This window comes from Brevundimonas sp. (assembly GCF_036676055.1).
Lineage (GTDB): Bacteria > Pseudomonadota > Alphaproteobacteria > Caulobacterales > Caulobacteraceae > Brevundimonas.
This window is the reverse complement of sequence record NZ_JAKFDS010000029.1, coordinates 1-89,776: the sequence shown is the minus strand read 5'-3', so window position 1 is coordinate 89,776 and position 89,776 is coordinate 1. Positions and strand designations below refer to the sequence as shown.

Annotated in this window: 92 protein-coding genes, 2 tRNA genes and 1 rRNA gene; 49 read left to right on the top strand and 46 right to left on the bottom strand. The window is 69.8% G+C overall.

Going from position 1 to position 89,776, the window contains the following annotated elements:
• The 5 genes from rrf to V6M45_RS05505 form a co-directional block, all read left to right on the top strand.
• A 5S ribosomal RNA gene (gene rrf / locus V6M45_RS05525) occupies window positions 1-100 on the top strand; the annotation flags it as partial.
• 77 nt (window positions 101-177) lie between these two features.
• Window positions 178-254: transfer RNA gene (locus tag V6M45_RS05520), tRNA-Met, on the top strand.
• Window positions 255-396: 142 nt separating this feature from the next.
• Window positions 397-1,749: an MFS transporter gene (locus tag V6M45_RS05515; RefSeq protein ID WP_332654618.1), complete on the top strand. Its 1,353-nt coding sequence runs from the start codon at window positions 397-399 to the stop codon at window positions 1,747-1,749.
• Window positions 1,750-1,857: 108 nt separating this feature from the next.
• Complete coding sequence (locus V6M45_RS05510) at window positions 1,858-2,232, top strand: BlaI/MecI/CopY family transcriptional regulator (protein ID WP_332654616.1); 375 nt, start codon at window positions 1,858-1,860, stop codon at window positions 2,230-2,232.
• Window positions 2,229-3,899 (top strand): M56 family metallopeptidase, encoded by a 1,671-nt coding sequence (locus V6M45_RS05505; RefSeq protein ID WP_332654615.1) that lies wholly within the window; start codon window positions 2,229-2,231, stop codon window positions 3,897-3,899. The genes V6M45_RS05510 and V6M45_RS05505 overlap by 4 nt, the downstream gene beginning before the upstream one ends.
• 9 nt (window positions 3,900-3,908) lie before the next feature.
• On the opposite strand, the gene ileS is transcribed toward V6M45_RS05505, so the two are convergent.
• The 5 genes from ileS to V6M45_RS05480 form a co-directional block, all read right to left on the bottom strand.
• A complete protein-coding gene (gene ileS / locus V6M45_RS05500) occupies window positions 3,909-6,824 on the bottom strand; it encodes an isoleucine--tRNA ligase (RefSeq protein ID WP_332654614.1) in 2,916 nt (971 codons plus the stop codon).
• 140 nt (window positions 6,825-6,964) lie between these two features.
• Entirely contained in the window at window positions 6,965-7,912 is a 948-nt protein-coding gene (locus V6M45_RS05495; protein WP_332654613.1) for a bifunctional riboflavin kinase/FAD synthetase, read from the bottom strand.
• Between the two features lies 1 nt (window position 7,913).
• The gene (locus V6M45_RS05490) at window positions 7,914-8,375 is read right to left on the bottom strand and encodes a MaoC family dehydratase (RefSeq protein WP_442880543.1); all 462 of its coding nucleotides are present in this window, start codon (window positions 8,373-8,375) and stop codon (window positions 7,914-7,916) included.
• Between the two features lie 29 nt (window positions 8,376-8,404).
• Window positions 8,405-9,289, bottom strand: a complete 885-nt coding sequence (locus tag V6M45_RS05485) for a TIGR01459 family HAD-type hydrolase (RefSeq protein ID WP_332654612.1) — start codon at window positions 9,287-9,289, stop codon at window positions 8,405-8,407.
• Window positions 9,286-9,474, bottom strand: coding sequence for a hypothetical protein (locus V6M45_RS05480; protein WP_332654611.1), 189 nt, complete (start codon window positions 9,472-9,474; stop codon window positions 9,286-9,288). The genes V6M45_RS05485 and V6M45_RS05480 overlap by 4 nt, the downstream gene beginning before the upstream one ends.
• A gap of 837 nt (window positions 9,475-10,311) precedes the next feature.
• On the opposite strand from V6M45_RS05480, the gene V6M45_RS05475 reads away from it, so the two are divergent.
• Window positions 10,312-10,656 carry a glycine zipper 2TM domain-containing protein gene (locus tag V6M45_RS05475; RefSeq protein WP_332654610.1) on the top strand — a complete coding sequence of 115 codons (345 nt, stop codon included), beginning with the start codon at window positions 10,312-10,314 and terminating at the stop codon, window positions 10,654-10,656.
• Window positions 10,657-10,794: 138 nt separating this feature from the next.
• On the opposite strand, the gene tipF is transcribed toward V6M45_RS05475, so the two are convergent.
• A complete protein-coding gene (tipF, locus tag V6M45_RS05470; RefSeq protein WP_332654609.1) occupies window positions 10,795-12,063 on the bottom strand; it encodes a flagella assembly cyclic-di-GMP phosphodiesterase TipF in 1,269 nt (422 codons plus the stop codon).
• 108 nt (window positions 12,064-12,171) lie between these two features.
• Between tipF and V6M45_RS05465 the strand changes: the two genes are divergently transcribed.
• Window positions 12,172-12,942: an SDR family NAD(P)-dependent oxidoreductase gene (locus V6M45_RS05465; protein WP_332654608.1), complete on the top strand. Its 771-nt coding sequence runs from the start codon at window positions 12,172-12,174 to the stop codon at window positions 12,940-12,942.
• Window positions 12,917-13,864, top strand: a complete 948-nt coding sequence (locus tag V6M45_RS05460) for a lysophospholipid acyltransferase family protein (RefSeq protein WP_332654607.1) — start codon at window positions 12,917-12,919, stop codon at window positions 13,862-13,864. The genes V6M45_RS05465 and V6M45_RS05460 overlap by 26 nt, the downstream gene beginning before the upstream one ends.
• Here V6M45_RS05460 and V6M45_RS05455 read toward each other — a convergent pair.
• The 4 genes from V6M45_RS05455 to xseA all read right to left on the bottom strand — a co-directional run bounded on the left by V6M45_RS05455 (window position 13,861) and on the right by xseA (window position 17,183).
• Window positions 13,861-14,388, bottom strand: a complete 528-nt coding sequence (locus V6M45_RS05455) for a response regulator (RefSeq protein ID WP_332654606.1) — start codon at window positions 14,386-14,388, stop codon at window positions 13,861-13,863. The genes V6M45_RS05460 and V6M45_RS05455 overlap by 4 nt on opposite strands.
• Window positions 14,389-14,501: 113 nt before the next feature.
• Complete coding sequence (locus V6M45_RS05450; RefSeq protein WP_332654604.1) at window positions 14,502-15,332, bottom strand: M23 family metallopeptidase; 831 nt, start codon at window positions 15,330-15,332, stop codon at window positions 14,502-14,504.
• On the bottom strand, window positions 15,329-15,529 hold the full coding sequence (locus tag V6M45_RS05445; RefSeq protein WP_332654603.1) for a DUF2093 domain-containing protein: 201 nt from the start codon (window positions 15,527-15,529) through the stop codon (window positions 15,329-15,331). The genes V6M45_RS05450 and V6M45_RS05445 overlap by 4 nt, the downstream gene beginning before the upstream one ends.
• A 49-nt stretch (window positions 15,530-15,578) precedes the next feature.
• Complete coding sequence (xseA, locus tag V6M45_RS05440) at window positions 15,579-17,183, bottom strand: exodeoxyribonuclease VII large subunit (RefSeq protein ID WP_332654602.1); 1,605 nt, start codon at window positions 17,181-17,183, stop codon at window positions 15,579-15,581.
• A 153-nt stretch (window positions 17,184-17,336) separates the two neighbouring features.
• On the opposite strand from xseA, the gene V6M45_RS05435 reads away from it, so the two are divergent.
• The 4 genes from V6M45_RS05435 to V6M45_RS05420 all read left to right on the top strand — a co-directional run bounded on the left by V6M45_RS05435 (window position 17,337) and on the right by V6M45_RS05420 (window position 20,670).
• A complete protein-coding gene (locus V6M45_RS05435) occupies window positions 17,337-18,581 on the top strand; it encodes a glycosyltransferase (protein ID WP_332654601.1) in 1,245 nt (414 codons plus the stop codon).
• Between the two features lie 87 nt (window positions 18,582-18,668).
• A complete protein-coding gene (locus V6M45_RS05430; RefSeq protein ID WP_332654600.1) occupies window positions 18,669-19,454 on the top strand; it encodes a DUF3313 family protein in 786 nt (261 codons plus the stop codon).
• A 129-nt stretch (window positions 19,455-19,583) separates the two neighbouring features.
• A complete protein-coding gene (locus V6M45_RS05425; protein ID WP_332654599.1) occupies window positions 19,584-20,171 on the top strand; it encodes a hypothetical protein in 588 nt (195 codons plus the stop codon).
• 133 nt (window positions 20,172-20,304) lie between these two features.
• Window positions 20,305-20,670, top strand: coding sequence for a hypothetical protein (locus tag V6M45_RS05420; protein ID WP_332654598.1), 366 nt, complete (start codon window positions 20,305-20,307; stop codon window positions 20,668-20,670).
• A 6-nt stretch (window positions 20,671-20,676) separates the two neighbouring features.
• On the opposite strand, the gene V6M45_RS05415 is transcribed toward V6M45_RS05420, so the two are convergent.
• Entirely contained in the window at window positions 20,677-20,901 is a 225-nt protein-coding gene (locus tag V6M45_RS05415) for a hypothetical protein (RefSeq protein WP_332654597.1), read from the bottom strand.
• 151 nt (window positions 20,902-21,052) lie between these two features.
• On the opposite strand from V6M45_RS05415, the gene V6M45_RS05410 reads away from it, so the two are divergent.
• The 3 genes from V6M45_RS05410 (at window position 21,053) to V6M45_RS05400 (ending at window position 23,470) form a co-directional block, all read left to right on the top strand.
• Complete coding sequence (locus tag V6M45_RS05410) at window positions 21,053-21,211, top strand: hypothetical protein (RefSeq protein WP_332654596.1); 159 nt, start codon at window positions 21,053-21,055, stop codon at window positions 21,209-21,211.
• A 58-nt stretch (window positions 21,212-21,269) separates the two neighbouring features.
• Window positions 21,270-22,553 carry a phosphoribosylamine--glycine ligase gene (purD, locus tag V6M45_RS05405; RefSeq protein WP_332654595.1) on the top strand — a complete coding sequence of 428 codons (1,284 nt, stop codon included), beginning with the start codon at window positions 21,270-21,272 and terminating at the stop codon, window positions 22,551-22,553.
• A gap of 131 nt (window positions 22,554-22,684) precedes the next feature.
• Window positions 22,685-23,470, top strand: a complete 786-nt coding sequence (locus V6M45_RS05400) for an alpha/beta fold hydrolase (protein ID WP_332654594.1) — start codon at window positions 22,685-22,687, stop codon at window positions 23,468-23,470.
• A gap of 65 nt (window positions 23,471-23,535) precedes the next feature.
• Here V6M45_RS05400 and V6M45_RS05395 read toward each other — a convergent pair whose 3' ends face one another.
• Window positions 23,536-24,237 carry a murein L,D-transpeptidase catalytic domain-containing protein gene (locus V6M45_RS05395; protein ID WP_332654593.1) on the bottom strand — a complete coding sequence of 234 codons (702 nt, stop codon included), beginning with the start codon at window positions 24,235-24,237 and terminating at the stop codon, window positions 23,536-23,538.
• 131 nt (window positions 24,238-24,368) lie between these two features.
• Here V6M45_RS05395 and V6M45_RS05390 point away from each other — a divergent pair, with 131 nt between their 5' ends.
• Window positions 24,369-25,676 carry an amidohydrolase family protein gene (locus V6M45_RS05390; RefSeq protein WP_442880547.1) on the top strand — a complete coding sequence of 436 codons (1,308 nt, stop codon included), beginning with the start codon at window positions 24,369-24,371 and terminating at the stop codon, window positions 25,674-25,676.
• On the opposite strand, the gene lpxK is transcribed toward V6M45_RS05390, so the two are convergent.
• The 4 genes from lpxK to V6M45_RS05370 are packed head-to-tail and all read right to left on the bottom strand — an operon-like array spanning window position 25,661 to window position 30,495.
• Entirely contained in the window at window positions 25,661-26,677 is a 1,017-nt protein-coding gene (lpxK, locus tag V6M45_RS05385) for a tetraacyldisaccharide 4'-kinase (RefSeq protein ID WP_332654591.1), read from the bottom strand. The two genes, V6M45_RS05390 and lpxK, sit on opposite strands and share 16 nt — an antisense overlap.
• Window positions 26,674-27,969: a 3-deoxy-D-manno-octulosonic acid transferase gene (locus V6M45_RS05380; protein WP_332654590.1), complete on the bottom strand. Its 1,296-nt coding sequence runs from the start codon at window positions 27,967-27,969 to the stop codon at window positions 26,674-26,676. Before V6M45_RS05380 ends, lpxK begins: the two co-directional genes overlap by 4 nt.
• Window position 27,970: 1 nt before the next feature.
• Complete coding sequence (locus V6M45_RS05375) at window positions 27,971-28,657, bottom strand: lysophospholipid acyltransferase family protein (RefSeq protein ID WP_332654588.1); 687 nt, start codon at window positions 28,655-28,657, stop codon at window positions 27,971-27,973.
• A complete protein-coding gene (locus V6M45_RS05370; RefSeq protein WP_332654587.1) occupies window positions 28,654-30,495 on the bottom strand; it encodes an ABC transporter ATP-binding protein in 1,842 nt (613 codons plus the stop codon). The genes V6M45_RS05375 and V6M45_RS05370 overlap by 4 nt, the downstream gene beginning before the upstream one ends.
• Window positions 30,496-30,653: 158 nt before the next feature.
• Here V6M45_RS05370 and V6M45_RS05365 point away from each other — a divergent pair, with 158 nt between their 5' ends.
• On the top strand, window positions 30,654-31,319 hold the full coding sequence (locus V6M45_RS05365) for a fused DSP-PTPase phosphatase/NAD kinase-like protein (RefSeq protein WP_332654622.1): 666 nt from the start codon (window positions 30,654-30,656) through the stop codon (window positions 31,317-31,319).
• On the opposite strand, the gene V6M45_RS05360 is transcribed toward V6M45_RS05365, so the two are convergent.
• The 8 genes from V6M45_RS05360 to V6M45_RS05325 form a co-directional block, all read right to left on the bottom strand.
• The gene (locus V6M45_RS05360) at window positions 31,320-31,547 is read right to left on the bottom strand and encodes a hypothetical protein (protein WP_332654586.1); all 228 of its coding nucleotides are present in this window, start codon (window positions 31,545-31,547) and stop codon (window positions 31,320-31,322) included.
• Window positions 31,544-31,762, bottom strand: coding sequence for a hypothetical protein (locus V6M45_RS05355; RefSeq protein WP_332654585.1), 219 nt, complete (start codon window positions 31,760-31,762; stop codon window positions 31,544-31,546). Before V6M45_RS05355 ends, V6M45_RS05360 begins: the two co-directional genes overlap by 4 nt.
• 63 nt (window positions 31,763-31,825) lie before the next feature.
• The gene (locus V6M45_RS05350) at window positions 31,826-32,080 is read right to left on the bottom strand and encodes a DUF4170 domain-containing protein (protein WP_332654582.1); all 255 of its coding nucleotides are present in this window, start codon (window positions 32,078-32,080) and stop codon (window positions 31,826-31,828) included.
• A gap of 21 nt (window positions 32,081-32,101) precedes the next feature.
• The gene (locus V6M45_RS05345; RefSeq protein WP_332654581.1) at window positions 32,102-32,911 is read right to left on the bottom strand and encodes an inositol monophosphatase family protein; all 810 of its coding nucleotides are present in this window, start codon (window positions 32,909-32,911) and stop codon (window positions 32,102-32,104) included.
• The gene (locus tag V6M45_RS05340; protein ID WP_332654579.1) at window positions 32,908-34,263 is read right to left on the bottom strand and encodes a TldD/PmbA family protein; all 1,356 of its coding nucleotides are present in this window, start codon (window positions 34,261-34,263) and stop codon (window positions 32,908-32,910) included. The genes V6M45_RS05345 and V6M45_RS05340 overlap by 4 nt, the downstream gene beginning before the upstream one ends.
• 40 nt (window positions 34,264-34,303) lie before the next feature.
• Window positions 34,304-34,723, bottom strand: coding sequence for an MAPEG family protein (locus V6M45_RS05335; protein ID WP_332654578.1), 420 nt, complete (start codon window positions 34,721-34,723; stop codon window positions 34,304-34,306).
• A gap of 8 nt (window positions 34,724-34,731) precedes the next feature.
• On the bottom strand, window positions 34,732-36,564 hold the full coding sequence (locus V6M45_RS05330) for a M14 family metallopeptidase (protein WP_332654577.1): 1,833 nt from the start codon (window positions 36,562-36,564) through the stop codon (window positions 34,732-34,734).
• 128 nt (window positions 36,565-36,692) lie between these two features.
• On the bottom strand, window positions 36,693-37,172 hold the full coding sequence (locus V6M45_RS05325) for a DUF1579 domain-containing protein (RefSeq protein ID WP_332654575.1): 480 nt from the start codon (window positions 37,170-37,172) through the stop codon (window positions 36,693-36,695).
• Window positions 37,173-37,272: 100 nt separating this feature from the next.
• Here V6M45_RS05325 and V6M45_RS05320 point away from each other — a divergent pair, with 100 nt between their 5' ends.
• Window positions 37,273-38,244 carry a helix-turn-helix transcriptional regulator gene (locus V6M45_RS05320; protein ID WP_332654574.1) on the top strand — a complete coding sequence of 324 codons (972 nt, stop codon included), beginning with the start codon at window positions 37,273-37,275 and terminating at the stop codon, window positions 38,242-38,244.
• Between the two features lie 4 nt (window positions 38,245-38,248).
• On the opposite strand, the gene V6M45_RS05315 is transcribed toward V6M45_RS05320, so the two are convergent.
• The 4 genes from V6M45_RS05315 to V6M45_RS05300 form a co-directional block, all read right to left on the bottom strand.
• Complete coding sequence (locus V6M45_RS05315; RefSeq protein WP_332654572.1) at window positions 38,249-38,584, bottom strand: hypothetical protein; 336 nt, start codon at window positions 38,582-38,584, stop codon at window positions 38,249-38,251.
• Window positions 38,585-38,688: 104 nt separating this feature from the next.
• Window positions 38,689-40,227: a UbiD family decarboxylase gene (locus tag V6M45_RS05310; RefSeq protein ID WP_332654571.1), complete on the bottom strand. Its 1,539-nt coding sequence runs from the start codon at window positions 40,225-40,227 to the stop codon at window positions 38,689-38,691.
• An 82-nt stretch (window positions 40,228-40,309) separates the two neighbouring features.
• A complete protein-coding gene (locus tag V6M45_RS05305) occupies window positions 40,310-41,158 on the bottom strand; it encodes an aldo/keto reductase (protein WP_332654570.1) in 849 nt (282 codons plus the stop codon).
• A 25-nt stretch (window positions 41,159-41,183) separates the two neighbouring features.
• Window positions 41,184-42,062: an alpha/beta hydrolase family protein gene (locus V6M45_RS05300; RefSeq protein ID WP_332654569.1), complete on the bottom strand. Its 879-nt coding sequence runs from the start codon at window positions 42,060-42,062 to the stop codon at window positions 41,184-41,186.
• Window positions 42,063-42,185: 123 nt separating this feature from the next.
• Between V6M45_RS05300 and V6M45_RS05295 the strand changes: the two genes are divergently transcribed.
• The 8 genes from V6M45_RS05295 to V6M45_RS05260 all read left to right on the top strand — a co-directional run bounded on the left by V6M45_RS05295 (window position 42,186) and on the right by V6M45_RS05260 (window position 48,107).
• Entirely contained in the window at window positions 42,186-42,422 is a 237-nt protein-coding gene (locus V6M45_RS05295; protein ID WP_298745008.1) for a DUF3297 family protein, read from the top strand.
• A 99-nt stretch (window positions 42,423-42,521) separates the two neighbouring features.
• Window positions 42,522-43,946 (top strand): M20/M25/M40 family metallo-hydrolase, encoded by a 1,425-nt coding sequence (locus V6M45_RS05290; RefSeq protein WP_332654568.1) that lies wholly within the window; start codon window positions 42,522-42,524, stop codon window positions 43,944-43,946.
• Window positions 43,947-43,957: 11 nt separating this feature from the next.
• Window positions 43,958-44,042, top strand: a tRNA-Leu gene (locus V6M45_RS05285).
• Window positions 44,043-44,135: 93 nt separating this feature from the next.
• The gene (locus V6M45_RS05280) at window positions 44,136-44,606 is read left to right on the top strand and encodes a host attachment protein (protein WP_332654567.1); all 471 of its coding nucleotides are present in this window, start codon (window positions 44,136-44,138) and stop codon (window positions 44,604-44,606) included.
• Window positions 44,603-45,199: a hypothetical protein gene (locus tag V6M45_RS05275; protein ID WP_332654566.1), complete on the top strand. Its 597-nt coding sequence runs from the start codon at window positions 44,603-44,605 to the stop codon at window positions 45,197-45,199. The genes V6M45_RS05280 and V6M45_RS05275 overlap by 4 nt, the downstream gene beginning before the upstream one ends.
• A 110-nt stretch (window positions 45,200-45,309) precedes the next feature.
• Window positions 45,310-46,749: a pyruvate kinase gene (gene pyk, locus V6M45_RS05270; protein ID WP_332654565.1), complete on the top strand. Its 1,440-nt coding sequence runs from the start codon at window positions 45,310-45,312 to the stop codon at window positions 46,747-46,749.
• A 16-nt stretch (window positions 46,750-46,765) separates the two neighbouring features.
• Window positions 46,766-47,806: a DNA adenine methylase gene (locus tag V6M45_RS05265; RefSeq protein WP_332654564.1), complete on the top strand. Its 1,041-nt coding sequence runs from the start codon at window positions 46,766-46,768 to the stop codon at window positions 47,804-47,806.
• A 46-nt stretch (window positions 47,807-47,852) separates the two neighbouring features.
• Window positions 47,853-48,107, top strand: coding sequence for a hypothetical protein (locus tag V6M45_RS05260; protein WP_332654563.1), 255 nt, complete (start codon window positions 47,853-47,855; stop codon window positions 48,105-48,107).
• Here V6M45_RS05260 and V6M45_RS05255 read toward each other — a convergent pair.
• The 3 genes from V6M45_RS05255 to V6M45_RS05245 are packed head-to-tail and all read right to left on the bottom strand — an operon-like array spanning window position 48,104 to window position 50,015.
• Complete coding sequence (locus V6M45_RS05255; protein WP_442880546.1) at window positions 48,104-48,733, bottom strand: ribonuclease HII; 630 nt, start codon at window positions 48,731-48,733, stop codon at window positions 48,104-48,106. The two genes, V6M45_RS05260 and V6M45_RS05255, sit on opposite strands and share 4 nt — an antisense overlap.
• A 38-nt stretch (window positions 48,734-48,771) precedes the next feature.
• A complete protein-coding gene (locus tag V6M45_RS05250) occupies window positions 48,772-49,353 on the bottom strand; it encodes a DNA-3-methyladenine glycosylase I (protein WP_332654562.1) in 582 nt (193 codons plus the stop codon).
• Window positions 49,350-50,015, bottom strand: a complete 666-nt coding sequence (locus V6M45_RS05245) for a cyclase family protein (protein WP_332654561.1) — start codon at window positions 50,013-50,015, stop codon at window positions 49,350-49,352. The genes V6M45_RS05250 and V6M45_RS05245 overlap by 4 nt, the downstream gene beginning before the upstream one ends.
• An 88-nt stretch (window positions 50,016-50,103) precedes the next feature.
• Here V6M45_RS05245 and V6M45_RS05240 point away from each other — a divergent pair, with 88 nt between their 5' ends.
• Window positions 50,104-51,288, top strand: coding sequence for a patatin-like phospholipase family protein (locus tag V6M45_RS05240; RefSeq protein ID WP_332654560.1), 1,185 nt, complete (start codon window positions 50,104-50,106; stop codon window positions 51,286-51,288).
• A gap of 3 nt (window positions 51,289-51,291) precedes the next feature.
• On the opposite strand, the gene V6M45_RS05235 is transcribed toward V6M45_RS05240, so the two are convergent.
• Both V6M45_RS05235 and ygfZ read right to left on the bottom strand, forming a co-directional pair.
• Window positions 51,292-51,450 carry a hypothetical protein gene (locus tag V6M45_RS05235; RefSeq protein WP_332654559.1) on the bottom strand — a complete coding sequence of 53 codons (159 nt, stop codon included), beginning with the start codon at window positions 51,448-51,450 and terminating at the stop codon, window positions 51,292-51,294.
• Between the two features lie 73 nt (window positions 51,451-51,523).
• Window positions 51,524-52,312, bottom strand: a complete 789-nt coding sequence (gene ygfZ, locus V6M45_RS05230) for a CAF17-like 4Fe-4S cluster assembly/insertion protein YgfZ (protein WP_332654558.1) — start codon at window positions 52,310-52,312, stop codon at window positions 51,524-51,526.
• A gap of 84 nt (window positions 52,313-52,396) precedes the next feature.
• Between ygfZ and V6M45_RS05225 the strand changes: the two genes are divergently transcribed.
• Both V6M45_RS05225 and V6M45_RS05220 read left to right on the top strand, forming a co-directional pair.
• Window positions 52,397-53,350 carry a glycosyltransferase family 9 protein gene (locus V6M45_RS05225; RefSeq protein WP_332654557.1) on the top strand — a complete coding sequence of 318 codons (954 nt, stop codon included), beginning with the start codon at window positions 52,397-52,399 and terminating at the stop codon, window positions 53,348-53,350.
• A 9-nt stretch (window positions 53,351-53,359) separates the two neighbouring features.
• Complete coding sequence (locus V6M45_RS05220; RefSeq protein ID WP_332654556.1) at window positions 53,360-54,691, top strand: dihydroorotase; 1,332 nt, start codon at window positions 53,360-53,362, stop codon at window positions 54,689-54,691.
• Here the strand turns inward: V6M45_RS05220 and V6M45_RS05215 are convergent.
• From V6M45_RS05215 to erpA, 4 genes are all read right to left on the bottom strand, one after another.
• The gene (locus V6M45_RS05215; protein ID WP_332654555.1) at window positions 54,688-55,608 is read right to left on the bottom strand and encodes an alpha/beta hydrolase; all 921 of its coding nucleotides are present in this window, start codon (window positions 55,606-55,608) and stop codon (window positions 54,688-54,690) included. The two genes, V6M45_RS05220 and V6M45_RS05215, sit on opposite strands and share 4 nt — an antisense overlap.
• Window positions 55,609-55,630: 22 nt before the next feature.
• A complete protein-coding gene (locus tag V6M45_RS05210; RefSeq protein ID WP_332654554.1) occupies window positions 55,631-56,308 on the bottom strand; it encodes an SdpI family protein in 678 nt (225 codons plus the stop codon).
• Window positions 56,305-56,589, bottom strand: a complete 285-nt coding sequence (locus V6M45_RS05205) for a metalloregulator ArsR/SmtB family transcription factor (RefSeq protein ID WP_332654553.1) — start codon at window positions 56,587-56,589, stop codon at window positions 56,305-56,307. Before V6M45_RS05205 ends, V6M45_RS05210 begins: the two co-directional genes overlap by 4 nt.
• Before the next feature lie 503 nt (window positions 56,590-57,092).
• A complete protein-coding gene (gene erpA, locus V6M45_RS05200; RefSeq protein WP_332654552.1) occupies window positions 57,093-57,470 on the bottom strand; it encodes an iron-sulfur cluster insertion protein ErpA in 378 nt (125 codons plus the stop codon).
• 60 nt (window positions 57,471-57,530) lie between these two features.
• Between erpA and V6M45_RS05195 the strand changes: the two genes are divergently transcribed.
• From V6M45_RS05195 to lpxC, 13 genes are all read left to right on the top strand, one after another.
• Window positions 57,531-58,709 (top strand): deoxyguanosinetriphosphate triphosphohydrolase, encoded by a 1,179-nt coding sequence (locus tag V6M45_RS05195; protein WP_332654551.1) that lies wholly within the window; start codon window positions 57,531-57,533, stop codon window positions 58,707-58,709.
• An 83-nt stretch (window positions 58,710-58,792) separates the two neighbouring features.
• Window positions 58,793-59,545, top strand: a complete 753-nt coding sequence (locus V6M45_RS05190) for an SPOR domain-containing protein (RefSeq protein WP_332654550.1) — start codon at window positions 58,793-58,795, stop codon at window positions 59,543-59,545.
• A complete protein-coding gene (nagZ, locus tag V6M45_RS05185) occupies window positions 59,542-60,594 on the top strand; it encodes a beta-N-acetylhexosaminidase (protein WP_332654549.1) in 1,053 nt (350 codons plus the stop codon). The genes V6M45_RS05190 and nagZ overlap by 4 nt, the downstream gene beginning before the upstream one ends.
• Window positions 60,591-61,409, top strand: coding sequence for a segregation and condensation protein A (locus V6M45_RS05180; protein WP_332654548.1), 819 nt, complete (start codon window positions 60,591-60,593; stop codon window positions 61,407-61,409). The genes nagZ and V6M45_RS05180 overlap by 4 nt, the downstream gene beginning before the upstream one ends.
• Window positions 61,409-62,068 (top strand): SMC-Scp complex subunit ScpB, encoded by a 660-nt coding sequence (scpB, locus tag V6M45_RS05175; RefSeq protein ID WP_332654620.1) that lies wholly within the window; start codon window positions 61,409-61,411, stop codon window positions 62,066-62,068. Before V6M45_RS05180 ends, scpB begins: the two co-directional genes overlap by 1 nt.
• A gap of 47 nt (window positions 62,069-62,115) precedes the next feature.
• Window positions 62,116-63,561, top strand: coding sequence for a UDP-N-acetylmuramate--L-alanine ligase (murC, locus tag V6M45_RS05170; protein ID WP_332654547.1), 1,446 nt, complete (start codon window positions 62,116-62,118; stop codon window positions 63,559-63,561).
• Window positions 63,558-64,460, top strand: coding sequence for a UDP-N-acetylmuramate dehydrogenase (gene murB / locus V6M45_RS05165; RefSeq protein WP_332654546.1), 903 nt, complete (start codon window positions 63,558-63,560; stop codon window positions 64,458-64,460). The genes murC and murB overlap by 4 nt, the downstream gene beginning before the upstream one ends.
• Window positions 64,461-64,544: 84 nt before the next feature.
• The gene (locus tag V6M45_RS05160) at window positions 64,545-65,483 is read left to right on the top strand and encodes a D-alanine--D-alanine ligase (protein ID WP_332654545.1); all 939 of its coding nucleotides are present in this window, start codon (window positions 64,545-64,547) and stop codon (window positions 65,481-65,483) included.
• Window positions 65,471-66,370, top strand: coding sequence for a cell division protein FtsQ/DivIB (locus V6M45_RS05155; protein ID WP_332654544.1), 900 nt, complete (start codon window positions 65,471-65,473; stop codon window positions 66,368-66,370). The genes V6M45_RS05160 and V6M45_RS05155 overlap by 13 nt, the downstream gene beginning before the upstream one ends.
• The gene (gene ftsA / locus V6M45_RS05150) at window positions 66,367-67,704 is read left to right on the top strand and encodes a cell division protein FtsA (protein ID WP_442880544.1); all 1,338 of its coding nucleotides are present in this window, start codon (window positions 66,367-66,369) and stop codon (window positions 67,702-67,704) included. Before V6M45_RS05155 ends, ftsA begins: the two co-directional genes overlap by 4 nt.
• A gap of 218 nt (window positions 67,705-67,922) precedes the next feature.
• Window positions 67,923-71,258 (top strand): TonB-dependent receptor domain-containing protein, encoded by a 3,336-nt coding sequence (locus tag V6M45_RS05145; protein WP_332654542.1) that lies wholly within the window; start codon window positions 67,923-67,925, stop codon window positions 71,256-71,258.
• 242 nt (window positions 71,259-71,500) lie between these two features.
• Window positions 71,501-73,105: a cell division protein FtsZ gene (gene ftsZ / locus V6M45_RS05140; RefSeq protein ID WP_332654541.1), complete on the top strand. Its 1,605-nt coding sequence runs from the start codon at window positions 71,501-71,503 to the stop codon at window positions 73,103-73,105.
• A 243-nt stretch (window positions 73,106-73,348) separates the two neighbouring features.
• Entirely contained in the window at window positions 73,349-74,248 is a 900-nt protein-coding gene (lpxC, locus tag V6M45_RS05135; protein WP_332654540.1) for a UDP-3-O-acyl-N-acetylglucosamine deacetylase, read from the top strand.
• A gap of 12 nt (window positions 74,249-74,260) precedes the next feature.
• Here lpxC and pgeF read toward each other — a convergent pair whose 3' ends face one another.
• From pgeF to lgt, 3 genes are read right to left on the bottom strand one after another with little or no spacing between them, the layout of a single operon-like run.
• Window positions 74,261-75,031, bottom strand: a complete 771-nt coding sequence (pgeF, locus tag V6M45_RS05130; RefSeq protein WP_332654539.1) for a peptidoglycan editing factor PgeF — start codon at window positions 75,029-75,031, stop codon at window positions 74,261-74,263.
• A 5-nt stretch (window positions 75,032-75,036) separates the two neighbouring features.
• Complete coding sequence (locus tag V6M45_RS05125) at window positions 75,037-76,110, bottom strand: class I SAM-dependent methyltransferase (RefSeq protein WP_332654538.1); 1,074 nt, start codon at window positions 76,108-76,110, stop codon at window positions 75,037-75,039.
• Between the two features lies 1 nt (window position 76,111).
• Entirely contained in the window at window positions 76,112-76,996 is an 885-nt protein-coding gene (gene lgt, locus V6M45_RS05120; protein ID WP_332654537.1) for a prolipoprotein diacylglyceryl transferase, read from the bottom strand.
• A 178-nt stretch (window positions 76,997-77,174) separates the two neighbouring features.
• Between lgt and V6M45_RS05115 the strand changes: the two genes are divergently transcribed.
• From V6M45_RS05115 to V6M45_RS05105, 3 genes are all read left to right on the top strand, one after another.
• Entirely contained in the window at window positions 77,175-77,450 is a 276-nt protein-coding gene (locus tag V6M45_RS05115) for an accessory factor UbiK family protein (protein WP_332654536.1), read from the top strand.
• Window positions 77,451-77,514: 64 nt separating this feature from the next.
• Entirely contained in the window at window positions 77,515-78,018 is a 504-nt protein-coding gene (locus tag V6M45_RS05110) for a YbjN domain-containing protein (protein ID WP_332654535.1), read from the top strand.
• A gap of 5 nt (window positions 78,019-78,023) precedes the next feature.
• On the top strand, window positions 78,024-78,830 hold the full coding sequence (locus V6M45_RS05105; RefSeq protein ID WP_332654534.1) for a pyrroline-5-carboxylate reductase family protein: 807 nt from the start codon (window positions 78,024-78,026) through the stop codon (window positions 78,828-78,830).
• On the opposite strand, the gene V6M45_RS05100 is transcribed toward V6M45_RS05105, so the two are convergent.
• The 3 genes from V6M45_RS05100 to V6M45_RS05090 form a co-directional block, all read right to left on the bottom strand.
• Entirely contained in the window at window positions 78,820-79,314 is a 495-nt protein-coding gene (locus V6M45_RS05100) for a hypothetical protein (protein WP_332654533.1), read from the bottom strand. The genes V6M45_RS05105 and V6M45_RS05100 overlap by 11 nt on opposite strands.
• 82 nt (window positions 79,315-79,396) lie before the next feature.
• On the bottom strand, window positions 79,397-80,740 hold the full coding sequence (locus tag V6M45_RS05095) for an ATP-binding protein (RefSeq protein WP_332654532.1): 1,344 nt from the start codon (window positions 80,738-80,740) through the stop codon (window positions 79,397-79,399).
• Window positions 80,741-80,750: 10 nt separating this feature from the next.
• The gene (locus V6M45_RS05090) at window positions 80,751-81,482 is read right to left on the bottom strand and encodes a response regulator transcription factor (RefSeq protein ID WP_332654531.1); all 732 of its coding nucleotides are present in this window, start codon (window positions 81,480-81,482) and stop codon (window positions 80,751-80,753) included.
• A gap of 88 nt (window positions 81,483-81,570) precedes the next feature.
• Between V6M45_RS05090 and V6M45_RS05085 the strand changes: the two genes are divergently transcribed.
• Window positions 81,571-82,446: a branched-chain amino acid aminotransferase gene (locus tag V6M45_RS05085; protein ID WP_332654530.1), complete on the top strand. Its 876-nt coding sequence runs from the start codon at window positions 81,571-81,573 to the stop codon at window positions 82,444-82,446.
• Here the strand turns inward: V6M45_RS05085 and V6M45_RS05080 are convergent, their stop codons facing one another.
• Window positions 82,447-84,507 carry a TonB-dependent receptor gene (locus V6M45_RS05080; protein ID WP_332654529.1) on the bottom strand — a complete coding sequence of 687 codons (2,061 nt, stop codon included), beginning with the start codon at window positions 84,505-84,507 and terminating at the stop codon, window positions 82,447-82,449.
• 60 nt (window positions 84,508-84,567) lie between these two features.
• Window positions 84,568-85,467 carry a DUF4349 domain-containing protein gene (locus V6M45_RS05075; protein WP_332654528.1) on the bottom strand — a complete coding sequence of 300 codons (900 nt, stop codon included), beginning with the start codon at window positions 85,465-85,467 and terminating at the stop codon, window positions 84,568-84,570.
• Between the two features lie 162 nt (window positions 85,468-85,629).
• Here V6M45_RS05075 and V6M45_RS05070 point away from each other — a divergent pair, with 162 nt between their 5' ends.
• The 3 genes from V6M45_RS05070 to acs are packed head-to-tail and all read left to right on the top strand — an operon-like array spanning window position 85,630 to window position 89,557.
• Window positions 85,630-86,904 (top strand): NupC/NupG family nucleoside CNT transporter, encoded by a 1,275-nt coding sequence (locus tag V6M45_RS05070; RefSeq protein WP_332654527.1) that lies wholly within the window; start codon window positions 85,630-85,632, stop codon window positions 86,902-86,904.
• 27 nt (window positions 86,905-86,931) lie between these two features.
• Window positions 86,932-87,552: a glutathione S-transferase family protein gene (locus V6M45_RS05065; RefSeq protein WP_332654526.1), complete on the top strand. Its 621-nt coding sequence runs from the start codon at window positions 86,932-86,934 to the stop codon at window positions 87,550-87,552.
• Between the two features lie 55 nt (window positions 87,553-87,607).
• On the top strand, window positions 87,608-89,557 hold the full coding sequence (gene acs / locus V6M45_RS05060) for an acetate--CoA ligase (protein WP_332654525.1): 1,950 nt from the start codon (window positions 87,608-87,610) through the stop codon (window positions 89,555-89,557).
• Here acs and V6M45_RS05055 read toward each other — a convergent pair.
• Window positions 89,554-89,776 (bottom strand): aminotransferase class I/II-fold pyridoxal phosphate-dependent enzyme (locus V6M45_RS05055; RefSeq protein ID WP_332654524.1); only part of this gene is annotated, 223 nt, incomplete at its 5' end. The genes acs and V6M45_RS05055 overlap by 4 nt on opposite strands.

Below are 89,776 nucleotides of genomic sequence, written 5' to 3'. Positions count from 1 at the left end.
GGAGGTTCCCCACCCGATCCCATTCCGAACTCGGTCGTTAAGCCCTCCAGAGCCGATGGTACTTCGTCTTAAGGCGCGGGAGAGTAGGTCGCCGCCGGGTCTACCAGACGGATAGATGATTGTATTACGGGCTGTCGCCCGTCTCTCGAACCGCTCTTCCCTTACACTACCGTTTGCCGCGGGATGGAGCAGCCCGGTAGCTCGTCAGGCTCATAACCTGAAGGTCGCAGGTTCAAATCCTGCTCCCGCACCCAAGATCTCAAAGCCCCGCCTGGCTCCCGCCAGCGGGGCTTTTTGCTGTTCAGGCCATCGCCCGGCGTCGAAGCCAGCCGCCGCCTCTTGAGCCCATCCCCGGCCTGTTCCATGGATGCTCCGGCTCGACGAGGGGAGAACGGGATGAAGCACGAACAGACCGCGGACCTGCCGTATCTGCGCAAGGTGGTCGGGGCCTCAATGGCCGGCACGGTCGTCGAGTGGTACGAGTTCTTTCTCTACGGGACGGCCGCGACCCTGGTGTTCGGCCAGTTATTCTTCCCGGACACCGGGAACGAGCTCGATGGCATCATCGCCGCCTTCGCCACCTACGCCGTAGGCTTCATCGCCCGCCCGCTCGGCGGGATCGTCTTCGGCCATTTCGGCGACCGCATAGGGCGCAAGTCGCTGCTGCAGTTCAGTCTCTTGCTGATCGGCGCCTCGACCTTCCTGATGGGCTGTCTGCCCAGCTTCGGCTCGATCGGCTACTGGGCCCCGGCCCTGCTGGTGACCCTGCGCTTCATCCAGGGCTTCGCCCTCGGCGGAGAGTGGGGCGGGGCGGTGCTGCTGGTGACCGAACACAGTCCGAACCGCAGCCGCGGCTTCTGGGGCAGCTTTCCCCAGGCCGCCGTCCCGATCGGCAATCTGCTCGCGACCGTCGTGCTTCTGGCGCTGTCAGCGCTGCTGACGGATGAGGCCTTCCTCGCATGGGGCTGGCGGGTGGGTTTCTGGCTGTCCGTCGTGATCATCGCCATCGGCTACTACATCCGCACCCAGGTGACGGACTCGCCGATCTTCAAGGCTGCGCGTGAAGAGACGGAGAAACGGGCCGAGGCGGGCTACGGCCTGACCGAGGTGTTCCGCAGACATCCCCGCGGCGTCTTCACCGCCATGGCGCTCAGGTTCGGGGAGAACATCCTCTACTACATGGTCGTGACCTTCTCGATCACTTACCTGCACCATCGGGATGTCGACACCACGCGCATCCTGGCCCTGCTGTTCCTCGCCCACATCCTGCACGTGATCGTCATTCCGTTCGTCGGCGCCCTGGCTGACCGGATCGGGCGGCGGCCGGTCTATATCGCCGGAGCGGCCCTGAGCCTGATCTGGCCGTTCCTGGCCTTTCCAATGTTCGACACCGGCGAAACGGCGATGATCCTCGGGGCGATCATGCTGGGCCTGGCCGTCCATGGCCTGATGTATGCGGCCCAACCGGCCATCATGACCGAGATGTTCCCGACCCGGATGCGCTATTCGGGTGTTTCGCTCGGCTACCAGGTCACGGCCATCGTCGCGGGATCGTGGGCGCCGCTGATCGGGACGGCGCTTCTGCGCCAGACCGACTCCTGGACGCCCATCGCCTGGTACATCCTCGCCTCCGCCCTCGTCAGCCTGGTCGCTGCTCTATTCATGCGGGAGAGCAAGGGAGCGTCCCTCGCTGCGATCGACGCGGAGGATCTCCGTCGCCTTGAAGAGGCCGGGTCCGCGCGCAGCTGAGGCTGTCGCCCAAGCCCTTACCGCGAGTTCATCCGCGCGCCTCATTCCTGACTTTATCCGCTACAAGTGTGGCGCTACGAATGTAGCGTTGTCCTTGCCGGAGCCGTCATGATCGAATCCCTGCCGCGCCGCGAACGAGAGGTTTTCGAGACCCTGTGCCGCCTGCAGGCCGGCACGACCAGCGCCGTCCGCGCGGCGATGGGCGGTTCGCTGAGCGATTCCGCCGTCCGCACCCTGCTGGCCCGCCTCGAGACCAAGGGCTTGGTGGCCCGGGCGTCCGACCCCGACGGGGTGTTGTACCGGCCGTCGCCGCGACCGGAGGCGATCGCCGCCAGCGCGCTGCGGCGGACGGTCGACACCTTCTTCGCCGGCTCCGCCGCCAGCGCCGCGACGGCCCTGCTCGGCCTGACACAGAAGCTGAAGCCCGAGGAGTTGGAAGCGCTGGAGCGCGCCATCGACCAGGCGCGGGAGCGCGGCTCGTGAGCCCCGAACTGATCGCCGGACTGTTCTGCAAATCCGGCGTCATCGCTGGCGTAGGTTTGCTGTTGTCCTGTCTACCGGGGTTCCGCGCCGCGGCTGACCGGGTGGACGTACTGCGGGCCGCCGTCTGCGTTCTGCTGGCCCTGCCCCTGCTGGTCTTCTTCGCGCCCGATCTTCGACTCGAGCTGTTGCCGGCGGCGTTCGCCGAGCCAGCCGCCGCCTCGGCGCCCGTGTGGCAAGGGTCGGTGACGCCCGTGGAGGGGCTGTCCCTGTCCAGTTCGATCCGTCTGCCATCACCGGTGGAAGTCATGGCGGCGATCTGGCTCCTTGGCGCGATCGTGGTGCTTGGGCGCTTCGCACTCGGTGTGGCGGCCCTGTGGCGCTGGACCCGCACCGGCGCGCCCGTGACCGACCCGGCATGGACGACGCCGCTCGAACGCCTCGCGCCCCGCCGCCGCCCCCGCCTGATCTCCGCGAGCGCCGTCGAGGCGCCGCTCAGCTGGGGCCTGTCTCCCGGCGTGGTCCTGGTCGGCCGTACCTGCCTGTCGCACCCGGAGACCGCCGGCGCGGTTCTGGCGCATGAACTGGCGCATATCCGCCGGAGCGACTGGCTCTTCCTCGCCCTGTCCCGTCTCGCCCTGGCCCTGTTCTGGTTCAACCCGCTGGTGTGGCTGTTGCACGCCACCCTGGCGAGCCGGACCGAAGACGCCGCCGACGCGGCCGCGCTCGCCGTGGTCGACCGCCGGACCTATGCCCGCGCTCTCGTCGGCCTCGCCGCCGACTTCCGCCAGTCCTCCGCCATCGGCATGGCGGGGTCGGCCCAATCCCTGACCAGAAGGATCACCCGCATCATGAACGCCCGCCCCGCCTCCCGGCCCCGTCCCCTGACCATGGCGCTGGCCATCGGTGCGCTCGTCGCCGTTGCGACGCCGATCTCCGCTGTCGAGATCACCCAGCGCGCTCCCTTGCCGCCCGCCGCGCCCAGCGCCCCGCCACTGCCGCCCGTTCCGCCGGCTCCGCCCGCCGCGCTGGCGGTGCTCGCGCCCGCCAACCTCCCGCAACCGCCGGCTCCGCCCGCTCCTCCCGCTCCGCCGCGCCTCCAGGACGGATCGCGCATCACGATCACGGACGATGGGCGGACCCGGGTCTACCGTTCGGTCGAGGAAATGGATCCGGAGACCCGCCGCGCCTACGAACAGGCCCTCGAGGAGGCTGCCGCAGCCCGTGGTCAGGCGGCCGAGGCGAGGGAACAGGCGCGCGCCGCCCGCGCTGAAGGGGCTCGCGCTCGCGCCGAGGCTCGCGTCCACCACGCGGCCGCTCTGGAGAAGGCACGGGCCGCGACGACCGAGGCTCGGGCCGCAGCCGCCGAAGCTCGTGTCCAAGCCAGCGCTGCCCGGGAAGGAGCCCGTCACGCGATGGCCCGCGCCCGGGTCGAGATGCGCCAGGGTGCGGACGAGATGGATCGCGGCGCGGACGAGATGCGTGAAGAAGCCCGCCGCCTGCGCGATCCCGCCTATCGCGCCCGGCAGATCGAGCGGGCCCGCGAGCGCGGCGACCGGGTCCCGACCGATGCGGAATTGGCAGCGCTGGCTCCCCGGCTGGCGAGCCAGGCCGAGGAACTGAAGCAGCAGGCCGCCCGGCTGCGCGAAGAGGCTGAAGACCCGTCCTGAGCCGGTTCGTCAGACCCGGCGCGCGTCCCACCAGCGGACCGCGTCGGCGTCGCGGGCGCTGAGGTCGGGGTAGGCGGGGTCCGAGCCGACGTCCGGGACGCGCCGCCACGAGCGGGCGCATTTCGGATGGTCGGCGAGGCGGACCTCGACGATGACAGCGTCGCCGCCTGGCTTCAGCTCGGCGCCCGAGGTGCGGAACACCTCGGCGGCGTCGAGGCCGTCGAACGGCGCGAAGGCCTCGGCCGGACCGGTCACGACGGGCCAGGCGTCCAGCGCGCCGCCGATGATCTTGTCCCGGCGCGCGGCTTCCAGCGCCTCATTGACGATCTCGAGGACGGTCTGGACCCCGGCCCAGCGCTCGGCCTCGTCCCGGTTGCGCCAGTCGTCCGGCGTGTCCGGGATGACCCGGGCGCAGTTGGAGCCGGCGTCCGGGAAGCGGGTGGCCCAGGCCTCTTCCATGGTGAAGGGGGTCAGGGGTGCCAGCCAGGCGGTCAGTCGCATGAAGACCTCATGCATGACAGTGCGGGCCGCGCGGCGACGGATGGCGTCTGGGCGGTCGCAGTAGAGGCTGTCCTTGCGGATGTCGAAATAGAGGGCCGACAGGTCGTTGGAGCAGAACTCCAGCACCGGGCGGACGACGTCCTGGAAGCGGTAGTCGCGGTAGGCGGCGCGGACGTCGCCGTCGAGCTCCCACAAACGGTGCAGGATGAAGCGCTCCAGCGGCGGCATCTGGTCCAGCGGCAGGCGCTCGGCCTCGTCGAAATCGGCCAAGGCGCCGAGCAGGTAGCGGACGGTGTTGCGCAGTTTGCGATAGGCGTCGACCGTCGTCTGCAGGATCTGCTTCCCGATCCGCTGGTCCTCGGCGTAGTCGACCAGGGCCACCCACAGGCGCAGGATGTCGGCGCCGGACTCCTTGATGATGACGGCGGGGTCGGTGGTGTTGCCCTTCGACTTGGACATCTTCTCCCCATTCTCGTCCTGGGTGAAGCCGTGGGTCAGGACCGCCTCATAGGGGGCGCGGCCGCGGGTGCCGGCGCCTTCGAGAAGGTTGGACTGGAACCAGCCGCGGTGCTGGTCCGAGCCCTCGAGATAGAGGTCGGCCGGCCAGTGCGACGGGCGGTTCCCCCTGTAGCCGTGGGCCGGATCGCGGGCCTCGAGGGTGAAGGCGTGGGTGCAGCCGGAGTCGAACCAGACATCGAGGATGTCCTGGACCTTCTCGTAGCGCTGCGGATCGTGGGCCCCGAGGAAGTCGGCGTCGGGGCGGTCGAACCAAGCGTCGGCGCCGCCCTCGGCGACGGCGGCGAGGATGCGGGCGTCGACCTCGGGGTCGTGCAGCGGCTGGCCGGTTTCCTTGTCGACGAACATGGCGAGCGGCGTGCCCCAGGCGCGTTGGCGGCTGATCAGCCAGTCCGGGCGGCTCTCGACCATGGTGCGGATGCGGTTCTTGCCGGCCGCGGGATGGAAGGCGGTGGCGTCGATGGCGGCCAGCGCCCGTTCGCGCAGGGTCCCGTCGTCCTCCAGCGGGGCGTCCATGCGGATGAACCACTGCGGCGTGTTGCGGAAGATGACAGGGGCCTTGGAGCGCCAGCTGTGCGGATAGGAGTGCTCCATCCGGCCGCGGGCCAGCAGGTTGCCGGCCTCGATCAGCTTCTCCATCACCGCGCCGTTGGCGGGGCCGAATTTGCCGGTCTTCTTGCCCTCAGTCTCCAGCACCTTGAGGCCGGCGAAGAGAGGGACGTGGTCGTAGTAGGCGCCGTCGGGGTCGACGGTGTCGGGCACTTCGTGATGACCGTGGGCCCTCCACACCTCGAAGTCGTCGGCCCCGTGGCCGGGGGCGGTGTGGACGAAGCCGGTGCCTGCGTCGTCGGTCACGTGGTCGCCGGCCAGCAGGGGCACGGAGAAGCCGTAGCCTGACGAGAGCGCCGCCAACGGGTGGGCGCATTCGAGGCCCGAGGGGTTCAGGTCGTCAACGCGGGTCCAACTGGCGATCTTCGCGGCCTTGAAGACCTCTTCGGCCAGCTTGTCGGCGAGTATCAGCCGGTCGCCCGGTTTGGCCCAGGGCTCGAACTCCAGCCCCTCTTCCATGGCCGTGACCTCATAGAGGCCGTAGGCGATCTCGGGGCCGTAGCTGATGGCGCGGTTGGCCGGGATGGTCCAGGGCGTGGTGGTCCAGATCACGACCGACGGATTGGCGTGGCGGAAGGCCAGCAGGTCGTCCGGGTGGGCGTCGGTCGCGGCGACCACCGGGAATTTGACCCAGACCGTCGGGCTGACGTGGTCGTGGTATTCGATCTCGGCGTCGGCAAGGGCGGTGCGCTCGACCGGCGACCACATGACGGGCTTGGAGCCGCGGTAGAGCTGACCCGAGTTCTTGAACCGGTGGAACTCGGCGACGATGGCGGCCTCGGTCGAGAAGTCCATCGTGGCGTAGCGATTGTCCCAGTCGCCGAGGACGCCGAGGCGTTTGAACTGGTCGCGCTGCACGTCGATCCAGCCGGCGGCGTATTCGCGGCAGGCCTGGCGGAACTCGGCCTTGGAGACCTCGTCCTTGCGCTTGCCCTGGGCGCGGTAGCGTTCCTCGATCTTCCATTCGATCGGCAGGCCGTGGCAGTCCCAGCCGGGGACGTAATCGACGTCGTGGCCCAGCAGGAAGCGGCTGCGGACGACGAAATCCTTCAGCGTCTTGTTGAGGGCGTGGCCGATGTGGATGTCGCCGTTGGCGTAGGGCGGGCCGTCGTGAAGGACGTAGAGGGGCGCGCCTTCGGCCTGACGCTGCTTGCGCAGGGCGCTGTAGAGGTCGCCCCACTGTTCGAGGATGGCCGGCTCCTTCTGGGGCAGGCCGCCGCGCATGGGGAAGGGCGTCTCCGGGAGGAAGACGGTCTCGCGGTAATCGCGTCCGGAAGGCGTATCGCTGGCGTCAGCCATGAAGTCTGTCTCGTCGTGTTGATCGTTCGCGTGAGGGTCGAGAAGTCCCGGCGTGCGCGAGGCTGAAAAGCCCTGCGGCGCTACGCCGGGCGGCTAATCGAAATCGGGCGAAACACGCGGACGGTCATGGTGAAAGCGGTCTAGCAGGCGGTTCCGCCCGGCGCCAGCACGGCGCGAGCGGCCCGGGCGTCGGCGTCGATCTGGACCTTGAGGGCGTCGAGGCTGTCGAAATGCTCCTCGCCGCGCAGGTAGGCGACCAGCTCGGTCTCGAGGGTCTGGCCGTAGAGGTCGCCGTCGAAGTCGAACAGCCAGACCTCGAGCAGCGGCTCCTCAAGGGCCCACATCGGGCGGACGCCGAGGCTGGCGACGCCGTCGAAGGTCCGGCCGTCCGGCAGGCGGGCGCGGACGGCATAGATGCCGTAGGCGGGGCGCATGTAGTCGCCGAGGGCGATGTTGGCGGTGGGGACGCCGATGGTCCGGCCGCGCTTGTCGCCGTGCAGGACCTCGCCCTCGATGGCGAAGGGCCGGCCCAGGATGGCGGCGGCGCGGGCCATGTCGCCGGCCTTCAGGGCTTCGCGGACGGCTGAGGAGGACAGTTTCAGCCCGTGAGGATCATCGACGCGGGGGCAGACGGTGACGCCGAAGCCCAGGATCTCGCCGTGACGGCGCAGGCCCTCGGGCGAGCCGGTGCGGCCCTGGCCGTAGGTAAAGTCGAAGCCGACGGCGGCGTGGCGGACGCCCAGCCCCTCGCAGAGCACCTCCCGGGCGAATGCCTCGTCCGACATGCCGGCCATTTCGGCGTCGAAGGGCAGGAGGTAGAGGCGGTCCACGTCGAGCGGCTCAAGCGCCCGGGCCATCTGGCCGGGGGTCATCAGGCGGAAGGGGGCGGCGCCGGGCTGGAACCAGCGGCGGGGATGGGGGGAGAAGCTGACGATGGCGAGGGGCGCGCCCAGCGAACGGGCCGCCTCGCGGGCGCCGGCGATGACCGCCTGATGGCCGCGATGGACGCCGTCGAAGGCGCCGATGGCGACGGCGGCGCCCCGGAGCCGCTCCGGCAGGCCGCGCCAGTCGGTGACGATCTCGACCAAGTCAGTCTTTCGCGGGACGCCGGCGGCGGGGGACCCGGACCTTGGCGACGCCGTCCATGATCAGCTTGCCGTCCACGAAGCCCTCGCAGTTCAGCTCGACCCGGGCGCTTTCCTGATCGACGGCGACGACGCTGATGCGGACGAGGACGTCGTCGCCGATGCGCACCGGCAGGTGGAAGCCGAGGGTCTGGGACAGGTAGATGGCCCCGGCGCCCGGCAGGATGGTGCCGACCACGGCCGAGCCGAACGAGGCGGAGAGCAGGCCATGGGCGATGCGGCCGCGATAGGCGGTCTTGGCCGCGAAGGCCTCGTCGAGGTGGACCGGGTTGAAGTCGTCCGACGCCTCGGCGAACAGGCGGATCCGCTCCTCGGTGACGGGGATGACCTTTTCGGCCGTCATGCCGGGGTGGAGCTCCTCGAGGATGTAGCCGCCCGAGGGATGTGCCGTGACCAGTTCAACCATGGCGAGGCCTTAGCCTGATTTGCCGGGCGTCACCACGCCAGATCGAGCATCGCGTAGCGAGCCCAGGTGGTCTCGGCCTTCAACAGATCGGCGGCGCGGGCGGGGTCGAGGCGGCCGTCGGGGCCGCGGGCGGCGTCGCCGTGAATGCCCTGGGCGATGAACAGGCAGTCCAGCGCCTGACGGTTGGCGCCGAGCACGTCGGTGACGACGCCGTCGCCGATGCACAGCACGCGGGCGCGGTTCACCGGACGACCGAGCAGCCGCTCGCCCTCGTGGAGGGCCAGGTCGTAGATCGGCCCGTACGGCTTGCCGGCCATGGTGACCCGCCCGCCGAGGCTCTCGTAGAGGTCGGCGAGGGAGCCGCCGCAGTAGATCAGCCTGTCGCCGCGCTGAACCACGCGGTCCGGGTTGGCGCAGATCAGTTCGAGGTCGCGGGCGACGCCCCCGGCGAGGCGTTCGCGATAGTCCTCGGGCGTTTCGGTTTCGTCGTCGACGGGGCCGGTGACGGAGATGAAGGCGGCGTCGGCGGCGCCGTGGGCGCTCTCGAGGCCGAGGCCTTCATAGAGCGGCCAGTCGCGGTCCGGTCCGATCACCCAGGCCGGGCCGGGCGCGCGTTTCGCCAGTTCGGCGCGGGTGGCGTCGCCGGAGGTGACGAAGGCCTTCCAGCTGTCGCGCGGCACGCCAAGCCGGTCCAACTGGGCCACCACGTCGGAGGAGGGGCGCGGCGAGTTGGAGATCAGGACGACATGCTTGTCTCCATTGGGGCCGCCCTGCTGGTTGAACCGGGTCAGGGCGGCGCAGGCCTCGGGAAAGTTCTCGCGGCCGTTGTGGATCACGCCCCAGACGTCGCAGAGCAGGATGTCGTAGTCGGCGGCGATCTCGCCGAGGCCGTCGAGCGCGTGGGGGAGGGTCATTCGCGGCTGATAGCGGTTTCGGGGGAGGGGGTGAAGAGCACGGCGTCGGCGGGCCCGTCGGCGCGCCGTTGGATCGCCTCGAGGTGGAACAGGGGGCGCGACAGGATGAAATCCTCCCGGTCAGGACGATGTCCGCCACGGAACAGGCGCAGATAGAATTCCTCGCGATCGGACAGAGGCTGCAAGCGACCGGTCTCCAGCCCCTCGAGGCGGAGATGCTGGAGGGCGTGGATGAATTGACGGTCCGTTATTCGGGGGCGGCGGTCACGGGGCATGGGCGGGTTCTTGTTCGATGAGGAGAAGCGGGCAGGGGTCGTCGCCGCTTCGTCCGAAGCGGTTGGGAAGGGCGCGGGACAGCCGGGCCTCGCCCGGATGTTTGACTGTTTTACCGTTTCGACGAGACAGGCTGCCCCGCGTGGCCGTTATCCACTCGCCCCACCGGCTGGCGGCCATTCTCGGGCCTCACCGGCGTTCCGGGCCGCCCCTTGCGGAGGGACCGGAAGGTTGAACGTGCTGACAGTAGCGACAGTAGCGGTTCCACCCGAAGGCGCGCGGCGAGCAAGCGGAGGCCATCCATCGACCTCCGACGAGGACCCCCGAGGCTTTCCTCCGCCCGGGCTTCATCGCTCGACCACAGCCCGCCGTCATCGAGAACGTTGGATCCGACGCCCTCCCCACCGACGGGATGCCCCTATCCTAAACCCGCCCCGCCCTCAGGCGGGTTCAGGACGCTGTCCGGGAAACGTTTTGCAGGGAAAACAGCGGGTTGGCTTGTGAAAATATGATGGCTGCACATTAACTTGCAGCGCAGCAATTGGCTTTTCCTCCCCGTCGCGCAGCGATGGGGAGGGGGACCGCGAAGCGGTGGAGGGGCTGGCGCCGGCGTCCCGACCGTGCGGCGGATAGAGCCCCTCCGTCTACGACGCCGTTCCTCCACCCCGTTACCTTGCAACGGGGTGGCGACGGGAACGCCACCGTCTGGTCAGGTGTTCTCTCCGGAGCGGGGTTGAGGGAGAGACGCGATGCGACACCTGTTGACCATGACGGCGCTCGGGGCCTGCGGCCTTGTGATGGCCGGCTGCGCCACCACCGACAACTACGCCTCGGCCTGCGAGCGGGATTACGCCGAGAATCGCAACCGGGCCATGGCGGCCGGGTCCGTGCTGGGCGCGGCCATCGGGGCGGCGGTGGCCGGCAAGGAGGACCGCGAGGCCGGAGCGGCCATCGGCGCCGCGGCCGGCTATCTGATCGGCCGTGAACTGTCGGAAGAGGACGACCCCTGCGGCTACGGCTTCGGCGGCTACAATACCGACGGCCGCTATGGCCGCGAGCGGATCTACTGGCGCGACGGTTACCGGCCCTGGTGAGGGCACGCCCGGCTGTAACGCTCTTCCTCGGCAGTCAGAGAAGCGGGCCGTTCGAGCGGCAGTAGAGGATGAGCCTTCGCATGGCCTTGAGGTTGAATACGTTCGCCAAGGGCCGCAACGGGTCGAAAGCGGACCCGCCTAGCCGAACCGCCGCCGGTGGTCCGCGCTGCGCAGGGTCGAGCGGATGAAGTCGGCCGGGGGGTCGGTTTCGGCGAGGACGGCTTCCTTGATGGCGCGGGGCTCGCCGAACAGGTGGCCCTGGCCGACCGAGATGTCGAGCTCGAGGATGTCGACGATCTGGCGCTCGGTCTCGCATTTCTCGGCGATCAGCTCGATGCCGTAGCGGCGGGTGACGCCGGCGAAGTCGGCGGCGGAGATGTCGCGCAGGGCCGGCAGGGCCGAGGCGGAGTCCGTGTCGAGCAGGGTCTCGATCAGCAGGTCGGCGCTAACCTTCATGAACTTGACGTCGGACCTCTGAAGATCCGCGAAGTCGAGGTCGAGGGTCTGGACCTTGTCGATCGAGAAGCGGAAGCCGAGGTCGGCCAGCTTGGCCATGTTGCGGGCCTCGACCGCGCCGCGGGCGTCGAAGACGGCCTGACCGAGCTCGAAGATCAGGGCCTGGTTGAGGTCGCGGTTCTCGCTGAGGAAGTCGAGGAACTGGGGGAAGAAGGTTTCGTCGCCGAGCGAGGACAGGGCGACGTTGCAGAAGACGCCGACCTTGCGGTCCTGACGCGCGAGGCGGCGGACGATCTGGGCGCAGCGGAACAGCAGCAGGTTGTCGATGGCCGGGACCAGGCCCTCGCCCTCGGCGACCGAGAGGTATTCGGCCGGCATCATCACGCGGTCGTCGGCGGCGCGCAGGCGGGTGAAGCTCTCGTAGAAGATGGTGCGGCGCTGGGGCAGGGAGACGATCGGCTGCAGGTAGAGGTCGACGCGGTTCTCGGCGAGGGCCTCGTGGATGGTCTGCAGCAGGACGTTCGACTGTTCGCGGTGACGCGCCTCATAGGTGTTGGTGGGGGCCGGCTGGGAGATGCGCTGGTCGATCGACTCGCTCATCTGCTGGATCAGCGATTCCAGCATGCGGACCTCGCCCGACAGCTGTTCGGTCGAGGAGAGGGCGCCGCTCTCGATGGCCTGGGCCAGTTCGGTGAGCGCACCCTGGGTCGACTCCATGGCGTCGGCGAGCAGGCGGTGGGCGTCGCGGACCTGGTCGATCTCCTTCTTCAGCGTGGCGCGTTCGGCCTTGCCGGAGACATAGGTGTGGATCGCCGCCAGCAGGCCGAGGGCGGCGATGCCCGCTGCGGCGCCCGCGCCGGCGCCGAGGCCCGCGCGCCAGACGAAGGCGCCGACCGTCATGGCCAGGAACAGATAGCCGAAGAACAGGAAGCCCTGGGTCAGTGCGCGCATTGGAAACGGTTGTTCCGTGTTCCCGGATGGAATCGCCCGAGTATCGGGGTATCACGGCAGTTCGCCTAGGCTTCGTGCACGGATTCTCCCCACTCTTCGAGGTTAACGATGGAATTGTTCGATCTGACCGGCCAGGTCGCGGTCATCACCGGCTCTTCGCGGGGCATCGGCAAGGCCATCGCCGAACGGCTGGCGGAGCACGGGGCGAAGGTGGTGATCTCGTCGCGCAAGGCGGGACCCTGCGATGAGGTGGCCAGCGCCATCAATGCGAAGCAAGGCGAGGGCCGGGCCATCGCCGTGCCGGCCAACATCGCCTCGAAGGAGGATCTGCAGCGGCTGGTCGACGAGACCAATGCGGCCTTCGGCAAGATCGACATCCTCGTCTGCAACGCCGCGACCAATCCCTATGCGGGGCCGATGGCGGGGATTTCGGACGACCAGTTCGGCAAGATCCTTCAGAACAACGTGGTCTCGAACCACTGGCTGATCCAGATGGTCGCGCCGCAGATGCTGGAGCGGAAGGCGGGTTCGGTGATCATCGTCTCGTCGATCGGCGGGCTGAGGGGCAACGCCCTGATCGGGGCCTACAACATCTCCAAGGCGGCCGACATGCAGCTGGCGCGCAACCTGGCGGTGGAGTGGGGGCCGTCGAACGTGCGGGTCAACTGCATCGCGCCCGGGCTGGTGCAGACCGACTTCGCCAAATACCTGTGGGAGAACCCCGAACTGCTGAAACAGGTCACCGACCCCGCGCCGCTGAAGCGGATCGGCCAGCCGGACGAAATGGCCGGGGCGGCGGTCTATCTGGCCTCGAAGGCATCCAGCTACATGACCGGCCAGACGCTGGTGGTCGATGGCGGGATCACCATTGCCTGGTGACGGAGACCGGCGCGTGAGCCTGCGTCAGGACCTGGTCTGGCGGCTGCAGGCGGTCGGTTTTGCGGGCTTCATCGGCCTGATGCGGCTGCTGGGAGTCGAGCGGGCCTCGGCCCTGGGCGGCTGGCTGCTGAAGACCCTGGGGCCCCGGACGGGAACGCAGAAGACGGTGATGCGAAACCTGCGCATCGCCTTCCCGGACATGGGCGAGGCCGAGCGCGAGGCGTTGGCGCTGGCGCAGTGGGAGCAGACCGGGCGCGCCTTCGCGGAGACGGCGCTGATGGACCGGCTGGTGGCCGAGGACCGGGTCGAGGTGGTCGGGCGGGAACGGCTGGACGCCATCCGCGAGTCGGGGCGGCCGGTGGTCTTCGTCAGCGGGCATTTCGCCAATTTCGAGACCCTGGCGGCGACCATCGTGGGCGCGGGCGTGCCGTGCCAGATCACCTATCGCGCCGCCAACAACCCTTATGTCGACGCCCAGATCCGGGCGGCGCGGGCGCGCTATGGCGTGACCCTGTTCGCGCCGAAGGGCGGTGAGGGCGCGCGAGAACTGCTGGAGGGCATGGCCCGGGGCGAGTCCGTGGCCCTGATGAACGACCAGAAATTCTCGGAAGGGCCGGAGGCGATCTTCTTCGGCCAGCCGGTCAATGCAGCGCCGGGACCGAGCCGGCTGGCGCTGAGGTTCGGCACGGTGCTGCAGCCCCTGTCGGTGGTGCGGCTGCCGGGGGTGCGCTTCCGGCTGACGGTCCATGAGCCGATCGAACTGCAGGGGACCGGCGAACGCTCGGCCGACATCGCCCGCGGGGTGCAGGCGGTCACGAGCTTCATCGAGGATCGGGTGCGCGAAAACCCGGTCGACTGGTTCTGGGTGCACAAGCGCTGGCCGGACCGGGTCTATGCGGCGCTGAAGGGGAACGAGGCCTAGAGGGGCGCGGCGGTTGCCGGCCCGGTGGTCTCGCGCGCGGCGTCGGTGGCGCGGCGGAAGGGGCCGCGGAAGCCCGGCGCCGTGACCCGGCGGCGGTCCGGACCGAAATAGCCCTCGGTCTTGACGAAGGGGCGGGGCTTCCAGATCACCGACTGGATGCGATCGAGCACGGCCTTGGCGGTGATCGGCTTGGCGAGGAATTCGGTGACGCCGGCGTCGCGCGCCTCATAGACCCGCTGCTTGCCCGAATGGCCGGTCATCATGATGATCGGCAGATAGGGATTGGCGCTGTCGGGGCTGTTGCGGACCAGGCGGGTGAACTCGACGCCGTCCAGCGGGAACATGTTGTAGTCGACGATGGCCAGGTCGATAGCGTGCTCGCGCAGCACCTGCAGGGCCGCGCCGCCGTCGCCGGCCTCGAACACCTTGCGGATTCCGGCGGACTTCAGCACCGCCGAGGCGATGGTCCGCATGTGCGGATTGTCGTCGACGAGAAGCACCTGGATGGCGGCGAGGGAGGGCATTGGAGACGGTCAGTAAAGCGCGTTCGGCGCGTCTGGGCCGAATCCTAGGGACCGATGTCTTACCCGTCCATGACTGACCGGCGATCAGGTGAAACTTAACCGCTTACTCGCGTTCAGGTTCGCACCAGCAGCGACGGATCCATGTTGCGGTTGCGCCATTTCATGCGCCAGCACAGGTGCGGGCCGGTGGCGCGGCCTCTCATGCCGACGCGACCGACCGAATCACCACGCCTCACATCCTGTCCGGCGCGGACGTCGAGGCGTGACTGATGCAGATACGCGGTGATCAGTCCCTGGCCGTGGTCGATCAGGACCAGGCCGCCTTCGAAATGCAGGTCGGGCTCGGCGAGGACGACCCGCCCGGCGGCGGGGGCGCGGATCACCGTCCCCTGCGGCGCGGCGAGGTCGATGCCGTAGTGCGGCCGGGCCGGCGTGCCGTTCAGGACCCTCTGGGCGCCCCAGCGGCTGGTGACGCGGAAGCCGGCCAGCGGCCAGTCGAAGCCGTCCCGGAAATGGTCGGCGTCGAGGCGGCTGGCGAAACCCTCGGTCTTCAGCGCGCCCTCGCGGGCGATGCGCTCGAGCAGGGCCGGGTCGGTGGGCGTCACAGTGGCGGGCGGCAGGCCGTCGACGCGGGTGATGGCGAAGTCGCCCGGGGCGATGTCGAGGGTGCGCCGGGCCGAGCGGCCGTCGGCGCGGGCCTCGATCTGGAGGCTGGCAGGGGCGTCGCGGTCGAAGCCGACAATGAAGTCGCCGGTCGCCGAGGCGGCGGTCAGGGCCTCGCCGTCGACGAAGATCAGGGCCCGCGGCCAGGTCCGGCCGAGGGCGTGGCCGCCCTGGACGAAACGGCCGGTCAGGGGAAGGTCGTCGGCGGGGCGGGCCCGCGCCGCTCCGGTCGCCGCCAGGGCCGCGGCTCCGGCGAGGAGGGCGCGGCGGTCGGCGATCATCCGGCCGACGCCATTCGTTGCAGGGCCTCGCCGGGGCCGGCGTAGGCCTCCTGGCGTCCGACCGACCAGTAGCGGACGATCTCGAGCGGAATGGCGCGGCCGCTGACGGCGCAGGCGACGAAACGCCCGCCCTTCAGCACCGCGAACTCGCCGTCGGCGAAATGGAGGGTGGCGGGTTCCGCGGCGGGCTCGGTCATGGGCGAAGGCTAGCCCGGGGTCGGACCGGGCGCAAAGGTCTTTCGCCCGTCAGAACAGGTCGCCCTGGCCGGCCGGCGGCGCCTTGGGACGGGGCGCCGGGGGCTTCAGGCGGGCGGCGGGCGGGGCGCCGTCGCCGTCGACATGGGCCCCCCGCGCGCCGTCGGCGAAGACCAGGCGGACGGCCTGGCCCGGCTGGAGGGCGGCCGCCGAGGTGAGCCAGTTGCGGTCCGCGTCCTCGACCCGGGCGAATCCGGGCTTTGGCCGCCCGGGGTCCAGCGAGGCCAGCGCCCGGCCAAGGGCGGCGAGGCTGGCCCCGTCGCGTTGCAGCCGTCCGTCCAGGAGTGGCGACAGCCTTGAACCGACGGCGTCCAGCCGGGCGGCCCGCTGGTCGAGCCGGCGCCGCAGCGGCTCGGGGGACAGGCGCGAAGAGACCCGAAGCAGGGCGGTCTGGTGGGCGGCGAGATGTTTGTTGAGGGCCGGCAGCAGCCGGTCGCCGAAGGCGCCGAGGCGGTCGCGGCGACGTTCCAGCGCCCGGTCGAGAACCGCAGGGGACAGGCGGCCGGCGACGGTGATGAACTGGCGTTCGTGCACGGCGACATTGCGGTGCAGGGCCGAGCCGAGGCGGCTGCCGGCGTGATCGAGGCGCTGGCGCGGCAGGGCCAGCAGATCCTCGGGGCGAGAGGGCAGGCCGCGCTCAACGGCGCGCAGGCGGGTGCGGCGCTCCTCGATCAGCCGGCCGCCGGCGCGGACGAGGCGGCGGTCGAGGTCCAGCACGGCGGCGCGCAGGTCGGCCAGCACGGGGGTGGCGATCTCGGCGGCCCCGGTCGGGGTCGGGGCGCGACGGTCGGAGACGAAGTCGATCAGGGTGGTGTCGGTCTCATGCCCGACGGCCGAGATGATCGGGATGCGGGCGGCGGCGACGACGCGGGCCAGCCCCTCGTCATTGAAGCACCACAGGTCCTCGACTGAGCCGCCGCCGCGGGCGACGATCAGCAGGTCGGGGCGGGGCAGGGCGCCGCCGGGCGTCATGGCGTCGAAGCCGCGGATGGCGTTGGCGACCTGGCCGCAGGCGGCGTCGCCCTGGACCACGACCGGCCAGACGATGACGCGGCACGGCCAGCGCTCGGCGATGCGGTGCAGGATATCGCGGATCACCGCGCCGGTCGGGCTGGTGATGACGCCGATGACGGCGGGGAAGGTCGGGATCTGCTGTTTGCGGGCCGGGTCGAAAAGGCCCTCGCCCTGGAGTTTGACCTTGAGCCGCTCCAGCTGGGCCAACAAGGCGCCGGCGCCGGCGGCCTCCATGGTCTCGATGACGATCTGGTAGGAGGAGCGGGCCGGGTAGGAGGTGATCTTGCCGGTGACGATGACCTCGAGCCCGGTCTCGGGCTGGACGCCGAGGCCGCGGGCCTGACCCTTCCAGACCACGCCGTCGATGGCGGCCTTGTCGTCCTTGAGGGTCAGATAGATGTGACCCGAGGCGTGGCGGTTGACCTTGGAGATCTCGCCGCGCAGCCGGACATGGCCGAAGCGGTCCTCGAGCGTGCGCTTGAGGGCGAAAGACAGCTCGGAGACCGTCTGGGGCGGATTGTTGTCCCGCGCGGGCGGCGGCGCGTCGGCCGGCCCCTCGAAGACGTAGGAGTCGTCGCTCATCGGGGGAGACTAGCGGGGGCGGGGGGCGAACGGGAGGGGAAATCCCCGGTCCGGCCTGACAGGGATTTGGGTACGAAACAAATCCGTTCAAGAATTGCCGCGCGGCGATTTATGCGCAGTTTGTCGAGCCCTCTAATCTGGATGGAGGGTGCCATGCGTGTGCTGCTGTCGACCTTTGGATCGCGGGGGGACGTCGAGCCGGTGGCGGCTCTCGCCGCGGCGCTGCGGGATCTCGGCGTCGAGGCGGTGTTGTGCATCCCCCCGGACCCGGAACTGGCGGCGCTGGCGACCCGGGCGGGCGCCCGGCTGGCCCCGGCCTGCGCCCCTATCCGGCAATGGGTGGCCGACGCCCTGGCGAACCGCCCGCCGATGACCCTGCCCGAGCGTGCGGCCGGGGTGTTGACGGCCCAGTTCGAGGCGATCTCGGCGGCGGCCGAGGGCTGCGACGCAGTGCTGGCCACTGGACTGTTCCCCTCCACGGCCGCTGCGCGATGCGTCGCCGAGCAGCGGGGGCTTCCCTACCTCTACGGCGCCTACTGTCCCTACTTCCTGCCCTCGCATCACCACCGGCCTCCGCCCTATCCGGGCCATCCGGTCCCGCCGGAGGAGACAGACAACCGCCTGCTGTGGGACCGGGATGTGGCGACGATGAACGCGGTGTTCGGAGAGGCGATCAACGCGCTTCGCCGCTCCATCGGCCTGGCGCCCGCCGACAATGTCCGCGACCTCGTCTTCACCGACCGGCCGTTGCTGGCCGCGGATCCGACCCTGGCCCCGTGGGAGCCGACGGACCTGCGCGAGGTGGTGCAGACCGGAGCGTGGATCCTGCCGGACGACCGCCCGCTTGCGCCGGAGCTCGAGGCCTTTCTCGAGGCCGGGGAGCCGCCGGTCTATCTGGGCTTCGGCAGCATGCCCATGCCGGCCCTGAAGGACGCGGCGCGGGCGGCGATCGACGCCGTCCGGGCCCGGGGGCGACGCGTGCTCCTGTCCCACGGCTGGGCCGGGCTGGCGCTGGACGACGATCGGGAAGACGCCTTCGCCCTCGGCGAGGTCAACCAGCAGGCGCTGTTCAGTCGGGTCGCCGCGGTCGTGCATCATGGCGGCGCGGGCACGACGGCGGCGGCCGCCCGCGCCGGCGCGCCCCAGGTCGTGGTCCCCCAGATCGCGGATCAGCCCTACTGGGCCCGACGGGTCGCCGATATGGGCCTCGGCGCGGCGCATGAAGGCCCAACCCCGACCCTCGACTCCCTGTCTGTCGCGCTGGGGACCGCCCTCAGCCCGGAGGTGCGCGCCCGGGCCGCAGCGGTGGCGGGCCGGATCCGGTCGGACGGCGCGATCGTGGCGGCCAGGCAGGTGCTCGCCGCCCTCCGCCGGGAAGCGACTTCCGGACCGGGGTGAAGTCGGCGGGAGCCGCCGATCCGCCGGGAGACCCCGCCCGTATACGGCCTTCGTCGGCGTCCGCGCCGCAAGGTGAAGAACCCGCCGATGAACCGCTCGACCGTCCGCCGTCTCGCCCTGCTGTCAGCGGGGGCCGTTTCGCTGGCCGCCTGCCAGACCGCGCCGGCGCCGGACGCGGGCTTCCTGTCGAGCTACGACGGGCTGGAGACCAAGGCGGGGACGTTAAGGGTGTCGGTCCGGGACCGGCGGGACGAGGGGCTGGCGGCCGCGATCGAGCGCCTGTTCATCGAGCCCTCGCAACTGGCGCCCGGCGCGGCCGAGGGCGTCGCGCCGAACGATGTCGCCCTGGTTCTCGGCGAGGTGGACCGGCAGGTCTGTTACGAGCTCAGCGAGCGGTTCACGGTGCTGGAGGCTCCGGCGCCCGACGCCGCGGCTGTGCGGGTCGCGGTGACCCGGATATCGCCGACCGAGCCTGTCGGCTCGGGTCTCGCGGCCGTCGCCGGCGCCTTCATCCCGGGGCCGATCGGCATCCGACCGCCCGGGTCCACCGGCACGCTGGCCGTCGAGGCGGAACTGGTCGCGGTCGACGGCGCCCAGGCCGCCGCCCTGGCCTGGGCGCGGTCCGCCAATGTCGTGGGCACGGACAATCCGTCGCTGTCGCGGGTGGGAGATGCGCTGCAGTTCGCCGAGGTGTTCGGGGATCAGGTGGGCGACAGTTTCGCTCCGGCGGACCGGAAGGTCCGGCCCATCGCCGAGCCGGACCCCTGCGCCCGCTTCGGCCCGCGCGACCAGCCGGGCGGGTTCATTACCCGTCTGGTGACCGGCCTGTACGTGCCGGAAACCCAGGGCGTCCGGGCTCAGCCGGCGCGGTAGGCGCATCCGTGACTGGTGACGGCGTCGAATGCGCCGTCCGATTCCATCGATCCTTGGTCGCAAGCGTCGTGAGGCGTCGTGACCCCGGCTATTGGTGTCGGGTTGGAATTCTTGCCGGAAGGGCCTGTCATGAACCGCTTCACAATCCTTCCCTGTGCGATCGCCCTTGTCGTGGCGCTTCCGGGAGCGATCGCGCAGGCTCGCCCGCAGGTCGCCAGCCCGCCGGCCGCCGCGGCGCAGGTCCGGCCGACGCTGCCGACATCTATCACCGCCTATCTTGAGGGTGACTGGGCCGGGGCGGGCACGTTTGCACGCAGCGGCCTGCCCGTCGCCTCCACCTTCAGCTTCAGGACGACGCTGGATGGGGAGGCGATGAGGGTCGACCACGCCGAGGTCGCGCCGAACACCTTCGCCTACAGCGGCGTCATCTCGGTCGACAGCCGTTCCGGCGACGTCGTGCTGGTCATGGCCAGCAACAAGGGGGGCGGCGCGCGCGTGCTGCGAAGCAAGGGCTGGACTGGAGAGACTCTCGCGTTCGAGGCCGCGCCCGAGCTCCAGGCATGGTTCGCCCGCGAGCGCATCACGTTCGAGCGCCTTGGTCCCGACCGGTTTCGAGCCACCTATGAAATGAGCCGTGACGACGGTCTGACCTGGCGAACCGGGGATGTGCAGACATTCGAACGGGCCCCGGTTGCCAGCGGAGCCGGGCCGGCATAGCGCCCACCCGACCGGATGCCGGCCGCCGACGGATCATCGGTCGGCGCGGCAGGATGATGGCAGGCGCCTTTCGTCAGGCCCCGGGGCGGTCCGGCCTGTTATAGGACAGCGCTCTTCCGCCCGGACGCCGCCCATGCTGGACCCCGAAACGCGAACCTTGATCGAGACGGCCAAAGCGCGGCGGCAGATCGAGCTGTCGGCACGGTTCGTCGACGCCTCGCCCGCGCCGAGGCGGCCCGATCCCCGGGCCGAAGCAGTCCGGGCGCAGGTCTGGGGCGACCTGAAGGATCAGATCATCGCGGCGGTCAGGGACTACGAGGGCGACGGGCTGCGCGTTCTCAGGCAGATGAAGACCCGGCCCGAGATGATCCTGACCGGGCCCGTGGCGACGTGGCGGCGGTTTCTGGAGGAAAAGCGCGGCCTGGTCGGGGGCCCGGCGCTCGAGTTCCGGCATTATGTCCAGCCGTGGAGCCACGGCCTGCCCGGGTTTCCCGAATAGCGGCGGTCAATTCTCGATCGGAATGATGAAGACGCGGTCGTAGTTGAAGGGTCCGTCGTAGCGGGGCAGGGCGACGTAGTCGTCGCCCGCATGCTCCATCACCTCGCGGGCGAAGCGGTTGAAGTCGGCGCGGTTCGTCCGCCGCCGGGGCACGACGACAAAGCCTTCTTCGGATGTCTCCACCGCGTGGGACGGCCCCCCGTCCCTTAGCGACTGCAGAAACACGCCCATGGCACGCCTCCGTCGATCAGGGCTCGAAGACCGCAGTGATCCATAAACGGCGTGGATGCGCAACGGCGAAGGTCCGCCGCCGGGCGGTGCAGAGGTCACATCCGCGAGAGCGGAGCGGTGGAACTCCGGGCGGGAGCGGTGGTTTACGAGCATGGCCGCCGACCCTCGCGACACTGATCCCATCGACCAGGACCCCCGCGAGCACGGGCTGGAGCGTCGCAGCAGCGGCCCCGCCCTGAGCCCGTGGCTGATGATCGGCGCGATCGTCTTGCTGGCCGCAGCGGTCTATGTGGTTTCGGCGCTGCTCTGAAGCGGGATAACGGCGGCGCACGCTTGACCGGCTTCGCAGGTGCGGTCATTGCGCGGGGATGAACATCCTGCTGGTGGGATCGGGCGGACGCGAACACGCCCTGGCGTGGAAGATCGCCCAGTCGCCCCTCGTGCGGCGGCTGGTCATCGCGCCCGGCAACCCGGGCATGGACAAGCTGGGCGAGCGGGTCGCGCTGAAGGTCACCGACGCCGAGGGCCTCGCCGCCGTGGCCCGCGAGATGAAGGCCGATCTGGTGGTGGTGGGGCCGGAGACGGCGCTGGAGGCCGGACTGGCCGACCGGCTGGCCGCGGCCGGCATCCCGTGTTTCGGACCGACGAAGAAGGCGGCCCAGCTGGAGACGTCGAAGGCCTTCTCCAAGGCCTTCATGGAGCGGCACGAGATCCCGACCGCCGGTTACGGCGTCTATGAGCGGCTGCACGAGGCGCGGCAGGCGCTGTCGGTGTTCAAGCCGCCCTATGTGATCAAGGCCGACGGCCTGGCGGCGGGCAAGGGCGTGGCCATCTGCGCCAGCAAGCGCGAGGCCGAGGGCGAGATCGAGCGGATGCTGGGCGGCCGCTTCGGCACGGCCGGGGCGCGGGTGGTCATCGAGGAGTTCATGGACGGCGAGGAAGGCTCGCTGTTCGCCGTCTGCGACGGCCAGCGGGCGCTGCTGCTGGGCGGGGCCCAGGATCACAAGCGCGCCTATGACGGGGATCTGGGGCCGAACACCGGCGGCATGGGCAGCTACTCGCCGGCCCCGGTCTTCACCCAGGCGCTGGTCGAGGCCGCGGAGCGCGACATCGTCCAGCCGGTGATCGCCGGCATGGCGCGCGAGGGTATGCCCTATCGCGGCGTGCTGTACGCCGGGCTGATGGCCACCGAGGCCGGACCGAAGGTGGTCGAGTTCAACGCCCGCTTCGGCGATCCGGAGTGCCAGGTGCTGATGATGCGGCTGGACGGGGACATCGTGCCGCTGCTGCTGGCGTGCGCGCGCGGGGACCTGACGCGGGTCGCCCCGCCCGAGTTCCGGCCGGAGACGGTGATCTGCGTCGTGCTGGCCGCCAGCGGCTATCCCGACAGCCCGCTGGAGGGTTCGATCATCCGCGGGGCCGAGCAGGATTTCGGACCGCATGTGCAGGTGTTCCACGCCGGCACCCGGCGGCGGGACGACGGGCAGCTGGCCGCCGCCGGCGGGCGGGTGCTGAACGTCTGCGCCCGCGGCAGGGACATCGCCGAGGCGCGCCAGCGGGCCTATGCGGCGATCAGGAAGATCGACTGGCCGGGGGGATTCCACCGGACGGATATCGGCTGGCGGGCGCTGGAGCGCGGCGACGGGGCCTGATCGGTCGACCGGTGCCCGCCGGGATTGACACTCCCTGACCAAGCTGATGAGTTTGGGCCGTCTCAAACGTCCTCGCGCGGCGAGGACGATCCCTTTGGCTTCAGAGCCAGATTGAAAGGGAAATGTTTGAGATGAACCAGACAACTGAATGCGCCAGGGACGTCCTCGGCTTCGTGGTGCACGGAACGGGTTCCGAGCACGTGATGGTGCTGCACGACTGGAACGGCGATCATACGACCTACGACCCGGTCAGACCCTATCTCGACGGGATCACGTTCACCTATGTCTTCGTGGACCTCCGCGGGTATGGAGACTCCCGGGGCCTGACCGGCGACTACACCGCTCGTGAGGCCGCCGCGGATTGCCTCGTGGTGGCGGAGGCGCTGGGCTGGACCCGCTTCCATGTGGTCGGCCACTCGATGACGGGAATGGTGGCCCAGCGCCTCGCAGCGGACGCGGGAGATCGCATCAAGAGCGTGGTCGCCGTTTGTCCGATATCGGCCGCCGGGTCGCCGGCTCCGGCCGAGGCGCTGGCGTTTTTCGCGCTGACAACCGAGGACGACGACGCCTTCCGCCGGATGATCCGGTTTGTCAGCGGCGACCTGTCGGACCAGTGGGCTGAGGCGAAGCTGCGCCAATGCCGGCTGACGGTCGATCCTGCCTGCCGGGCGGGGTATCTGAGAATGTTGACGACGGCCTTTGTGGAGGATGTCCGGGGACTCGAAACGCCTTTCCTGGTGCTGATCGGAGAACGCGACCCGGGACTGGATGAGGCGGAGATGGAGAAAACCTTCCTCGCCTTGCACCCGAACGCCGAAGTTCAGGTCATTGCGGACTGCGGCCACTATCCGATGCAGGAACGTCCGCCCCTCTTCGCGACACTGGTCGAGCGCTATTTGCGCACTCACGCCGGGTGATCATGCGAGCCATCCGCGCTGACCGGTCGGCGCGGATGGCGGTCGCCCGGGAGAACCGTCCGGCCTCAGGCCCAGGCGAACAGCAGCCGCCCCTCGCCCATCCGCTCGCGCAGGGCGGGGAGGTCGTGGTGGGCGACGGAGAAACAGCCGTAGCTGCGGCCCAGCTTGCCCTCGCGGGCGAGGAAGGCCGGGTCGGCGTAGTCGGCGCCGTGGACGATGATGGCGCGCTCGCGGGCCATGTTGTTGGTGTACTCGAGCCCGTCCAGCAGGACGTTCGGGCCCTGCTGGGCGCCGTGGCTGGCCCCGGCGGTGGCGTAGGCCCCGACCGAGGACATGTAGCTGTCGGGGGTGTTCGAGAACTGCTGGGCGAAGCCGGTGTGCGACGGGTCGGAGCCCCGGCCGTGGCTGGTGCGCATCAGGGTGACGGCGCCGCCGTGCAGGTCGACCTCGTACAGCCGCTCATCGCCCGAGAATTTCTTGAAGTCGACCAGATACATCCGGTCGCGTTGGGTGATCCTGTCCTTGTGGATGTCCAGCGCCGCGAGGGCCCGGTCCATCAGATCCTTGCGCACCGATCCGCGTGGATCGAGGGGGCGGGTGGAGTTCAGCTGCGAGGTGATGAGCTCGGGCGGTCGCCCGGTCTGGATGGCCGGGACCGGCGGAACCTGGGCCTGTGCGGTGGTGATCACCGGCCGGGTCGCCGCGGTGGCGCAGCCCGACATCAGCGCCGCGCCGCCCAGAATGAAGCCTCGTCTCGCCAACTGCATGCGACGCCCCTCGCACGTTTGAGAAGTCACGGGTTGTTTCAAATCACGACGCCCGTAGCAACCTGTGCCTTGGCGCGGACGATAGCGGGTCTAAGGTGAAGGAGCCGTTTCGGGAGGGGTTCGTGAAGTCGATCACAAGATTGTTGGCCGCCGCCGCCGTTCTGCTGGCCACCGGCGCCGCAGCGCAAACGCCCGCCGCGGCTCCGGATTCCGGGCCCGGAGGAACCGTGTTCGTGCAGGTTGGGCGGCTTTTGGCCGATCCGGAAACCGGCGTTGTGCAGCGCAGTAAAACTCTCGTGATCCGGGGGAACCAGGTCGTCGAGGTGCGCGACGGCTTTGTCGGGGAAGGGGAGATCGTCGATCTGCGCGACTCCTTCGTCCTGCCCGGGCTGATCGACAGCCATGTGCATCTGACCAGCCAGCAGAACCCGAACGGGCGGCTGGAGGAGGTCACCCAGTCGAACGCCGAACAGGCCTTCGTCGGCGCCCGGTACGCCCGGCGCACCCTGATGGCGGGGTTCACGACCGTAGCCGACCTCGGCGGGACCAATGAGTCGGTGTTCGCCCTGAGGGACGCCATCCGGCGCGGCGACGTGCCGGGGCCGCGGGTCATCGCCGCCGGTTCGTCTGTGTCCATCCACGGCGGCCACGGCGACATCAACGGCTACCGCGAGGACGTCATGCACCTTCTGTCGTCGGAGAGCGTCTGCTCCGGGCCGGAGGACTGCATGCGGGCGGTGCGGACCCAGGTGCGGGCGGGCGCCGACATCATCAAGATCACCGCCACCGGCGGGGTGCTGTCGAACACGGCGGCGGGGCTGGGGCAGCAGTTCTCGGATGCCGAGCTGGCGGCCATCATCGACGCCGGCCACCGGATGGGGCGGCAGGTGACGGCGCATGCCCACGGCGTCGACGGGATCAACAGCTTCCTGCGCGCCGGCGGCGACTCGATCGAGCACGGGACCTATCTGGACGATGAGTCGATCCGGCTGTTCCGGCGCGAGGGGACGTATCTGGTCCCGACCCTGCTGGCCGGGGACTATGTCGCCCGCATCGCCTCGGGGGCCGACAACTTCTTTACCCCGGCCCAGACGGCCAAGGCGCTGGAGGCGGGGCCGAAGATGCTGGACATGGCGCGGCGGGCGCATGAGGGCGGGGTGAGGATCGCCTTCGGGACCGACAGCGGCGTCTCGGCCCACGGCGACAATGCCCAAGAGTTCGCCCTGCTGGTCCGGGCCGGGATGACGCCGCTGGAAGCCGTTCAGGCGGCCACCGTCGGCGCGGCGGCGCACCTGCGCATCGAGGGCGAGGCGGGGCGGATCGCGCCGGGCCTGCCGGCGGACCTGATCGCCGTGGCCGGCGACCCTCTGGCCGACGTCACTGAGCTGGAGCGAGTGCGGTTCGTGATGAAGGGCGGGGTGGTCTACCGGGCCGAGTGAACGGCGCCCAGCAACAGCGCCTGAAAGCCGCCTTCGTCGTCGAAGCTGGCTTTCACCGGCCATGAGACGACCCGGGCGCGCCATTCGGGCGACAGGCGGAACCAGTCCTTCTCGGTGGTGATCAGCCGGGCGTGGGCGCGGCCGGCGTGTTCGGCGAGGAAATTCAGGTCGGCGTCGCGGAAGGCGGCGTGGTCGGGGAAGGGGGCGAAGTCGACCAGTTCGGCGCCTGCTGCGTCGAGGGCGCGCTCGACCTTCCACGGCTTGGCGATGCCGGCGAAGCCGATCAGGGGCCCGGTCGGCGGCGGCGCGGCGGGCGCCAGACGGGCGACGAAGACCGGCAGGGAGCCGAAGGCCGCGACCAGTTCCGGATCGGCGTGGGGCGTGTCCGCGGGCAGCAGCACCACCACGGCGTCGGCGCGGGCGAGGCCAGCCCGCAGCGGCTCGCGCATCGGGCCGGACGGGAAGACGCCGCCGTCGCCGAAGGGCCATTCGCCGTCGCGGGTCTCGCCGTCGACGACGACGAGGCTGAGGGTCTTCTTCAGGGCCGGATTCTGGTGGGCGTCGTCCAGCACCACGGCGCGGGCGCCCGCCTCCGCCGCGGCGCGGGCCCCGGCGACGCGGTCGCGGGCGATCCAGGCGGGGCCGCCGAGGGCGAGCATCAGCGGCTCGTCGCCGACGTCGGCGGCGGTGTGGACGGCGGGATCGACCCGCACGGGGCCCTTCAGCCTGCCGCCGTAGCCGCGCGACAGGGCGTGGGCCTCGATCCCGGCTTCGTGCAGCAGGCGCAGGGCCTCGCGCGCCACCGGGGTCTTGCCCGAGCCGCCGACGGTGAGATTGCCGACCGAAATGACGGCGGCTCCCGGGTCGACCGGCTCGGCACGGGCGATGCGACGGGCGGTGGCGGCGGCCCAGACCCACGACAGGGGCTTGAGCAGCATGCGGGTCATCGGCGCATGGCGGCGCTCGCGGTCGTACCACCAGCGGGGGGTGTTGAGCTTCATGCGCGCCCCCGGACCGGCGGGGGCGGCAGCAGCGGGGTCAGGCTGTCCCACAGGCGGTCGAGCCCCGAGCCGGCCTCGGCGGCGGCGCGGCGGCCGCGGTCGCCCATGGCGCGGGCGGCCTTGTCGTCGGCCAGCAGGGGGGCGAGCACGGCGGGCAGATCCCACGGGGCCTCGACCACGGCCAGGCCGCCCGCGGCGACGAGGGCGTCGGCGACGGCGGCCCAATTGCTTATGTCCGGGCCGGTGACGGCGGGCTTGCCGAGACGGGCCGGCTCCAGCGGATTGTGGCCGCCCACCGCGGGCTTCTCGAGCGCGGCGGAGAAGCTGCCGCCCATGACCACGACATCGGCCAGACGCAGGAACAGGCCCATCTCTCCGAGGGTGTCGGCGACATAGAGGTCGGTGTCCCGGTCGGGCTCGCGGCCGTCGGAGCGCAGGGCGAAACGGTAGCCGTCGCGGGTCAGGGCGGCGGCGATGTCGCCGCGCCGTTCCGGGTGGCGGGGCACGAGGATCAGGCACAGGCGGTCGGCCAGCTTGTCGAGGGCGCGGACGAGGGCGATCTCCTCGCCGTCGTGGGTGCTGGCGGCGACGACCACGGGCCGGTCGCCGATGGCGGCGCTGAGGCGGGTAAAGGCGCCGGGATCATGCGGCGGGGCGGCCCCGGCCAGCTTCAGGTTCACATGGCCGTCAATGCGGGCCCCGAGGCTTTCCAGCCGTTGGGCGGAGGTCTCGTCCTGCGGCAGGACGCGGTCGAAGGCGGTCAGGATTTCGCGGGCGGCGCCCGGGAAGCGGCGCCAGCCGTCGACGGTCTTCTCTGTGATGCGGGCGCTGGCGAGGATCAGCTTCACCTCGCGACGGCGGGCCTCGAGGATCAGGTTCGGCCACAGTTCGCTTTCCACGAAGACGGCGGCGGCGGGACGCCAGTGGTCGAGGAAGGCGGCGACCGCGCCGGGCGTGTCGACGGGCGCGAACTGGTGCAGGACCCCGGGGGGCAGCCGTCGGGCCAGCAGGGTCGCCGAGGTCAGGGTGCCCGAGGTGACCAGCACCGCCAGGTCGGGCCGTTTCTCGCGCAGCCGCTCGACCACGGGCAGCAGGGACAGAGTCTCGCCGACGCTGACGCCGTGCAGCCAGACCAGGTCGCCGGCGGGCCGGGCGACCGAGGCGAGGCCGAGGCGTTCGTCGACCCGGGCGGGGTCTTCCTTGCCCTGTTTGGCGCGGGCGTCGAGCAGGCGCGGCGCCAGGGGCTCGATCAGGCGGGTCAGGAGCCGGTATGCGATCAGGGCGGGGCTCACGTCAGACGCGCTCCAGCCCGGTGATCCGGTCGGCCTCTGCCTCGACGTCGGTGCAGCGCGTCGTCCAGTCAGCGATGACGTCGGCGAGTTCCGCGCCTTCGGGATAGTCGGCGCGGTCCCAGACGATCGCGCCCCGGCCGAACGGCAGGGGGATCACGGCCTTGTCCCAGCTGTTCAGCCGGATGGCCGGGTTGCACGACAGGCCGATGAACAGCACCGGGGCCCTGGACAGCTTCGCCATCAGCGGCAGGCCCTCGGCCATGACGCGCACCGGGCCGCGGGGGCCGTCGGGGGTGATGGCGAGACCGCCGGCCTTGAGCTGGCGCAGACCGTCGCGCAGGGCCTGGGTCCCGCCCTTGGCGCGGTCCGCCTTGTCCTTGTTGGCCGAGGATCCCCGCACCGCCGGGATGCCGAGCCGGGCCACGGCGCGGGCCAGAAACTCGCCATCGGGGCTCAGAGAGATCAGGCCCTTGACCGGCTGGGCCCGGTCGAACGGCCAGCATGCGGGCCCGAGCGCGACGCGCGAATGCCAGAACACGCACAGGACGCCGCCGCCCTGAGTCCATACGGCCTCGGCGACCTCGCGGTTGCGATGCTCCCAGCGGATGGTCGCGTAACAGAGGCGCAGCCAGGCGGCCAGAATCCAGGCCATCACCGACTGAATCACGGGATTGCGGAGCGGCCTCATGTGACGGCGGCCACCGTCACGGGGTCGCCATCCAGCGACTGCTGCTTCGCCAGGCGGGCGTACAGGCCGCCCTTTCGGACCAGCTGGGCGTGCGTGCCGGTCTCGACGATCCGGCCGGCTTCGACGACATAGATTCGGTCGGCGTTGCGGACGGTCGACAGGCGGTGGGCGATCATCAGGGTCGCCCGGCCGTGCATCAGCCGCTCCAGGGCCGCCTGGACCAGGGCCTCGCTCTCGGTGTCGAGGGCAGAGGTGGCCTCGTCGAGCAGCAGGATGGGCGCGTCTTTCAGGAAGGCCCGGGCGATGGCGATGCGCTGGCGCTGGCCGCCAGACAGGCGCAGGCCCGCCTCGCCGGCGCGGGTCTGATAGCCCTCGGGCAGGCCGAGGATGAAGTCGTGGGCGGCGGCGTTGGCGGCGGCGGCCTCGATCTCGGCCTGCGAGGCGCCGGGGCGGCCGTAGGCGATGTTGGCAGCGAGGGTGTCGTCGAACAGGAAGGGCTCCTGCGTCACCAGGGCGATGCGCGAGCGCAGGTCGTGCAGCTTCAGTTCGCGGATGTCGCGGCCGTTGAGGGTCACGGCACCGGCGGTGACGTCGTAGAAGCGCGGCAGCAGGCTGAGGATGGTCGACTTGCCGCCGCCGGAGGGGCCGACGAGGGCGACGGTCTCGCCGGGGGCCACGGTCAGGGACACGTCGGACAGCGTCGGGGCTCCGCCGGTCGCGGCGGGCGCATAGGCGAAGCTGACGTGGTCCAGGGCGACCGCGACGGGACCGTGGGGCAGGGAGGCGGCGTCGGGCGCCTCGCGGATCTCGGGCTGGATGTCGAGGGCCCCGAACAGACGCCGGGCGGCGGTCAGGCCTTCGGCCATCACGGTCTGGAGGTTGGTCACCTGTCTCAGCGACTGGCCGGCGGCCATCAGCAGTCCGATGTAGGCGGCGAAGGCGCCGACGCTCATGGCTCCGTCGCGGGCGCGCCAGCCAGCGTAGGCCATGACGGCGGCGACGATGACCATGGCCACCAGATTGCTGAACGGCCCGGCGAAGGCGCGGGAGTCGGCGGACTTGATGACGTGCCGCTGGCGGCGGGCGACGACCTCGGCCACCCGATCCTGCTCGGCCGCCTCGCGGTTCTCGATCTTGATCAGGCGGACGCCGTCGAGATTCTCCATCAGGGCGGTGGAGAGGTTCGAGGTCTCGACCATGGCCCCGGTGGTGGCCTTGCGCATCCGCTTGCCGAAGCGGCGGATGACCCAGGCGATGACCGGGGCGCCGAGGAAGACGATGGCGGTCAGCCGCCAGTCGGTCCAGGCCATGTAGCCGAGCACGGCGACCAGGGTCAGGGCGTGCTGGGTGTAGTTGACCACCCCGTTGGTGAAGGCCTCACGGACCAGGTTGGCGTCGAACAGCACCGAGGAGACGAAGCCGCCGGAATGCTGGCTGCGCAGCCGGGCGAGGTCGGCGCGGATCATCGAGCCGAACAGCCTGACCTGGATGTCGCCGACGATTCCGTGGCCGAGCCGGTTGACCAGGGCGGCCTGACCGAGCGCCGCGACCGTCCAGATCAGGCCGGCCCCGACGATGATCAGCGGGATCCACAGCAGGGCCTGCCCGGGCGGCACGGTGAAAACGTTCCAGATAGTCACCGCCTCGCCGAGGAACAGGCCGTTGATGGCCGGCTCCAGCAGCTGCAGCACGGTGGCCGCCATGATCCCGACCACGGCGGCGCAGGCGATCGACAGGAACAGCGGCGTCCGGTGGTGGGAGAGGTAGTCGCGCCAGATGCGGGCCAGCAGCGGGCGAAGCGGCTCCTTCTCGTCGGCGGCGGGCGCGGGCGTCGTCATCGGTCCGAGGTCGGACGGCTGGGGGCGCAAGTCAAGCGGTGTCGACCTTGTCGCGGATGTCGTCTTTGTCGAGGCCGCCCATGTATTGAAAGTATCGCCCGGATTGTCTTGCTCCCGGAGCAGTGGCGTCGAACCCCGGCGGCGGCTATCTCCACCCCATGCCCCGCTACGACCTCTCAACCCGCGCCGGCCGTTTCAGGGCCCGCTGGGACTACGTCTGGAAGGACCACGCCTTTCTGAGGCGGTGGTTCATGAACGCCCATTGGCTGGGTCCCGATCTGGTGCGGACCAACCAGCCGTCGCCGCGGCAGCTGGCGTACTGGAAGGCGCAGGGCATCAAGACCGTCATCAATCTGCGCGGGGCGCGGGACGAGGCCTATTACGCGCTGGAAAGGGCGGCGTGCGAGCGGCTGGGGCTGACGCTGATCGATGCGCCGCTGGATTCGCGCGACCCGCCGCAGAAGGACCGCATCCACCGGGCCCGCGAACTGTTCCGGACCATCGAGTACCCGGTGCTTATCCACTGCAAGTCGGGGGCTGACCGGGCGGGGATGATGGCGGTGCTGTACCGGCATTTCCATCTCGGCGAGCCGATCTCCGAAGCGATCCGGCAGTTGGACAAGAAATACCTGCACCACCGCGAGGGGCTCACCGGGGTGCTGGACTATACGCTGGAGAAATACCTGAAGGAGGTCGAGCCGACCGGGGTCGCCTTCCTCGACTGGATCGACAGCGACGCCTACGACCCCAGGGCGATCCGGGCCGAGTTCAAGGCCCAGTGGTGGGGCACGCTGCTGACCGAGAAACTGCTGAAGCGAGAGTAGTCAGCCCCACGGACCGCGCGGCGTGGTTGGCGAAGGGGGCTGGTCGCCGCCTTGCTCCCCAGCCAGCTCCGCCTCGCGCCGGGCCTTCCGGTCGCCTTCCCAGCGCCGGAACCACTGCGTCCAGTTGCGCTCGCCGCGCCAGGCCATGAGCCAGAGGACGAGCGCCGTCAGCGTGAAGGCGAGGCTGGCGATCTCCTCGCCGCCGAGGGTGCGGCCGAACAGGGTCAAGGTCGGGGGTCCTGCGGAGGCGCCGGGGGCGCGTCCTCGTGGGTGAAGGTTGGCCGCGGCGTGGGGAATTCGCCGGGGGTGACGGGATCGTTCCAGGCGGTGTCGGTCTCGCGCGGTCCGGCGGACGGCTGATCGGGCTTCTTGCGCGTGGCCCAGACGACGATGCCGGCGCCGAGCACCAACAGGGCCAGGATGATCAGGGCGGGGGTCAGCATGGGTCTCTCCCGGTCAGCGTGACAGCACAGACTGAAAGCGCGTCACCGGGGGCCCCGTTCCCCTCAGTGCTCGTGCGCGTCTCCGCGCGGATCGATCATCCGGTGCGCATGCAGGATGAAGTAGCGCATGTGGGCGTTGTCGACCGTCGCCTGCGCCCGGGCCTTCCAGGCCTTGCGGGCCTCCTCGTAGTTGGGGAAGGCGCCGACGAACTCGACCTTCGACAGGTCGCGGAACACCGGCGCGTCGAGGTGGCGCAACTCTCCGCCGATGACGAGGTGGAGCAGTTGGGGGGCGTCTGTTTCGGCGGGCTTGGTCATCGGGCGTCCGGTCGGAGAGAACTAGCGGGGCGCGAGGGGAATAGGCGCTGTGCGCCGCACGATCAACGGGTGAAGCGCCGGGGCGCTGCACACCAGACTGCTCTGACGCGGATCGGCCTGGTTGAAGCGCCAGGCGCCGCCGTGGTGGTCGCTGACCCGGCCGCCCGCCTCCTCGACGATCAGGGCGCCGGCGCAGACGTCCCAATCCCATTTGGGCGTCAGGGCGATGGCGGCGTCAAACGCCCCGGCCGCGACCAGGGCCATGCGATAGGCGATGGCGTTGCGCTTTTCGTACCGCATGGCCGGCCAAGGCTCGGGCCAGTGCGGGCCCTCCATCAGTCGGGCGTCGGCCAGCACCGAGGCGTCGTCAAGATCGGCGGTGTCCGAGGCGCTGATCGGCCGTCCGTTCAGAAAGGCCCCGCCGCCGCGGATCGCGGTGAAGGTTTCACTGAGCGCCGGAGCATGAATGACGGCGGCGACGGGCTGGCCGTCCTCGACGATGGCGATGGGAATGCACCACCACGGCTTGCCCTTCATATAGGCGACCGTGCCGTCAATTGGATCGACCACGATAAGGCGTCGGCTGGACAGGCGGTCGGGGGTGTCGGCGGTCTCCTCGGACAGCCAGCCGTGATCGGGGCGGGCGCCGAGAAGCGCGTCGCGGAGCAGGCGGTCGACGGCCACATCGGCCGAGGTGACAGGCGAGCCGCCCGACTTGGACCAGATCTTCAGCCCGGCGTCGCGTTCTGCCAGCGCCAATTCGCCGGCGGCGAGGGCGGCGGCGCGGATCAGCTCGAGGTCGGCCCCAAGATCGTGGCTTGCCTCGCTCATTTGCCGGCGATGGCCACCGCGTCGAACATCAGCGACGGGCTGTTATTGGCGCCGCGGAACTCGAGGTCAGAACCGCGCTGCATGCGGGCGTAGAGATCGGTCAACTTGCCGGCCACGGTGACCTCGCTGACCGGGTAGGCGATGGCCCCGTTCTCGAACCAGAAGCCCGACACCCCGGCCGACCAGTCCCCGGTGTTGGCGTTCAGCGACGGGCCGAACATGGAGGTGACCAGCAGGCCGGTTCCGGCGTCTGCCATCAGGCCGTCGAGGTCGCGGTCGCCGGGCTCCAGATGCAGGCTGTGCGTGGATACGCCGGGCGGGCCGGCGAGGCCGCGCGAGGCGTGGCCTGTCGAGGCGAGGCCCAGCTGGGCAGCGGCGGCGCTGTTCAGCAGCCAGGTCGTCAGCACGCCGTCGTCAATGATTGATCGGCGCGTCACCGCCACGCCCTCGTCGTCGAACGGGGTCGAGCCCATGCCGCGCGGGCGGAAAGGGTCGTCGATCAGATTGACGCCCTTCGGCAGCACAGGCTGACCCAGACGGTCCTTGAGGAAAGAGGTGCCACGCGCGATCGACGGGCCGGAGATGGCCCCGATGAGGGGCGAGAGGATCTGCATCGCCAGCCGGTTCTCGAAGATCACCGGGGCGGTGGTCGAGGCGATCTTGCGCGGGCCGGTTCGGGCGACGGCGCGGCGTCCGGCCTCGGCGCCGATGCTGGCGGCCGAGGGCAGGTCGGACAGGTGGCGCGCAGCGCGGTTCTCGCCGCCGCGCTCCATGGCGCCGTCCTTTTCGGCGATGACGCCGACGCCGAGCGAGAAGGCCGAGCCATGATAGGCGCCGTCGAAGCCGTGGGAGGTGACCAGCCGCCAGCGGCTCGACGAGGCGCCGGCATGGCCGCCTTCGGAACGGACGACGCCGGGCACGGCCAGGGCGACGGCCTCCGCCTCGGCGGCGACGGCTTCCAGCTGGGCGGCGCTGCGTTCTGAGGGGTCGTACAGGTCGAGGTCGGCGAAGGGGCCGTGGGCGAGTCGGTCCTGCGGGGCGAGGCCGGCGTACGGGTCTTCGGGGGCCAGTTTCGCCATGGCCACGGCGCGCTCGACGAGGCGGGCGCGGGTGGCGTCGGACAGGTCGGAGGCCGAGACGGTGGCCTGACGCCGGCCGATGAAGACGCGCAGGCCGAGGTCGCGGCTCTCCTCGCGTTCGACGTCCTCCAGCGCGCCGTTGCGGACGCCGACGGAGAGGGCGGCGCGCTCGGCCGAGACGGCCTCGGCGGCGTCGGCGCCGGCTTTCAGCGCGGCGGCGACCAGTTCGGGCAGGATGTCGGGCGAGGCGGAGGACGGCAGGCTGTCGGACATGCCCCGATATGGCCGGGCGGCCCGGCGGGTGCAACCGCCGTCAGGAGAGCGCGGCGAAGATCAGCAGGCCGGCCGCCGCAAGGAAGGGAATATAGGTCAGCGCCATGCCGAGCATCCGCCCCAGGGCGGGCTGTTTCTGCTGCCCCATGCCCCAGGCGTGCAGCACACGACCGAGGAAGAAGACGCCGCCGACGGCGTGGATGATCGGGGCGGAATAGAAGACGGCCAGGACGGCGAGGGCGAGGAGGCCCAGCGGGACGTATTCGACGGCGTTGCCGAAGGCCCGGGTCGTGGCGAGGAGCTCGGCGTGACCGCCGTCGCCGAGGGAGACCTTGAGCCGCCGCCGCCCCGCGCTGATCCGCAGCGACAGGGCGAGGACCAGCAGCAGGGACAGGCCGATCCACAGGGCCGCCGCCCGGAAGGCCTCGGTATGGAAGGCCATGGCTTCGGCGATGGTCATGGCAGGCCTCAGTTCTCGCGCGCCACCGGATAGAGGCGATAGCGATCATCATAGAACGGGGTTCGTTCGTAGAACCACTGCAAACGCGCGTTCCCATCGGCGGCGAAGGCGGGCTCGGCGGCGAGCCTGGCCTCGAACTCGGCCTTCAACGCCGGGTCGGCGGCCAGCATGCGCTCGGCCAGGGGGGCGATGGCGTAGCCCTCAATGTATTCGACCCGGCTGAGCACCTCGGGGAACAGGCCCCAGGCGAAGAAGCTCTCGGACGACTGCGGCTCAAGCAGCAGGACGACGATGTCGCCGAGCGGCTGGTCGGTCGGGACGCGGACCGAGCCGGTCGGGAAGGTCCAGTCGCGCCGCTCCGGCGTGACGGACGTGACCGTGACGGGGACGTGGCCCTCGTTGGCGCGGGTCCCGAGTTTCGGATCGTCGAGTCGCAGCATGTCGACGGGGACGGTGCGCGGCGCGTCCAGCGTCTCCATGGCGACGCCGTGCAGGCGCAGCCGCTCGATGATGTCGGCCCGGTACGACGGCACCCAATAGGCCTCGGGGCGACGCAGGGTCAGGGTCGGGTGGGAGGAGTAGAAGGGCAGGCTCCACAACTCGGGGTCCGGCTCGCCCAGCCAGCGGATTTCCTGACGGCCCGAGGCGGGGCTGTCGTACATCTCGTAGCGGATGCCCTTGAAGGCGCGGGTCGTGGAGGGCTGTTCGTCCTGGACGAAATTGGCCGGAATCTCGGCTGGCCGCAGGGCGCTGTCGGCGGCGATGGCGGCGCGCAGGTCGCGTCCTTCGGCCGCCAGGGTGCGCAGGGCCTGTTCGAGGAAGATATAGGTGCCCAGCACGCGCTGCTCGTGCGGCTTGAGGCTATGGTTCTCGATCAGGATGGTCGGGACGTGGGCGGCCGAGCCCCAGCCGTTGGAGAAGCGTTCGCCGAGGCCGCCGTCGGACAGGCCGGCTTTGGGGTCGTCGCCCATGCCGAAGACCAGTTCGCCGGGGATGTGGCCCTGGGTCTCAAGCGCCGCGTTGACGGCCGGCTTGAAGGCCGCGTCGAGCCAGGCGGCGGTGGCCGGCGACCGCGAGTAGATGCCATTCTCGCCGTTATATCCGTAGGTTACATCATACTGATAATCCATGCCGTCGGTGACGTGGATGTCGACATAGAGGTCCGGCCGGTATTTGAGGATCAGGCCGCGCACGGCCCGCATCTCGGGCTGGTCCAGTTTCAGATAGTCGCGGTTGAGGTTCTGGTTGGTCGCCGTATTGCGCCAGCCCTGGATGCGGGGACCGCGCTGGTTGGGGCGGCTGTACGCGCCGGCGCGCTCGTGGCCGTCGACCGACAGGATCGGGATCAGGATCAGATTGACCCGGTCGAGCAGGTCGTCCTTGCCGTTGAAGGCGATGTCGCGCAGCAGCATCATGCCCGCGTCCTTGCCGTCGATCTCGCCGGGGTGGATGCCCGCCTGGGCCAGCAGCACGGGCTTGGCCGGGTCGAAGGCGGCGCCGTCCTTCGAGGCGATGACGGCGTAGATCGGGCGCCCCTCGGGCGAGACGCCGAACTGCTCGATGCGGATCAACTCCGATGCGGCGTCCAGCCGGTCGAACCAGGCGCGGGTGTCGGCGTAGGTCGGGCTGAAGTCATGCGCCGGATCCGCCTCGAAGGGCGTCACCCAGGGATCGGTGGCGTCGCGCAGCAGGGCGCGGCTGGCGCCGTTCCATTGCGGCGCGGGCGGCAGGAAGGCCTGGTCCCACGGGGCGGCGTTGGGGACGGACGGGGACGCGGACTGGGACATGACGGGACTCGACACAAGGGCCGCGACGGCGGCGAGGATCAGGGAGGCGCGCATGGCTCCTCTCTTCCGCCGTCCGTCCGCCGGGTGCAAGTCCGTAAGGTCAGCCCTGGCCATGCAGACGCGACCGGGCCGTGGAACCGGTCCGGTCCCCGGATGCAGGGCGTACTGGCGCAGCTCGACGATCACGCTTCGGCCCTCGTGAAATCCATCACCCAGTTGATCTCCCAGGTCGCCCCGTCGTCATAGGAGAAGGCCTGGGTCCAACGGGCGGTTGTGGGCGTGATGTCAGACCAAACGTAGCGGGCGATGATCGGCCGGCCTTCGTCCGTATCCGGCCCCTCCAGCACGCAGCCGCCCGCGTGGAACCGGCCGCGGACCGGCGGCTGGAGGACGCCGTTCGTGCTGTTGACCCAGCGGACGGTCCATTCCTGGGTCTCGATATCGAAGAGGCGAAAGGCAAGGCCGGTCCAGCCCCGCGCAGGACAGTCCACCTCCTCGACGTTGGCGAGCCCGCCGAGCCGGGGCTCGCAATACGAGGTCGAGGGGAAGCAGTCCCAGTCGTTCGCGCCCACGCCGCGCGCCTTGAGCCGGCGATGCTCGACGGTCCAGCGGCCGTGGATGAAGTCGAAGTCGTGGACGGACGGGGCGGCGGTGGGCGTCATGGCGGTTTCCTTCTCTTTTCAGGGCCGGCGGCCCGGGAGGAGAGGGATAGGACGGGTAACCTGACATCTCTTGTCAGGATTTATCGGCCAAGTTGGAAAAATGCGCGCCAGCCGACTGCTCTCGATCCTGCTCCTGCTCCAGACCCGGGGACGGATGACGGCCGAGGCCCTGGCGGCGGAGTTCGAGGTCTCGCTGCGCACCATCTATCGCGATATCGACGCGCTTAGCGCCGCGGGCGCCCCGGTCTACGCCGATCGCGGACGGTCGGGCGGCTACCAGTTGCTGGACGGCTATCGCACCCGGCTGACCGGCCTCACGGACGCGGAGGCCGAAACGCTTTTTCTGGGCGGCCTGTCGGGGCCGGCGGCGCAGATGGGCTTTTCGGGTGCAGTCACGACCATGCAGCTGAAGTTGCTGGCGGCCCTGCCGCCGGAGCGTCAGGCGGCGGCCGAGCGTCTGGCCGGGCGGTTTCATCTGGATCCCGTCGGCTGGTATCAGAGCGCCGAAGAGGCGGCGCGGCTACCGGCCATCGCCCAGGCGGTCTGGAACAGCCAGGGCGTCTCGGTTCGCTATGAGAGCTGGAAAGGCGAGGTGGAGCGCGAGCTTGAGCCCCTCGGCCTGATCCTGAAAGGCGGCCTCTGGTATCTGGCGGCGCGCCCTGCGGGCGAGCGTGGAGAGCCGCGCACCTATCGGGTTTCGAACATTCTCGATCTGAACGTGGGCGAGGCGAGGTTCGAACGGCCGGAAGGCTTCGATCTGGCGGGATGGTGGGCGGAGACGTCGCAGCGGTTCGAGGCGGATATCTTCACCGGCCAGGCCGTCCTGAAGCTGTCGAGGGAGGGCCTGCGGCGGCTCGCCCGGCTGGGGAGCGAACAAGCGCGTATCGCAGCGGAGGCGGATGCGTCCTCCGGCGACGGCTGGGTCGAGGTCGTCGTGCCGATCGAGTCGGTCGAGCACGCCGCGGTCGATTTCCTGCGACTTGGCGCGGAAGCGGAGATCGTCGCTCCGGCGCCGCTGCGCGCGGAGATGCGCCGCACGGCCGAACGGCTGGCGGCGCTCTATCCGGGTTGAAACCCTAGCGGTTCCGCTTGGCCTCGAGCCGGTCGATGGTGCGCTGGGCGTCGGCGCGACGACGGGTCAGGGTGTCGATCTGGGCCTGCTGGGCCTCGGTCAGACCGCCAGCGGCCTCGCCGGCCGCCTGGATTTCGGCGAGCTGAACGTCGATCTCGGAGACCAGATCCTCCGCTTCGTAGAGGCGGTTCTCCTCGCGCTCGCTGAGAGCCGGACGCGGGGGAGCGGCCCGGCGCGCAGATCCGCGGCCAGTCAGGACCTGAGCGTCGGCCATGACCGGAAGCGAGATGACCGGCATGGCCGTGGCCAGCGCGAGGGCGACAACAAGCGAGCGTTTCATGGAGCAACTCCGGGAAGGACTGCCCACATTGTGTATTACAGTTCCGTCATCTGAAAAGCCCTTTTCGGCCACATTCGGTGGCGGTCGCGTGATCGCCCCCCGGATCAGGCCGGAGACTTCCAGATCGGCGACCCGTCGCCCGGCAATCCGAGGCGCTCCCACATCTCCGACACCCGCTCCACGACCGTCTCGTCCATGCGGATTTCCTCGCCCCATTCGCGCTTCGTTTCGGGCGGCCATTTGTCGGTGGCGTCGAGGCCGATCTTGGAGCCCAGGCCGCTCTCGGGGCTGGCGAAGTCGAGGTAGTCGATCGGAGTGTTCTCGATCAGGGTGATGTCGCGCGCCGGGTCCATCTTGGTGGCGATGGCCCACATGACCTGTTTCCAGTCGCGGGCGTCGATGTCGTCGTCCACGACGATGACCCACTTGGTGTACATGAACTGTCGCAGATAGCTCCAGACACCCAGCATCACGCGTTTGGCGTGGCCGGGGTAGGCCTTCTTCATCGACACAACGGCGATGCGATAGGAACAGCCCTCGGGCGGCAGCCAGAAGTCGGTGATCTCGGGGAACTGCTGGCGCAGCAGGGGGATGAAGACCTCGTTCAGCGCCTCGCCCAGCACCGAGGGCTCGTCGGGCGGGCGACCGGTGAAGGTGGTCAGATAGATCGGGTCGCGGCGCATGGTGATCGCCGTCACCCGAAAGACCGGGAAGGTCTCGACCGAGTTGTAGTAGCCGGTGTGGTCGCCGTAGGGCCCCTCGGGGGCGTGCTCGTCGAAAAGGACATGACCTTCCAGCACGATTTCGGCGTTGGCGGGGACCATCAGCGGCACGGTCTTGCAGGGCACGAGCTCGGCCTTGGCTCCGCGCAACAGGCCGGCGAACTGGTATTCCGACAGGGTGTCCGGCACGGGCGTCACGGCGGCCAGAATGGTCCCGGGGTCGGCGCCGAGCACGACGGCGCAGGGCAGCGGGCCTTTCTTGCCCGCCTTTTTGTGCCGGGCGTAGTGCTGGGCTCCGCCGCGGTGGGCGAGCCAACGCATGATGGCCCTGTCCTTGCCCAGCACCTGCATGCGGTAGATGCCGAGGTTGAAGTCGTCCTCGCGGTCCTCTGACGGCCCCTTGGTGACGACGAGACCCCAGGTGATCAGCGGCGCCGGCTCGCCGGGCCAGCAGCCCTGGACCGGGAGCGAGGTCAGGTCGATCTGGTCGCCCTTGAGCACGACCTGCTGCACCGGGGCCGTCTTCACCACCTTCGGCCGCATCGACATGACGGTCTGCGCCAGCGGCAGCATATCCATGGCGTCCGACAGGCCGCGCGGCGGGGTCGGATTGCGCAGGAAGGCCAGCAGCTCGCCGACCTCGCGCAGCTCGGCGGCGGATGTGCGGGTCTTCTTCTCCATGGTCACGCCCATGGCGACGCGCTTCACCGTGCCGAACAGGTTGGCGAGGCAGGGGATGGGGCTGATCGAGCCGTCGGGCATGACCGGCTTTTCGAACAGCACCGCCGGGCCGCCGTTGCGCAGCAGCCGGGTCTGGATCTCGGTCATCTCCAGATGGGTGGAGACGGGTTCGGAGACGCGAACCAGTTCGCCCCCGGCCTCGAGCATGGCCATGAAGTCGCGCAGGGATTTGTAGGCCATCGATCGCTCCAGACGTCCTGCTGGATTAGGCGGACGAAGCGGCGCTGTCACCCGTTCGCGAGACGGTGCGGCGACGCGACGGTCACCATTCGCGGTCCCACTGGAAAGCCGGATCGATCCAGTCGCCGAGGCGGCCGTCGGAGCGGGCGAGGGCGTGGATGCGGTCCATCTCTTCGGCGGACAGGGCTAAGTCGAAGATGTCGAAATTCTCGGCGGCGCGGCTTTCCTTCGCCGTGCGGGGAATGGCGATCACATCCTGCTGGATCAGCCAGCGCAGGGTGACCTGGCCCGGCGTCTTGCCGTGGGCGCGGGCGATCTCGTTGAGCGTGGGGTCGTCGGCGATCTTGCCCTGGGCCAGCGGCGACCAGGCGGTGATCGACGAGCCGAGGTCCCGTGCGGTCTCCAGCAGGCGGGTGAGCTTCAGGTAGGGGTGGTACTCGACCTGGTTGGTGATCAGTTTCGCCTTCGACAGCGATTGCGCCTGCCGGAACTCGGCCGAGGGGAAGTTGGAGAGGCCGATGGCCCGGGTCAGGCCCTGATCCTGCGCCGCGTTGAGGGCGCCCAGCGTCTCTTCAAACGATGGGGTCGGCTTCGGCCAATGCAGCAGCAGCAGGTCGGGGGTGAAGCCGAGGCTGGCCGCGGATTCGGCCGCCTGTTTCAGCAGGGCGTCCCGGTGGAAATGGTCGACCCAGATCTTGGTGGTCAGCCACAGGTCGTCGCGCGCCACATGGCCGGCCTCGATGGCGTCGCGGATGCCGTCGCCGACGGCCGCCTCGTTGCGATAGATCCAGGCCGTGTCGATGTGGCGGTAGCCGATGCGCAGGGCCTCGGCGACCATGCGGCGGGCGTCTTCGGGCTCAAGCATCCAGGTGCCGAAGCCGAGCAGGGGAATGGCGTGGCCGTCGACGGTGATGGCTGGCTGATCGGTCATGGCGGGCTCCGGGCGGGGGAGCGGTTTAACTGGGGGGCGCGGCGGATGGTTCAACCAGCCAGTCGAACATCTCGTCCCACAAAGGCTCCATGCCCCGGCGGAAGGCGCCCTCATGGCCGATGCGGGGAACGCCATAGTCGGCCGGCGCGCGCACGACGACCTCGCGCGGCGCATTGGGATACACCTGCAGCAGGTCGTGCGATGTCCCGGGCGTCGCGATCGGGTCGTCGGTGAAGATCCACGAGCGGATCGGCGCCGTCACCGCCTCGAAATGATGGGGTCGGAGCCGGTCGTTCAGCTCGTCACGGAAATAGGCGGCCTTCAGACACCAGCGCCGCCAGGTCTCCCAGACACCGCGCGGCAGGTCGGTCCCGGCCCACAGGCCGCCGCCCTTGATGTAGCCGCGGCGCGCGAGGCTCCACGGGCCGTAGCCGAACCAGAAGAACAATTCGAACGGATTATAGGACCGGTGATGCCGGGCCCAGTAACCGCTGCCGACCGAGACGAACGCATGACGGTCGATGCGGTGCTGATTGGGCATGAAACCGAGGAAATGGCCGCCGACGCTGTGTCCGACATGGACGACCGGCACGTCCGGGGCCGCCGCGACCAGGGCGTCGAGCGCGGCGGGCATGTCGAGCCGGCCCCAGTCGGGATAGTCCATCCGCATCGCGGCGAGGTCGTCGGGCCGGGAGCCGGCGATGCCCCGGAAATCGTAGGTCAGCACGGCCGCGCCCTTGCCGGCCAGATGGCGGGCGAACCTCCCGTAGAACCCCTTCGGAAAGCCGGTTCCCGAGCTGACGAGCACGGCGACCGTCGGCGCTTTCGCTGACACCAGTTGCATCGACAGGGGATAGCCGTCGGCGGCGGTGACGGTGAGATCGTGGATGACTGGGTCGCTCATCGACAGGTCCGTAGTTATTCGCAACGAACCTAATTGATTGACGCGGCGTCAGGTCAAGCTCTCTTGGAGCCGCCGCCGTCCTCGGCTAAAGCCCGCCCCCTGTCCTTTGCCGAGCGCCTGACCATGACCGATCTTCCCGACCGCCTGTCCGTCGATCCCGACAGCCCGTTCCACGACGCCGACCTGCTGGCGCAGGGCGTGGGTGTCCGCTTCAAGGGCGAGGACAAGACCAATGTCGAGGAATACTGCGTCTCCGAGGGCTGGGTGCGTCTGGCCGTCGGCAACCGCGTCGACCGCCGCGGCAAGGCCCTGACGGTCAAGCTGCAGGGGCCGGTGGAGCCCTACATCAAGGGTGAATAGGCCTGTTTATGCGACGCCGGAGAAAACTCCGGGCCGCATCGCTTCTCCCTCCGGCGCGCGCGGTCTAGGTTCGGGCTCCTTCTGAGTCCCGGAGCCGCCATGTCCCTGTCCGCCCGTCTCCTCGCCGCCAGCGCCCTGGCCCTGACCCTCGCCGCCGGCCCCGTGCTGGCGCAGGACGCCCGCACCATCCGCGAGGCGGAGCAGCTGCGCGACCGGGCGCTGCAGGACAATGCGGCCTATGAGCTGGTCTCGGAGCTGACCACCCGGTTCGGCCCGCGGCTGGCGGGTTCGGACTCCGAACAGGCCTCGGCCCGCTGGGGCGCAGACCAGTTCCGCGCCATGGGCTTCGACAACGTCTCCATCGAGGAATTCCCGCTGGCCCTGTGGTCCCGGGGCGAGGCGCGGGTGGAGATCCTGTCGCCCTTCCCGCAGCCGCTGGAGGTGGTGGCGCTGGGCGGTTCCATCGCGACGCCGGCCGAGGGCATCGAGGGTGAAGCGGCCATCTTCGAGACCTATCAGCAACTGCTGGACCAGCCCGAGGGTTCGCTGACCGGCAAGATCGCCGTGGTGCTGCAGGACACGGTCCAGGCCCAGGACGGCCGCGGCTATGGCGCGACCTCGCCGGTGCGGGGCAATGGCCCGACCGAGGCGGCGAAGCGCGGCGCGATCGGCTATGTGCTGCGCTCGCTGGGCACCCACGACCACCGCTTCGCCCACACCGGCGCGACGCGGGTGGGCGAGGGGACGGTGCCGGCCTTCGCCATGAGCCCGCCGGACGCCGATCAGCTGCGTCGCATGATGCGCCTGACCGACCAGCCGGTGCGGATGCGCCTGTTCTCGACCGCCGGCTTCACCGCCGACAGCAAGAGCCAGAACGTCATTGGCGAGGTCCGCGGCTCGGGGGCGGGGGACGAGGTCATCGTCATCGGCGGCCATCTGGACAGCTGGGATCTCGGCACCGGGGCGATCGACGACGGCGCGGGGGTGGCGATCACCGCCGCCGCCCTGAAGCTGATCGAGGACATGCCGCGCAAGCCGCGGCGCACCATTCGCGTGGTCTGGTGGGGCTCGGAAGAGGTCAGCCAGCCGCCGCCCGCCCAGGGGCTGGCCGGCGCCCGGTTCTATGCCTCCAGCCGGGCCAGCGAGATGGCGAACCATGTGGCGATCAGCGAGAGCGACTTCGGAGCCGGGCCGATCTACAGCCTGACCCTGCCCGCCGGGGCGGCCGAGACCGACTTCCGCCGGGCAGCCCAGGCCGTGCTGACGCCGTTGGGCGTGCTGTTCGACGGCTCGGCCGCGACCGGCGGCGGCCCGGACACCGGCCCCACGGTGGCGGCGGGCGTGCCGGCCTTCCGGCTGAACCAGGATGGCACCGACTATTTCGACACCCACCACACCGCCGACGACGTGCTGGACCGAATCGATCCCGAGGCCATGGACCAGAACGTCGCCGCCTGGGCCGCCTTCCTGTGGCTGCTGGCCAACTCCGACGTGGACTTCCGCGCCTTAAGACCGGCGCAGTAGGGTCCACCGCCGCGAGCGTGGCGAAACTGGTAGACGCAAGGGACTTAAAATCCCTCGACTTCGGTCATGCGGGTTCGACCCCCGCCGCTCGCACCACGGCCGCTTGAGCCAGATCAAGAGCGGCCGGGCGGGGCGCGATAAGGTGGGAGGCCGAGGCGGTCCGCGCCGCCCGTTTCCACCGAGGTTGTCATGCCCAGAAAACACAGAGCCCTGTTCGTGCTGGCCGACGGGGGTCGCGCCCGGTTCGTCGAGCGCGATCCCGAGACCCGCGCCTTTCGCACGGTGCAGGAGATCGACGGCGCCGCGCCGCTGGCCGAACTGCGCGAGGAGCGGCGACACAATCCAGCGGTGCGTTCGGTTCAGTCGGCGACGGGCGCCAGCCACACCACCGGCGTCGAGGACCCCTATCGTCAGGCCAAGGCCGAGTTCGCCACCGGGGTGGCCGAGGCGGCCGTGCAGGCGCTCAGGAGCCGCGGCGATCACGCCCTGATCCTCGTCGCCCCCGCTCGAATTCTGGGGGTGCTGAAGGACGCCATCGGCTCCACGGCGCCGGTCGCTGATACGCTGGACCGGGATCTGACCAAGGCTCCCGACGTCGAGCTGGAGCGCTGGCTGGCGCCGCTGGAGCGCGCCCTGAACGCCGTGGTCCCGCGCGCTTGACCGCCCGCCTCGAGGCGCTGGCGCATGAGATCGTCCGTCTCCAGGGCGAGCTCGACCGGGAGATCGAAAAGCGCCGCACGACGCTGGGCTGGCGGCTGAAATCCGGGCTGGTGGAGTTCGAGGAGGGCCTGGTGGCCGAACACCGCCGGCTGCGCCGGGGAGTCGGGAGCTTCATCGGCCGATCCTCATTCGCCACGGTGGCGACTGCGCCGGTGATCTATTCCCTGATCATCCCCTTGGCGCTGATCGACGTCTGGGCCAGCCTGTATCAGGCGATCTGCTTCCGGGCGTATCGCATCACCCGCGTGCCAAGGTCCCGGTACGTCGTGCTGGATCGCGGACGTCTGGCCTATCTGAACGGGATCGAGGCCGTGAACTGCGTCTTCTGCGAGTACGCCAACGGCGTGGTCGCCTACGTTCGCGAGATCGCCAGCCGGACCGAGCAGTACTGGTGCCCCATCAAGCACGCGCTGCGGGTCAGCGACCCGCACGAGCGCTACGCCCGCTTCATCGAATACGGCGACGCCGAGGGGTATCGGGCGCGGCTGGAAGCGTTCCGCGAGGCCCTGCGCGAACCGGTTCCGAAGCCCTGAACTTCCGCCGCGCGGCGTAACTTCGTGTTTCGCGGGGCGGAGCGGCCTTACCCCTGCGGCGTTTCATTGGCACAAGGGGCGAACGCTCCCTCAAAGGCCACGGATATCGCATGAAAAGAGCCCGGCGCGCCCGCATCGTCGCGACCCTCGGACCTGCCAGCCGGGCGCCCGGCACGGTGAAGGCCCTGGCCCAGGCCGGGGTGGATGTCTTCCGCCTCAACTTCAGCCACGGCACGCACGAGGATCACGCGGCGGCCCTGAAGGCGGTGCGGGGGGCCGAGCTGGCGCTGAAGCGGCCGCTGGGCGTGCTGGCCGACCTGCAGGGGCCCAAGCTGCGGCTGGGCCGCTTCAGGGACGTCGAGATCGACGTCAAACCGGGCCACCGGATGCGCTTCGATCTGGATCCGACGCCGGGCGACGCGACGCGGGTGCAGATGCCGCATCCCGAGATTTTCCGGGCTCTACGCACGGGCATGTTGCTGCTGCTCGACGACGGCCGGGTGCGGTTGCGGGTCGGCGAGCGCACGGACGAATGGGCCGACGTGACGGTCGAGAGCGGCTCGAAACTGTCCGACCGCAAGGGCGTGGCCGTGCCCGAGGCTGTCGTGCCGGTCTCGGCCCTGACGCCCAAGGATCGCGAGGACCTCGCCTTCGCCCTGCGCATCGGCGTCGACTGGGTCGCGCTGAGCTTCGTTCAGAAGGCCGAGGACATGGCCGAGCTGAAGCAGATCGTGAAGGGACGCGCCGCCTGCCTCGCCAAGATCGAGAAACCCCAGGCCCTGAACGAGCTGGAGAGCATCCTCGACTACTGCGACGGCGTCATGGTCGCGCGTGGCGACCTCGGCGTTGAACTGGACCCGGAAGAGGTTCCGGTGGCGCAGAAACGGATCATCCGCGCGGCCCGCCAGCGTGGGGTGCCGGTGATCGTGGCGACCCAGATGCTGGAATCGATGACCTCGGCCCCCGCGCCGACGCGGGCCGAGGCTTCGGACGTGGCCAACGCCGTCTATGAGGGCGCCGACGCCCTGATGCTGTCGGCCGAAACGGCGTCGGGCGACTATCCTCTGGAATCGGTCGGCATCATGAACCGGATCATCGAGCGGGTTGAGCGCGACCCGATGTGGCCCAGCCTGATGGACGCCGAACACGCGGGCATGGACGAGCACGACGTCGACGCCCTGGTGGCGGCGGCGCGCAAGGCGGCCGAGGCCCAGTCGACCGCCTGTATCGTGGTCTTCACCACCTTGGGCGGGACGGCGCGGCGGATGTCGCGCGAGCGGCCGCTGCAGACGGTGCTGGCCCTGACCCCGAACCCCGACACGGCCCGGCGTCTGGCGCTGGTCTGGGGGCTGGAGCCGCGTCTCAGCCGCGAGCCCGCCTCGCTGGAGGAGGTCACCGACGACGCGGTCGCCAAGGCGGTCGAATACGGCCTCGCCGAGCCGGGCCAGCGCCTGCTGATCCTCGCCGGCACGCCCTTCGGCGCGCCGGGGGCTGCGAATCTGCTGAGACTGGCGCATGTTTCGATGAAGGGGCGCGGTCACAAGGGCTGACCCCGCAAGGGTCGGCATGATCAAATACATCGGGTCGAAGCGCGCGCTGCTGGCGGAGATCATCGCCGCCATCGCCGGCGTGCTGCCGGATGGCGGGACCGTCTGCGACCTGTTTTCGGGCTCCGCGCGGGTCGGCCATGCGCTGAAGAAGCAGGGCTTCCGGGTCTGGTCGAACGACCACAACGCCTACGCCCACGTGCTGGCCACGGCCTATGTGCAGGCCGATCGGGAGCGGTGGCTGGAGCGGGCGGAAGGCGTGCTGGCCGAACTGCGGACCGTGACGCCCGGGCCCGGCTGGTTCACGAAGACCTTCTGCGAGGACGCCCGCTATTTCACGCCCGAGAACGGCGCCCGGATCGACGCCATGCGCGACCGCATCGCGGCCATGGCGCTGGAGCCCGAGCTGGAGGCCATCGCCCTGGTCAGTTTGATGGAGGCGGCCGACCGGGTCGATTCCACCGCAGGCCTGCAGATGGCCTATATGAAGTCCTGGGCCAGCCGGGCGCTAAAGCCGCTGGAGCTGCGGATGCCCGACATCCTGCCGGGCGTGGCGGTCGGACAGTGCAAGGCGACCCGAGCCGACGCGGTCGAACTGGCGCCGTCGGTCGAGGCCGACCTCGTCTATCTGGACCCGCCCTACAACCAGCATTCCTACCTCGGCAACTACCACTGCTGGGAGAGCCTCGTGCTGTGGGACAAGCCGGAGACCTACGGGATCGCGAACAAGCGGATCGACGTCCGCACGCGCAAGAGCGCCTTCAACAGCCGCCCCGGCATCGCCCCGGCGCTGCAGGCGGTGATCGAGGGGCTGAAGGCGCCGAACCTGATCGTCTCCTTCAATGACGAGGGTTATCTGGGTCGGGACCAGCTGGTCGAAATGCTGTCGGGCCGGGGCGAGGTGCAGGTCATCGAGATCGCGCGCCCGCGCTACGTCGGGGCCCGCATCGGCATCCATAATCCCAAGGGCGACAAGGTCGGGACGGTGGGCCGGCTTAGGAACGTGGAATACCTGTTCGTGGTCAGCGACCGGCGTCTGAACCTCGCCGACGCGGCGTAATCGGGAACGGTCCGGAATCCGGGCCGTTGTGTGGGCCATGGAACAGATGACCCTCTCCCCTTCGCGGCGTCTGGAAGCAAGCCGGGCCTATGGCCGGTCGGTCGACGCCTTTGAAACCGTGGCCTGGCGCCCGCCGTCTCCCGTGCGCTTCGACAGTCGGGTGGCCAATGACGTGGCGCCTGAGGCCGACCGGGGCCTGTCGGACCTTACGGACGGCGTGCCGGCGTGGCTGACCATCACGCTCGGCGGCGTCGTCGCGGCTCTGATGGGCGCTATGCTCGGCGGCGCCCTGCACATCTAGACGTCTTCGAGCAGCGCCCGGATCGGAGCCCAGCCGCGGCGATGGGCCGGGCAGGGGCCCAGGGTCCTCAGGGCCTCCTGATGCACCGGGGCGTTGTAGCCCTTGTGGCCGGCAAAGCCGTAGCCGGGGTATTCGGCATCCAGTTCGACCATCAGCCGGTCCCGCGCCGTCTTGGCGAGGATCGAGGCCGCGGCGATCGACAACGACAGCCCGTCGCCGCCCACCACCGTCTGCACGTCGCACGGCAGTTTGAAGCGGTAGTTGCCGTCCACCAGCGCGGCGGCCGGCTGGACCGACATCGCCTCGATGGCGCGGCACATGGCCAGGCCGGTCGCGTGCAGGATGTTCAGTTCGGCGATCTCCTCGACCGAGGCGAAGCCGACGCCCCAGGCGACGGCGCGGGCCTTGATCTCGATCTCCACCGCTTCCCGCCGGGCGTGGGTCAGGGCCTTGGAGTCGTCGATGCCTTCCGGCAGGTCGTCGGGGTTCAGGATCACCGCTCCGGCCGAAACCGGGCCGGCCCACGGTCCGCGCCCCGCCTCGTCCACGCCGCAGACCAAGCCGCCGCACGACTGGATCAGCACCGTTTCGAGCGCCAGCGTCGGGAAGCCGCGCGCCGTTTTCACGGGCGCCTTCGCCTTGCCGGTGCTCTTCGAAGGGGTCTTCACCGGTCGCTCCTCGCACGAACCTCGCGGTGACGGAAGCACTCGACGCCGTGATCGTTGACCATGCCCACAGCCTGCATGAAGGCGTAGACAATCACCGGGCCGACGAAGTTGAAGCCCCGCTTCTTCAGGGCCTTCGACATGGCTTCGGATTCCGGCGTTGCCACGGGCCGCGCGTCGCTGTCGGGCCAGCGGTTCTGGATCGGCGCGCCGCCGACGAAGGACCACAGCCATTCGCTGAAGTCCTCACCCTGGTCCCGCATCTCCAGCCAGATCTTCGCCCCCTTGATTGCGCTGTTGATCTTGGCCCGCGAGCGAATGATGCGGGCGTCGCCGAGCAGCCGCTCGATGTCCGCGTCGCCGTAGCGGGCGACGATTTCCGGGTCGAAGCCGTCGAAGGCGTCGCGCATGCCCTCGCGCTTCCGCAGGATGGTGATCCACGCCAGACCGGCCTGGAAGCCATCCAGCACCAGCTTCTCCCACAGGGCGCGCGGGTCGTACTCGGGCACGCCCCACTCCTCGTCGTGATAGGCGACATAGAGTGGATCGGTCCCGCACCAGGCGCAGCGGTTGACGTTCACGCGACGATCTCTGCAAACGCTCGCACCGGAAAGGTTCCGAAGGCCTTCACCTTGGGCGGGGCGGCGGTGAAGCGGAAGCGGGCGTTCGGGAGCAGCTCCAGCCCTCTCATGTGTTCGCAGATCGGGATGCCGGCGCCGAGCAGCACGGTATGGACCGGTCGCGACCGTGTGCGGGTGTCGTCGATGTTGTGCGAGTCTATGCCGACCAGGGCGGCGCCCGCCTCGACGAGGAAGTCGGCGGCGGCTTCGGTCAGGAAGGGGTGATCTTCGAAATAGGCGTCGGTGCGCCAGTGGCGGGCCCAGCCGGTGTGGACCAGCACCGCCTTGCCGGTGAGGTCGAGGCCCTCGAAGCGGTCGGCGTCGATGGCCTGCGTATCCGGGGCGCGGACGACGATCCCGGGCAGGGCGGCTATGCGGTCGAGGGCGATGTCGCTGAGGTCCTCGCCGTCGGCGTAGCGGTGGAAGGGGCTGTCAAGATAGGTGCCGGTGTTGCCGACCATCTCGATCCGGCCGATCTGGAATTCGGTCCCCGGCTCGTAGTTGGCGCGCGACGCCTCGCGGCTGAGATGGTCGCAGATCAGTGGCGCCGGCAGGCCCTTGTAGGTGATCAGGCCATCCTCGATGGCGTGGCTGAGGTCGATGAGGCGGTGCGAGTCGGACATGGGGGAAGGGTAGCGCCTTGGCGGACGCCGTGAAGGCCGGTCGGGATCCGTGCTATCAGCGGCTCCTGTCTCGACCCGGATGCAACGCATGATCTCCAGACCCGCAGCGCTCGTCGCCATCCTGCTGGCGGGGCTGTGGCTGGCCGGCTGCGGAACCATCGATCGTCCGGAAGGTGGAGTCCTGCGCCTGGCCACGCAGACCTGGCGGCCGACCGAGGATCCGCGTATCCGGGCCGGCGACGTCGCCCGGGTCGAGGCCCTGGCTGAGGAAGTTGGCGACGGCCTTTGGACGGGGCATGAGGGGCGGACCATCCTCGCCCTGTCAGGCGGCGGCGCCAACGGCGCCTATGGCGCGGGCGTCCTTGTCGGCTGGACCGAGAGCGGGACCCGCCCCGAATTCAGCGTGGTCACGGGCGTCAGCACCGGCGCGCTGGCGGCGCCCTTCGCCTTCCTTGGTCCCGAGTGGGATGACGAACTGCGCGGCGCCTACGCCGAGGGCCGCACCGGAGGCCTGCTGGGCTGGCGCAGCTTCGCCGCCCTGGCCGCGCCCGGCCTGTTCGACTCCGGCGTGCTCAAGGACCTGGTCGAAGACTATGTCACCGAGGACCTGTTGCGGGCCATCGCCGCCGAGCACGACAAAGGGCGGCGGCTGCTGATCGTCACCACCAATCTGGACGCCCAGGAGACGGTCATCTGGGACATGGGCGTGCTGGCGAAGCAGGGCGGGGCTCAGGCGGTCATCCTGTTCCGCGAGGTGCTGTTGGCCTCGGCCAGCATTCCCGGGGTGTTTCCGCCGGTGATGATCCCGGGCATCGACGCGGCCGGCCAGTTGGTCGAGGAAATGCACGTCGACGGCGGGGTCAATACGCCTTTTCTCGGCATACCCGAGAGCCTGCTGACGGTGACGACCCCGACCCGGGCGCCGCCGGGCACCGGCCTGTACGTGCTGGTCAACGGTCAGATCGGGCGCACCGAGCGGATCACGCGCGGGACCCTGCCGGCCATTCTGGCCCGGTCCTACGACACCATGAGCAAGGCGAACCTGCGCACCAGCCTCGCGGTCAATCTCGCCTTCGCCGAGCGCAACGGCATCCGGATGTACGTCGCCGCCGTTCCGGACGATATCGAGGCCTCAAGCCTCGACTTCGATCCGGCGGCCATGGCCGGGCTGTTCGAGCGCGGACGGACGGCGGGCGCCGGGCGGCTGGCGTGGACGGAAATGAAGAGCCTGGCGCCACCGGCAAATGCGGGCGAGACGTCTCCAGGCGAGTGAGGCCTATCCCGCCAGAGGCGGCGGCGTGAGGCCGACTGCCCGGCTGTCGTAGGCCGCGGCGCGGGCGATCAGCCGTTCGCGGTCCGCGCCGTCCATCATCCATTCGGCGCGGCGACGGAAGGAGCGAGCGCGTTCGCGCAGGTGATCGATCTCGGCTGTCATGGGGCGTCCCTCCTCGGGACATAACAACAACGGGCGCCGAACACCGTTGTTCCTCCGAGGCCGCGGGGAGGCCCTACGCCGGCATCCAGCCGGGGCGGCGGACCGTCATGGGCCGCCCCTCCACCGTCAGCTCGCCGTCCAGCCGGTCCAGACGCAGCAGGGCCATGGCGGCCCCGTCGCGACCGCTGAGAAGCTCGCCGGCGCGCAGGTCGCCGCGCAGGACCTCGGCCCCGAAGGGAGGAGGCGGGCCGTCGAAGGCGAGCGGGAGCATGCGATTCTTGATGCTCCCACGGCGCTTCATGCGCGAAGTGGTCTCCTGGCCGACGAAACAGCCCTTTTGGAAGTCGATGCCGTTCAGCAGGTCGAAATTCGCCTCGATCGGATAGGTCTTGTCGGAGAGGGCGTCGGCCGTCGGATCGGGGACGCCCACCGCCAGACGGTGGGTCTGCCAGTCGGCTTCGGTGGCGGTCGCCGCGACCTCGCCGCCATAGCGCCGGCCGCCGAGGTCGGGCGTGCGCGGGTCGGCCGTGAAGCCCTGGGCCACCCCGGGCCATGAGGCGAAGACGGGGCGTTCATCCGTTTCGACCGTGACCTGGGCGCGCAGTTTGTACATCGACAGGCGCTGCAGCAGGGCGTCCCGGCGATCGGCGGCGACGTCCAGCAGGACGCCGTCGGCCTCGCCCCGCAGGAAGAGATCGAACAGCAGCCGGCCCGGCGGGGAGAGCAGGGCGCCGAAGCGGAGGCCGCCGTCGGCGAGGGTCTCGACGTCCTGGGTCAGCAGGTTGTGCAGGAAGGGCCGGGCGTCGGGGCCGGAGACCCGAAGCAGGGCGCGGCTGTCGAGGCGGGCGATGCGGGTGGTCATGGTGGTGTAGATAGGGCTGCGCGCGCCTGTGGACCACACCCGTTGAACGCTGATGCTGCGGGAGAATCCGTATACGGTCCAATCATGACGGCCCGTTTCCCCATCCTGTATATCGCCGAGGCCGACGCCCAGGCCGCGGTGCTGTCGTGCGGGGTGCTGGCGTATCTGGTCGAGGCCATGCCGCAGGCGCGGTTCACCGTCGTCGGATCTCCGGCCAGCGCGCCGCTGTTCGCCGACACGCCGCGCCTCGACAGGTTGATCGTGCTGGAGAAGGAGAGCCGGCTGGACTGGATCGGCCTGTGGAACCAGGTGCGGCCGACCAACTGGGGCCTGGTGGTCGACATGCGCGGCTCGGCGCTGTCCGGCAAGCTGAAGCGGCAGAAGCGGGCCGTTCGCGGCGAGCGCGAGGCCGGGGTCCACGCGGTCGAGCTGGCGGCGCGGGTGCTGCAGCTGGATGAAGTTCCGGCCCCGCGGCTGTTCGTCTCCGAGGCGACGCGGGCGTCTGTCGAGGCCCTGATCCCGCCCGGCGAGGGGCCCTTGCTGGCCATCGGGCCGGGGGCGGCCTGGATGGGACGCCGGTGGCCGGCCGAGCGCTTCGCCAAGGTCGCCTCGACCCTCGTCGGCGACGGCGGCCCGCTGGAGGGCGGCCGGGTGCTGGTGGTGGGTGCGGAGACCGACCGGGACGCGGCCCACACCATTCGTCTTGCCCTGCCGCGCCATCGCACCATTGAGCTGCAGGGGCGGCTGAGCCCCTTGCAGGCGATGGCGGCCGTCGGGCGCTGCGCCCTGTATCTGGGCGGGGACTCGCTCTGGACCGATCTGGCGGTAGCCTCGGGAACTCCGGTGGTGGCCGCCTACGGGCCGTCGGACGAGGTCGAGCGGGGGCCATGGGGCGGGATCGCCGTGCGCGGTCCGCGCTCTGTCGACGAGTACCGCAAGATCGACCCCCGGCTGGACCAAGCCATCGAGCACATGAACGACCTGCCGGCCGACCGGGTGCTGAAGGCGGCTCGCAAGGTGCTGGCCGAGCGGGTATAGGGCCGAGCCATGACCCAGACTTATGACCTGATCGTCCGCGGCGGCGAGGTGGCCAATCACGCCGGGCGCGGCATGGCGGATGTCGGCGTGATCGACGGCAAGATCGCCTTCATCGGCGACCTGTCGCAGGCCAGCGCGGGCGACACGGTGGATGCGGCGGGGCTGACGGTGCTGCCCGGCGTCATCGACACCCAGGTCCATTTCCGCGAGCCGGGGCTGGAGTGGAAGGAAGATCTGGAGACCGGCTCGCGCGCCGCCGCCCTGGGCGGGGTCACGGCGGTGTTCGAAATGCCGAACACCGAGCCCTCGACGACCGATCCGGAGGCCTTGGCCGACAAGCTGGCCCGGGCGCGGGACCGGATGTGGACCGACCACGCCTTCTACATGGGCGGGACGCACGAGAATGCGAAATATCTGGGCGAGCTGGAGCGGCTGCCCGGCTGCTGCGGGGTCAAGGTGTTCATGGGGGCGTCCACCGGGACCCTGCTGGTCGCCGACGACGACGGGGTGCGCGAGGTTCTGCGCCATGTGAAGCGGCGGGCGACCTTCCATTCGGAGGACGAGTACCGGCTGGTCGAGCGGCGGCCGCTGGCGCGGACGGGCGACTGGACCAGCCACCCCGAGGTGCGCGACCCCGAGAGCGCCATCATGTCCACCCGGCGGCTGGTGCGGCTGGCGAGGGAGACGGGGGCGCGCATCCATGTGCTGCACGTGACCACGGCCGAGGAGGTCGAGTTCCTGGCCCACCACAAGGATGTGGCGACGATGGAGCTGACGCCGCAGCACCTGACCCTGGACGGCGACGAGGCCTATGAGCGGCTGAAGGGTCTGGCGCAGATGAACCCGCCGATCCGCAACAATTACCACATCGCCGGCCTGTGGCGGGGGATCGAGCAGGGCGTGGCGGACGTGCTGGGCTCGGACCACGCGCCGCATACGCTGGAGGAGAAGGCCCGGCCCTATCCGGCCTCGCCCTCGGGCATGCCGGGGGTGCAGACCCTGGTGCCGGTGATGCTGACCCATGTGGCGAACGGGCGGCTGAGCCTCGACCGGTTCATCGACCTGACGAGCCATGGGGCCAACCGGGTGTTCGGCATCGCCGGCAAGGGGCGGATGGCCGAGGGCTATGACGCCGACCTGACGCTGGTCGACCTGAAGGAGAAGCGGGTCATCCGGCACGAGGACATGGCCACGCGGTCGGGCTGGACGCCGTTCGACGGCTTCGAGGCGACCGGCTGGCCGATGGCGACGATCGTCCGCGGCCGGGTGGTGATGCGCGACGGCGACCTGATCGGCAGCGCCCACGGGCGGCCGGTGCGGTTCCAGGAGACGCTGGCCTAGCGCGGCTGGAGGATGAAGCCGGCCACGTCCTCGACGACGCCGGGGGCCAGCGGCAGGTCGGGGTTGCGGTAGGTCGCCGCATTGGCGGCGCGGTCGGCGGGCGCGATCTTCAGCAGGTGGTTGACGCCGTCCCAGAGCCTCAGCGTGGCGTCGGGGCGGGCGGCGGCCAGGGCCTCGGCGTCGGCGACGCCGACCTGGATGTCGGTTGCGCCATGGCCGATCATGACGGGCCCCTCATAGGCCGCGACCATCGCCGCCGGATCGAGCGGCAGCCATGAGATCATGTAGGGCTGGACCGACGGGCGGAACAGCGCCGCCAGCTGCGGCGGGACCTCGGCCACCGGCCGGCCGGCCTCGAGCTCGGCGAGGATGGCCAGAGCCTGGCTGAGGAAGGGCTCGGGCGCGGTCGCCAGCTGTTCGCGCAGCACCGCGCCGATGGGGCGGCCGGCCCCGGACAGCAGCACCAGACCGCAGATCGCCGCGTCGTCGCCGGACGCGGCCGTGAGGGCCACCAGCGCGCCCTCGCTGTGCCCGATCAGCCAGGCGCACGGTTGCCCGGTCAGCCGGGCCGTCTCGGCGGCCCAGGCGCGGGCGTCGTCGGCGTAGTCGGTGAAGCGCAGGTCTTCCTCCCGTGCTCCGGCGGCGGCGCTTTCGCCCACGCCGCGCTTGTCGGTGCGGACGGTGGCGACGCCGTGGGCGGCGAGACCCTCGGCGAGCAGGCGGTAGCTGGAGGCCGAGACGCCGAGGGGGCTGTTGCCGTCCCGGTCGGTGGGGCCGGAGCCGGCGATGATCAGGGCGGCGGCCCGGGTTTCAGACGGCGCCAGCAGGGTTCCGTGCAGGGGCGCGGGCTCCGACGGGAGCACGACCGGGGTGGCGACGGGGTCCGGCAGCAGGGCGGCGAGGATGAGGCTGAGCATGACGGTCTCCCGGTGCGAGGGATCAGAAGGGCTGGCGGTCGGGGTCGGTGCGCCAGACGCGCCAGCTCTCGATGACGGACCAGAGGGCGGCGACGGCGATGCCGGTCAGGAGGAGGTAGAGGCCGAGGGGGCGGGGTGCGAACGGGGCGGTGAGCAGGCCGGAGAGGCCGATGATGAAGAAGAGGCGGCCGGCGAGGCGGTTGGAGCGCTCCCAGGCGAGGCGGCTCTTGTAGGCCCACGGGGTGCGGACGCCGACGAAAGGGTTGGGACCGACCCGGCCGAGGAAGGCTCCGATCAACAGCAGGACGAGGCTGATCAGGGCCATGGGGATCGCGCCCCCGATGTCTGTGGTTCCGGACAGGCTGGCGGAGGCGGCGAGCAGGCTGACCAGCGGCAGGCTCAGGATCACCACCAGCTGGGCGTAGCGCAGGGCGCGGGCCCGGGCCGGGTCGTCCGTGCGCCGCGAGGCGACGCCCATGCCGCCGCCGAGCAAGAGGGTCAGTACGGCGAGGCCGATCAGGACGCCGCCCACGCGTTCGCGGGTGCTCCAGTTGTCGGCCTGACCCGAGGCGTTCCAGTGGATCGGCAGCAGCTCAAGCGGACCCGCGAAGACGGTCCAGACGCCGAGGCCGCCGACGATGAGGCTGAGGCCGAGGGTGGCGGCGTTCAGGGCGGATGCGGGTTTCTTCGGGGCGGTCATGGTTGGTCTCCGGGGTCTTTCCGGCCGGCGCCGGTCATCTGCAGCAGGAAGGCGAGGGCCTCCTCGACGGCTGAAATCTCCAGCCGGTAGCGGATCGAGGCCCCGTCGCGCTCGGGCGAGACCAGGCCAGCCTCTTTCAGCGCGTTGAGGTGGCCGGTGATGGTCGGCCAGCTCATGTCGAAGGCGGCGGCGATGTCGCCGGACGCCATCGGGCCCTTGCGCAGCATCTCGATGATGCGGCGGCGCACGGGGTGAGACAGGGCCTTGAACAGGGCGTTCATAGGGATGAGCCTAATTAGGAAGAAGGCTAATGACAAGGGGTGGGTTGGCCCTTGAAGTCTCCGCGACGCCCTTTTTTACCCGGATATTAATCGAAAAAGACCGTCCGAACCGTCCGAACCGTCCTGATCGTCCAGGGCCCCGGTTCAGGCGGTGCGCCTGTCGGTTCTATTGTCAAAGACCGGGCGGCCCGCTGACCGGCGCCGCCGGCCCTGATCATACAGGTGTTTGCCCCTATGGCGCGCTCATGACGCTGGCCCGGAGCGATGTTGAGGGAAAACAGTCCGATAGGTCCGATAATTATGACGGCGGGCGGGGGATTTGCAGCGCAGCAATCTCATGTCTCCTCCCTGTCGCGCAGCGATGGGGAGGGGACCGCGAAGCGGTGGAAGGGCTCTTTCCGTTGCAGAGCGACCGAGCCTGAAGCCGCCAGCCCCTCCGTCTCGCCGGCTTCGCCGTCGATCCATTTCCCCATTCGCGGCGCGAACAGGGAGAAGACAGGTCCTCAGATCGAGAAACTGACCCCACAGCCGCAGCTGGAGGCCGCATTCGGGTTGCGCACCACGAACTGGGCCCCGGCGAGGTCGTCGACGAAGGCGATCTCGGAGCCCTTGAGGAAGGGGAGGGAGACGGGGTCCACCAGGGCGGCCTGGCCGGCGGCTTCGATGCGCAGGTCGTCGGGGTCGGCCGTCTCGACCAGTTCGAACCGATACTGGAAGCCGGAGCAACCGCCGCCGTCGACGGCGACGCGGAGCATCACCGGGCGGCCCTCGGCCTCGGCGAGTTTCGCCAGGCGGGCGGCGGCGCTTTCGGACAGGGTCAGACCATGGCCCCCGGCGTGGGGCGTGATCTGGAAGGCGGGGGCGGATTGGACGCTGCTCACGGGGCTCTATATGAGGCGCGGACGGGCGATCGCAAAGGCCCGGCCAGAGAATGAGCCGCCGTGTTGATCCCTGAGCGCGCCCCCTATGCCGAATACCCGGAGCACAGCCGCGGCCGGCTGACGCCCGAACCGATCAGCCGCACCCGCAACGCCTATGCCCGCGACCGCGACCGGATCATCCACGCCACCGCCTTTCGCCGGCTGAAGGAGAAGACCCAGGTCTTCGTGGCGCACGAGGGCGACCACTACCGTACCCGGCTGACGCACAGCCTCGAGGTGGCGCAGATCGCGCGGTCGATCGCCCACGCCCTGCGGCTGGACAGCGACCTGGCCGAGACCGTGGCCCTGGCGCACGACCTGGGCCATCCGCCGTTCGGCCACGCGGGCGAGGACGAGCTGCAGGCGCAGATGGAGCCGTGGGGCGGGTTCGACCACAACGTCCAGACCTTCCGCGTGGTGACCAAGCTGGAGGAGCGCTATCCGCAGTTCGACGGGCTGAACCTGAGCTGGGAAACCGTCGAGGGGGTGGTCAAGCATAACGGGCCGGTCAGCCACCGGCTGGACGAGCCGGCGTGGCGGGCCATCGCCGACTATGCGCCGGCCTGGGACCTGCGGCTGGACAGTTTCGCCTCGCTGGAGGCGCAGGCGGCGGCGATCGCGGACGACATCGCCTACAATAATCACGACGTCGATGACGGGGTGCAGGCAGGGCTGTTCACCCTGGAAGACCTGTCGGACGTGCCGCTGATCGGGCCGGTGCTGCACGGAGTGCGCAGGGACTGGCCGGACATCGACGCGCGGATGATCCGCATCGAGGCGGTGCGGCGGATGATCGGCGCCATGGTCGAGGACGTGCTGGCCGAGACCGAGGCGCGGATCGCCGCGGGGAATATCCGCTCGACCGAGGATGTGCGCACGGCGGGGCGAACGCTGGCAGCCTTTTCGCACGGCATGCTGGCCGATCTGGGCGTGCTGCGGAAATTCCTGTTCGAGCGGATGTACCGCCACTATCGGGTCAATCGCACGCGCAGCCAGGCGCGCCGGATTCTGGCCGAGATGTTCCAGCTGTTCATGGCCGACCCGGGGACGCTGCCGCCCGAATGGTCGGGCAAGGCGGGGACGGCCGACGAGGCCCGGCGGGCGCGGGCGGTGTGCGACTACATCGCCGGCATGACCGACCGCTATGCGATCGAGGAGCACAAGAAGCTGTTCAGCCTGGATCTGGCGCTGGATCTGTAGGGCGCGGCCTGAAAAAGGACTCGGACCGGGCTAGAGTGTCCCTTCCGCGCGACGATTCGCGCGGCACGACGGAAGGCGCGGCCATGTCTCACGAAGATCCCTATCGCCCGAACCAGGGCCGCGACCGGGGCGCCTATACGCCGCCGACCGACGACGACCTGCCGTTCAACCGCCAGGGCTATGACCCGCGCCGCGGCGGCGGCGGGGGAGGCGGCGGCGGCAAGGCCCCGCCGATGACGCTGATCATCTCGGCGGTGGTGCTGCTGGTGCTGATTGTGGCCGTGGCTGTCTACTATAGCCGCGGCGGCCTGCGGGCCTCGGAAGACGCCCCGCCCGCCGTGGGCGCGCCGGTCGGCGAGATGAAGTCGGCCGCGCCGGTCGACGCCCAGCCGGTCGACCCGACCGCCGGCATCGACGTCTATTCCGAGACCGAGGCCCCCGCGACCGTCCCGACCTTCACGCCGCCGCCGGAAGCCGTGCAGCCGCGCCCGGCCCCGGCCCCGATCGAGACGGCGCCCCTGCCGGCCCCGACTCGCCCGGCCCCGACCCCGGCTCCGCCGCCGGCCAAGGCCGAGCCGCGTCCGGCCCCGATCGGCGGAACCTCGGGCGTGCAGATCGGCGCCTTCTCGACCCCCAATCTGGCCGAGCGCGAATACAACGCCGTCGTCGGCCGCTATCCGGCCCTGACCGAGGGCGGCAGCCGGCGGGTGCAGGAGGTGACGGCCTCGAACGGCTCGACCGTCTATCGCACCACGATCACCGGCCTGAGCCGCGAGCGGGCGACCGGCCTGTGCAACGCCATCAAGGCCTCGGGCGGGGACTGCATCGTTCGGTGACGCGTTCGGCGGCGATCTACGGCTGTAGCGGGCACAGGCTGACGGCGGAGGAGAAGGCCTTCTTCGCCGACGTCCGGCCCTGGGGCTTCATCGTCTTTCGCCGCAATGTCGACGGCCCGGAGCAGATGCGGGCGCTGACAGATGAGATGCGGCACTGCGTCGGCGACGCCGATGCGCCGGTGCTGATCGACCAGGAGGGCGGCCGGGTGCAGCGGATGGGGCCGCCGCACTGGGCCAAATATCCGCCGGCCGAGGCCTATCTGAAGGCGACCAACGATCCGCTGGCGGCGCGCGAGCTGGTCCGGCTGGGCGCGCGGCTGATGGCCAACGATCTGAAGGCGGTTGGCGTCGACGTCGACTGCGCCCCGGTGCTGGATGTGCCCGTGCCCGGAGCCCACGACATCATCGGCGACCGGGCCTGGGGGCGCGATCCGGCCACGGTGGCGATGCTGGGCCGGGCGGCGGCCGAGGGGTTGCTGGCCGGCGGGGTGCTGCCGGTGATCAAGCATATGCCGGGGCATGGCCGGGCCTTCGCCGACAGCCACCATGACCTGCCGGTGGTGCATGCCGACCGGGCGACGCTGGACGGCTGGGACTTCGCGCCGTTCAGGGCGCTGTCGGACATGCCGCTGGCGATGACGGCGCATGTGGTGTTCGACGCGATCGACCCGAAACGGCCGGCGACGACGTCCAGGAAGGCGCTGAAGCTGATGCGCGAGGACCTGGGCTTCGGCGGGCTGATCATGACCGACGACCTGTCGATGAAGGCGCTGTCGGGGAGTCTGCGGGAACGGGCGGAGGATTCGCTGAAGGCCGGGTGCGACGTGGTCCTGCACTGCAACGGCGATCTCGACGAGATGCGGCAGGTCGCGGAAGGCGTCGGCAAGCTGAAGGGCAAGGCGGGCAAACGGGCGGCGGCTGCGCTGGCGCGGATCGTGCGCGAGGTGGAGCCTCTGGACGAGTTCGCGGCGCGGGACCGGTTCGACGCGCTGATGGCGGGGCGGCTCGATGCGGCGCGGGGCCCTGACGTCGGCGAGGCGCAGGCGTGACCGACGCCTTCCAGCCCAATCTGGATTTCGCCGCGGTCGAGCAGGCCGATGCGGGCGAGGCGTTCGTGGTCGATCTGGAGGGCTATGAAGGGCCGCTGCACGTGCTGCTGGCGCTGGCTCGGACGCAGAAGGTCGATCTGCTGAAGCTGTCGATCACGAAGCTGGCGGAACAGTATCTGGCCTTCGTGCACGAGGCGCGGCGGCGGAATTTCTCGCTGGCGGCGGACTATCTCGTGATGGCCTCGTGGCTGGCCTATCTGAAGTCGCGGCTGCTGCTGCCCCGCACCGACAAGAAGGGCGAGGAGATGCCTGCCGAGGAGATGGCCGCCGCCCTGGCCTTCCGGCTGCAGAAGCTGGAGGCGATGCGCAAGGCGGTCGAGGCGATCACCGCCCGGCCGCGGCTGAAGCGCGACGTGTTCACGCGGGGCGACCCGGAGGCGCTGGTGATCATCCCGTCCGACCGCATCGACGCCAGCCTGTACGAGCTGATGGCCGCCTATGTGACGCAGCGGCGGCGCGAGGAGCAGCGCCGCTACAATCCCGGCCAGCGGGTCGAGGCCTTCGGGCTGGAGGCGGCGCGGGACTGGTTGCGCGACATCCTCCCCCGGTTGGAGGAGTGGACGCCGCTGGAGCGGGTGGCGCCGGAGAAGCATGGGGCGGAGGGGCCGTCGCAGGCCAGCTTCACCGCCTCGACGCTGTCGGCCAGCCTGGAGCTGGTCAAGGAGGGGGCCATGGACGTGAAACAGGCCGAAGCCTTCGCCGAACTGTATCTGAAGCGGCGGGGGATGGGGCAACCGCTGGAGCTGGTGCCGTGATCCAGTTCGCGCCGGACCATCTGGAGATCGAGCGCCGGGTCGAGGCCCTGCTGTTCGCCGCGGCCGGGCCGCTGTCGGCGGCCGAGATCGCGCGGCGCCTGCCCGAGGGGGCGGACGTTGGCGGGGCGATTTCCGCGCTGCGCGAGCGCTATGAAGGGCGGGGGGTGGAGCTGGAGTGCGTCGCCGACCGCTGGCGTTTCCGCACGGCGGCCGACCTGAGCTTCATGATGACCGAGGAACGCGAGGAGCCGCGGCGGCTGTCGAAGGCGGCGCTGGAGACCCTGGCCATCATCGCCTACCACCAGCCCTGCACCCGGGCCGAGATCGAGAGCGTGCGGGGGGTGTCGCTGTCGAAGGGGACGCTGGACCTGCTGCTGGAGATGGGGTTCGTGCGGCTGAAGGGCCGGCGGCGGACGCCGGGGCGGCCGGTAACCTACGCCACCGCTGACAAATTCCTCGAGCACTTCAGCCTGTCGAGCCTGTACGACCTGCCGGGCGTGCAGGAGATGAAGGCGGCGGGGCTGCTGGACCTGTCGATCCCGGTCGGGTTCGAGGTGCCGGACCCGTCGCGGGCCACTGACGACGAGGACGATGCGCCCCTGCTGGCGGGGGAGGAGGACTCGCCCGAGTTCGCGCAGGATTTCGTGGCTGAGGACTGATCGTTCCGGGTGGTGCAATCGCCCGAAACCCTCGCTATGACGCTGCGATGATCGCACGCCTTCGTCCCGTACCCTTCGACCTCGGTCCCGTCCATTTCGTGGGCATAGGCGGCATCGGCATGAGCGGCATCGCCGAGATCATGCTCAAGATCGGCTATTCGGTGCAGGGCTCGGACGCCAAGGCCAGCGCCAACACCGAGCGACTGGAGAAGCTGGGCGCGAGGATCTTCATCGGCCACGACGCGAGTCATATCGGCGACGGCGTCTCGGCGGTGGTCTATTCGACCGCGGTCAAGGCGGACAATCCGGAGATGGTGGTCGCCCGCGAGCGCCGCATTCCGCTGGTGCGGCGGGCCGAGATGCTGGCCGAGCTGATGCGGCTGCAGTTCTCGATCGCGGTCGGGGGCACCCACGGCAAGACCACGACGACCTCGATGGTGGCGGCGATTCTCGACGCCGGCGGGCTGGACCCGACGGTGGTCAACGGCGGCATCATCAACGCCTATGGCACCAACGCCAAGGTCGGCGACGGCGACTGGATCGTGGTCGAGGCCGACGAGAGCGACGGCAGCTTCCTGCGCCTGAAGTCGACCGTGGCCATCGTCACCAACATCGACCCGGAACACCTCGACCACTACGGCGACTTCGACGGGGTGCGGAAGGCGTTCGTGGACTTCGTCGAGAACATCCCCTTCTACGGCTTCGCCGCCGTCTGCCTCGACCATCCCGAGGTGCAGCGGCTGGTGGCCTCGATCGATAACAGGCGGCTGGTGACCTACGGGATCAATCCGCAGGCGATGGTGCGGGCGGACCTCTGCGAGATGGGGGCCGACGGCTGCCGCTTCGACGTGGTCATCCAGGGCCAGGGGCTGGCCGCGCTGGACGAGCCGACCCGGATCGTCGGGCTGCACCTGCCGATGGCGGGCTGGCACAATGTCTCGAATGCGCTGGCGGCGATCGCCGTGGCGCGCGAGCTGGACGTGTCGGAAGAGGCCATCCGGGCCGGACTGGCCGGCTTCGGCGGGGTGCGGCGGCGCTTCACCACCACCGGCGTGGTCGGCGGCGTGCGCATCGTCGACGATTACGGCCACCACCCCGTCGAGATCGCGGCGGTGCTGAAGGCCGCGCGGCAGGTGGCCCAGAACGCCGAGGGGAACGGCCGGGTCATCGCCGTGGTCCAGCCGCACCGCTACACCCGGCTGCGCGACCTGATGGAGGAGTTCTCGACCTGTTTCTCGGACGCCGACGCGGTCATCGTGGCCGATGTCTACGCCGCCGGGGAGACGCCGATCGAGGGCGTCGACAAGGAGGCGCTGGTCGAGGGCATCCGTCGCTTCGGGCATCGCTCGGTGCAGGCGCTGGAGAGCATCGAGGCCCTGCCGGGGGTGATCGCGGCGGAGGCGAAGGCGGGCGATCTGGTGGTGCTGCTGGGCGCGGGGGACATCACCCAGTGGGCCTATGCCCTGCCGGGGCAGCTGGAGGCGCTGGCGTGAGCGGACTGCCTGAAGTGCGCGGCAAGCTGCTGCGCGACGAGCCGCTGGGGCCGTTCACCTGGTTCCGGGTGGGCGGGAAGGCGGACGCCCTGTTCATCCCGGCGGACCCGGATGACCTGGCCGACTTCCTGAAGGCACTGGACCCGGCTGTGCCCGTGACGGTGCTGGGCGTCGGGTCGAACGTCATCGTGCGGGACGGCGGGGTCGAGGGGGTGGTGATCCGGCTGGCGGGGCGCCCGTTCGCGGGGATCGCGACCGAGGGCGAGACCATCACCGCCGGGGCGGGGGCGCTGGACTCCATGGTGGCCAAGGCGTCAGCCAAGGCGGGGCTGGCGGGGCTGGAGTTCTACGCCGGCATTCCGGGCACCATCGGCGGGGCCCTGACCATGAACGCCGGCTGCTACGGGGCGGAGACGAAGGACATCCTCGTCTCGGCCTGGGGGCTGAACCGCAGGGGCGAGCGGGTCGAGTACCAGCTGGCCGACTTCGGCTACACCTACCGGCACTCGCAGGCGCCGGCGGACATCATCTGGATCGAGGCGACCTATCGCGGCACGCCCGACGATCCCGAGGCCGTCGCCGCCCGCATCGCCGAAATCACCGCACGCCGGGAACAGACCCAGCCGATCCGCGAGAAGACCGGCGGCTCGACCTTCAAGAACCCGCCCGGCCATTCGTCGTGGAAGCTGGTCGATGAGGCCGGGTGGCGCGGCAAGCTGTTCAAGGCGACCGGGGGCGGAGCCATGTTCAGCGAACTGCACAGCAATTTCATGATCAACCCCGGCGAGGCGACTGCGGCCGATATCGAGGGACTGGGCGAGGCGGTGCGCGCGGATGTGCTGGCCAAGACCGGCGTCCAGCTCGACTGGGAGATCAAGCGGATCGGGCGAACGGCCTGAGGGCTTTTTGCGCGGCGGGACCCGATTGGTTGACGGGCTGTTAAGAACGTTTGTCGCATTGCGATGACTGTTCCGGAGCTTCGCATGACCCGCCCTTTCGCAGACCTTCACGTCGCCGTCCTGATGGGCGGGCTGTCGTCGGAGCGCGAGGTGTCGCTGAGCTCGGGCAAGGAGTGCGCCGACGCCCTGGAAGGGCAGGTGGCGCGGGTCAGCCGGGTGGACGCCGGGCGCGACCTCGCCCAGGTGTTGACGGAGCTGAAGCCCGACGTGGTGCTGAACGCCCTGCACGGGGCCTGGGGCGAGGACGGCTGCGTCCAGGGCATCCTTGAGACGCTGCAGATTCCCTATTCCCACTCCGGCGTGCTGGCCTCGGCCCTGACGATGGACAAGGACAAGTCCAAGTCGGTGCTGCGCGCGGCCGGCGTGGCGGTGCCGGGCGGCGGGCTGTTCGACCGGCACGAGGTGGCGCGGCGTCACGTCATGCCGCCACCCTATGTGATCAAGCCGAACGCCGAGGGGTCTTCAGTCGGCGTCTTTCTCGTCCCGGAAGGGGCCAACGGCCCGCAGACCGAGGTCGGCGCGCCCGACTGGACCTATGGCGAACAGGTGATGGTCGAGCCCTATATCCGGGGCAAGGAACTGGCGGTCGCGGTGATCGGCGAGGCTTCGGGCCCCCGCGCCCTGACGGTCACCGATATCACGCCGGTCAAGGGGTTCTACGACTACGAAGCCAAATACGCCCCCGGCGGCTCGGTGCACAAATTGCCGGCCGATCTGCCGCCCGCCGTGTTCGAGGCGGCGTTGCGACAATCGGAGCTGGCGCACACTGCTCTTGGTTGCCGCGGGGTTTCCCGGTCCGACTTTCGTTATGACGATCTTAACGACGTTCTCGTTCTTCTGGAGGTCAACACCCAGCCCGGCATGACGCCGACCTCGCTCGTCCCCGAGCAGGCCGCCTATGCGGGGATGGGATACAAAGACCTGGTCCGGTGGATGGTGGAGGACGCCTCATGCCCGCGGTAGTTCGCGGCGGTCGGCGACAGAGTTCGAAACAGCCCGCCAAGCGGCCCGCGGCTCCGAAATCGGGGGGCAGGGGGCGCGCGCCCCGCAACGCCCTCGCCACGCCGGGCAAGCTGGCGGCGATCGGTCGGCTGGACCTGACGCCCCGCGCCGTGATGATCTCGATCGCGGCCGGCGTCGTAGTGCTGGCGGGCGTGCTGGCGACCGGCGCGCGCGCCGACCGGATCAGCGCCTCGATCGGCCAGGGCGTCGACGGCATGGCTGTCGGCATGGGTCTGAAACTCGAGAAGGTCTTCATCGAGGGCGAGTCCGCCGAGGCGACCGCCGCGATCCAGCGTGCGGTGCAGCTGGACGGCGGCCAGGCCATGACCTCGATCGATCTGGACGCAGTGCGCCAGCGGGTCGAGGGCGTGGGCTGGGTCAAGGAGGCGCGGGTCGTGCGCCTGCTGCCCAACACCCTGATCGTGCATGTCGTCGAGCATGACCGGCTGGCCATCTGGCAGGCCGGCGGGCGCAATATGGTCATCGACAGCCACGGCCAGGTGATCCGCGGGGCCGACGCCGGCCGCTATCCGAACCTGCCGCTGGTCGTCGGCAAGGGCGCCGAACAGGCCGCCGCCGAGGTGCTGCCGCTGATCGCCCAGCGGCCCCGGCTGATGGCCCGTCTGGAGGCGCTGGTGCGCGTCGACGAGCGCCGGTGGGATCTGCGTCTGAAGGACGGCAGCCTGATCCAGCTGCCCGCGTCCGATCAGGACGCGGCCCTGATCCAGCTGGACGCTCTGGATCAGCGCGAACGGCTGCTGGAACTCGGGTTCGCCCGCATCGATCTGAGAACCCCCGAGGAGGTCGCCGTCCGGCCCTCCGCCGGCGGCGGCCAGGAACAGGGATAGTACGAATGGCTGGACGGTCTGTGGACAAGTCTGTGGATGGCGGAAAGTCCGCCGCGGGTCGCGCGCCGGTCGTGGCTGCGCTGGATCTCGGCCAGTCGAAGGTCGGTTGCTTCATCATGAAGCCCGACGGCGTGCGCCATGCCGACCGCACCATCCGGGTGGCGGGGGCAGGGCATGTGCAGTCGCGCGGCATCCGCGGCGGCGGCATCGTCAATATGGACGAGGCGGCCCAGGCTATCGGCCACGCCGTCGAACGGGCCGAGCGCGCTGCGGGCTCGCCGGTCTCGGGCGTGGTGGTGACGACGGCCATCGGCCAGATGGCCAGCCACCGGGTGCAGGCCCGGGTCTCGCTGGGGGCCACGCCGGTCGGGGACGCCGACCTGGCCCGCGCCATCGCCATGGCCCTGGCCCAGATCCGGCTGCCGAACCGCCGGCCGATCCATGTGCTGCCGATCGCCTGGTCGGTGGACGGGGCGAGGGGAGTGCATGACCCGCGCGCCATGAAGGGGCATTCGCTGGGACTGGACCTGCTGGTCGTGTCGATGGCCGAGAGCGCCTTCACGGCCCTGAGCCATTGCCTCGAGCTGGCGCACCTCGATCTGCAGGGCGTGGTGGCGGCGCCGGTGGCCTCGTCGCTGGCGGCGCTGGAAGACGACGAGATGGATCTGGGTTGCGTCTGCATCGACATGGGCGGCGGCGCGACCTCGGCGGCGGTGTGGGGCGGGCGCTCCCTGCTGCACATCGAAAGCCTCAACGTCGGCGGCGATCACGTCACGGCCGACATCGCCCGCGGCCTGTCGACCTCGCGCGCCGGGGCCGAGCGGCTGAAGACGCTGCACGGCTCGGCCATGGCGTCGGCGAACGAGGACCGCGAGATGCTGGAGGCCCCGCCGCGCGGCGAGGATCCGTCGGCCGGTCCGGTGGTGGTGCCGCGCGCCATGCTGAAGACGGTCATCGCGCCGCGGGTCGAGGAGACGCTGGAGCTGCTGCGCGACCGACTGCGCAGCGCCGGAGTGGGCCTGGAGCCCGGGGCCGGCCTGGTGCTGACGGGCGGGGCCAGCCAGCTGAACGGGGTGCGCGAACTGGCGGTGCGGGTGTTCGACCGCCCGGTTCGTCTGGGCAAGCCGCAGCGGGCTCCGCACCTGGCGGACGCCGCCTCGGGGCCCGCCTTCTGTTCGGCCGCCGGCGTCCTGCTGCGCGCCGCCTATGGCCCCCGCGAGGCTGTTTCGGCGCGAAAACTGATGTCGCGGCAGATCACCGCAGCCGACGCGCCCCGTATGCACAGGGGCGGGATTGTGGCGCGAGCGGCCGGCTGGCTGCGGGAAAATCTGTAGCAAACCAAGGCCTGCCGCTCGCGGAGGCCCGCTCTGCGGGCGTTACCGCTGCGTGGCGGCAGTGTGTCCAGATTGTTACAGATGCTGCCTTGATTGGCCGCCGAACCGCCACATTCCCTTGTCGCGGCGGGCTTTGCTGATAGCGTGAAAATTCGACGCGGACTCCGTCTCAGGGCGGATGACGCATCTCGCATTAATCATCGGTTGGGGCCTATCCAATGCTTCTCAAGCGCAAGTTTCTTTTCGGCACGACGATCCTAGCGGGCGTCATGGCCGCCGCGGCTCCGGCCCTGGCCCAGGAGACCCAGGTTCCTGGCGTCACCGTCACCGGCCAGCAGGCCCAGGAGACGACGGAAATCGAGGAAGTCGTCGTCACCGGCTCGCGTATCCGTCGTGACCCGACCAACGCTCCGACCCCGCTGATCCAGGTCACCGGCGAGGAACTGCTGACCACCGGTCAGTCCACCGTGATCGACTATCTGGCCACCATCCCGGCGCTGTCGAACTCGCTGGTTCCGTCGGACACCACGGGTTCGAACCTGAACGACGGCGGTCTGTCCTTCGCCAACCTGCGCTCGCTGGGCAGCGGCCGCACCCTGGTTCTCGTTGATGGCCGCCGCCACGTCGGCGCCGCTCAAGGCAACCTGGCGGTCGACATCGACTCCATCCCCCGCCTGCTGATCCAGAACATCGAGATCATCACCGGCGGCGCCTCGTCCGTGTACGGCGCCGACGCCGTCTCCGGCGTGCTGAACTTCAACCTGCGCCGCGACTTCGAAGGTCTGGAAGTCGACGCCAACTACGGCATGATCAACCAGGACGGCCAGGCTAACAAGCGCATCTCGGCCCTGGCCGGCATGAACCTGCTGGACGACCGCCTGAACGTCTATGCCTTCGGCGAGTACGAAGACATCGACATGGTCGAGTCGCTCGACATCGACTGGCTGGAAGACTCGCGGGCCCTGGTCGGCATCGACGCCGACCCGACCACCGCGGTGAACGACGGCATGCTGGACAACGCCGTGTTCAGCGGCCTGACCACCCTGTCGCGTCCGCGCTGGGGCCAGACGACCCTCGCCAACGCCCAGCAGCCGAGCCCGCTGAACGACCCGGATGTGCCGCTGGCCAACTGTACGTCGCTGACCAGCTCCAACTGCTATTCGCTCGACCCGACCAAGACCTACGTCTACGAGGGCCCGACCGCCCGCCTCGCCAACTTCGGCCAGCGCATCGGCACCGTCGGTTCGAACCGCACCCTGAACATCGGCGGCGACGGCGAAAATCCGTCACGCTTCGGTCAGGACAGCCGCGTTCCGCAATCGACCTCGCAGCGCTATCAGGTCGGCGCCAACTTCGCCGTCATGGATAACGTCGACCTGAGCGTCGAATACAAGATGATCGAGGAAGACACCTTCGACATCAGCCAGCCGGTGTTCTTCGATATCTTCCTGAGCAACGCCACCTATGCGGCCAACTGGACGAACCCGATCCGGGCCACCAGCCAGTTCGACCTGCGCTACTCGGACAACGCCTTCCTGCCGGCCAATGTGAAGGCCGCGATCGCCGCCAACACCGTCACCAACTACACGGCCAACCCGACCACTCCGGGCACGCCGCTGGCGCCGGTGGCGCGCGCCTGGGCCCGTCACTCGATGTTCGGACCCGATCGCAGCCAGGACAACCACCGCGAAGTCGAGCGCTTCGTGGTCGCCCTGGACGGTGATTTCGATCAGTTCGCCTTCATCAAGAACATCGACTGGAGCCTGTCCTACACCCAAGGCGAGGCTCGCAACCGGAACGTCGAGCGCGGCGTGGACGTGCAGCGGTTCGCTCTCGCGGCCGACGCCGTCGTCGACGTCGCGGGCGCCGTCAACGGCACCCCGGGCGAGATCGTCTGCCGCGCCAAGCTGATCCAGGCCACCGGCGGCGACCTGGACGACTATTTCCGCGGCGGTCTCCTGACCGACAGCGCTGAAGGCACGCGCGCCCTCAACGAGTGCGTTCCGCTGAACGTGTTCGGCGCCGGCAACCAGAGCGAAGAAGGCCTGGCCTATGTGGATGCGGCGATCACCGTCAGCCACACCAACGAGCAGGAGCAGGCGGTCGCCGCCGTCTCCGGCCAGCTCTGGGACCTCTGGGGCGCGGGTGAGATCGGCGTCGCCGTCGGCGCGGAATACCGCCGCGAATACACCGAGGGCGTGGGCCGCAGCGCCACCACCGGCGACCGTCTGCTGTTCCTGAACACGGGCGCTGACTTCGCCGGAGCCGAGTACGAGTCGGAAGAGTGGTTCGCCGAAGTGTCGATCCCGCTGATGCGTGACAGCTGGATGGGCGAGTACGCCGAACTGAGCGGCTCCTACCGCGCGTTCGACTACACCACGGCGGGCGACGGCGACGTCTACGGCGTGAACCTGATGTACCGGCCGATCCAGGACATCACCTTCAAGACGAGCTTCAACACCTCGTTCCGCGCGCCGAACCTGAACGAGAACTTCGCGCCCTACAGCCAGACGTTCGCCAACGCCTACGTCGATCCCTGCGCCACGCTGAACATCGCGGCGCAGACGGCTGAGATCCGCACCAACCGGATCGCGAACTGCCAGACGCTGCTGAACCAGTACAATGCCGACAACGGCACGGCGCTGGCGTTCGACTTCGCGGGCACCACGGCGACCAACGTCGACGACTACAACCCGGTCTACGGCTCGGGCATCGCGGGCGTGAACGGCGGCAACGCCCTGCTGCGCCCGGAAGAGTCGGAAAGCTTCACCTTCTCGACCGTCCTGCAGCCGCGGTTCTTCCCGAACTTCTCGCTGGTCCTCGACTACTACGAGATCGAGATCTCCGACGTCATCGCGTCGGTGAGCGCCCAGACGATGTCCAACCTCTGCGTCAACGGGCCCAGCCTGGATCCGCAGACCTGCGGCCTGCTGTTCCGTCGTGACCCGACCCCGGGCCGCGAGTTCTACCTCGGCGCTCCGTCGGGCGACCCGATCGGCGGCTTCATCCAGAGCTCGATCAACTATGCGTCGCTCAAGACCCGTGGTCTGGACTTCTCCGCCCGCTACTCGCTGGACACCGAGGAAGTCTTCGGCCGCAACTGGGGTCGCCTGAACTACAGCCTGGGCGGCCTGTGGCTGATCGAGCAGAAGCAGTTCCTGGATCCGGCCAACGCGGCCAACTTCACCGAACTGTCGTCGAACGTCTTCTACCCGCGCGTCCGGATGACCTCGTCGCTGACCTGGGTTCCGAACGACATCTGGAGCGTCAACTGGACGATGGACTGGCAGACCGCCCAGGACAGCGCCCGGATCCGCGACCAGGTTCAGACCGGAAACATCGACACCCGTCCGTACGACACCTACAACACCGGCAACTTCGCCCGTCACGACTTCACGGTCCGCTACAATGTCCGTGATGATCTCTCGATGCGCTTCGGTGTGGTCAACGCGTTCGACGCCGAACAGCCCGCCTACCTGGGCACGGCTCTGTTCAGCAACTTCGACCCCTACGGCACGCGCTTCTTCGTGGGCCTGAACTACCGTCCGTACTAAGCGGACACCGCCATCAAGACGGAAAGGGCGGCTCGCGAGAGCCGCCCTTTTTCGTTCGCGGGGATGGAAAACTGCGGCGAAGGTTAACGATTTCCGTGGCTCACGCCCCGACTCAGACTATCCGGTAACACTCCCTTAAGCAGATGGGGTGTTTCCTTAACGCGCTCATAACCAATGCGAATCGGCGGGGTTTTCGCATTGGCGGCGTTCAAGGGCAGGGTCGGATAAGGTCGGATAAGAATATGTCTCTCTCGTTGGTGCGTCCGCAACACACGGAACTGAAGCCCCGTATCGTCGTCTTCGGCGTCGGCGGGGCCGGCGGCAACGCCGTCAACAACATGATCGACGCCGGCCTCGAAGGGGTCGAGTTCGTCGTCGCCAACACCGACGCCCAGCATCTGTCGTTCGCCAAGACCGACCGCCGCGTCCAGCTGGGCGAGACCATCACCCAGGGCCTGGGCGCCGGCGCCCACCCCGAGGTCGGCATGAACGCCGCCGAGGAATCGGCCGAGGAGATCTACGGGCACCTCGACGGCGCCCACATGGTCTTCATCACCGCCGGCATGGGCGGCGGCACCGGCACCGGCGCGGCCCCCGTCATCGCCAAATGCGCCCGTGACCGCGGCATCCTGACCGTCGGCGTGGTGACCAAGCCCTTCACCTTCGAAGGCCGCCATCGCATGCGTCTGGCCGACGCGGGCATCGCCGAGCTGCAGCGCTACGTCGACACCCTGATCGTCATTCCGAACCAGAACCTGTTCCGCGTCGCCAACGAGCGCACCACTTTCGCCGACGCCTTCGGCATGGCCGACCAGGTGCTGCACTCGGGCGTGCGCTCGATCACCGACCTGATGATCCTGCCGGGCCTGATCAACCTCGACTTCGCCGACGTCCGCGCCGTCATGTCCGAAATGGGCAAGGCGATGATGGGCACGGGCGAGGCCTCGGGGGAGGACCGCGCCCTGCAGGCCGCCCAGAACGCGATCGCCAACCCGCTGCTAGACGAGACCTCGCTGAAGGGCGCCAAGGCCGTGCTGGTGAACATCACCGGCGGCATGGACATGACCCTGCTGGAAGTCGACGAGGCCGCCAACGCCATCGCCGGCGAGGTGGACTCGGACGCCAACATCATCTTCGGCGCCGCCTTCGACCCGGCCCTGGACGGCAAGATCCGCGTCTCCGTCGTCGCTACCGGCATGGAAGACCTGGCCGCGGCCCAGACGCCGGCCTCGACCGCGACCGCGCCGTTCGACACCCGCCGTCCGGCTCCGTCCTACGCCGCCTCGCGCGCCGAGCCGGTGCGTCAGGAGACCGTGCGTGAACCGGCCCGTGAGTTCGGCCGCGCCGAGGCCCCGCGTCAGCCCGAGCCGGCGCCCATCGTGCCGACCTTCCAGTCGAGCCAGCCGACCTACGGCGCCGTCGCCCGCGCGCCCGAGCCCCGGCCCGAGCCGGTCATCCACGTCGCCGAGGACCGCACGCTGGAGCCGATCGTCGATCCGTGGGTCGAGGAGTATGAGTCCTCGCCGCGCACCGCCGCCCGGACCACGGCTCCGGCCGCCCAGGGCGACCTCTATATGGATCGCGCCGCCGAGCGTCCGGCCGCCGAACCGGAGTCGCGCCGCGAGGAGCCGGCCTACGACGACCACGACGACCGGGATCACCGCAAGTCGGGCTGGAGCCTGTTCGGCCGCGGCAAGCGCCAGCCGACCCAGCCGACCTACCCGTCCCAGTCGCGTACGACCGAGATGCGCTCGACGAGCCAGGTTCAGCCGATGCCGGAGCCCGAACAGGGCCAGGCCGAGGACGATCTGGAAATCCCGTCCTTCCTGCGCCGCCTCGCCAACTAGGGTTCAGGCGACAGGCATCAGGCCACAGACAGTAGGGAAGGGCGGCCGCAGGGCCGCCCTTTCGCTTTCCCGGGAGGGCGCGTGACGCACACCCAGCTGCCGGGCGCCTGCCGCCTGTTGCCTCCCGTTAACGAAACAATCGGAAACCCGACTTTCATTTCAGTCTTGCGACACCCCCGCTAGACGGTTCGTGGGGCGAACTCCGCACGCAGAGGCGGGGTCGATTTGAAGCGAGTTTGAGTTTTGCCGGTCCGCAACGACCATCACCAGAAGACGACCGTCGCGCCCGCGATCATCGCCGGCGTGGGCGTGCACACGGGCGACCGGGTGCGTCTGGCCGTGCGTCCGGCTCCGGTCGGCACGGGGATCGTCTTCGTCCGCACCGACATCAAGGACCGCGACAACCGTATCCCTGTCTCGGGCGAGGCCGTCGTCGACGCGCGCCTGAACACCATGATCGAGAACGCCGCCGGCGTGCGCCTGTCGACCATCGAGCACCTGATGGCCGCCTTCTCGGCCCTGGGCGTGTCCAACGCCGTGGTCGAGGTGGACGGGCCCGAGCTGCCGATCCTCGACGGTTCGGCGCTGCAGTTCGTGCAGCTGCTGGATCGCGCGGGCTTCCGTCCCCAGGAAGCGCCGGTCCGTTATATCGAGATCCTCGAGCCGATCCGGGTGCAGGAGGGCGACAAGAGCGCGACCCTGCTGCCCTGCGACCGCTACGAGATGCGTTTCGAAATCGACTTCCCGACCCCGGTGATCGGCAACCAGGTGGTCGACTTCGTGGTGGACGAGCAGACCTTCCGCGACGAGATCATGGCCGCCCGCACCTTCGGCTTCGCCCATGAGGTCGAGGCCCTGCGCAAGGCCGGTCTGGCGCGCGGCGGTTCGCTGGAGAACGCCGTGGTCATCGACGGCGATCAGATCCTGAACCCCAGCGGGCTGCGGATGGAGCGCGAGTTCGTCAAGCACAAGGCGCTGGACGCCATCGGCGACCTGTACGTGCTGGGCGCGCCGCTGCTGGGCCGCTACGAGGGCGTCAAGGCGGGCCACGCCATCAACAACCTGCTGGTCCGCGAACTGCTGGCCAATCCGCAGGCGTGGCGCGAGACGACCCGCGTGCCCGAAATGGCGATGGCGGGCTGAACAGCCCCCTGATCAGCCGAGGCTGATCGCGCTCATCAGCCGGCCGAAGTCCGGCTCTCCGTCCAGATGCGCCCTGCGGTTCGAATAGAACCGCGCCGGATCCGTGCGCGTGTCGTCGCCGGTCCAGGCGGCATCGGCGACCCCGGCCTGCTCCAGCCTCCACAGAACATAGCCGGGCAGGTCGAACAGCCGCTTGTCGGGCCCTGCGCCGGGGGCGAAGAAGCGGCCGCTGCCCGGATCGTGGTGGTCGAAGCGATCCTGGAAGTCGGCGCCGACCTCATAGCTTTCCCGGGCGATGCACGGGCCGATCACGGCGACCATGCGGGCGGGGCGGGCGCCCAGGGCCTCCATCGACGCCACGGTCGAATGGATGATCCCGCCCAAGGCGCCCTTCCAGCCCGCATGGGCCGCGCCGACCACGCCCGCCTCGGCGTCGGCCAGCAGCACCGGGGCGCAGTCGGCGGTCAGGACGGCGCAGATCACGCCGGGAGCCGCCGCGACGACGGCGTCGCCCTCAGGCCGTTCGCCCTTCCAGCCCGCCTCCGCGACCCGGGTCACGGCGGAATGGATCTGGTAGCAGGCGGCGATGTCGTCGGCGGTTCCGCCCAGATGGGCCGCGACCCTGCGGCGGTTCTCGGCCACGGCGGCGGGATCGTCATTCGAGCCGACGCCGGTATTCAGGCCGTCGTAGAGACCGGTGGAGACGCCGCCCTGCCGCGTGAAGAAGCCGTGGCGGAGGCCGTGGCCGTCCAGCAGGGGGTGGGTGATGGGGTGCAGGGTCATGGTTGTCAGTCCTCGAACCCCGGTACAACCAGGCTGCGGGGCGAAAAGATCGCGCAAACCTTGAACAGGGCGCCCATCTGGTCGTCGGCGGTCAGTCGGGCCAGTTGGCGGTCAATCACCGGCGCGGCGTCGGGACGGCCCTGCTTGAGCCGGTCGGCCCGGGCCTCGATGCCGAGCAGGCCGAGGAATTCGCCCTGGCTCATGGTCCCGGTGACGTCGGCGCCGGCGTGGACGGCGGCCTCCAGGACGGTCGGGAAATCGGCCCACTGGGTCAGGTCGGCCTCGCCCGGCGTGGCCAGCGGATCGACTTTCTGGTGTCGGCGCAGGGCCTGCAGCGTGTCGCCGGCCTCCGGGCGGGCGCGGCCGTAGTCGATCAGCAGGGCGGCGCCGGATGCGGCCTTGATCAGCGCCGCGACCTCACGGCCGAACACCGCCTGCTGTTCGGAGATTTCCACCGTCTGGCCGGGCTGGACCGCGAAGGCGGGGCGTTTGAAGCCGCCGGTGATGGTCTTCAATCCGAAGGTCAGGGCGCCGTCTTCGGTGACGCCGACGCAGCGCTCGGCCCAGCCCTCTTCCGTCTTCACGAACTGGCGGGCGGGGAGGCAGTCCAGCACCTCATTGGCGATCAGGATCACCGGGGCGTCGGTCTCGATCCGGTCCAGCGAGGCGACCCAGCGCGGGTGGACGTCGCTGCCGGCTAGCATCCGGGCCTGGGCCTCGCGCAGGGGCGGGCTGGGCTCGATCAGGACCAGATCGACCGCCCGCAGGAAGTCGGGCGCCAGCCGGGCGGCGCGCAGGGCGTCGGCCATCAGCGTGCCGTCGCCGGGGCCCACCTCGACCAGCCGAACCCGCTCGGGCGCGCCGAGCCGCTCCCACAGCTCGACCGCCCACAGGCCGATCAGTTCGCCGAACATCTGGCTGATCATCGGCGCGGTGATGAAGTCGCCCGTCGCGCCGATGGCAGGACGGGTCGCGTAGTAGCCGCCCTGCGGATCGTGCAGGCAGCGGGTGACGTAGTCGGCGACCGTCATCGGCCCGGTCAGGGCGATCTCGCGCGCCAGCCGGTCCCCGAGCGACAACTCAGTCCTCCGCGGCCACGGGCGGTCGACTCCAGGCGCGCCAGATGAGCCAGGCGCCGATCAGCATCATCGGAATCGACAGCATCATGCCCATGGTCAGACCCAGCGGCAGATTCTCCATGCCGAAGTCCGGCTGACGCACGTTCTCCAGCGAGGCGCGGACGAGGCCGTAGCCGAACAGGAACAGGCCGGTGACATAGCCCGGCTTGGCCAGCAACCGGCCCTTGAACACGGCGAGCCACAGAATGACCGCCAGGGCGATTCCTTCGAGCGCGGCTTCATAAAGCTGGCTGGGGTGGCGGGGCACGAGGCCGGCGGGGCACTGGCCATAGAGGTTCAGGATGGTGTCGTTGCAGAAGACCATGCCCCACGGCGCGTCAGTCGGGCGGCCCCACAGCTCGCCGTTGATGAAGTTGGCGATGCGGCCGAAGAAAAGGCCCAGCGGCACGACCGGCGCGACCAGGTCCCCGAGGCTGAGCAGGCGGATCCTGTTCTTGCGGGCGAACCAGACGATCGCGAGGGTGACGCCGATCAGGCCGCCATGGAACGACATGCCCCCGTCCCACAGCCGGAACAGGGCCATATTGTCCGGTCCGCCGACGAGCTGGGCATAGAGCTCCGGCTTGTAGAACAGGGCGTAGCCGAAGCGGCCGCCAAGGATGATGCCGAGGGTGATCCACAGCACCAGGTCGTCCAGCTGAAGCGTGGTGACCGGCGGCTTGCCGGGCTTCCAGAGGGCGTTGTTGCGGGCGAGGCGGTTCGCATACCACCAGCCCAGGACGATGCCCGCCACATAGGCCAGGGCGTACCAGCGGATTTCAAGCGGCCCCAGACCGAAGAACGGGCCGATCTGGAACCAGACGGGGTCGATGTCGGGAAATTGCACGGGCGCTCCTCAAGGCGTTCCGGGACGGGGTGTAGCAAGCGTCGCCGCGCCCGTCCCTGAAATTTCCGCAAGGCGGTCCGCCCAAATCCCGCCATATCCAACCTCGACAGCAAGGTTTCGTTCACCATATCGGGCAACCATGGTTAACGACGTCGCTTGCCCGAGTCGGAGAGTTCCAATGCAGACGCGCAATCCCATCCTCGACGAGTTCGCCAAGCTGACCACCGGCGCGATGGGACTGGCCCAGGCCGCCGGCGAGGAGGCGAAGACCGCCTTCCGCGCCCAGGCCGACCGGTTCGCCGCCGATATGGACCTGGTCCGGCGCGACGAGTTCGACGCCCTGAAGGCCGAGATCGCGGCGCTGCGGGCGGAAATCGCGACCCTGAAAGCGGCCAGGAAGCCTCAAAAGGGAACGTCCACAGCGGCTTCTCCCGCACAGGACGCAGCCGGTTGAGCCGAATCTGCGAACCCGCCTACCGTTTACCGAGAGGGCGTGAGTCGCGCCCGGAGACGCCTTGATGAACACCGCCCGGCCCGAAGAAGTTGAGCTCCCCTACGATCCTCTGGATGTCGTGGAGCACGTTCTGGTGGCCGAAAACCTGCCGTTCGACCGCACCGACGAGGGCGATCTCGCCTTCGCCCTGGCGGGGGACTGGAAGGATTATGAGCTGTGGTTCGCCTGGCGCCCCGAGGGCGATTGTCTGCAGCTGTGCTGCGCCCTGGACTTGCAGGCCTCGAAGGCGCGCCGGGCCGCGGCCTATGAACTGGTCGGCCTGATCAACCAGCGCACCTGGATGGGCCATTTCGAGGTCTGGGCCGAGGACGGCGAGATCGTGTTCCGTCATTCGCTGGCCCTGCCGATGGGCGAGCGGCCGACGCTGGGCCAGGCGGCGTCGATGATCGACGCGGCGGTCGAAGCGGCGGACCGCTACTATCCCGCCTTCGACTTCATGATCCGCGGCAACAAGAAGCCGCAGGAGGCGATCGACTCCTGCCTGTTCGAGACCGTCGGCACGGCCTGAGGCCCATGGCGGACCCGCATCCGAAGGGCGCTGTGGTTCTCGTGGGGTGCGGGCGGCTGGGGTCGGCCATTCTGGAAGGCTGGCTGACGACGGCGACGGTCGCGCCGGCCGACCTGATCATCCTCACGCCATCGACCAAGCCGGCCGCCGAGGCGGCGCGGGCGCTGGGCGCGCGCGTCAATCCGCTGACCGGCGCCCTGTCGGGGGCGGGGGCGCTGGTGCTGGCGGTCAAGCCGGCCTCCTGGCGCGAGGCGCTGGGGCCGCTGCTGGAAGACCTGTCGCCCGGGGCGCCGATCATTTCCGTGATGGCCGGGGTGAAGGCGGAGGAGATCGCCGCCCTGTCCGGTCGACCCGTGGCCCGGGTCATGCCGACGACCGCCGTGGCGCAGGCCCGGGGCGTCGCCGCCCTGTGGTCGGCCGACCCCGGCGCCCGGGAAGCGGGACGCCGGCTGTTCGACGCCATCGCCGATGTGGTGGATCTGGACAGGGAGGCGCTGATGGACGCGGCGACGGCGGTGGCCGGTTCGGCGCCGGCCTTCGTCTACGCCTTCGGCCAGGCCCTGGCCCGGGCCGGGGAGCAGCGCGGGCTATCGGCCGAAGCCGCCCAACGGCTGGCGCGGGGGGCGCTGAGATCCGCCGGGGCCGGGGCGGAGACGGGGGCGTCGCTCGAGGCCCTGATCGCCCGCATCGCCTCGCCGGGCGGCACGACCCGGGCCGGACTGGACGCCATGGAAGCGGGCGGCGACCTCGACCGGGCCGCCGAAGCCGCGGTCAGGGCCGCCGTCGAACGGGCGAGGGCGATCAGCGGGTGACGTAGCGCCCGTCGACCAGATGCGAGGCCAGACGCTGGTAGGCGCGGTCGGCGTCCTGCCAGGTGGTGAAGCCGCGAACCTCGGCGATGCTGTTCGAATACCAGTCGTAGCGGATCGGCAGCACCTGGCCGTCGGCGGTGGTGATCTGACCTTCGATGGCGGCGCCGCCGATAGAAATGCTGCGGTGACCGTCGAGGCCCGGCTGATGCGCCATCTGCTCGAAGGTCGGACGGTTGGGCTTGAGGTCGGTCAGGACCAGATCGACCCGGGCCCCGTCCAGGCCTCCGCTGCGGGCGAGGGCGCGGCGGACGACCTCGGCCAGGCGGTCGGCCTGATCGCGGACGTCGCGTTCGCCCAGCTCGCGGACCTTGTCCTGAAGGTCTGCGCCGAGGGTGACGCTGACCGAGGCGGGATCGGCCGCGGCCGGGCCGGCGGCGACCGCCAGAACGGCGCCGAGGGGAGCGAGAAAGGCGAGTCTGCGCATCGTGTCCTCCAGAACCCTGTCGGATCGAAGATGCGCCCTGCGGCTCCGCTTCGCCAGTGGGACGCCACGATTTGTGATCGGCTCAGCCGGGCAGGCGGATGATGGCGCGCAGGCCGCCCAGCTCGCTGCGGTCGAGGGCGATGTCGCCGCCGTGGCTCCGCGCCACGTCCCGGGCGATGGCCAGGCCCAGTCCGACGCCCTTGCGGTTCTGGTTGCGCGAGGCGTCGAGGCGGGAGAAGGGCCGGAAGGCCTCCTCGTGCATGTCGTCGGGAATGCCGGGTCCGTCGTCCTCGACGGTGATCTCGAGCCCGCCCGAGGGCAGGGCCCGGGCGGCAAGGCGGACATGCTCCCCATGGGCGGCGGCGTTGCCGGCCAGATTGGCCAGGGCGCGCTTGATGGCCAGGGGGCGCAGGCTGGCCACGAGATCGTCGGCGACCTGGATCTCGACCTCGGCCCCGGCGCGGCGCGCGTCCTCGGCCGCGACCGCCAGCAGGTCGGGGATGGAGACCGTCTGCGCCGCTTCGCCGGCCTCGCCGCGGGCGAAGGCGAGGTATTCGTCGATCATGTGCTCCATCTCGTCGAGATCACCCTGCATGGCAGAGGCCCGCTTGAACGGCGGAGCGAGAGCCAGCTCCAGCCGCAGCCGGGTCAGGGGGGTGCGCAGGTCGTGGCTGACGGAGGCGAGCAGGGCGGTGCGCTGGTCGATATGGCGCTGGATGCGGTCGCGCATGTCCATGAAGGCCCTGGCGGCCGCGCGAACCTCCCTGGCTCCGTGGGGTTTGAACCGCTCGCGGGCCTCGCCGCGGCCGAAGGCTTCGGCCGCTTCCGCCAGTCGCTCGATAGCGCGGACCTGATTGCGGATGAACAGGATTGCGACGCCCATCAGCAGGATGGTGGCGATCGCCAGCCAGACGACGAAGATATGGGCCTGGGTCGCCACGGCGCGTTCCCGCGGGGCGATGATGCGCATCACGCCGTCGTCGAGCTGCACCCTGATGTCGACATAGGCGGGATACCGCGTGGTGGAGAACCAGACGGGACGATCGACCCGTGAGGTCAGGGCCTCCTCGAGGGTCCGGTCGACCACGCCGATGGGACCGCGGTCCGGCTCGTCGGGCAGAACGTCGCCCTCGCGCAGGTCGACCGACAGGGACATCGAGCGCTGGGCCCGGTCGGCGATGACGGCCAGGTTCCGGGGCGTTGGATCCTCGGCATAGCTCTCCGAGGCCCAGGCGACATCGCCGGCCAGCCCCTCGGACAGGCGGGCGGTCACCGTCTGCCAGTGCATGTCGAAGAACGCCCAGGTGACGGCCACCTGCATGACCAGCACCGGCAGGACGATGATCAGCAGCGACCGGCCCCACAGCGAGGTCGGCAGGCGCCGCTTCAGCACCCGAGCCCAGACGCCGGCGGGAAGCAGCCTCATGGGCGAACCATCAGTCCGGGGCCAGCATGTAGCCGACGCCCCGCACTGTCTGGAGATAGCGCGGGTTCTTGGGATCGGCTTCCAGCTTGCGGCGCAGGCGGGTCACCTGGACATCGACGGCGCGGCCGGTGATGTCGGCGGTGTCGGGCGACAGGCTCATGCGCTCGACCGGGGCGTGGGCGTGGATGGCCAGGGTCTTCAGCAACTGAGCCTCGGCCTCGGTCAGGCGCTGGGGCTTGCCGTCCTTCGACAGCTCCAGCCGCTCCATGTCGAACACGGCCGGACCGAGCTTGATCTCGCGGGGCGTCAGCGGCTTGCCGCCGGTGCGGCGCAGGATGGCGTCGACGCGCAGGGCCAGTTCGCGCGGGTCGAACGGTTTGGACATGTAGTCGTCGGCGCCGCGGGACAGCCCCTCGATGCGGTCGTCCGGATCGCCGCGCGCGGTCAATAGCAGGACCGGCGTCTTCGAGGTCTCGGCCTTGGATCGGACCCAGGTGGTCAGGTCGAAGCCGCTTTCGCCGGGCATCATCACGTCGAGCACCACGAGATCGAACTCGATCAGCTCCATCAGCCGTTTGGCCGCGGCCGCGTGGGCGGCGCCGGTGACGCGGTAGCCCTCGCGCGCGAGGAATTCCTTCAGCAGCTCGCGAATGCGGTCGTCGTCGTCGACAACCAGCAGGTGGCGGCCGGCGCCGGGGCCGGCGATCGGGCCGGACCGGCCATGGGGACGCACGTCGGTCATGCGGCGGCGGCTCCGTTGGCCGGGGAGGCGTTGACCTGGGCGGTCCGGGGAGGTCTAACCCAAGGGCAGACGCGGGAGATGTTCTTCAATGGCCTTCGTTCCTTTCGACGATCGTGACGGCTGGATCTGGATGGACGGCGATTTCGTGCCCTGGAGGGACGCGAAAACGCACGTTCTGACCCATGCCCTTCACTATGGCTCGTCGGTGTTCGAGGGTGAGCGTATGTACGGCGGCGAAATCTTCAAGCTGACCCCGCATAGCGAACGCCTGAAGCGCTCTGCAAACCTGCTGGATTTCGACCTTCCCTATAGCGTGGCGGAGATCGATGCGGCCTGCAAGGCGACCTGCGAAAAGATGGGGCTGGAAGATTGCTACGTCCGGCCGGTGGCCTTCCTCGGACCGGAGGCGGTCAGCGTCTCGGCCATCCACAACAAGGTCCGCGTCGCCATCGCCGTGTGGGAATGGCCCAGCTATTTCGACCCCGAGACCAAGGCCCGGGGGATACGGCTGGAATGGTCGAAATGGCGCCGGCCCGACCCGGCCACGGCGCCGTCGGCAGCCAAGGCGGCCGGCCTCTACATGATCTGCACCATGTCGAAGACAGCGGCGGAGCGGCGCGGCTACGCCGACGCGATGATGCTGGACTGGCGCGGCTATGTCGCCGAGGCGACCGGGGCCAACGTCTTCTTCGTCCAGGACGGCGTGCTGCACACCCCGCCGGTCGACGCCATTCTGGACGGCATCACCCGCCAGACGGTCATCGAGATGGCGAAGGCCAAGGGCATCGAGGTCGTGGTGCGCAACATCCGCCCGGAAGAGCTGGCGACCTTCAGCGAATGCTTCCTGACCGGCACGGCCGCCGAGGTGACGCCGGTGAGCGAGATCGGCGAATACCGCTTCACCCCCGGCGCCCTGAGCCTGGGCCTGATGGAAGACTACGGCCGGCTGGTGCGGCGCCAGTAACTAGAATCGGGCGCTGAGGGTCAGCCGGGCGTTGAGCGGCGCCCCGGTCGAGATGTTGTTATTGTTGTGCGCGTCCGGGAAATACGTCGTGTCGAACAGGTTTTCGATGTTTAGCTGAAGCTCGACGTCGTCGTTGACCTGATAGAAGGCGGCGGCGTCGACGCGGGTGAAGGCGGGCAACCGCGTCGTCGCCGACGAGGTCCGGATGGCCGCATACTGGGCAGCCTGGTGGATGACGCCGAGGCCGAAGCCCAGCCGGCGGTTCACATCATAGCGGTTCCACAGACTGAATTGGTGTTCCGGCGTCTGGCCCAGACGAACCGAGTCATTGCCCTGCAGGCGGGCGTCGAGCCAGGCGTAACCGCCGCTGACCTGCCAATTGGGCCGAACGCGACCGGTCACCGCCAGTTCAAGACCCTCGGTGCGGGTCTCGCCTACGTTAATCGTGACGGTGGGGTTCTGCGGATCCGGAGTGGTCGCATTCGTCCGGTCCAGCCGGAAGAGGGCCGCCGTGACGTTGAGGTTCGGCCGAATGTCCCATTTCGCGCCGATCTCGTGGTTGGTGAACTCCTCGGGCTCCAGATTCTGCTGGGTCATCGACAGGGAAAGGAACTGGTCGCCCGAGCGGGGCAGGAATGACTGGCTGTAGCTGCCGTAGATCGACACCTCGGGGCGCGGTTTGTAGATCAGCCCCAGCCGCGGGGAGACCTTTTCGTCAAGCCGCGCGAAGGGGCGATCCGGGGTGGGTTGCAGGTCGACGCCAGTGATGTCGAAACGGTCGTATCGCAGGCCCGCGACGACCTGAAGCTGGTCGCCAAGGCTGATCTGGTCCTGGACATAGGCCGAGACCGACTCGACGTTCGAGACCGTGTCGCGGCTGAGCGCCGGGAACGTCACCGTCGGGAAGACCGGATTGGCCAAGCTCAGGGTGGAGCTGGACAGGACGCCGTTGCGGCGCTGGTTGGCGGAGTCCTGGTCGCCGTACTCAAAGCCGAACAGGACCTTATGGGTCATCCCCCCTCCTGACACGTCCCAGACGAGGTTGCTCTGGATCAGCAGGTTCTGCCGTCTGGTGGGGTCGGTGTACGCCGCCAGCGGGACCGTACCGGTCTGGGAGGAAGCCGGCCCGTTGGCGAAGGCGTTGGTGTAGATCTTGTCGTAGTCGCCATAGAGTATCGTGGTTGAAACCTCGATATCGTTCGAAAGGGCGCCGTCGATACGGAGTTTCGCTATGTGCGCCTCCAGGGTCGTGCGGTTCACGCCCGGAACGCCGAAGAACCGGTCGCGATAGTCGGTGAGCGGCGCGCCGCCCAACGACGGGACTCCGCGGTCGACGACGCGATCGTCGTTGACGTACTCGTATGAGAGGCCCGCGCGCCAGCCGGAGCCGAGTTCCGCCGCCAGGTAGGGGTTTACCGCGTACCGCTCGCCTTCGAAGTGGTCGCGGTGATTGTCGAGCCGCTCATAGACACCGTTGAGCCGAACCGCCGCCATGGCGCTGATCGGTGCGTTCAGGTCCGCTGAAACGTCCCACGCGCCGAAGCTGTTGGCGCTCGCGCGGCCCGAGGCGAAGGCGCCGCCGGCGCTCGGGGTCTTCTGCACCCGGTTGATGATGCCGCCGCCGCCGCCGCGGCCGAAGATCAGGGCATAGGGCCCCTTGAGCACCTCCACCCGCTCGAGATTGTAGAGACCGCGGAAATACTGGGTGTCGTCGCGCACGCCGTCGAGGAAGAAGTCGGCCGTAGTGTTCTGGCCGCGAAGGGTGATCTGGTCACGATTGCCTTCGCCCTGGCCCACCGTCGTTCCCGGCACGTAGCGCAGCAACTCGCCGAGGCTGCGCAACGCCTGATCGTCCAGCTGTGCGCGCGTCACGACGTTGACGCTCTGGGGCACGTTCAGCAGCGGCGTGTCCGTCTTGGTCGCCGTGACCGAATCGATCGCCCGATAGCCCCGGCTCTCGCCCGTGACGAGAATCGGGGGCAGCTCCGCGTCAGCGTCCTGGGCGACGGCGAGGCCGGGAATGGCGAGGAGGACGGTGGTGGCAGTCAGGAGCAGGCGCATGCGTGGTCGACCAATGGAAGAGGGCTGGTCCCGCACCACTAATGCGAAGCATTCGCATTATCAATCACTATTCGCGGGGGATGGAGCGCCCAGTCCAGCGGCCGACCGCCGCCTCACAATGCCCCACCAGACGGCCCCGCCGATCACCGCCACCGGCAACAGGACCGAGCCCAGGGTGATCAGCAGGGCGAGCATGCCCATGGACAGGCCGAAGGCGTCGGACAGCGCGCGCGCGACCGGCCGGGTCGGGCTGTCGGCCGCCATGACGCCGCCCTGGCGGTAGTCGAGGGTCAGCCAGGCGCTCTGGACCCGGTCGTTTAGGGCGCGAAGCTCCAGTTGTTGCGCGTCGTGCTGACGCTGAAGCTCGGCGAGCTGGCGTTCGATCTCCAGCCGCTGCTCCAGCGTTCCGCCGCGACGGGCCTGCAGATCGCGGATGCGCTCGGCGAGCGAGGCGGTGGTCTCCGCGCCCGTCCGGGCAGAGTCGAGGCCGCCGGTGACGTCCTCGCCCTCGGTGACGGCGCTGTCGAGCCGACCCCCGGCGTTCTGCGCGTCCAGCGCCAGCTGGCTGCGGAAGCGATTGATCCAGTCGGGCTGGCCGCGCAGCTCCAGGCGGCCTCCGGGCTCGCGGGCCGTCCAGTCGGCCCGGGCCGAGACGACTTGGCAATAGCCGGCCCCCGCCGAGGCGCAGGCCAGCTCATGGCGGCTCATCAGCTCGGCCCCGCGGTCGCGCGGCACGGACATGACGTAGCTGAAGGCGTAGGCGATCTTCGCGATCGGGGCGGACGGGGCGGCGCCGACGGGCGCGGCGCCCGGCGTTCGGGACGAGGCGGCGTCTGCGGCGGCGGGGGCGGAGGCGGAGGCTGCTTTTTCCGCATGGCCGGCCTGGGCGGTTCGCTCCGCCTCCTGGCAGGCGCCCAACACCAGCAGGCTCGCCGCGGCGAGCATCAGAGCCTTGCGCATCTTGTCTCTCCCTGTCCCGTGCTGATCACGGTTTCGTGATGACGCGCGCCGATCACGACGGATTCAGGGCGGGAAACGAGCCAAAGCGCGGCTTGCCAATCGCGGGCGCGTGGCGTTCAACGGGTGGACGCCGGCGGGGAGCCGGATCGGGGAAATGCGTCCATGTTCAGCGTCCTGAACCTGCAGAGCCTGCTGGGGCTGGCTGTCATCGTCGCCGCGTGCTGGGCCCTGTCGGAGAACCGGCGCGCCTTTCCGTGGAAGCTGACGCTGGGCGCAGTCGCGGTGCAGGCGGGGCTGGTGCTGGCGCTGTTCGTCATTCCCGGCTCGCAGACCGTGCTGGCGGCGATCACCGGCGCGGTCGACGGGCTGAATACGGCGACGCAGCGCGGGACGCAGTTCGTGTTCGGCTATCTGGCCGGGGGCGACCAGCCCTATGCGGTGACCAATGACGGCGCGCTGTTCACCTTCGCCTTTCAGGTGCTGCCGCTGATCCTGGTGATCTCGGCCCTGTCGGCCCTGCTGTGGCACTGGAAGGTGCTGAAGTGGATCACCCACGGTTTCGGCCTGCTGTTCCAGCGCACCATGGGGCTGGGCGGCGCGTCGGCGCTGGCCGTGGCGGCGAACATCTTCTTGGGCATGATAGAGAGCCCGATCGTGATCCGGGCCTATCTGGACAAGCTGACCCGGTCCGAGCTGTTCCTGATGATGGTCGTGGGGCTGGCGACGGTGGCGGGGTCGACCATGGTGGCCTACGCCGCCATCCTCGGGCCGACGCTGCCGAACGCCGCGGGCCATGTGCTGGTGGCCTCAATCGTCTCGGCGCCGGCGGGGATCCTGCTGGCGCGGATCATGATCCCGGAGACTCCGGGGCAGGGCGGGGCGCATGCGGAATACGATTCCGCCCTCAAGTACGACAGCGCCATCGACGCCATCGTCAAGGGCACGGCCGACGGCCTGATGGTGGTGCTGAACATCTCGGCCGTGCTGATCGTGTTCGTGGCGCTGGTGGCGCTGGTCAACGTCATGCTGGGCGGCTTCTGGCTGTTCGGCGGTGAGGTCACGGTCGAGCGGATGCTGGGCTGGTTGTTCATGCCGGTGGCCTGGCTGACCGGGGTGGAGTGGTCCGAGGCGGGCAAGGCCGGGTGGCTGCTGGGGGTCAAGCTGACCCTGACCGAGTTCGTCGCCTTCATCGAACTGGGCAAGGTCCCGGTCGCCGAGATGAGCGAGCGGACGCGGATGCTGATGACCTACGCCCTGTGCGGCTTCGCCAACATCGGCTCGGTCGGCATCACCGTGACGGGGCTGAGCGTGCTGATGCCCGAGCGGCGCGAGGAGGTGCTGGGTCTGGTCTGGAAGGCCCTGTTCGCCGGCTTCCTCGCCACCCTCATGGCGGCCTGCGTGGTCGGGGCCTTGCCGGGGCGCATCTTCGGCCTGTAGCGTTGCGAAAAGCAACGGAGTCCCGACATGAAGCTTTATACGTCCCACCGCGCGCCTAACCCCCGGCGGGTGCGCTGGGTCATGGCCGAGAAGGGCATTGAGGACGTCGAGGTGATCGAAGTCGATATCCTCGCGGGGGAGCACAAGACGCCGGAGTATCGCGCGCGGGTCGGGGCGCCGCATCTGCCGTCGCTGACGCTGGACGACGGCACGACGATCTCGGAATCGATCGCCATCGGCCGCTATCTGGAGTGGCTGTATCCCGAGCCGAATCTGTTCGGGCACGACGCGCGCGAACAGGCCGTGGTCGAGATGTGGACCCGGCGGGCCGAGTTCTACCTGGCCAATCCGATCATGCTGAGCGTGCGCCACTCGCACCCGGCGCTGGCCGCGCTGGAGGCGACCCAGCTGCCGCAGGTGGCCGAATACAACCGGGCGGCGGCCGAGCGCTTCATGAAGACGCTGGACCGGCATCTGGCCGAGCGGGAGTTCATGGCCCTGGACCGGCTCACCATTGCGGACATCGTCGCCGTGGTCGGTCTCGATTTCGCGCGGCTGGTCCGCTACCGGCCGCCCGAGGAGTTCGTCCATCTGGCGCGCTGGCTGGAAGCCTGCCGGGCGCGGCCAGCGGCGAAGGCGGGGGCCTGACGGTCGCCGCCGCCGCGTTGACCCTGCCGGGCTGCGGGGGCAGCATCGGCCGGCCATGACCCATGATACCGACGTCTACCCCGTCCCCTCCGCATGGGCCCGGCGCGCCTGGATGACCGCCGCCGGCTACGAGACCGCGAGGGCGGCGGCGCGGGAGCGGCCGGAGGCCTTCTGGAGCGAGCAGGCGCGACGGCTGGACTGGATGACACAGCCGACGACGATCAAGGACGTGTCCTTCGACCGGGCTGACTTCCGCATCCGCTGGTTCGCCGACGGGGTGCTGAATGTGGCGTGGAACTGCCTCGACCGGCATCTGGAAACGCGCGGCGACGAGACGGCGATCATCTGGGAGGGCGACGACCCGGCCCAGTCGGGGAAGCTGAGCTATCGCGAGCTGCACGCCGAAGTCTGCCGCATGGCCAACGTCCTGAAGGGGCTGGGGGTCGTGAAGGGCGACCGGGTGACCATCTACCTGCCGATGATCCCCGCAGCAGCTGTTGCGATGCTGGCCTGCGCCCGTATCGGGGCGGTGCATTCGGTGGTCTTTGGCGGCTTTTCGCCGGACAGCCTCAGCGGGCGGATCGAGGACTGCGGCTCCAAGGTGGTGATCACCGCCGACGAGGGGCTGCGCGGCGGCAAACGGGTGCCTCTGAAGGCCAATGTCGACGCTGCGCTGGCGAAGGAGGCCGGGGCCATCGTCGAAAAGGTGCTGGTGGTCTCGCACACCAACGCCGATATCCCGATCGTCGAGGGCCGCGACGTGCGCTACGGCGAGGCCAAACACGGCGTGTCGGACGACTGCCCGTGCGAGCCGATGAACGCCGAGGACCCGCTGTTCATCCTCTACACCTCGGGCTCGACCGGTAAGCCCAAGGGGGTGCTGCACACCACAGGCGGCTATCTGTTCTGGGCGGCCTGGACCCACGAGCTGGTGTTCGACTACCGGCCGGGCGAGGTGTTCTGGTGCACCGCCGACGTCGGCTGGGTCACCGGCCACAGCTATTGCGTCTATGGTCCGCTGGCCAATGGGGCGACGACCCTGATGTTCGAGGGGGTGCCCAACTATCCGGATTACAGCCGCTTCTGGCAGGTGGTCGACAAGCATCAGGTCGAGATCTTCTATACCGCGCCGACGGCGCTCAGGGCGCTGATGCGCGAGGGCGACGGGCCGGTGAAGGCGACGTCGCGCAAGTCGCTGCGGTTGCTCGGCAGCGTCGGCGAGCCGATCAATCCGGAGGCCTGGCGCTGGTATCACGAGGTGGTGGGCGAGGGGCGCTGCCCGATCGTCGACACCTGGTGGCAGACCGAGACCGGCGGGGTGCTAGTCTCGCCGCTGCCGGGGGCCACCGACCTCAAGCCGGGCTCGGCGACCAAGCCGCTGCCGGGGGTGGAGCTGCAACTGGTCGACGCAGATGGGGAAGTGCTCGAGGGTGCGGCGTCGGGCAATCTGTGCATCACCGACAGCTGGCCAGGGCAGATGCGCACCGTCTGGGGCGATCACCAGCGTTTCTTCGACACCTATTTCAGCGCCTATCCGGGCAAGTATTTCACCGGCGACGGCTGTCGGCGGGATGCTGACGGCTACTACTGGATCACCGGGCGGGTCGATGACGTGATCAATGTCTCGGGCCACCGGATGGGCACGGCCGAGGTCGAGAGCGCCCTGGTGCTGCACGAGGCGGTGGCCGAGGCGGCGGTGGTCGGCTTCCCGCACGACATCAAGGGGCAGGGCATCTACGCCTATGTGACGCTGACGGCCGGCTATGAGCCCGACGAGGCGCTGCGGCGGGAGCTGATCGCCCAGGTCCGCCGCGAGATCGGGCCGATCGCCGCGCCCGACGTGATCCAGTGGGCGCCGGGCCTGCCCAAGACCCGGTCGGGCAAGATCATGCGGCGCATCCTGAGGAAGATCGCCGAGAACGAGGTCGGTTCGCTGGGCGACACCTCGACCCTGGCCGATCCCGCGGTGGTCGAGGATCTGGTGCGGAACCGGGCCGGAGCCTAGGCGGCCACGGGCATCCGCGCCACGTTGCAGTGAGTCCACAGCCGGTCCATGGCGCGGACGAGGTCGTCCATCATGGCGTCGGTGTGGTTGGGCGACGGGGTGAAGCGCAGCCGCTCGGTGCCCTTGGGCACGGTCGGATAGTTGATCGGCTGGACGTAGACGCCGTGCTCTTCCAGCAGCATGTCCGAGATCATCTTGGTGTGGACCGGATCGCCGACG

Excerpts from the sequence above, each read along its gene's own strand:
- V6M45_RS05310 (WP_332654571.1), bottom strand. The coding sequence starts at position 40,227 with ATGGCCTACAAATCCCTGCGCGACTTCATGGCCATGCTCGAGGCCGGG.
- V6M45_RS05225 (WP_332654557.1), top strand. The coding sequence starts at position 52,397 with ATGACGGCCCGTTTCCCCATCCTGTATATCGCCGAGGCCGACGCCCAG.
- V6M45_RS05335 (WP_332654578.1), bottom strand. The coding sequence starts at position 34,723 with ATGACCATCGCCGAAGCCATGGCCTTCCATACCGAGGCCTTCCGGGCG.
- pyk (WP_332654565.1), top strand. The coding sequence starts at position 45,310 with ATGAAAAGAGCCCGGCGCGCCCGCATCGTCGCGACCCTCGGACCTGCC.
- V6M45_RS05410 (WP_332654596.1), top strand. The coding sequence starts at position 21,053 with ATGGCCGCCGACCCTCGCGACACTGATCCCATCGACCAGGACCCCCGC.
- V6M45_RS05105 (WP_332654534.1), top strand. The coding sequence starts at position 78,024 with ATGGCGGACCCGCATCCGAAGGGCGCTGTGGTTCTCGTGGGGTGCGGG.
- V6M45_RS05215 (WP_332654555.1), bottom strand. The coding sequence starts at position 55,608 with ATGCTCAGCCTCATCCTCGCCGCCCTGCTGCCGGACCCCGTCGCCACC.
- V6M45_RS05155 (WP_332654544.1), top strand. The coding sequence starts at position 65,471 with ATGCCCGCGGTAGTTCGCGGCGGTCGGCGACAGAGTTCGAAACAGCCC.
- V6M45_RS05080 (WP_332654529.1), bottom strand. The coding sequence starts at position 84,507 with ATGCGCCTGCTCCTGACTGCCACCACCGTCCTCCTCGCCATTCCCGGC.
- V6M45_RS05340 (WP_332654579.1), bottom strand. The coding sequence starts at position 34,263 with ATGTCCGACAGCCTGCCGTCCTCCGCCTCGCCCGACATCCTGCCCGAA.
- V6M45_RS05345 (WP_332654581.1), bottom strand. The coding sequence starts at position 32,911 with ATGAGCGAGGCAAGCCACGATCTTGGGGCCGACCTCGAGCTGATCCGC.
- V6M45_RS05320 (WP_332654574.1), top strand. The coding sequence starts at position 37,273 with ATGCGCGCCAGCCGACTGCTCTCGATCCTGCTCCTGCTCCAGACCCGG.
- V6M45_RS05210 (WP_332654554.1), bottom strand. The coding sequence starts at position 56,308 with ATGACCGCCCCGAAGAAACCCGCATCCGCCCTGAACGCCGCCACCCTC.
- V6M45_RS05515 (WP_332654618.1), top strand. The coding sequence starts at position 397 with ATGAAGCACGAACAGACCGCGGACCTGCCGTATCTGCGCAAGGTGGTC.
- V6M45_RS05315 (WP_332654572.1), bottom strand. The coding sequence starts at position 38,584 with ATGAAACGCTCGCTTGTTGTCGCCCTCGCGCTGGCCACGGCCATGCCG.
- ftsZ (WP_332654541.1), top strand. The coding sequence starts at position 71,501 with ATGTCTCTCTCGTTGGTGCGTCCGCAACACACGGAACTGAAGCCCCGT.
- pgeF (WP_332654539.1), bottom strand. The coding sequence starts at position 75,031 with ATGACCCTGCACCCCATCACCCACCCCCTGCTGGACGGCCACGGCCTC.
- V6M45_RS05395 (WP_332654593.1), bottom strand. The coding sequence starts at position 24,237 with ATGCAGTTGGCGAGACGAGGCTTCATTCTGGGCGGCGCGGCGCTGATG.
- murC (WP_332654547.1), top strand. The coding sequence starts at position 62,116 with ATGATCGCACGCCTTCGTCCCGTACCCTTCGACCTCGGTCCCGTCCAT.
- V6M45_RS05455 (WP_332654606.1), bottom strand. The coding sequence starts at position 14,388 with ATGCCCTCCCTCGCCGCCATCCAGGTGCTTCTCGTCGACGACAATCCG.
- V6M45_RS05445 (WP_332654603.1), bottom strand. The coding sequence starts at position 15,529 with ATGACCGAGCCCGCCGCGGAACCCGCCACCCTCCATTTCGCCGACGGC.
- V6M45_RS05355 (WP_332654585.1), bottom strand. The coding sequence starts at position 31,762 with ATGCTGACCCCCGCCCTGATCATCCTGGCCCTGTTGGTGCTCGGCGCC.
- V6M45_RS05435 (WP_332654601.1), top strand. The coding sequence starts at position 17,337 with ATGCGTGTGCTGCTGTCGACCTTTGGATCGCGGGGGGACGTCGAGCCG.
- xseA (WP_332654602.1), bottom strand. The coding sequence starts at position 17,183 with ATGAGCGACGACTCCTACGTCTTCGAGGGGCCGGCCGACGCGCCGCCG.
- V6M45_RS05290 (WP_332654568.1), top strand. The coding sequence starts at position 42,522 with ATGTCCCTGTCCGCCCGTCTCCTCGCCGCCAGCGCCCTGGCCCTGACC.
- V6M45_RS05260 (WP_332654563.1), top strand. The coding sequence starts at position 47,853 with ATGACCCTCTCCCCTTCGCGGCGTCTGGAAGCAAGCCGGGCCTATGGC.
- V6M45_RS05245 (WP_332654561.1), bottom strand. The coding sequence starts at position 50,015 with ATGTCCGACTCGCACCGCCTCATCGACCTCAGCCACGCCATCGAGGAT.
- V6M45_RS05415 (WP_332654597.1), bottom strand. The coding sequence starts at position 20,901 with ATGGGCGTGTTTCTGCAGTCGCTAAGGGACGGGGGGCCGTCCCACGCG.
- V6M45_RS05365 (WP_332654622.1), top strand. The coding sequence starts at position 30,654 with ATGCCCCGCTACGACCTCTCAACCCGCGCCGGCCGTTTCAGGGCCCGC.
- V6M45_RS05485 (WP_332654612.1), bottom strand. The coding sequence starts at position 9,289 with ATGACCCTCCCCCACGCGCTCGACGGCCTCGGCGAGATCGCCGCCGAC.
- V6M45_RS05295 (WP_298745008.1), top strand. The coding sequence starts at position 42,186 with ATGACCGATCTTCCCGACCGCCTGTCCGTCGATCCCGACAGCCCGTTC.
- V6M45_RS05325 (WP_332654575.1), bottom strand. The coding sequence starts at position 37,172 with ATGACGCCCACCGCCGCCCCGTCCGTCCACGACTTCGACTTCATCCAC.
- acs (WP_332654525.1), top strand. The coding sequence starts at position 87,608 with ATGACCCATGATACCGACGTCTACCCCGTCCCCTCCGCATGGGCCCGG.
- V6M45_RS05305 (WP_332654570.1), bottom strand. The coding sequence starts at position 41,158 with ATGACCGATCAGCCAGCCATCACCGTCGACGGCCACGCCATTCCCCTG.
- V6M45_RS05100 (WP_332654533.1), bottom strand. The coding sequence starts at position 79,314 with ATGCGCAGACTCGCCTTTCTCGCTCCCCTCGGCGCCGTTCTGGCGGTC.
- V6M45_RS05370 (WP_332654587.1), bottom strand. The coding sequence starts at position 30,495 with ATGACGACGCCCGCGCCCGCCGCCGACGAGAAGGAGCCGCTTCGCCCG.
- V6M45_RS05115 (WP_332654536.1), top strand. The coding sequence starts at position 77,175 with ATGCAGACGCGCAATCCCATCCTCGACGAGTTCGCCAAGCTGACCACC.
- V6M45_RS05425 (WP_332654599.1), top strand. The coding sequence starts at position 19,584 with ATGAACCGCTTCACAATCCTTCCCTGTGCGATCGCCCTTGTCGTGGCG.
- V6M45_RS05280 (WP_332654567.1), top strand. The coding sequence starts at position 44,136 with ATGCCCAGAAAACACAGAGCCCTGTTCGTGCTGGCCGACGGGGGTCGC.
- V6M45_RS05460 (WP_332654607.1), top strand. The coding sequence starts at position 12,917 with ATGGCGGGATCACCATTGCCTGGTGACGGAGACCGGCGCGTGAGCCTG.
- V6M45_RS05085 (WP_332654530.1), top strand. The coding sequence starts at position 81,571 with ATGGCCTTCGTTCCTTTCGACGATCGTGACGGCTGGATCTGGATGGAC.
- V6M45_RS05075 (WP_332654528.1), bottom strand. The coding sequence starts at position 85,467 with ATGCGCAAGGCTCTGATGCTCGCCGCGGCGAGCCTGCTGGTGTTGGGC.
- lpxK (WP_332654591.1), bottom strand. The coding sequence starts at position 26,677 with ATGAAGCTCAACACCCCCCGCTGGTGGTACGACCGCGAGCGCCGCCAT.
- ygfZ (WP_332654558.1), bottom strand. The coding sequence starts at position 52,312 with ATGACCACCCGCATCGCCCGCCTCGACAGCCGCGCCCTGCTTCGGGTC.
- V6M45_RS05300 (WP_332654569.1), bottom strand. The coding sequence starts at position 42,062 with ATGAGCGACCCAGTCATCCACGATCTCACCGTCACCGCCGCCGACGGC.
- V6M45_RS05420 (WP_332654598.1), top strand. The coding sequence starts at position 20,305 with ATGCTGGACCCCGAAACGCGAACCTTGATCGAGACGGCCAAAGCGCGG.
- V6M45_RS05220 (WP_332654556.1), top strand. The coding sequence starts at position 53,360 with ATGACCCAGACTTATGACCTGATCGTCCGCGGCGGCGAGGTGGCCAAT.
- V6M45_RS05375 (WP_332654588.1), bottom strand. The coding sequence starts at position 28,657 with ATGAGGCCGCTCCGCAATCCCGTGATTCAGTCGGTGATGGCCTGGATT.
- ileS (WP_332654614.1), bottom strand. The coding sequence starts at position 6,824 with ATGGCTGACGCCAGCGATACGCCTTCCGGACGCGATTACCGCGAGACC.
- V6M45_RS05160 (WP_332654545.1), top strand. The coding sequence starts at position 64,545 with ATGACCCGCCCTTTCGCAGACCTTCACGTCGCCGTCCTGATGGGCGGG.
- V6M45_RS05110 (WP_332654535.1), top strand. The coding sequence starts at position 77,515 with ATGAACACCGCCCGGCCCGAAGAAGTTGAGCTCCCCTACGATCCTCTG.
- V6M45_RS05240 (WP_332654560.1), top strand. The coding sequence starts at position 50,104 with ATGATCTCCAGACCCGCAGCGCTCGTCGCCATCCTGCTGGCGGGGCTG.
- V6M45_RS05475 (WP_332654610.1), top strand. The coding sequence starts at position 10,312 with ATGCGACACCTGTTGACCATGACGGCGCTCGGGGCCTGCGGCCTTGTG.
- V6M45_RS05090 (WP_332654531.1), bottom strand. The coding sequence starts at position 81,482 with ATGACCGACGTGCGTCCCCATGGCCGGTCCGGCCCGATCGCCGGCCCC.
- V6M45_RS05450 (WP_332654604.1), bottom strand. The coding sequence starts at position 15,332 with ATGATCGCCGACCGCCGCGCCCTCCTCGCCGGAGCCGCGGCCCTGGCG.
- V6M45_RS05070 (WP_332654527.1), top strand. The coding sequence starts at position 85,630 with ATGTTCAGCGTCCTGAACCTGCAGAGCCTGCTGGGGCTGGCTGTCATC.
- V6M45_RS05235 (WP_332654559.1), bottom strand. The coding sequence starts at position 51,450 with ATGACAGCCGAGATCGATCACCTGCGCGAACGCGCTCGCTCCTTCCGT.
- V6M45_RS05430 (WP_332654600.1), top strand. The coding sequence starts at position 18,669 with ATGAACCGCTCGACCGTCCGCCGTCTCGCCCTGCTGTCAGCGGGGGCC.
- V6M45_RS05205 (WP_332654553.1), bottom strand. The coding sequence starts at position 56,589 with ATGAACGCCCTGTTCAAGGCCCTGTCTCACCCCGTGCGCCGCCGCATC.
- V6M45_RS05490 (WP_442880543.1), bottom strand. The coding sequence starts at position 8,375 with ATGGTTGAACTGGTCACGGCACATCCCTCGGGCGGCTACATCCTCGAG.
- V6M45_RS05400 (WP_332654594.1), top strand. The coding sequence starts at position 22,685 with ATGAACCAGACAACTGAATGCGCCAGGGACGTCCTCGGCTTCGTGGTG.
- V6M45_RS05190 (WP_332654550.1), top strand. The coding sequence starts at position 58,793 with ATGTCTCACGAAGATCCCTATCGCCCGAACCAGGGCCGCGACCGGGGC.
- V6M45_RS05465 (WP_332654608.1), top strand. The coding sequence starts at position 12,172 with ATGGAATTGTTCGATCTGACCGGCCAGGTCGCGGTCATCACCGGCTCT.
- tipF (WP_332654609.1), bottom strand. The coding sequence starts at position 12,063 with ATGCGCGCACTGACCCAGGGCTTCCTGTTCTTCGGCTATCTGTTCCTG.
- V6M45_RS05065 (WP_332654526.1), top strand. The coding sequence starts at position 86,932 with ATGAAGCTTTATACGTCCCACCGCGCGCCTAACCCCCGGCGGGTGCGC.
- V6M45_RS05330 (WP_332654577.1), bottom strand. The coding sequence starts at position 36,564 with ATGCGCGCCTCCCTGATCCTCGCCGCCGTCGCGGCCCTTGTGTCGAGT.
- V6M45_RS05095 (WP_332654532.1), bottom strand. The coding sequence starts at position 80,740 with ATGAGGCTGCTTCCCGCCGGCGTCTGGGCTCGGGTGCTGAAGCGGCGC.
- V6M45_RS05145 (WP_332654542.1), top strand. The coding sequence starts at position 67,923 with ATGCTTCTCAAGCGCAAGTTTCTTTTCGGCACGACGATCCTAGCGGGC.
- V6M45_RS05510 (WP_332654616.1), top strand. The coding sequence starts at position 1,858 with ATGATCGAATCCCTGCCGCGCCGCGAACGAGAGGTTTTCGAGACCCTG.
- purD (WP_332654595.1), top strand. The coding sequence starts at position 21,270 with ATGAACATCCTGCTGGTGGGATCGGGCGGACGCGAACACGCCCTGGCG.
- V6M45_RS05265 (WP_332654564.1), top strand. The coding sequence starts at position 46,766 with ATGATCAAATACATCGGGTCGAAGCGCGCGCTGCTGGCGGAGATCATC.
- V6M45_RS05350 (WP_332654582.1), bottom strand. The coding sequence starts at position 32,080 with ATGACCAAGCCCGCCGAAACAGACGCCCCCCAACTGCTCCACCTCGTC.